This window comes from Massilia consociata, from assembly GCF_042432755.1.
Classification (GTDB): domain Bacteria; phylum Pseudomonadota; class Gammaproteobacteria; order Burkholderiales; family Burkholderiaceae_D; genus Telluria; species Telluria consociata.
Map to the genome: position 1 here is coordinate 1 of NZ_JBHLWP010000001.1, position 114,938 is coordinate 114,938.

At 67.0% G+C, this 114,938-nt stretch carries 94 protein-coding genes, 6 tRNA genes, 1 pseudogene and 1 riboswitch (1 of these 102 running past the window's edge); of the genes and pseudogenes, 56 read left to right on the plus strand and 45 right to left on the minus strand.

Translation table 11 applies throughout. The features are described 5' to 3' along the window. Positions 1-130 precede the first annotated feature (130 nt). Entirely contained in the window at positions 131-346 is a 216-nt protein-coding gene (locus ACFFJK_RS00005) for a DUF3820 family protein (protein ID WP_379677316.1), read from the minus strand. Positions 347-387: 41 nt separating this feature from the next. Between ACFFJK_RS00005 and ACFFJK_RS00010 the strand changes: the two genes are divergently transcribed. Next, positions 388-843, plus strand: coding sequence for a DUF1810 domain-containing protein (locus ACFFJK_RS00010; protein WP_379677026.1), 456 nt, complete (start codon positions 388-390; stop codon positions 841-843). Positions 844-871: 28 nt separating this feature from the next. Here ACFFJK_RS00010 and ACFFJK_RS00015 read toward each other — a convergent pair whose 3' ends face one another. Continuing rightward, positions 872-2,803 (minus strand): PAS domain-containing hybrid sensor histidine kinase/response regulator, encoded by a 1,932-nt coding sequence (locus ACFFJK_RS00015; protein WP_379677027.1) that lies wholly within the window; start codon positions 2,801-2,803, stop codon positions 872-874. Between the two features lie 182 nt (positions 2,804-2,985). Between ACFFJK_RS00015 and ACFFJK_RS00020 the strand changes: the two genes are divergently transcribed. From ACFFJK_RS00020 to ACFFJK_RS00055, 8 genes are all read left to right on the plus strand, one after another. After that, positions 2,986-4,551, plus strand: a complete 1,566-nt coding sequence (locus ACFFJK_RS00020) for an NYN domain-containing protein (protein ID WP_379677028.1) — start codon at positions 2,986-2,988, stop codon at positions 4,549-4,551. A 187-nt stretch (positions 4,552-4,738) separates the two neighbouring features. Beyond that, positions 4,739-5,191, plus strand: a complete 453-nt coding sequence (locus tag ACFFJK_RS00025; protein WP_379677029.1) for a hypothetical protein — start codon at positions 4,739-4,741, stop codon at positions 5,189-5,191. Between the two features lie 124 nt (positions 5,192-5,315). Next, positions 5,316-6,785, plus strand: a complete 1,470-nt coding sequence (locus tag ACFFJK_RS00030) for a sodium:solute symporter (RefSeq protein WP_379677030.1) — start codon at positions 5,316-5,318, stop codon at positions 6,783-6,785. Between the two features lie 30 nt (positions 6,786-6,815). Continuing rightward, complete coding sequence (gene sppA, locus ACFFJK_RS00035; RefSeq protein ID WP_379677031.1) at positions 6,816-8,672, plus strand: signal peptide peptidase SppA; 1,857 nt, start codon at positions 6,816-6,818, stop codon at positions 8,670-8,672. 277 nt (positions 8,673-8,949) lie between these two features. Further along, complete coding sequence (locus ACFFJK_RS00040) at positions 8,950-10,305, plus strand: efflux RND transporter periplasmic adaptor subunit (RefSeq protein WP_379677032.1); 1,356 nt, start codon at positions 8,950-8,952, stop codon at positions 10,303-10,305. Positions 10,306-10,369: 64 nt separating this feature from the next. Further along, positions 10,370-13,468 (plus strand): efflux RND transporter permease subunit, encoded by a 3,099-nt coding sequence (locus tag ACFFJK_RS00045; RefSeq protein ID WP_379677033.1) that lies wholly within the window; start codon positions 10,370-10,372, stop codon positions 13,466-13,468. Next, positions 13,465-16,734: an efflux RND transporter permease subunit gene (locus ACFFJK_RS00050; protein WP_379677034.1), complete on the plus strand. Its 3,270-nt coding sequence runs from the start codon at positions 13,465-13,467 to the stop codon at positions 16,732-16,734. Before ACFFJK_RS00045 ends, ACFFJK_RS00050 begins: the two co-directional genes overlap by 4 nt. Further along, entirely contained in the window at positions 16,731-18,158 is a 1,428-nt protein-coding gene (locus tag ACFFJK_RS00055; protein WP_379677035.1) for an efflux transporter outer membrane subunit, read from the plus strand. Before ACFFJK_RS00050 ends, ACFFJK_RS00055 begins: the two co-directional genes overlap by 4 nt. On the opposite strand, the gene ACFFJK_RS00060 is transcribed toward ACFFJK_RS00055, so the two are convergent. Further along, complete coding sequence (locus ACFFJK_RS00060; RefSeq protein ID WP_379677036.1) at positions 18,144-18,761, minus strand: hypothetical protein; 618 nt, start codon at positions 18,759-18,761, stop codon at positions 18,144-18,146. The genes ACFFJK_RS00055 and ACFFJK_RS00060 overlap by 15 nt on opposite strands. A 272-nt stretch (positions 18,762-19,033) precedes the next feature. Between ACFFJK_RS00060 and ACFFJK_RS00065 the strand changes: the two genes are divergently transcribed. The 3 genes from ACFFJK_RS00065 to ACFFJK_RS00075 all read left to right on the plus strand — a co-directional run bounded on the left by ACFFJK_RS00065 (position 19,034) and on the right by ACFFJK_RS00075 (position 22,414). Then, positions 19,034-21,184, plus strand: coding sequence for a S46 family peptidase (locus ACFFJK_RS00065; protein WP_379677037.1), 2,151 nt, complete (start codon positions 19,034-19,036; stop codon positions 21,182-21,184). Positions 21,185-21,272: 88 nt separating this feature from the next. Next, complete coding sequence (gene pnuC / locus ACFFJK_RS00070; protein WP_379677038.1) at positions 21,273-21,866, plus strand: nicotinamide riboside transporter PnuC; 594 nt, start codon at positions 21,273-21,275, stop codon at positions 21,864-21,866. Next, the gene (locus ACFFJK_RS00075) at positions 21,863-22,414 is read left to right on the plus strand and encodes an AAA family ATPase (RefSeq protein WP_379677039.1); all 552 of its coding nucleotides are present in this window, start codon (positions 21,863-21,865) and stop codon (positions 22,412-22,414) included. Before pnuC ends, ACFFJK_RS00075 begins: the two co-directional genes overlap by 4 nt. Here ACFFJK_RS00075 and ACFFJK_RS00080 read toward each other — a convergent pair. From ACFFJK_RS00080 to ACFFJK_RS00090, 3 genes are all read right to left on the minus strand, one after another. Further along, complete coding sequence (locus tag ACFFJK_RS00080; RefSeq protein ID WP_379677040.1) at positions 22,411-24,564, minus strand: TonB-dependent siderophore receptor; 2,154 nt, start codon at positions 24,562-24,564, stop codon at positions 22,411-22,413. The two genes, ACFFJK_RS00075 and ACFFJK_RS00080, sit on opposite strands and share 4 nt — an antisense overlap. 91 nt (positions 24,565-24,655) lie before the next feature. Next, positions 24,656-24,765, minus strand: a riboswitch (TPP riboswitch). A gap of 88 nt (positions 24,766-24,853) precedes the next feature. After that, entirely contained in the window at positions 24,854-26,431 is a 1,578-nt protein-coding gene (locus ACFFJK_RS00085) for a sensor histidine kinase (RefSeq protein ID WP_379677041.1), read from the minus strand. A 243-nt stretch (positions 26,432-26,674) separates the two neighbouring features. Continuing rightward, positions 26,675-27,646 (minus strand): DUF535 family protein, encoded by a 972-nt coding sequence (locus tag ACFFJK_RS00090; protein ID WP_379677042.1) that lies wholly within the window; start codon positions 27,644-27,646, stop codon positions 26,675-26,677. A gap of 363 nt (positions 27,647-28,009) precedes the next feature. Between ACFFJK_RS00090 and ACFFJK_RS00095 the strand changes: the two genes are divergently transcribed. Further along, entirely contained in the window at positions 28,010-28,717 is a 708-nt protein-coding gene (locus tag ACFFJK_RS00095; RefSeq protein ID WP_379677043.1) for a glutathione S-transferase, read from the plus strand. 1 nt (position 28,718) lies between these two features. Here ACFFJK_RS00095 and dkgB read toward each other — a convergent pair whose 3' ends face one another. After that, on the minus strand, positions 28,719-29,525 hold the full coding sequence (dkgB, locus tag ACFFJK_RS00100) for a 2,5-didehydrogluconate reductase DkgB (protein WP_379677044.1): 807 nt from the start codon (positions 29,523-29,525) through the stop codon (positions 28,719-28,721). Positions 29,526-29,554: 29 nt separating this feature from the next. Further along, entirely contained in the window at positions 29,555-30,757 is a 1,203-nt protein-coding gene (locus tag ACFFJK_RS00105) for an MFS transporter (protein ID WP_379677045.1), read from the minus strand. Between the two features lie 115 nt (positions 30,758-30,872). Between ACFFJK_RS00105 and ACFFJK_RS00110 the strand changes: the two genes are divergently transcribed. From ACFFJK_RS00110 to ACFFJK_RS00130, 5 genes are all read left to right on the plus strand, one after another. Further along, complete coding sequence (locus ACFFJK_RS00110) at positions 30,873-31,769, plus strand: LysR family transcriptional regulator (RefSeq protein ID WP_379677046.1); 897 nt, start codon at positions 30,873-30,875, stop codon at positions 31,767-31,769. A 79-nt stretch (positions 31,770-31,848) separates the two neighbouring features. Then, on the plus strand, positions 31,849-32,535 hold the full coding sequence (locus tag ACFFJK_RS00115; protein WP_379677047.1) for a Vat family streptogramin A O-acetyltransferase: 687 nt from the start codon (positions 31,849-31,851) through the stop codon (positions 32,533-32,535). A 70-nt stretch (positions 32,536-32,605) separates the two neighbouring features. After that, a complete protein-coding gene (locus ACFFJK_RS00120) occupies positions 32,606-33,466 on the plus strand; it encodes a PhzF family protein (protein ID WP_379677048.1) in 861 nt (286 codons plus the stop codon). Between the two features lie 269 nt (positions 33,467-33,735). Then, positions 33,736-34,518, plus strand: coding sequence for an N-acyl amino acid synthase FeeM domain-containing protein (locus ACFFJK_RS00125; protein ID WP_379677049.1), 783 nt, complete (start codon positions 33,736-33,738; stop codon positions 34,516-34,518). Between the two features lie 154 nt (positions 34,519-34,672). Further along, complete coding sequence (locus tag ACFFJK_RS00130) at positions 34,673-37,564, plus strand: EAL domain-containing protein (RefSeq protein WP_379677050.1); 2,892 nt, start codon at positions 34,673-34,675, stop codon at positions 37,562-37,564. Between the two features lie 257 nt (positions 37,565-37,821). Here the strand turns inward: ACFFJK_RS00130 and ACFFJK_RS00135 are convergent, their stop codons facing one another. Together ACFFJK_RS00135 and ACFFJK_RS00140 are read right to left on the minus strand one after the other, a co-directional pair. Next, complete coding sequence (locus ACFFJK_RS00135; RefSeq protein ID WP_379677051.1) at positions 37,822-38,196, minus strand: DUF4124 domain-containing protein; 375 nt, start codon at positions 38,194-38,196, stop codon at positions 37,822-37,824. 101 nt (positions 38,197-38,297) lie between these two features. Further along, a complete protein-coding gene (locus ACFFJK_RS00140; protein WP_379677052.1) occupies positions 38,298-38,426 on the minus strand; it encodes a hypothetical protein in 129 nt (42 codons plus the stop codon). Positions 38,427-38,653: 227 nt separating this feature from the next. Between ACFFJK_RS00140 and ACFFJK_RS00145 the strand changes: the two genes are divergently transcribed. From ACFFJK_RS00145 to ACFFJK_RS00155, 3 genes are all read left to right on the plus strand, one after another. Next, a complete protein-coding gene (locus ACFFJK_RS00145) occupies positions 38,654-39,193 on the plus strand; it encodes a GbsR/MarR family transcriptional regulator (RefSeq protein WP_379677053.1) in 540 nt (179 codons plus the stop codon). Then, a complete protein-coding gene (locus tag ACFFJK_RS00150; protein ID WP_379677054.1) occupies positions 39,190-40,254 on the plus strand; it encodes a TIGR01777 family oxidoreductase in 1,065 nt (354 codons plus the stop codon). Before ACFFJK_RS00145 ends, ACFFJK_RS00150 begins: the two co-directional genes overlap by 4 nt. 172 nt (positions 40,255-40,426) lie before the next feature. Next, positions 40,427-41,899 (plus strand): pyridoxal phosphate-dependent aminotransferase, encoded by a 1,473-nt coding sequence (locus ACFFJK_RS00155; protein ID WP_379677055.1) that lies wholly within the window; start codon positions 40,427-40,429, stop codon positions 41,897-41,899. A 30-nt stretch (positions 41,900-41,929) separates the two neighbouring features. Here ACFFJK_RS00155 and ACFFJK_RS00160 read toward each other — a convergent pair whose 3' ends face one another. The 3 genes from ACFFJK_RS00160 to ompR are packed head-to-tail and all read right to left on the minus strand — an operon-like array spanning position 41,930 to position 45,750. Then, positions 41,930-43,660, minus strand: a complete 1,731-nt coding sequence (locus tag ACFFJK_RS00160) for a coiled-coil domain-containing protein (RefSeq protein ID WP_379677056.1) — start codon at positions 43,658-43,660, stop codon at positions 41,930-41,932. Positions 43,661-43,675: 15 nt separating this feature from the next. Continuing rightward, the gene (locus ACFFJK_RS00165) at positions 43,676-45,049 is read right to left on the minus strand and encodes a sensor histidine kinase family protein (RefSeq protein ID WP_379677057.1); all 1,374 of its coding nucleotides are present in this window, start codon (positions 45,047-45,049) and stop codon (positions 43,676-43,678) included. Continuing rightward, positions 45,049-45,750 carry an osmolarity response regulator transcription factor OmpR gene (ompR, locus tag ACFFJK_RS00170; protein WP_051306146.1) on the minus strand — a complete coding sequence of 234 codons (702 nt, stop codon included), beginning with the start codon at positions 45,748-45,750 and terminating at the stop codon, positions 45,049-45,051. The genes ACFFJK_RS00165 and ompR overlap by 1 nt, the downstream gene beginning before the upstream one ends. A gap of 272 nt (positions 45,751-46,022) precedes the next feature. Between ompR and ACFFJK_RS00175 the strand changes: the two genes are divergently transcribed. Beyond that, a complete protein-coding gene (locus ACFFJK_RS00175) occupies positions 46,023-46,409 on the plus strand; it encodes a hypothetical protein (RefSeq protein WP_379677058.1) in 387 nt (128 codons plus the stop codon). Between the two features lie 157 nt (positions 46,410-46,566). Further along, positions 46,567-48,456, plus strand: a complete 1,890-nt coding sequence (locus ACFFJK_RS00180; protein ID WP_379677059.1) for a flagellar assembly protein A — start codon at positions 46,567-46,569, stop codon at positions 48,454-48,456. A gap of 36 nt (positions 48,457-48,492) precedes the next feature. On the opposite strand, the gene ACFFJK_RS00185 is transcribed toward ACFFJK_RS00180, so the two are convergent. Together ACFFJK_RS00185 and ACFFJK_RS00190 are read right to left on the minus strand one after the other, a co-directional pair. Then, positions 48,493-49,038: a nuclear transport factor 2 family protein gene (locus ACFFJK_RS00185; protein ID WP_379677060.1), complete on the minus strand. Its 546-nt coding sequence runs from the start codon at positions 49,036-49,038 to the stop codon at positions 48,493-48,495. Positions 49,039-49,130: 92 nt separating this feature from the next. Then, entirely contained in the window at positions 49,131-50,000 is an 870-nt protein-coding gene (locus ACFFJK_RS00190) for a DUF817 domain-containing protein (protein ID WP_379677061.1), read from the minus strand. Positions 50,001-50,159: 159 nt separating this feature from the next. On the opposite strand from ACFFJK_RS00190, the gene ACFFJK_RS00195 reads away from it, so the two are divergent. From ACFFJK_RS00195 to ACFFJK_RS00205, 3 genes are all read left to right on the plus strand, one after another. After that, the gene (locus ACFFJK_RS00195) at positions 50,160-53,066 is read left to right on the plus strand and encodes a hybrid sensor histidine kinase/response regulator (protein WP_379677062.1); all 2,907 of its coding nucleotides are present in this window, start codon (positions 50,160-50,162) and stop codon (positions 53,064-53,066) included. Between the two features lie 29 nt (positions 53,067-53,095). Then, complete coding sequence (locus ACFFJK_RS00200) at positions 53,096-53,749, plus strand: NUDIX hydrolase (protein ID WP_379677063.1); 654 nt, start codon at positions 53,096-53,098, stop codon at positions 53,747-53,749. Positions 53,750-53,844: 95 nt separating this feature from the next. Beyond that, positions 53,845-54,306, plus strand: a complete 462-nt coding sequence (locus ACFFJK_RS00205) for a chemotaxis protein CheW (protein WP_379677064.1) — start codon at positions 53,845-53,847, stop codon at positions 54,304-54,306. Positions 54,307-54,391: 85 nt separating this feature from the next. On the opposite strand, the gene ACFFJK_RS00210 is transcribed toward ACFFJK_RS00205, so the two are convergent. From ACFFJK_RS00210 to ACFFJK_RS00255, 10 genes are all read right to left on the minus strand, one after another. Next, on the minus strand, positions 54,392-56,383 hold the full coding sequence (locus ACFFJK_RS00210) for an ATP-binding cassette domain-containing protein (RefSeq protein WP_379677065.1): 1,992 nt from the start codon (positions 56,381-56,383) through the stop codon (positions 54,392-54,394). A 77-nt stretch (positions 56,384-56,460) separates the two neighbouring features. After that, the gene (gene prmB / locus ACFFJK_RS00215; RefSeq protein WP_379677066.1) at positions 56,461-57,351 is read right to left on the minus strand and encodes a 50S ribosomal protein L3 N(5)-glutamine methyltransferase; all 891 of its coding nucleotides are present in this window, start codon (positions 57,349-57,351) and stop codon (positions 56,461-56,463) included. Between the two features lie 32 nt (positions 57,352-57,383). Continuing rightward, positions 57,384-58,526: a succinyl-diaminopimelate desuccinylase gene (gene dapE / locus ACFFJK_RS00220; RefSeq protein WP_379677067.1), complete on the minus strand. Its 1,143-nt coding sequence runs from the start codon at positions 58,524-58,526 to the stop codon at positions 57,384-57,386. Then, positions 58,523-58,894 carry an ArsC family reductase gene (locus ACFFJK_RS00225; protein WP_379677068.1) on the minus strand — a complete coding sequence of 124 codons (372 nt, stop codon included), beginning with the start codon at positions 58,892-58,894 and terminating at the stop codon, positions 58,523-58,525. The genes dapE and ACFFJK_RS00225 overlap by 4 nt, the downstream gene beginning before the upstream one ends. A 257-nt stretch (positions 58,895-59,151) precedes the next feature. Next, positions 59,152-60,294: a PilT/PilU family type 4a pilus ATPase gene (locus ACFFJK_RS00230; protein WP_379677069.1), complete on the minus strand. Its 1,143-nt coding sequence runs from the start codon at positions 60,292-60,294 to the stop codon at positions 59,152-59,154. An 83-nt stretch (positions 60,295-60,377) separates the two neighbouring features. Beyond that, positions 60,378-61,217 (minus strand): 2,3,4,5-tetrahydropyridine-2,6-dicarboxylate N-succinyltransferase, encoded by an 840-nt coding sequence (dapD, locus tag ACFFJK_RS00235; protein ID WP_379677070.1) that lies wholly within the window; start codon positions 61,215-61,217, stop codon positions 60,378-60,380. A gap of 54 nt (positions 61,218-61,271) precedes the next feature. Continuing rightward, positions 61,272-62,495 (minus strand): succinyldiaminopimelate transaminase, encoded by a 1,224-nt coding sequence (dapC, locus tag ACFFJK_RS00240; RefSeq protein ID WP_379677071.1) that lies wholly within the window; start codon positions 62,493-62,495, stop codon positions 61,272-61,274. Between the two features lie 146 nt (positions 62,496-62,641). Next, complete coding sequence (locus tag ACFFJK_RS00245) at positions 62,642-63,997, minus strand: diguanylate cyclase (RefSeq protein WP_379677072.1); 1,356 nt, start codon at positions 63,995-63,997, stop codon at positions 62,642-62,644. A gap of 172 nt (positions 63,998-64,169) precedes the next feature. Further along, complete coding sequence (locus tag ACFFJK_RS00250) at positions 64,170-65,363, minus strand: aminotransferase-like domain-containing protein (protein ID WP_379677073.1); 1,194 nt, start codon at positions 65,361-65,363, stop codon at positions 64,170-64,172. A gap of 156 nt (positions 65,364-65,519) precedes the next feature. Next, the gene (locus tag ACFFJK_RS00255; protein ID WP_379677074.1) at positions 65,520-65,981 is read right to left on the minus strand and encodes a RidA family protein; all 462 of its coding nucleotides are present in this window, start codon (positions 65,979-65,981) and stop codon (positions 65,520-65,522) included. A gap of 219 nt (positions 65,982-66,200) precedes the next feature. Here ACFFJK_RS00255 and htpG point away from each other — a divergent pair, with 219 nt between their 5' ends. Continuing rightward, positions 66,201-68,120, plus strand: coding sequence for a molecular chaperone HtpG (htpG, locus tag ACFFJK_RS00260; protein ID WP_379677075.1), 1,920 nt, complete (start codon positions 66,201-66,203; stop codon positions 68,118-68,120). A gap of 416 nt (positions 68,121-68,536) precedes the next feature. On the opposite strand, the pseudogene ACFFJK_RS00265 reads toward htpG, so the two are convergent. From ACFFJK_RS00265 to kynB, 6 genes and pseudogenes are all read right to left on the minus strand, one after another. Beyond that, positions 68,537-68,779 (minus strand): annotated as a pseudogene (locus ACFFJK_RS00265) (GFA family protein); the annotation flags it as partial. Continuing rightward, positions 68,776-69,291, minus strand: coding sequence for a GNAT family N-acetyltransferase (locus ACFFJK_RS00270; RefSeq protein WP_379677076.1), 516 nt, complete (start codon positions 69,289-69,291; stop codon positions 68,776-68,778). The pseudogene ACFFJK_RS00265 and the gene ACFFJK_RS00270, both read right to left, overlap by 4 nt. A gap of 51 nt (positions 69,292-69,342) precedes the next feature. Continuing rightward, positions 69,343-69,888 (minus strand): RBBP9/YdeN family alpha/beta hydrolase, encoded by a 546-nt coding sequence (locus ACFFJK_RS00275; RefSeq protein WP_379677077.1) that lies wholly within the window; start codon positions 69,886-69,888, stop codon positions 69,343-69,345. A gap of 95 nt (positions 69,889-69,983) precedes the next feature. Next, positions 69,984-70,829, minus strand: a complete 846-nt coding sequence (gene kynA, locus ACFFJK_RS00280) for a tryptophan 2,3-dioxygenase (protein ID WP_379677078.1) — start codon at positions 70,827-70,829, stop codon at positions 69,984-69,986. Between the two features lie 9 nt (positions 70,830-70,838). Then, positions 70,839-72,095 (minus strand): kynureninase, encoded by a 1,257-nt coding sequence (gene kynU, locus ACFFJK_RS00285; RefSeq protein WP_379677079.1) that lies wholly within the window; start codon positions 72,093-72,095, stop codon positions 70,839-70,841. Further along, on the minus strand, positions 72,092-72,751 hold the full coding sequence (kynB, locus tag ACFFJK_RS00290; protein ID WP_379677080.1) for an arylformamidase: 660 nt from the start codon (positions 72,749-72,751) through the stop codon (positions 72,092-72,094). The genes kynU and kynB overlap by 4 nt, the downstream gene beginning before the upstream one ends. 617 nt (positions 72,752-73,368) lie before the next feature. Between kynB and flhD the strand changes: the two genes are divergently transcribed. From flhD to ACFFJK_RS00365, 15 genes are all read left to right on the plus strand, one after another. Beyond that, on the plus strand, positions 73,369-73,686 hold the full coding sequence (gene flhD / locus ACFFJK_RS00295; protein WP_379677081.1) for a flagellar transcriptional regulator FlhD: 318 nt from the start codon (positions 73,369-73,371) through the stop codon (positions 73,684-73,686). A gap of 62 nt (positions 73,687-73,748) precedes the next feature. Beyond that, positions 73,749-74,333 carry a flagellar transcriptional regulator FlhC gene (gene flhC / locus ACFFJK_RS00300; RefSeq protein ID WP_379677082.1) on the plus strand — a complete coding sequence of 195 codons (585 nt, stop codon included), beginning with the start codon at positions 73,749-73,751 and terminating at the stop codon, positions 74,331-74,333. A gap of 121 nt (positions 74,334-74,454) precedes the next feature. After that, positions 74,455-75,195 carry a class I SAM-dependent methyltransferase gene (locus ACFFJK_RS00305; protein WP_379677083.1) on the plus strand — a complete coding sequence of 247 codons (741 nt, stop codon included), beginning with the start codon at positions 74,455-74,457 and terminating at the stop codon, positions 75,193-75,195. A 145-nt stretch (positions 75,196-75,340) separates the two neighbouring features. Next, positions 75,341-76,195 (plus strand): flagellar motor stator protein MotA, encoded by an 855-nt coding sequence (gene motA, locus ACFFJK_RS00310; protein WP_379677084.1) that lies wholly within the window; start codon positions 75,341-75,343, stop codon positions 76,193-76,195. A 61-nt stretch (positions 76,196-76,256) separates the two neighbouring features. Further along, entirely contained in the window at positions 76,257-77,231 is a 975-nt protein-coding gene (gene motB / locus ACFFJK_RS00315; protein WP_379677085.1) for a flagellar motor protein MotB, read from the plus strand. Next, the gene (locus ACFFJK_RS00320; RefSeq protein ID WP_379677086.1) at positions 77,228-77,776 is read left to right on the plus strand and encodes a chemotaxis protein; all 549 of its coding nucleotides are present in this window, start codon (positions 77,228-77,230) and stop codon (positions 77,774-77,776) included. The genes motB and ACFFJK_RS00320 overlap by 4 nt, the downstream gene beginning before the upstream one ends. Positions 77,777-77,873: 97 nt before the next feature. After that, complete coding sequence (locus ACFFJK_RS00325) at positions 77,874-78,239, plus strand: response regulator (RefSeq protein ID WP_379677087.1); 366 nt, start codon at positions 77,874-77,876, stop codon at positions 78,237-78,239. A 36-nt stretch (positions 78,240-78,275) separates the two neighbouring features. Beyond that, positions 78,276-80,429, plus strand: a complete 2,154-nt coding sequence (gene cheA, locus ACFFJK_RS00330; protein ID WP_379677088.1) for a chemotaxis protein CheA — start codon at positions 78,276-78,278, stop codon at positions 80,427-80,429. A gap of 66 nt (positions 80,430-80,495) precedes the next feature. After that, the gene (locus ACFFJK_RS00335; RefSeq protein ID WP_379677089.1) at positions 80,496-80,996 is read left to right on the plus strand and encodes a chemotaxis protein CheW; all 501 of its coding nucleotides are present in this window, start codon (positions 80,496-80,498) and stop codon (positions 80,994-80,996) included. Between the two features lie 85 nt (positions 80,997-81,081). Then, a complete protein-coding gene (locus ACFFJK_RS00340; protein ID WP_379677090.1) occupies positions 81,082-81,945 on the plus strand; it encodes a CheR family methyltransferase in 864 nt (287 codons plus the stop codon). A 10-nt stretch (positions 81,946-81,955) separates the two neighbouring features. Next, the gene (gene cheD / locus ACFFJK_RS00345) at positions 81,956-82,546 is read left to right on the plus strand and encodes a chemoreceptor glutamine deamidase CheD (RefSeq protein ID WP_379677091.1); all 591 of its coding nucleotides are present in this window, start codon (positions 81,956-81,958) and stop codon (positions 82,544-82,546) included. A 17-nt stretch (positions 82,547-82,563) separates the two neighbouring features. Beyond that, the gene (locus ACFFJK_RS00350; RefSeq protein ID WP_379677092.1) at positions 82,564-83,625 is read left to right on the plus strand and encodes a protein-glutamate methylesterase/protein-glutamine glutaminase; all 1,062 of its coding nucleotides are present in this window, start codon (positions 82,564-82,566) and stop codon (positions 83,623-83,625) included. Positions 83,626-83,769: 144 nt separating this feature from the next. Further along, entirely contained in the window at positions 83,770-84,168 is a 399-nt protein-coding gene (gene cheY, locus ACFFJK_RS00355; protein WP_183558083.1) for a chemotaxis response regulator CheY, read from the plus strand. A gap of 1 nt (position 84,169) precedes the next feature. Then, a complete protein-coding gene (cheZ, locus tag ACFFJK_RS00360; protein ID WP_379677093.1) occupies positions 84,170-84,814 on the plus strand; it encodes a protein phosphatase CheZ in 645 nt (214 codons plus the stop codon). A 101-nt stretch (positions 84,815-84,915) separates the two neighbouring features. Beyond that, positions 84,916-86,121 carry an EAL and HDOD domain-containing protein gene (locus tag ACFFJK_RS00365; RefSeq protein ID WP_379677094.1) on the plus strand — a complete coding sequence of 402 codons (1,206 nt, stop codon included), beginning with the start codon at positions 84,916-84,918 and terminating at the stop codon, positions 86,119-86,121. 9 nt (positions 86,122-86,130) lie between these two features. Here ACFFJK_RS00365 and ACFFJK_RS00370 read toward each other — a convergent pair whose 3' ends face one another. From ACFFJK_RS00370 to metG, 6 genes are all read right to left on the minus strand, one after another. Further along, entirely contained in the window at positions 86,131-86,895 is a 765-nt protein-coding gene (locus ACFFJK_RS00370; RefSeq protein ID WP_379677095.1) for a flagellar brake protein, read from the minus strand. A gap of 121 nt (positions 86,896-87,016) precedes the next feature. Then, positions 87,017-87,856 carry a pantoate--beta-alanine ligase gene (panC, locus tag ACFFJK_RS00375; RefSeq protein WP_379677096.1) on the minus strand — a complete coding sequence of 280 codons (840 nt, stop codon included), beginning with the start codon at positions 87,854-87,856 and terminating at the stop codon, positions 87,017-87,019. Between the two features lie 31 nt (positions 87,857-87,887). After that, complete coding sequence (locus ACFFJK_RS00380; RefSeq protein WP_379677317.1) at positions 87,888-88,742, minus strand: segregation and condensation protein A; 855 nt, start codon at positions 88,740-88,742, stop codon at positions 87,888-87,890. A 67-nt stretch (positions 88,743-88,809) separates the two neighbouring features. Beyond that, on the minus strand, positions 88,810-89,019 hold the full coding sequence (locus ACFFJK_RS00385) for a DUF3460 family protein (protein WP_379677097.1): 210 nt from the start codon (positions 89,017-89,019) through the stop codon (positions 88,810-88,812). Positions 89,020-89,077: 58 nt separating this feature from the next. Continuing rightward, positions 89,078-90,400, minus strand: a complete 1,323-nt coding sequence (locus ACFFJK_RS00390; protein ID WP_379677098.1) for an enoyl ACP reductase FabMG family protein — start codon at positions 90,398-90,400, stop codon at positions 89,078-89,080. Between the two features lie 290 nt (positions 90,401-90,690). Then, the gene (gene metG / locus ACFFJK_RS00395; RefSeq protein WP_379677099.1) at positions 90,691-92,832 is read right to left on the minus strand and encodes a methionine--tRNA ligase; all 2,142 of its coding nucleotides are present in this window, start codon (positions 92,830-92,832) and stop codon (positions 90,691-90,693) included. A 171-nt stretch (positions 92,833-93,003) separates the two neighbouring features. On the opposite strand from metG, the gene apbC reads away from it, so the two are divergent. The 14 genes from apbC (at position 93,004) to ACFFJK_RS00465 (ending at position 108,849) form a co-directional block, all read left to right on the plus strand. After that, on the plus strand, positions 93,004-94,092 hold the full coding sequence (gene apbC, locus ACFFJK_RS00400; protein WP_379677100.1) for an iron-sulfur cluster carrier protein ApbC: 1,089 nt from the start codon (positions 93,004-93,006) through the stop codon (positions 94,090-94,092). Positions 94,093-94,124: 32 nt separating this feature from the next. Continuing rightward, a complete protein-coding gene (locus tag ACFFJK_RS00405; RefSeq protein WP_379677101.1) occupies positions 94,125-95,144 on the plus strand; it encodes an RNA methyltransferase in 1,020 nt (339 codons plus the stop codon). 142 nt (positions 95,145-95,286) lie between these two features. Continuing rightward, positions 95,287-97,839, plus strand: coding sequence for a bifunctional diguanylate cyclase/phosphodiesterase (locus ACFFJK_RS00410; protein ID WP_379677102.1), 2,553 nt, complete (start codon positions 95,287-95,289; stop codon positions 97,837-97,839). Positions 97,840-97,891: 52 nt separating this feature from the next. Beyond that, complete coding sequence (locus ACFFJK_RS00415; RefSeq protein WP_379677103.1) at positions 97,892-99,271, plus strand: aminotransferase class I/II-fold pyridoxal phosphate-dependent enzyme; 1,380 nt, start codon at positions 97,892-97,894, stop codon at positions 99,269-99,271. Next, positions 99,264-102,938 carry an AMP-binding protein gene (locus tag ACFFJK_RS00420; RefSeq protein ID WP_379677104.1) on the plus strand — a complete coding sequence of 1,225 codons (3,675 nt, stop codon included), beginning with the start codon at positions 99,264-99,266 and terminating at the stop codon, positions 102,936-102,938. Before ACFFJK_RS00415 ends, ACFFJK_RS00420 begins: the two co-directional genes overlap by 8 nt. A 92-nt stretch (positions 102,939-103,030) precedes the next feature. Continuing rightward, the gene (gene gltX, locus ACFFJK_RS00425) at positions 103,031-104,422 is read left to right on the plus strand and encodes a glutamate--tRNA ligase (protein ID WP_379677105.1); all 1,392 of its coding nucleotides are present in this window, start codon (positions 103,031-103,033) and stop codon (positions 104,420-104,422) included. A 135-nt stretch (positions 104,423-104,557) separates the two neighbouring features. Further along, positions 104,558-104,633, plus strand: a tRNA-Ala gene (locus ACFFJK_RS00430). Positions 104,634-104,679: 46 nt separating this feature from the next. Next, a tRNA-Glu gene (locus tag ACFFJK_RS00435) sits at positions 104,680-104,755 on the plus strand. A gap of 92 nt (positions 104,756-104,847) precedes the next feature. Continuing rightward, a tRNA-Ala gene (locus ACFFJK_RS00440) sits at positions 104,848-104,923 on the plus strand. Between the two features lie 40 nt (positions 104,924-104,963). Beyond that, positions 104,964-105,039, plus strand: a tRNA-Glu gene (locus tag ACFFJK_RS00445). A 68-nt stretch (positions 105,040-105,107) separates the two neighbouring features. Continuing rightward, positions 105,108-105,183: transfer RNA gene (locus ACFFJK_RS00450), tRNA-Glu, on the plus strand. Positions 105,184-105,266: 83 nt separating this feature from the next. Further along, positions 105,267-106,448: an elongation factor P maturation arginine rhamnosyltransferase EarP gene (earP, locus tag ACFFJK_RS00455; RefSeq protein WP_379677106.1), complete on the plus strand. Its 1,182-nt coding sequence runs from the start codon at positions 105,267-105,269 to the stop codon at positions 106,446-106,448. 108 nt (positions 106,449-106,556) lie between these two features. Continuing rightward, the gene (locus ACFFJK_RS00460; protein WP_379677107.1) at positions 106,557-107,132 is read left to right on the plus strand and encodes an elongation factor P; all 576 of its coding nucleotides are present in this window, start codon (positions 106,557-106,559) and stop codon (positions 107,130-107,132) included. Positions 107,133-107,250: 118 nt separating this feature from the next. Further along, positions 107,251-108,849: an amidase gene (locus ACFFJK_RS00465; protein WP_379677108.1), complete on the plus strand. Its 1,599-nt coding sequence runs from the start codon at positions 107,251-107,253 to the stop codon at positions 108,847-108,849. Positions 108,850-108,867: 18 nt separating this feature from the next. On the opposite strand, the gene ACFFJK_RS00470 is transcribed toward ACFFJK_RS00465, so the two are convergent. The 8 genes from ACFFJK_RS00470 to ACFFJK_RS00505 all read right to left on the minus strand — a co-directional run. Further along, positions 108,868-109,410, minus strand: coding sequence for a TssQ family T6SS-associated lipoprotein (locus ACFFJK_RS00470; RefSeq protein ID WP_379677109.1), 543 nt, complete (start codon positions 109,408-109,410; stop codon positions 108,868-108,870). Beyond that, positions 109,407-110,552, minus strand: coding sequence for a serine/threonine-protein kinase (locus ACFFJK_RS00475; protein WP_379677110.1), 1,146 nt, complete (start codon positions 110,550-110,552; stop codon positions 109,407-109,409). The genes ACFFJK_RS00470 and ACFFJK_RS00475 overlap by 4 nt, the downstream gene beginning before the upstream one ends. A 207-nt stretch (positions 110,553-110,759) precedes the next feature. Further along, positions 110,760-112,169 (minus strand): ATP-dependent RNA helicase DbpA, encoded by a 1,410-nt coding sequence (gene dbpA / locus ACFFJK_RS00480; RefSeq protein ID WP_379677111.1) that lies wholly within the window; start codon positions 112,167-112,169, stop codon positions 110,760-110,762. 63 nt (positions 112,170-112,232) lie between these two features. Continuing rightward, positions 112,233-112,466 carry a hypothetical protein gene (locus ACFFJK_RS00485; RefSeq protein ID WP_379677112.1) on the minus strand — a complete coding sequence of 78 codons (234 nt, stop codon included), beginning with the start codon at positions 112,464-112,466 and terminating at the stop codon, positions 112,233-112,235. Positions 112,467-112,543: 77 nt separating this feature from the next. Further along, positions 112,544-112,620: transfer RNA gene (locus ACFFJK_RS00490), tRNA-Met, on the minus strand. A gap of 93 nt (positions 112,621-112,713) precedes the next feature. Further along, entirely contained in the window at positions 112,714-113,862 is a 1,149-nt protein-coding gene (locus ACFFJK_RS00495) for a methyltransferase (protein ID WP_379677113.1), read from the minus strand. Between the two features lie 11 nt (positions 113,863-113,873). Then, positions 113,874-114,083, minus strand: a complete 210-nt coding sequence (locus ACFFJK_RS00500; protein WP_020656338.1) for a hypothetical protein — start codon at positions 114,081-114,083, stop codon at positions 113,874-113,876. 145 nt (positions 114,084-114,228) lie between these two features. After that, a protein-coding gene (locus tag ACFFJK_RS00505) for an AAA family ATPase (protein WP_379677114.1) crosses the window boundary here: on the minus strand, positions 114,229-114,938 show its end. The gene runs 3,100 nt beyond the window's last position; only the last 710 of its 3,810 coding nucleotides appear in the window; its start codon lies beyond the right edge, outside the window; the stop codon is at positions 114,229-114,231.

Consider the following 114,938-nt stretch of genomic DNA (forward strand, 5'->3'; position numbering starts at 1 on the left):
GCGAATAGCCCATCAGGGTCCAGCACCTGGAGCAGGTGCAGCAGTACGAGACCGGATATACGTGAGCAGTCGTACCTCACGGCCTGAAGACGGATTGTTTGCAAACGAGGAGGAGTCCATATACGGGACATCAGTGGGCCGGACGCAACGGATCGAGCAGGCCGCGCAGGGCGTTGTGGTCGAGTTCATACATGAGGGCCAGCAACTGGCCCAGCTCGCCGCGCGGGAAGCCCTCGCGGGCGAGCCAGCCCAGGTAATGGCCGGGCAGGTCGGCGATCTTGCGGCCCTTGTATTTACCATAAGGCATTTCACGGACCAGCAGCAGGGATAGGTGTTCGGAATCCATCATACGGGACGTACTTTAGCAAACAACAGGGACGTTGTAGCATGGGGCAAGCAGGGGAAGGCCAAGGAGGGCACATCGTGGACAAGGAATTTGACCTGGAGCGCTTCGTGCAGGCGCAGGAGCCGGTGTACGGCACCGTCCTCAAGGAGCTGCGTGCCGGGCACAAACGCTCGCACTGGATGTGGTTCATCTTTCCGCAAATCGCCGGGCTGGGCCACAGCGAAATGGCGCAGCGCTACGCGATCGCCTCCGGCGACGAGGCGGCGGCCTACCTGGCGCATCCGGTGCTGGGCAAGCGCCTGCGCGAATGCGCGGGCATCGTGGCCGGGCTCGACGGCTTGAGCGCAGAGGAGATCTTCGGGCATCCGGATGAGCTCAAGTTCCGCTCCTCGATGACGCTGTTTGCCGACGTGGCGCCGGACGAGGCGGTGTTCCAGGCCTGCATCGACAAGTACTTCGACGGCGAGCCGGACGATGCGACGCTCGCCCGGCTGTAATTCAATACCGTGAGTCAGTACGGTGAGTTCAGGACTGCGGCGCCGCCAGCGCAGACAGGATGCCGTGCAGGCGCCCGATGTCGACCGGCTTGACCAGGTGGTGGTCGAAGCCGGCGGCGAGGATCTGTTCGCGGTCGCTGTCCTGGCCGTAACCGGTGATGGCGACCAGCACCGCGTCGCGGGTCGCCGCCTCGGCGCGCAGGCGGCGCGCGAGTTCCCGTCCGTCCATCTCGGGCAGGCCGATGTCCAGCAGGCAGACTTGCGGCGTGTCGCACCGCGCCCGCTCGAGCGCGGCGTGGGGCGCGTGTTCCACCAGCGTGTGGTAGCCGGAGGCCTCCAGCAGCATCGACAAGGTGTCGGCCGCATCGACGTTGTCGTCCACCACCAGGATCCGCAGCCGACCGTGGCTGCGCGCCGCGTCCGGCGCCGGGGCGGGGGGCGGCGCAGGCGCGGCTGCGTCGCCTTCGGAGACGCAGGGCAGGCAGACGCTGAAGCGGCTGCCCTGGCCCGGCCCCGCGCTGTCGCAGGCAACCTTGCCGCCGTGTAGCTCGACCAGGCTCCTGACCAGCGCCAGCCCCAGGCCGAGGCCGCCCAACGAGCGGTCGGAGCTGCGCGCGGCCTGGGCGAACAGCTCGAAGGCGCGCTCGCTCAGTTCGGGCGCCATGCCGATGCCGTTGTCGCTGACGTCGATGCAGGCCCGGCCGTCCGTCACATCGGCACGCACGGCGATCCTGCCGCCTTCCGGGGTGTACTTGGCGGCGTTGTTGAGGATGTTGGCGACGACCTGCACCAACCGTTTCTTGTCGCCCGTGACCAGGGCCGGCCGGGGCGGCAGCGATAACGCGAGTTCGTGGCGGCGCGCGCGTACCAGCGGCATGACCTGTTCCACCGCGTCCTGCAGCACCTCGCCCAGGTCGACCGGCACACGCTCCAGTTCCACCAGGCCGCGGGTGACGCGCGAGACGTCCAGCAAGTCGTCGATCAGGCCGGTCATGTGGCCCACCTGGCGGGCGATGATCTCGCTGGTGCGCCGCACCAGGGTCTCGTCCAGCTTCATGTGCTGCAGCAGCTGGGCCGCGGCGCTGATCGGTGCGATCGGGTTGCGCAGTTCGTGTGCCAGCATCGCCAGGAACTCGTCCTTGCGGCGGTCCGCCTCGCGCAGCTTTTCCTCCGCCGCCTTGCGCTCGGTGATGTCGCTGGCGGCGCCGATCCATTCGGCCACCCGGCCGGCGGCATCGAACATGGGCACGGCGCGCGATAGCGCCCAGCCGTCGCTGCCGTCGATGCGGCGCACCCGGTGCTCCAGTTCGAAAATGGCGCGGCTGCCGATCGCCTTCGCCACCGCGGCATGCACGCGTTCCTGCTCGTCCCGCGGCACGTAGTCCTGGAGCCAGAACGGGCGCGGCCCGGTGGCGTCCTTCAGGAAGCCGCGGCCGTCGAGTTCGCGCAGTTCGGTCCAGTCGGCGTTCATCCGGTACACCACCTGGCCGGCCGTGGTCAGCGCCCGGAAGCGCTTTTCGCTCTCGCGCAGCGCCGCTTCCGAGCGCATTCGCTCGGTCACGTCGTTGGTCGTGTGCAGGATGCAGGCGATGCGCCCCTCGTCGTCGAAGAGCGGGGTGCTGACCGCGCTCCAGAAGCGCTCCTCGAACACGGTCGTTCCGTCCGGGCCTTCGACCGGGATCGGATAGCGGATGGCGGGCAGCATGTCGGGGCAACCGGTCTCGATGGCCCGCGCCAGCGAATTGCGCAGGTCCACTTCGCCGAGGCCGGCAGGATCGTTCGGGTCGGCGGGGAAGGCGACGAACAGGCTGACGCCCACCAGTTCCTCGCGCCGGCGCCTCGATGCTTTCAAGAAAGCCTCGTTCACGGCAAGGACGACGGCATCCGGCGTCGGCGACAGCAGGTAGGCGCCGCCTGGCGAACGGTTGAATGCTGACTCGAAGACGGCAAGGGAAAGCATGGATCGGTTTTGGGCGCGCATTGGAAGCGGACATTATAGAGATGAATGTCCTTTCGTGATGCAAATGCAACAATCGCTTGTGTGCGACGCTGGCGTGCCGTGCGAAGCCAGGCGCAGTCGTGTTGCGTATAATCCCGGTCAGTTTTCCCCTTCCTTACCAGAAAAGTAGAAAAGAACAACTCATGGCTTCTTCCGACAACATCAGCATGGCGGTGTTCTGCGACTTCGAAAACGTCGCCCTGGGCGTGCGTGATGCCAATTATGAAAAATTCGACATCAAGCCGGTGCTCGAGCGCCTGCTGCTCAAGGGCAGCATCGTCGTCAAGAAAGCCTATTGCGACTGGGACCGCTACAAGGCCTTCAAGGCTCCCATGCACGAAGCGAACTTCGAACTGATCGAAATTCCGCATGTGCGCCAGTCCGGCAAGAATTCGGCGGACATCCGCCTCGTGGTCGACGCGCTCGACCTGTGCTACACCAAGTCGCACGTCGATACCTTCGTCATCATCAGCGGCGACTCGGATTTCTCGCCGCTCGTCTCCAAGCTGCGCGAGAACGCCAAGCAGGTGATCGGCGTGGGCGTCAAGCAGTCGACCTCGGACCTCCTGGTGGCCAACTGCGACGAATTCATCTTCTACGACGACCTGGTGCGCGAGAAGAATCGCGCCGCCGCCAAGCGCAAGGAAGAACTCGATTCGCGCAAGGGCCAGCCGTCCCCGCGCCGTCCGAGCGACGACAAGCGCAAGGAAGAACTCGAGGCGCGCAAGGTGCAGGCGCTCGAGATGGTGCTCGAGACCTTCGACGCGCTGGTGCTTGAACGCGGCGACACCGGCAAGATCTGGGCCTCGCTGCTGAAGGATACCCTCAAGCGCCGCCGCCCGGACTTCTCGGAAACCTATTACGGTTTCCGCACCTTCGGCAACCTGCTGGAAGAAGCGCAGACGCGCGGCCTGTTCGAGTTCGGCCGCGACGAGAAGTCGGGCACCTATGTGTACCGCAGCGCCAGCGCGTCGATGCCGGCGCCCGAGCTGGTCGTGGTGCCCGAATCGCCGGACACCCTGGACGTGTCTCCCCAGCCCGACGCCGTGCAGGCGGAAGCCGAACCGGCAGCGGAAGGCGCGCGCGAGCCGCGCCGCCGCAGCCGTGGCGGGCGCAAGGGGCGTGCGGAAGCCGCCCCGGTGCCGGAACTGACCGCGCCCGACGCCGACCTGGCCGTCCCGCCGGCCGCGGCGGCCGCGGAACAGGAAGCCGGGCAGGAGACGGCGCCGCCAGCCGTGCCCGGTGCCCCCGCGCCCGCCCAGGAAGATGCCGCAAGCGCAGCGCCTGCGCGGGAAGCCCGCGAAGCCGAAGCAGCCGCACCCGCCGAACTGGCCGAACCGGCCGAGGCCCAGGCGCCGGTGAAGGAGCGCCGCCGCGCGCCGCGCAAGCCGGCAGCCAAGAAGGCCCCGGCAGCGCAGGCCCCGGCAGCGGCCGAGGCGGCGCCGGCAACCGAAGCCGCCGCGCTACCCGAGCCGGACGCCGCGGCCGCACCGGCAACTGCCGCCGCTACCGCGGCCGCGACGGCGGACAGTCCGGTCGCCACCCCCGCCGGCGCCGAGGAGGCCCCCGACGCAGCGGCCGGCGACGGCAGCGACGCCAGGCCGGCCCGCAAGAAGGCAGCCCGTCCGGCCCACAAGTCCCCGGCCCGCAAGCCGGCTGCCCGCAGCCGCCGTCCGGCCAAGCCGAAGACCGCGCCGGAGAATGGCTGAGCGCGGCTGACCCCCGCTGACCCCCGCTGATCCGCGCCGGGACATTGTCCTGCCCGGCCGGACTCCGCCTGGCGGGACCGCACGGCGCGTGCGACGTGCGCGCGCCGCCGATGCAATAATGGCATCGCCCGCAGCGCGGGACCGCCGGGGCGCCGTCCTGGGGAAGCGAAGGTCGAAGGAGCCTGCCATGCGCGTGCCTGCCGCAGTGTTTTCCGCCGTATTTTCCGCCGTATTTGCCGCACCTTTGCTGCTGTCCGTGCCGCATGCCGCGCAGGCCGCGCCGCCGGCCGACCACCCCATCCTTGGCATCTGGAAACTGAGCCTGCCCGACCTCGGCTGCTCGGAAACCTACCGCTTCCGCGCCGACGGCACCACCCTGGTCACCAGCGCCGAGGAAGTGTCGGAAAGCGTCTACCGCATCCCCGCCAAGCCCAGCGCCAAGGGTTTCTACCGGCTGGAAGACCGCATCGTGAAGGACAACGGCAAGAAGGACTGCTCGGGCGCCATCATGAAGGTCGGGACCACGGCCACCAACTACATCCGCTTCCATCCGTCGGGCGCGATCTTCCTGATGTGCGCCGACGAAACCATGAACACCTGCATCGGGCCGTTCGAGCGCGTGCAGGGCGAAGAGGCGTAGGCGGGCGTAGGCGGAGTAGAAGAAGGCATAACCAAGAGGTATAGCCAGGAGAAGGATGCAGCGTTTCCGGTGGGATCGCTTCAGTGTATATTGCTGGGCGAAACGACAACCGCACTGGAATTTCATGTCTCCGGCACTACTTTTCTGCATCCTCATCGGCTATTTCCTCCTGTTGCTCGGCGTCGCCTGGGCCACCTCGCGCAACGCCAACAACGACAGCTTCTTCATCGGTAACAAGAGCAGCAACTGGATGCTGGTCGCCTTCGGCATGGTGGGCACCACCTTGTCCGGCGCGACCTTCATCAGCGTGCCCGGCGCCGTCGGCGTGGACGCCTTCGGCTACGCCCAGATCCTGATCGGCTACGTGATCGGCTACATCGCCGTGGCCTACATCCTGCTGCCGTTGTACTACCGGCTCCAGCTCACCTCGATCTACCACTACCTCGACGTGCGCCTCGGGCGCCGCGCCTACCAGAGCGGGGCGGGCTTCTTCATCATCTCGCGCCTGCTCGGCGCCACCGCCCGGCTCTACCTGGTCGTGAATATCCTGCAGGCGATCATCCTGGACAGCCTGGGCGTGCCGTTCTGGATCACGACCCTGGTCATCCTGGGCATGATCCTGATGTACACCTACCAGGGCGGCGTCAAGACCATCGTCTGGACCGACACCCTGCAGACCGCCTGCATGCTGTTCGGCCTGTTCGCCTGCGTCTGGTTCCTGCTCGGCGAACTGGGCATGTCGATTCCGGACAGCCTGAACGCCATGCAGTCGCAGGGCCTGGCGCGCGTGTTCACCACCGACTTCGACAGCCCGAACTTCTTCCTGAAGCAGATCCTGGCCGGCGCCTTCATCGTGCTGACCATGACCGGCATGGACCAGGAAATGATGCAGAAGACGATCTCGGTCAAGACGCTCAAGGATTCCCAGAAAAACCTGTTGACCCTGACCGCGGTGCTGGTCGTCGTGCTGATGAGCTTCCTGTTCCTGGGCGGCCTGCTGTACCTGTACGCTCCCAGCGTCGGCGTGACCGCTACCGGCGACAAGATCTTCCCGGCCGTCGTCATGGGCCATCTGCCCGCCACGGTGCAGATCATCTTCTTGATCGCGCTGATCTCGGCCCTGTTCCCGAGCGCCGACGGCGCCATCACGGCGCTGACCTCCTCGTTCTGCATCGACATCCTCGGCATCAAGCGCCGTACCGACCTGACGGAAGAGGGCAAGGAAAAGCTGCGCCGCCGCGTGCACCTGGGCTTCGCGCTGCTGTTCCTGATGCTGGTGATGGGCTTCAAGATGGCCGACAACCCGAGCATGATCGTCGTCATCCTGAAGCTGGCCGCCTATACCTACGGGCCGCTGCTGGGTCTGTTCGCCTTCGGCATGCTGACCCGTCGTTCGCTGACGGACCACCTGGTCCCGTACGTTACGATCGGCGCGCCGATTCTTTGCGCCCTCCTTGAGTACAATCAGGAGCACTTGCTTGGTTCCTACCGTCTCGGACTGGAATTGCTTATGGTAAATGGCATACTCGTGTATGCCGGCCTGTTCGCAGTCTCCCGGAAAGAGAAGACCGGGCCTGCTGCCGTGGCGGCGTGAGCCGACGTTTTACTGACTAACGGAGTATCGATGGCCTTCAAACCCCTGAGCGCGCTGCGTCGCGGCTTCGGCATGCTGTGGCGTGCAGTCGACGTGTCCCGCCGCACCTTCATGAACCTGCTGTTCCTGCTGTTCGTGATCATCGTCTTCATGATCCTCACGTCCGGCGGCGTCAAGCCGATCGGCGAGAAGAGCGCGCTGGTGCTCGAACTGAAGGGCGACCTGGTCGAGCAGTACCAGTCGAGCTTCCAGGACACGGTGCTCGACAGCGTCGGCGGCGACAGCAAGCGCACCGTGCGCCTGCGCGACCTGCTCACCGTGCTCGACAATGCCGCCAAGGACAAGAACATCACCACCGTGGTGCTGTTGCTCGACCAGATGAACGGCGGCGGCCTGGCGATGCTGCGCGACGTCGGCGCCGCCATCGACCGCGTCAAGGCATCGGGCAAGAAAGTGGTGGCCTGGGGCGGCATGTACGACCAGAAACGCTACCTGCTCGCCTCGCATGCCGACGAAGTGTATGTGCACCCGATGGGCATGGTGCTGATCGAAGGCTTCGGCGGCCGCCGCAACTACTACCGCGACGCCCTCGACAAGCTGGGCGTGACGGTCAACCTGATCAAGGTCGGCACCTATAAGAGCTTTGCCGAGCCCTACATCGCCAACGGTCCGTCCGAGGCCGCGCAGGAAGCCGACGCCTACCTGTACAACGCGCTGTGGGCCGACTACACCGCCCAGGTCGAGAAGAACCGCAAGCTGGCCACCGGCACCGTGGCCGGCTGGATCGAGACCCTGCCGCAGCAGCTCGAAGCGGCCGGCGGCAGCGCCGCCAAGGTCGCGCTGCAGGCCAAGCTGGTCGACGGCATCCGGACCCAGGACGAAATTCGCGCCATGCTGGCCAAGCGCGGCGCCTGGGACGAGCGCATCAAGTCCTTCCGCCAGGTGGGTTACCACGACTACCTGGGCCGCCACCAGCCGAAACCCTTCGGCGACGCGGTCGGCGTGATCGTCGCGGCCGGCAACATTACCGAAGGCACCAGCGGCCCGGGCGTGGTCGGCGGCCGCACCACGGCCAACCTGATCCGCCAGGCGCGCGAGGACGAACAGGTCAAGGCCATCGTGCTGCGCGTCGATTCCCCCGGCGGCAGCGCCTACGGTTCCGAACTGATCCGCCGCGAGCTGGAGCTGACCCGCGCCGCCGGCAAGCCGGTGGTGGTGTCGATGGGCAGTGTCGCCGCCTCCGGCGGTTACTGGATCTCGATGGCGGCCGACGAGGTGATCGCCGACCCGGCCACCATCACCGGCTCGATCGGCGTGTTCACCATCCTGCCGACGGCAGAGAAGGTGAGCGACAAGCTGGGCATCCATACCGGCGGCTACACCACCACCTGGCTGGCCGACGCCTACAACCCGCTGCGCCCGCTCGACCCGCGCTTCGGCCAGCTGGTCCAGAGCAGCATCAACCACGTCTACAGCGAGTTCACCACCAAGGCCGCGCAGGCGCGCAAGACCACCGTCGCGAAGATCGACGAAGCGGGGCAGGGCCGCGTCTGGACCGGCGCCCAGGCCAGGGAACGCGGCCTGGTCGACCGTCTCGGCAGCTATCGCGACGCGCTCGACTCGGCGGCCAGGCGCGCCAAGCTGGACGGAGATTACCGCGTGGCCTACGTCGAGCGCCCGGTGACCCGCATCGAGCGCTTCCTGAACATGATGGGCGCCTCGACCGCGCAGGCGATCAACATCCAGGTCAAGCTCGGCCTGCTGGAGGCGGCGCTGCCGGCCGGCCCGATGGCCCAGGTGGCCGACGACATGGCCTTCCTGAAGGACGTGGCCGACGGACGCAGGCCGTTCGCTGCCGCCGTCCACTGCATGTGCCAGTCCCCATGACGCGCAATGCGGCCGGTTTTGTAGCCAGTTTGTAACCGGCTGCGACACCAGGAAAACGGGTGCGGAAGCGATTCCGCACCCGTTTTCCGTTTACTCCCTCCTGTTCTCCCCCTATTTCCCGGGTATCGGTGTAAATCGGCGTAAAAGCCGTCCCGCGTTTGTAACAACGGCTGGTACGCAATGTACGTTATGAAACATAAACTTGCGGGACAGCGTGCTAACCTTTTTGCGACCACATTGCACGAACCGCATTCCGGCCACAAGAACAAGGAAGAGCATGGACCCGAACTTTCCTCCCAAGTCTGCCCTCACCAGCCCGCCCCCAGTCTCGCCGCAGGAAAAGCGCCGCAAGCGCTTGATCGGCGCCGTGATCGCGGTGCTGGCGATGATCGGCCTGGCCGTGCTGGCCTGGCGCCTGACCCACCAGCCGGCCGGTGGCCCGGGCGCCGCCGGCGCGCCGGGGGCGGCAGGGCGGGGAGCGAGCGGCCCTGCTGCAGCCGGCCCGGGCGCAGGCGGCCGGGGCGGACGCGGCGCGCCGGCCACCACGGTCGGCGTGGCCACTGCCGAGCAGGCCGACATCCCGATCCACATCGACGCCCTCGGCACCGTGGTGGCGGCCGCCACGGCGACGGTGCGGCCGCAGGTGTCGGGCGTGCTGCAGAAGATCCAGTTCACCGAGGGCCAGCTGGTCAAGGCCGGGCAGGTGCTGGCCACCGTCGATCCGCGCCCGTTCGAGATGGCGCTGCTGCAGGCGCGCGGCCAGCGCCAGCGCGACGAGGCCCAGCTGGAAAGCGCGCGCCTGACCTTGTCGCGCTTCCGCACGCTGCTGGAACAGGATTCGATCGCGCGCCAGGAAGTCGACACCCAGGCCGCGCTGGTCAAGCAGCTCGAAGGCACGGTCATGACCGACCGCGCCGCCGAAGGCATTGCCCAGCTCAACCTGGGCTATACCCAGGTGCGGGCGCCGATCGCCGGCCGCGTCGGCCTGCGCACGGTCGATATCGGCAACCTGGTGGGCGGCAACGATGCCAACGGCATTGCCGTCATTACCCAACTGGCGCCGATCGACGTCGAATTCGCTGTGCCCCAGGACCAGGTGCCGGCGCTGCAGGGACGCATCGCGCAGGACGCGAAGCTGCCGGCGACGGCGCTGGACCGCACGCGCAGCGACGCGCTGGCCACCGGCTCCTTCATCGCGCTCGACAACCAGGTGGACGTCCAGACCGGCACCGTGCGCGCCAAGGCGCGCTTCGCCAACACCGACAACAAGCTGTTCCCCAGCCAGTTCGTCAACCTGCGCCTGCAGCTGGACGTGATCGAGGACGCGGTGGTGGTGCCGGTGACGGCGCTGCGCCACGGCGCCAACGGCGACTTCGTCTACGTGCTCGACGCGAAAGAACGCACCGTGTCGCAGCGGGCCGTCACGCGCGGGCAGGCGACGGTGGACAGGGTGCAGATCAAGACGGGCCTGAAGGTGGGCGAGCAGGTGATCACGGAAGGGGCGGACCGGCTCCGGGATGGGGCGAAGGTGACCTTGCCCGGCGATCGTCCGGCAGGGGCACGCGGCGGACAAGGCGGCGCCGGTGCCGGGCAGGGCGAGGGCCGCCGGCAGCGCGAAGGCGCGCAGCAATGACGGCGGCGATGCACACGACATTGGGCTCCCGCCTGCGCGGGAGCGACGGTTTGAGGGATAACTGATGAGTCCATCGGCGCCATTTATTCGAAGGCCGGTCGCGACAGCATTGCTGATGCTGGCCATCGTGCTGGCCGGCCTGGTCGGCTACCGCTTCCTGCCTTTGTCCGCGCTGCCGCAGGTGGACTTCCCGACCATCCAGGTGCAGACCCTGTATCCGGGCGCCAGTCCGGAAGTGATGGCGCGTACCGTCACCGCGCCGCTGGAGCGCCAGTTCGGCCAGATGTCGGGCCTGACCCGCATGAGCTCCACCAGCGCGGCCGGCGTTTCGGTGATCACGCTGCAGTTCGGCCTCGGCCAGACGCTCGACGTCGCGGAGCAGGAAGTGCAGGCCGCGATCAACGCGGGCAGCTCGCTCCTGCCGACCGACCTGCCGGCGCCGCCGGTCTACGCCAAGGTCAACCCGGCCGACGCGCCGGTGCTGACCCTGGCGATCACTTCCGATACGCTGCCGCTCACCGAAGTGCAGAACCTCGTCAACACGAGACTGGCGCTGAAGATCAGCCAGGTGTCCGGGGTAGGGCTGGTAACGCTGTCCGGCGGGCAGCGGCCGGCGGTGCGGATCCAGGCCGACACCGAGGCGCTGGCCTCCTACGGCCTGGGCCTGGACACGCTGCGCAGCGCCATCACCGCGGCCAACGCCAACAGCGCCAAGGGCAACTTCGACGGCCCGACCCGCTCGTATGCCATCAACGCCAACGACCAGCTGCTCACCGTCCCCGAATACAGGAACCTGATCGTCGCCTACCGGAACGGCGCGCCCGTGCGCCTGGAAAACGTGGCGCGCGTGGTCGACAGCGCCGAGAACGTGCGCATCGGCGCCTGGGCCGGCCTGAAGCCGGCGATCATCCTCAACGTGCAGCGCCAGCCGGGCGCCAACGTGATCGCCACCGTCGACGCCATCAAGGAGCGCCTGCCCGAGCTGCAGGCCGGCCTGCCGGCGTCCGTGCGCATGGACGTGCTGAGCGACCGCACCGCCGGCATCCGCGCCTCGGTCGAGCACGTGCAGATGGAGCTGCTGCTGGCCGTGGTGCTGGTGGTGCTGGTGATCTTCGCCTTCCTGCACAGCCTGCGCGCCACGGTGATTGCCAGCCTGGCGGTGCCGATCTCCCTGGTCGGCAGCTTCGGCATCATGTACCTGATGGGCTACAGCCTGAACAACCTGTCACTGATGGCGCTGACGATCGCCACCGGCTTCGTGGTGGACGACGCCATCGTCATGATCGAGAACATCGCGCGCTACATCGAGAAAGGCGAAGAACCGATGGCGGCGGCCCTGAAGGGCGCCACCCAGATCGGCTTCACCATCATTTCGCTGACCGTGTCGCTGATTGCCGTCCTGATCCCGCTGCTGTTCATGGGCGACGTGGTCGGCCGCCTGTTCCGCGAGTTCGCGGTGACGCTGGCGGTGACGATCCTGATCTCGATGGTCGTGTCCCTGACGCTGGTGCCGATGATGTCGGCGCGCTGGCTGAAGAGCCACCAGGAAGAGCGGCCGGGCCGCTTCGCCCGCAGGAGCCAGGCCTTTTTCGATCGCGTCATCCGGCGCTACGACGTGGCGCTGGGCTGGGTGCTGGCGCGCCAGGGCCTGACCATGCTGGTGGCGCTCGGCACGCTGGTGCTCACCGCGCTGCTGTGGATGATCATCCCGAAAGGGCTGTTCCCGACCCAGGACACGGGCCAGTTGCAGGCGCGGATCCAGGCGCGCCAGTCGATCTCGTACGCGGAGATGGCGAAGCTGCAGCAGGCCGCGGCCGCCGAAATCCTGAAGGACCCGGCGGTGGAATCGCTCAGCTCCTACGTGGGCGTGGACGCGGCCAACAACACCATGCTCAACACCGGCACCATGCTGATCAACCTGAAGCGCGAGGGCAGGGGCGACCAGGAAGAGACCATGGCGCGGCTGCGCGCGCGCGTGGACAACGTGGCCGGCGCGACGATGTTCCTGCAGCCCACCCAGGACCTGACCATCGACGCCGAGAGCGGGCCGACCCAGTACCGGCTCTCGATCGAGGGCGCGGACAGCGCCACCGTCAACCAGTGGGCGCGCAGGCTGGCGGCCGCCATGGCCGCGCGCGAGGAACTGCGCAACGTCACCACCGATGCCGGAGCGACTGGCGCCGCCGCCTTCATCGACATCGACCGCGACACCGCCTCGCGCCTGAACATCACGGCGGCCGCGATCGACGACGCGCTCTACAGCGCCTTCGGCCAGCGCATCGTCTCGACCATCTTCACCGAGACCAACCAGTACCGCGTGATCCTGGAAGCCCAGCAGGACGAGGCGATGTCGCCGGCCAGCCTGGCGCGCCTGCAGCTGCGTACCGGTTCCGGGCAGCCGACGCCGCTGTCGGCGGTGGCGACCATCCGCGAGGCGGAGGCGCCGCTGCAGATCACCCACGTGGCCCAGTATCCGGCGGCCACCGTCGGTTTCGACACGGCCGGCGGCACCTCGCTCGGCACCGCCGTGGATGCCATCCGCGAGGTGGCCCGGGAGATCAAGCTGCCGGCCTCGGTGAGCATGCGCTTCCTGGGCTCGTCCGGCGCCTACGAGGCGTCGCTGTCGAACCAGCTGTGGCTGATCCTGGCCGCCGTGGTGTGCGTGTACATCGTGCTGGGCGTGCTGTACGAGAGCTACGTGCACCCGCTCACCATCCTGTCGACCTTGCCATCGGCCGGCGTCGGCGCGCTGCTGGCGCTGTGGGTGACCGGGCAGGGGCTGGGCGTGATCGGCATCATTGGCATCATCCTCCTGATCGGCATCGTCAAGAAGAACGCCATCATGATGATCGACTTCGCCATCGAGGCCGAGCGCGACGAGGGCAAGAGTCCGCTGGACGCGATCCGCCAGGCCGCGCTGCTGCGTTTCCGCCCGATCCTGATGACCACGCTGGCCGCGCTGTTCGCCGCCGTTCCGCTGATGCTCGGCACCGGCGAGGGCGCCGAGCTGCGGCGTCCCCTGGGCCTGGCCATCTTCGGCGGGCTGATCGTGAGCCAGCTGCTGACCCTGTTCACGACGCCGGTGATCTACCTGGCCTTCGACCGCCTGGCCCGTAGACGGACAGGAAAAGCCCCGAACAAGCCGGCGCAGGTGGGCGCATGAACCTGTCGCGGCCCTTCGTCGAGCGCCCGATCGCCACAGTCTTGCTGACGCTGGGCATCGCGCTGGCCGGCATCGCCGCCTTCTTCGTGCTGCCGGTGTCGCCGCTGCCGCAGGTGGATTACCCGACCATCTCGGTGTCGGCCTCGCTGCCGGGCGCGAGCCCGGAAACCATGGCCTCGAGCGTGGCCACGCCGCTGGAGCGGCGCCTGGGCGTGATCGCCGGCGTCAACGAGATGACCTCGAACAGCGGCAACGGCTCCACCCGCATCAGCCTGCAGTTCGACCTGAACCGGAAAATCGACTCGGCCGCGCGCGAGGTGCAGGCCGCGATCAATGCGGCCCGCGCCGACCTGCCGGCCACCCTGCGCAGCAACCCGACCTACCGCAAGGCCAATCCGTCCGACGCGCCCGTCATCATCCTGGCGCTCACCTCGAAGACCCGTTCGCCCGGCCAGATCTACGAGTCGGTGTCGAACCTGGTGCAGCAGCGCCTGGCGCAGGTGAAGGGCGTGGGCGAAGTGGAGATCGGCGGCGGCTCGCTGCCCGCCGTGCGGGTGGAGCTGCTGCCGTACGCGCTGAACAAGTACGGCCTGTCCAGCGAGGACGTGCGCGCCGCGATCCAGGCGACCAACGCCAACCGCCCGAAGGGTGCCATCGAGGGCGGCGGCAACCGCTTCCAGATCTATTCCCAGCCCGCCGGCGGCAGCCAGGGCAGGCCCCAGGCCGCGGAATACCGCGACCTGGTCGTGGCCTGGCGCGACGGCGCCGCCATCCGCCTGCGCGACGTGGCGGAGGTGATCGACGGCGTCGAGAACGTCAACACGCTCGGCCTGTTCAACGGCCAGCCGGCCGTCATCGTGCTGGTGACGCGCCAGCCGGACGCCAACGTGATCGAGACCGTGGACGGCGTGCGCGCGCTGCTCCCCTCGCTGCAGGCGCAGTTGCCGGGCGACGTGACGCTGCAGGTGGCGTCGGACCGGACCAACTCCATCCGCGCCTCCTTGCATGAGGTCGAGTTCACCTTGGTGCTGTCGATTATCCTGGTGGTGCTGGTGGTCAGCGTCTTCCTGCGCAGCGTGCGTGCCACCGTGGTGCCGGCGGTGGCCACCATCGTCTCGCTGCTGGGGACCTTCGGCGTCATGTACCTGCTGGGCTTCAGCCTGAACAACCTGTCGCTGATGGCCTTGACGGTCGCCACCGGCTTCGTGGTCGACGACGCCATCGTGGTGCTGGAGAATACCTCGCGCCACATCGAGGCCGGCATGGACCGCATGAAGGCGGCGCTGCTGGGCGCGCGCGAGGTCGGCTTCACCGTGCTTTCGATCTCGCTGTCGCTGGTGGCGGTGTTCATCCCGCTGCTGTTCATGGGCGGGCAGGTGGGGCGCCTGTTCCGCGAATTCGCGGTGACCTTGTCGGTGGCGGTGCTGATCTCGCTGGTGATCTCGCTGACCACCACGCCCATGATGTGCGCCTGGCTGCTGCGCCGCAAGGATGCGCAGGCCGGCAAGGCGCGCCAGCCGGGGCGCCTGGCGCGCTGGTCCGAGAACGGTTTTGCGCGCGTGCTGCGCAGCTACGGGCACGCACTCGACTGGGCGCTCGACAGCAAGCTCCTGGTGATGATCGTCCTGGTGTTCGTCGTCGGCCTGAACGTCTACCTGTTCGCGGCCGCGCCCAAGGGCTTCTTCCCGCAGCAGGACACCGGCCAGCTCAACGGCGGCATCCGCGCCGACCAGAGCATCTCGTTCCAGGCCATGCAGGGCAAGCTGCGCCAGCTGGTCGACATCATCCGGCGCGACCCGGCCGTGGACACCGTGGTCGCCTTCACCGGCGGCGGGCGCGCCGGGGGCGGCTTCATGTTCATCAACCTCAAGCCGATCGACGAGCGCAAGGAGGGCGGCCAGGCCGTGATCGCCCGCCTGCGCCCGCAACTGGCGCAGGTGACCGGCGTCTCGATCTTCCTGAACCCGGTGCAGGACCTGCGCATGGGCGGACGCTCCAGCAATTCCACCTACCAGTACACGCTCAAGAGCGACAACGCGGCCGACCTGAAGCAGTGGGCCACGCGCCTGGCTGAATCCATGAAGCGCCAGCCGGCGCTGGTGGACGTCGACACCGACCAGTCCGAGAACGGCGTCGAGACCTTCGTGACCATCGACAAGGAGACGATGGCGCGCCTGGGCATCGGCACCCGCGACGTCAACAATGCGCTGTACAACAACTTCGGCCAGCGCCAGGTGGCCAACATCTACGACGAGCAGAACCAGTACCGCATCATCATGGGCGTGGCCCAGCGCTACGCGCAGTCGCCGGAAGCGCTGCGCGACGTGTACGTGCCGGCGCGCGGCGGCGGGACGGGGGCGGCCGGCGGCAGTGCCGCCGCGTCCGGCCAGCCGGGTTCGGGCACGCCGTCCGCGCCGGGCAACCTGACCGCCGCGCGCGACCCCTCGAGCGGCTCGGCACTGTCGTCCAGCCCCACCACCATGGTGCCGCTGATGGCGATTGCCAGTTTCGCCGAGAGCTCGACGCCCACGTCCGTCAACCACCAGGACGGCGAACTGGCCACCACCGTCTCTTTCAACCTGGCCGCGGGCTACAACCTGGAGGATGGCCAGGCGGCCGTCAGGCAGGCCGAAGCCGACATCGGCATGCCGACCAATGTACGCGGCAGCTTCCAGGGCACGGCGCGCGCGGCCCAGGAGTCGAGCAAGGAACAGCCGATGCTGATCCTTGCCGCGATCGTCGTCATCTACATCGTGCTCGGCATCCTGTACGAAAGCCTGATCCATCCGGTCACCGTGCTGTCTACCCTGCCGTCGGCGGGCGTGGGCGCGGTGCTGGCCCTGTTAGTGTTCAAGATGGAGTTCTCGATCATCGCGCTCATCGGTGTGTTCCTGCTCATCGGTATCGTGAAGAAGAATGCGATCCTGATCATCGATTTCGCCCTCGAAGCCGAGCGGGCGAGGGGCCTGAGCGCCGTGGAGGCCGTGCGCGAGGCCTGCATCCTGCGCTTCCGCCCGATCCTGATGACGACGCTGGCCGCCGCCCTGGGCGCGCTGCCGCTGGCGATCGGCTTCGGCGAAGGCTCCGAGCTGCGCCGTCCGCTCGGCATCGCCATCATCGGGGGGCTGCTCGCCAGCCAGATCCTGACCCTGCTCACCACGCCGGTCGTTTACGTCCTGCTCGACAAGCTGCGCACGAAGAAGCCCGACGAACGCGCGCTGACCCGCCATCCGCTCGATGACGAACCGACCCCTGTAAAACCATGACCTCCATGCGAACCGCCTCTACCTTTACCTTCACTTCCGCCTCCACCATCGCCCTCGTCGTTGCCGCCGGCCTGCTGGGTGGTTGCGCCGCCGGTCCCGCCTACCAGCGGCCCACGACGCCGGAGCCCGCCGCGTTCAAGGAGGCCGAAGGCTGGGTGCCGGCGGCGCCGGCCGACGCCCTCGAGCGCGGGCCCTGGTGGCAGCTGTTCGACGATCAGGTCCTGAACGTGTTGGCGGCCGGGGTCGAGGTCTCGAACCAGAACGTGGCGGTAGCGGTGGCGAACTACGCGCAGGCGCGCGCGCTGGTCCAGCAGCAGCGCGCCGCGCTCTTTCCCGGCGTGTCGCTCGGCCTGGGGGGCGAGCGCGGCGGCGTGCGCGGGGAGGGCGCGGACACCGCCTATCGCCTCAACCTGGGGGGCAGCTGGGAGCCGGATGTATGGGGACGCCTGCGCGCAGGCGTGACGGGCGCGCAGGCGAATGCCGAAGCCACCGCCGCCGACCTGGCCAGCGCGCGGCTGTCGGCCCAGGGCGAACTGGCGGCCAATTACTTTGCCGTGCGCGCGCTCGACGCCCAGCGCGCGCTGCTCGCACGCACCATTGCCGGCTACGAGCGCGAGCTGCAGATCACGCAGAACCGCTTCAATGTCGGCCTCGCCGCCCGCACCGACGTGCTGCAGGCCGAGACGCAACTGGCCAACGCGCGCAACGATGCCTTGGGCTTGAACCGCCAGCGCGCCCAGTTCGAGCATGCCATCGCCGTGCTGGTCGGCAGGGCGCCCGCCGACTTCACCCTGGCCCCCCTGCCCGAATGGCGCGTGCACGTGCCGAGCATCCCCGTGGGCGTGCCGGCGACCCTGCTGCAGCGCCGTCCCGACATCGCCGCGGCGGAACGCGACGTGGCCGCCGCCAATGCCGACATCGGCATCGCGCGCTCGGCATACTTTCCGAACATCGGCTTGAGCGGTTCGCTCGGCACCGGCGGCAGCCGGGTGTCCGACCTGTTCTCGGTGTCGAACGCGGTGTGGTCGTTCGGGTTGTCGGCGGCGCAGTCGGTCTTCAACGCCGGCGCCACGCGCGCCGGGGTGGCGGGCGCCGAGGCGCGCCACCAGGCGGCCGTCGCACGCTACCGCCAGACGGTCCTGAACGCCTTTGCGGACGTCGAAAACCAGCTCACGGCGGTGCGGGTGCTCGAGCAGCAGCAGGAACTGCGGCGCGTGGCCTCCGAGGCGGCCGACAAGGTCGAGCAGCAGATCATGAACCGCTACCGCGCGGGCCAGGTCGGCTACAGCGAAGTGGTGCAGGCCCAGGCGACCGCGCTGAACGCGCGCCGTTCGCTGGTGCAGGTGCAGGCGGACCGGCAGACTGCGGCAGTCGCGCTGATCCAGGCGCTGGGCGGCGGCTGGCGGGTTTCAGCCCTGGACTGAGCCCGAGCCCGTACTCGTCGTCGTGCCCGGGTCGCGCCCGCGGCGCCACCGGCGCCCGGCACGCGTGGCGGCGAGCAGCAGCAGGCCGCCTGGCAGCAGCATGCCGAAGGCAGGCTCGCTGACCGGGGGAGGCGAGATCGCGAAGCGGGTCTGGTCGGTCCAGAGCCAGGTCTGGGTGCTGGTGTAGAACGGCGGCCGGTAGCCGGTTTCGCTGTACTGGTAATGGCTGAGCCCCGTGACGGTCGTGTGCGAGCTGATGCTGGCTTCGTCGGAATAACCGTATTCCGCGTCGAAGAACAGCCGGCCAAGTGCCAGCTCGTAGGTGAACTGCTTGAGCTCGCAACGGGAAAGGTAGCAGCCGCCTCCGGGCCTGGCGAAGAAGTCCTGTCCCTCGTACCAGAAACCGGTGAGCTCTTCCAGTTCGAGCAAACCGTCGCCGTCCGTATCCTCGCCGTCGAAGGCACCGTCGAGCCGGAAGGCCGGATCGAAACGGTTTTCTTTTTCCAGCAGGAAGCCGGTATAGCTGAACGACCAGAAATCCTGGGCCTGCGCGGGCACGAGCAGGCCGGCGGCGAACAGGGCAGGGAAGAGGCGCTTATGCATGATGAGCTCCTTCGGGCCGACAGAATGGCGGCGTGGGTGGCATTCCAGCCTAGCATACGGCGCGATCCGGGTACGCCCGTACGACGATAAAAGGTCGGGCCGCAGGCAAACCCTTGCATTCGGCCGCGACCGTGTTGGAATGCGGCCACGACAGTAGTGGGTGACAGGGGACGGGAGCTGGCCTTGTTCCGTCAATACGCCAGAAAACCACGGTCTTCACAAGCTGACAAGGCTATACTCTCGGATTGCTTTTTTTCATCTCGGGGTTCATCTTGTTCAAATCGATCGTCCTGCACACCGCCGTGCCCGTTGCACTGCTGGGCATGGTAACTGCCGCCGTGGCCGATGAAGGCCAGTGGCAACCGCACCAGTTGCCGCAACTCAAATCCGAACTGAAGCGCATCGGCATTACCATGCCGGCCGAGAAACTGGCCGACCTGACCAGGCATCCGATGAGTGCGATCGTGTCGCTGGGCGGCTGCTCGGCCTCGTTCGTCTCGCCGGACGGCCTGGTCGTCACCAACCACCACTGCGCCTACGGCGCCATCCAGCGCAATTCGACCCCCGAGAAGAACTACATCATCAACGGCTTCCTGGCCAAGAACCGCGCGGACGAGCTGCCGGGCGGGCCGAACACGCTGGTGTACGTGACCGAGAAGGTCGAGAACGTGACCGACCGCGTGCTCAAGGGGCTGAGCCCGTCCATGAGCGGCCGCGAGCGCCACGAGCTGGTCGCGTCGCGCATCAAGTCCCTGATCGCCGAATGCGAGACCGACAAGTCGGTGCGCTGCTCGGTGCCGGCCTTCCACCGCGGCCTCGAGTACTACCGCATCAAGCAGCTGATGATCCGCGACGTGCGCCTGGTGCATGCGCCGTCCGACCGCATCGGCAACTTCGGCGGCGACATCGACAACTACGAATGGCCGCGCCAGACCGGCGACTACGCCTTCCTGCGCGCCTATGTCGGCAAGGACGGCCGCCCGGCCGACCCCTCGCCGGACAACGTGCCGTATAAATCGAAGGATTTCCTGGTCGTATCAAGCGAAGGCCTGAAGAACGGCGACCCGATCCTGCTGGCCGGCTATCCGGGCCGCACCAGCCGCTACAAGCTGCCGAGCGAGATCCGCTTCGCGCGCGACGTCGACTTCCCGGCCAAGGTGGCCAGCATCACCGCCGACCTGTCGGTGATCTCGGCCGCGACCATGGGCAACCCGGCCTGGAACGTGCGCTACGCGAGCGTCGACAAGAGCCTGAACAACGTGCTCAAGAAGACCCAGGGCCTGCTGGACGGCTTCGCGCGCAAGGACATCGCCGCGATCAAGGACGTGCAGGACGCGGAATTCCGCGCCTGGCACAAGCAGAACGGCAATGGTTCGAAGAATCTCCTCAGCGAGCTGGATAGCGTGATCGCCCAGGACATGGCGGCCTCGCGCCAGGAGGCGGCGTGGCTCGAGGCGACCCACAGCGACCTGCTCAAGAGCGCCCGCACCCTGTACCGTCTCGCGCTGGAGCGCCAGAAGCCGGACGCGCAGCGCGAAGCCGGCTATCAGGAACGCGACCTGTCCTTCATCAAGGCGCGCCTGACCCGCCTCGAGCAATCCTTCGTGCCGCAGGTCGACGAAGCACGCTGGGGCGCCGCGCTGGCGCGCTATGCCCGCATCGACGCCAAGCTGCGCCCGCAGGGCCTGGACGCGCTGCTGCCGGCCGCCAACGCGCTGCCGGCCATGTACAAGGCGACCGAACTGGAAGAAACCGCCAAGCGCCTGGCCTGGATCGGCAAGGATCCCGAGGCCTTCCGCAAGTCGAACGATCCGTTCATCCAGCTGGCCGTGCGCCTGCACGACACCGGCATGGCGCTGGAAAACCGCCGCAACGACATCGACGGCAACCTGGAACGCGTGATCCCGCAGTACATGTCGGCCGTGATCGCATGGAAGAAATCGCAGGGCAAGCCGGTCTACCCGGACGCCAACTCGACGCTGCGCGTGACCTATGGCACCGTGTCGCCGTACTCGCCGCGCGACGGCCTGGTGAAGGGCCCGTTTACGACGGTCGAGGGCATCGTCGAGAAGGCGACCAACAAGGATCCGTTCATCGCTCCGGCCCCGCTGCTCGATGCCATCAAGGGCAAGCGCTACGGCGTGTTCAAGGACCCGGTGCTGGGCAGCGTGCCAGTCAACTTCCTGTCGAGCGCCGATACCACCGGCGGCAATTCCGGTTCGGCCGTGATGAACAAGCGCGGCGAGCTGGTGGGCCTGAACTTCGATTCGACCTATGAATCGATCACCAAGGACTGGTACTTCGACAGCGCCATCACGCGCGCGATCCACGTCGACATCCGCTACATGCTGTGGGTGATGAAGGAAGTGGACGGCGCGCACAACCTGCTGAAGGAAATGACGATCAAGTATCCGAAGAAGTGATCGGGCAGGCGAGCTGACGAGGCCCCGGCGGTACGCCACCGCCGGGGCCTTTTTGCTGTTACCATCCGGCGTCTTCTTATTGCACCGCATGAACGATACCCTGACCCTCGCCGGACTCACGACCACGCCGCTGGAACTCGTTTCCTTCCTGCTTGCGGCGACCACCGTGGTCCTCAATATCCGCCAGAAGCACTGGGCCTGGCTGTTCTCGATCGCTTCCTCAAGCACCTACGCCGTCGTGTTCTTCGATGCCAAGCTGTATGGCGACATGGGCTTGCAGTTCGTGTTCATCGCCGCCTCCGTGTGGGGCTGGTACCAGTGGCTGCACGGCGCCGGCAACCAGCCGCTGGTCGTCACGCGTCTGAGGCGTGGCGGCTGGGGCTGGGCCATCGCTGGCTGGGCGATCGGCTTCGTGCTGCTCTCGCAATTCCTCGACCGTCTCACCGACACCGACGTGCCGCATGCGGACGGCTTCCTGACCGCCGGCAGCCTGGTGGGCCAGCTCCTGCTGGGCCGCAAGAAGGTCGAGAACTGGCTGATCTGGATCGTGGTGGATGTGCTGTACGTCGGCCTGTACGTCTACAAGGGCCTGATCCTGACGGCGGTGCTGTACGCGGTGTTCGTGGTGCTTGCCTACACGGGCTGGCGCGCCTGGTCGAACATTGCGCGGAGGGATGCATGAGCGCGGCCGGGGCGCCGGATCCGAACCCGGGCCTGCCGGTCCAGCGGGTAGCGCTGCTCGGTGCGGAATCGTCCGGCAAGTCCACCCTGGCCGAGGCGCTGGCGGCGCACTACAAGACCGTGTGGGTACCGGAATACCTGCGCGAGTTCGTCGACACCCATGCCCGCGTGCCGTTCGAGAGCGACCAGTACCCGATCGCCCGCACCCAGCTGGCGCGCGAAGACGCGCTGGCCGGGCAGGCAAGGCGCTTCCTGTTCTGCGACACGACGCCCCTGATGACGGCCCTGTACAGCCGCCAGTACTGGGGCCGGGTGGACCCGCAGCTGGCGCGCCTGGACAGCCGCCACGACTACGCCTGGACGTTCGTCACGGCGCCCGACAGCCCATGGGAACCGGACGGCCTGCAGCGCGAATCGGAAGAGGTGCGCCAGGAGGTGCACCGGATGCTGGTGGAGACGCTGGTCGCGAGGGGCATTCCCTACGTCCTGCTGGAAGGCGACCTGCCGTACCGGGTACGGCAGGTCGAGGCACTGCTGGGCCAGCCTTAGAAGTCGAACTGGGCCGACACGCGGAAGGTGCGCGGCGCGCCCGGCAGCAGGTAGCCGCCCAGCGACTGCGTCACGTCGCGCCAATAGAACTTGTCGAACACGTTGTCCACGCGGGCGCGGAGGGTCGTGTTGACATTGCCGAGCCGCACGGCGTAGGACGCACCCAGGCCGGCCACGTGGTAGCCTGGCACGATCGCACGGTTTTCCGGATCGAAGGCCTTGCTGCCCGAATACTGCCACATCGCATCCACCTTCAGGCCGGCGACGGCCGGCACGGCATATTCCACCCACGCGGTCGAGCGGAATTCCGGCACGTTGGTGACGCGCTTGCCTTCCACGCCCGGGTCGCCGGTGCCGGTCTGCTTCGCATCCAGCGCCATCAGCGACAGGCTGTAGTTCAGGTCTGCATTGACCTTGCCCTGCGCCGCCAGTTCGATGCCGCGGTGGCGCTGCTCGCCGGCGCGCACGAAGGCATTGGCGGCGTTCACGTATTCCAGCCCCTGGCGGATGTCGAACGCGGCGGCCGACACCATCACGGCATTGTTGACGATGCCTTTCACGCCCAGTTCCACCTGCTTCGAGCGGCCCGGCGGCAGCGCGGCGTTCTCGTTGGTCGTGCCCATTTCGGCGATGCCGCCGTGCTGCAGGCCGTGGCTCAGCGAGCCGTAGACGCTCCAGTCGCGCGCCGGCTTGTACACCAGCGCCACGCTCGGCAGCACGAAGGAATCGTTCGCATGCACCCACGGCTGGTCGATCTCGGCCAGTTCGTGGCGCTTGAGCTTCACCCAGCGCAGGCCGGCGTGCAGCGTCAGCTGCTCGGACAGGGTGGCGACGTCCTGCACGAACAGGGCGTGCTCGCGGTCGCTGCGGCGCTCCATCACCGGGCCGGTACGCGGGCTGCCCGGCGCCGGGTCGACCAGCAGGTTGTTCCAGATGTTGCTGTAGCCGGCGTAGTCGTAGACGTATTCGCCGAAGCTGTCGTGGCGCTCGGAGACGGCCGTGCCCACGGTGAGCGCGTGGCGCACCGCGCCGGTAGTGAAGCGGCCCTGCAGCATGGCCTGCACACCCCACGGGGTCTTGCGCTCGCCCACGCTCTGGTAGTCATAGACGTCGTAGTCGCCGTTCGAGCAGTAGCCCGGATAGAATCCTTCGCCCTCGTTGCTGCAGCCGTAAGGGAAGGCGGTGTAGTCGTCGCGCTTGAACCAGTGCTTGTTGGCGGTGATGGTCGCGTTCCATTCCGGGTTGATGCGGTACTCGAAGCGCAAGCCCAGGTTGCTGCTGTCGGTTTCCACCGGCTTGGTCCACAGCTGGTTGTTGAGCAGGGTCTTCGGCGATACGCCGGTCGGCAGCGCCTCGTTGCGCAGCAGCTGGTAGCCCGGCGCGGTGATCTGCGACTTGTGCTGGTGGTCGAGGTCCAGTTGCAGCAGGGCGCTTGGCGCGATCTGCCAGTCGAAGGCGAAGGATGCGAACTGGCGCTCGCCGTCGGCGCCGCGCACGTAGGACTTCAACTCTTCCGCGGCGGCATTGATGCGGTAGCCGAAGCGGCGGTCCTCGAAGCGGCCGCCCAGGTCGATCGCGCCGTGCACGGTGCCGCGCTCGCTCACCTCCACGGTCGCCGAGCGCAGCGGCGCATTGGTCGGGCGCTTGGTGGCGAAGTTGATGATGCCGCCCGGCGCCGCGACGCCCGCCTGCAGGCCGGCCAGGCCGCGCAGCACCTCGACCCGTTCCTTGTTCTCCAGCGGGATTTGCGCATCGGCCGGGATCACGATGCCGTCCTTGCGGTAGCTGCTGGCGTTGTCCAGCGCGAAGCCGCGGATCGAGAACTGCTCGGCATAGCCGATCGCGTTGTACGCGTCCCCGATCGAGGCGTCGAAGCGCGCGGCGTCGGTCACGTTGCGGATCGACAGGTCCTGCATCTGGGTGCGGGTAATGGCGGTGATCGCCGCCGGAGTGTCGAGCAGGGGCGCGTCGGTGAAGCCGCCGATGCTGGCGCGGTCGCTGGCGACCCAGCGGCTGCCGGTGACGACGACCGAGGCCACGCCCGCGGTTGGCTGTGCAGCCGGCTGTGCGGCCTGTTGCGCCGATGCGCTGATGGAGAAGGCCTGCAGGATGGCGCAGGCAAGGACGGATTGCTTCAGGTTGAATGTCATGGTTTGCTCGTCTTCGCGCGCCACGGTGTCGGATGCGGCGCGCTGCTTTCATAAAAGCCGGAGCCAACGTGGGGGAAGGGCAAACAAGAATGGGAACTGCGTTGCGCTTTCCTTCGCTGGCATTATCCAGATCAGGTACGGAGGGTATCTCTCACCCGGCAGCGCAGCGTGAAGCGCGCACCAGGACCCCTAGCGAGGCGGCAGTGTACCACGGTCCCGGACGGACGTGGTGAATGTGGCAATGATGGGTGCGGGGGCGATGCAGCGACGAGCCCGCCTGTGCAGGGACTTACGGCTTGCGCTCCGGGTCTTGTTGCACGAGCGGAAGGGTCACCTGGAACGTGCTGCCCTGGCCCAGTCCCGCGCTGTGTGCGGCCACGCTGCCGCCATGCAGCTCGACCAGGCTCTTGACCAGTGCAAGACCGATACCCAGGCCGCCCCCGGTACGGCCGGGGCTGCGCGTCACCTGGGCGAACGAATCGAACACGTGCTCCAGCAGCGCAGCTTCGATGCCGATACCATTGTCGCTGACCTCGATCCGGGCCTGGTGCGGCCCCGCGTGCAGCGCCAGCACGATGCGGCCGCCTTCGGGCGTGTATTTTGCCGCATTGGCCAACAGGTTCGCCACGACCTGCACCAGCCGCTTGTGGTCACCCAGCACCACCGGATGACGGTCGGGCAGCTCGGTCGCCAGCCCGTGGCGGCGCTGCGCGATCGCGGGTCTGGCCTGTTCCAGGGCGTCGTTGACCACCATGGACAGGTCGACCGGGACGCGCTCCGTCGTCATCAGGCCTTGCCGCACGCGCGACATGTCGAGCAGGTCGTCGACGAGATGGGTCATGGCTTCCACTTGTCGTGCAATGATGTCGCCGGTACGGCGCTGCTGTGACGCATCGACACCCGAAGGGAGCCGCAGCAGGTCGGCGGCGGCCCGGATCGGGGCCAGGGGGTTGCGCAACTCATGCCCGAGCACCGCCAGGAAATGGTCTTTGTGGGCGTCGGCCTCGCGCAAGGAGGCCAATGCGTCCTCGAGCGCCCGCTCGGCCTCGCGGCGCGCCACGTCGGCACGGTTCAGGCGCACGGCCCCATGCCAGGTGACGACGATGATCAGCACCGCGATCCCCCAGACGAGCAGGGCAATCCCGGTATCGATGTCCACCGCGTCGAAGTGCAACGCAATCCAGATGATGGTACCCAGCAGGACCGGCAGGATAATTGCCGCCAGGAGCAGTCGCCGTGCAATCTGGGCCGAGGGAGCGTGACCCGTGACAGCCGCCATGATGCCTTCGGAGAAACGCGTCGCCAGGGAGCCGATCGAAAGCAGGATGAGCGCCACGACCGTCAGGATCGAGGTGCCGGTACCCGGCAATGAGTGATAAAGAAAGGTGTCCCGGAACAGGTAGCCTGCAAGCGTCAGCAGCGCCAGGAACAGCACGCCCAGCGCAAGCCATTGCGAGCGATGCACGTGGCGCGGGTAGGGTAGCGCCCCCAGGCTGGCGCCGAGTACCAGGAAAGCCGCCGCCGTGATCGGAGACGACAGTCTCCAGCCGCCGCGTCCTGCCATCAGGTCCGGGAGCCAACCGAGCGGCTGCACGGCGTACGCCAGCAGGATCATGAGCGCTGCCGCCATGAGCGCCAGCGCCGGCAGCAAGCCGGCATGTTTTCCGGCGCCTGACTGGCGCAGGACCAGCGCGCAGCAGGCCAGCAGGGTCATTCCCGCAGTCATGGGGACCATGGCCGGAAAGCCCCGGAATACCGAGGTGAGATGCTCGATCCCGGATGCCCAGCCCGACAGGCAGGCAAGCGCGATGACGGCGCAGGCGCAAGCGGTAAACAGCGGCAGGGCGGACCTGGAGGGGAAGTTCAATGCGTTCGGCTTTCGACTGAAGTGTAAGACCTGATGAGCATGGCTCGCCATCATAATCGAATGCATGCGCAAGCATCCAATCTGCGCTGGTACGCTACCCCGCTGTCCAATTCAAGGAGAGGGGTTGCCATGCTCGGCCAGGCCTCCTGGCGCGCAAGAGATTGGGGCACCCGCAGCAGCAGGCGCAGCTTGCGCAGCCATGGCCCAGAGGCGCAGGTGCCGTGCGCGCTGCCGGCCAGTGGGTCAGGCTTCGGCCGTCGCCGGCTCGGCCACGGTGCGCGCCTGCCTGCTCGCTGCCGGCACCATGTGCCGCAGCATCGTGGTGCGGGTGGAATCGCCGATGGCGCGCCAGAACTCGCGGCGCTGGGCGGCGCGCTTGCGATGCTTGGACGGCATGTCGGCCAGCGGCTTGAGGTAGAAGGGCAGGCGGATCAGGTAGCTGCGGCCCGGCATCTCGACTCCGCCCAGGATCTTCCAGAAGCCGTCGTAGGCGTTCTCGAAGTGCTTGACGTCGAGCGGGTTGTAGGCGATGTGCGATGTGCACTTGATGGCCACCACCTGGTCGATGCCCAGCGCCTGGGCGATGCCCTGCATGGCGGCGAAGCAGAAGAAGCTCGGCGAATTGTTGGGGAAGGCTGCCTCGAAGGCGTCGAAGGCCGCGCCGGAGTCGGTCCAGCGCCCCTGGTTGCGGGTGACGAACGGCACGATCGGCAGGTCGACACCGGCCAGCTGGCCATCCACCCAGGTGTAGGACAGGCGGTGCAGGTACTTGCCGTCGGCGACCAGCGACAGGGTGAGGTCGCCCTCGGCGTCGCCGCGCGTGGCCATCTCGAGGCGCATGACGAACAGGTGTTCGCCGTTTTCGTCCTGCGACGGGTGTTGCCACAGCGTGAGGCCGCCGCCGCCATAGACGGCCTGGTGGTAGGCATTGCCGAAGGTGGCGTCTTCGAAGCGGTAGTGCGACAGTACGCATTGCACCCGCTGGCGCGCGCTCAGGTCGGTGGACAGGTAGCTGCGGTGGCTCAGGTGGTGGAACAGGTCGTCGTGGGGCGCCGCCGCGACGAAGCGGCGCACCAGGTCGAGACGGCAGAGGGCCTGGTGCTCGCGCCAGTAGCGCAGCACGCGCAGGCTGCGCGCGATGCTGAGCATCCACGAGGCGGACGTGTACTGGCCTCGGCGGGCACGCCAACTTTTGGTCAGGTGAGCGACAATCATGAGAACGCTCCATTCAGCGTAAAGTTCCTGGCGCCACGGCGGCGCCACTGTCTTTATCTTCGAGTCCCGCCATGTGAAGCATGGCGAGATTGCGCAGCAGAAACCTCATTCTGCCACGCAAGTGTGCCGAATGCTAGCTACTGCCCGGATGCAGGAGTGGGAGAGAAAAGGAAGCAGTGGAAAAAGAAGCAATGGAAAAGGAAGCAACGGCGAACGGTGCGGTCATGTTGTCTCTCTCTCGGATAATAGTGACTTATTGTTTTCGCCCGGCAGGCACTACAAGACTATCATGTTTGTGCGGCGACACGCTTCCGATTCATCACTGATAATTGCGCCAGACCGAACGCGAACGGGAGGAGCGAGATGGTGTATGAACTTTTTTACTGGCCCGGTATCCAGGGCCGTGGGGAATTCGTCCGGCTGGCCCTCGAGGAAGCCGCGGCCGAGTATGTGGACGTCGCGCGCCGCGAGGGCGGGATGGACCTGCTGCTGTCCGCGCTCGACACCGAAGCCCATCCCTCGTTCGCGCCGCCCTTTCTGCGCGCGGGCGAGCTCACCATCGGGCAGGTGGCCAATATCCTGCTGTACCTTGGCGAACAGCACGCGCTGGCGCCGCGTACCGATCCGGGGCGGCTGTGGACGCACCAGCTGCAGCTGACCATTGCCGACCTCGTGGCCGAGATCCACGATACCCACCACCCGATCGCCACCTCGCTCTACTACGAAGACCAGAAGCCGGAAGCGATCCGGCGCGCCGCCGATTTCATCGAGACGCGCCTGCCGAAGTTCTTCGGCTACTTCTCGCGGATCCTGTCCAACCCCGAGCCGCGCGACTGGCTGGTGGGCGACAAGCCGACCTACGCCGACCTGTCGCTGTTCCAGGTGGTCGAAGGCCTGCGCTACGCCTTCCCGAACGCCATGAAGCGGCTCGAAGGCGAGTACCCGGCGCTCGGCGGCTTGCGCGACCGGGTGGCGGCGCGCCCCAACATCGCGGCCTACCTCGCATCCGACCGGCGCATCCCGTTCAACCAGAACGGCATCTTCCGCCACTATCCGGAGCTGGACGAGTAGTTCAGCCCCGGTCCCAGGCAGGGGCGAAATCCGGGCTGACGATGCGCCCGCCGCTGTCGAGGGCATCGATGGCGGCGATGTCGCCGGGGGCCAGCACGAGGCTGCGCGCTGCCAGGTTGCCGGCGAGGTTGGCGCGCTTCGTCGACGACGGGATCGCCGCGTACCCCTTGCCGAGCAGCCAGGCCAGCGTGACCTGAGCCGCGGTCGCGCCCAGGCGCGTCGCGATGGCCTGGATGGCCGGCTCCTCCATCACCTTGCCGTAGGCGAGCGGCATGTAGGCGGTGAGGTGGATGCCCGCCTCGCGGGCGAACGCGGCCAGCCTGCGGTTCTGCAGGTAGGGATGCAGCTCGACCTGGTTGGTGGCGATGTTGGCGGCGCCCACCGCATCGATGGCCTCGCGCATCAGCGCGATCGGGAAATTCGAGATGCCGATGGCCCCGGTCAAACCCTGCTCGCGCGCGGCCAGCAAGGCCTGCATCGATTCGGCCACCGGCACCGCGGCGCCGGGCGAGGGCCAGTGGATCAGCGCCAGGTCCACCCGCTCGAGGCGCAGCTTGCGCAGGCTCTCCTTCAGGCTCGGAACCAGCAGATTGCCGGCAAGGTGCGCGGTCCAGACCTTGGTGGTGACGAAGACCTCGTCGCGGGGGACCCCGGCAGCGGCCAGCGCCGTGCCGACTTCTTCTTCGTTGCCGTAGATTTGGGCGGTGTCGATGTGGCGGTAGCCGAGCTCCAGGCCGTTGCGGACCGAGTCGATGGCCTGCTGGCCCTGCAGGCGGAAGGTGCCGAGGCCAAGTTGCGGCATGTGCATGATGTGTCCTTTCAGTTTCGGTTTCAGTGTCAGTGCGTGACGGCGGTGCGGGGCGTGGCCTGGACCGGGGCGGCGTCGCGCCGGTCCTGCCAGCGGGCAAGGGTGGTGAGGGCGAGGGCGCCGAGCACGATCAGCGCGCCGATCCATGGCGTCGCCATCAACCCGAGCTTCGCGACGATGATCCCGCCGCCCCACGCGCCCAGTGCGATGCCGACATTGAAGGCCGCGATGTTCAGGCCGGAAGCGACATCGACCGCATGCGGGGCGTCGCGTCCGGCGCGCTGCACCACGTAGACCTGCAGTCCCGGCACGTTGCCGAAGGCGACCGCGCCCCAGGCCAGCACGGTGGCCAGCACCAGCGCCTTGTCGGGCGCGGTGAAGCCCAGGGCCAGCAGCACGAGGGCGAGCAGGGCGAATACGCGCTGCAGCGCCGGCAGCGGGCCCATGCGGTCGGCCAGCCGGCCGCCCCAGATGTTCCCGGCCGCCACCGAGACGCCGTACACCAGCATCACCAGGCCGACACTGGAGGCGGCGAAGCCCGAGACTTCCTGCAGGATCGGCGCCAGGTAGGTGAAGGCGATGAAGGAGCCGCCGTAGCCCAGCGTGGTGATGGCGTACACCAGCAGCAGGCGCGGTTTCTTCAATACGGCCAGCTGGGTGAGCAGGCCGGAAGGTTTGCTGCCGGCGATATTGCCGGGGACGAGGATCCAGCTGCCGATCATGGCCGCCACGCCAAGCAGCGACACGGCCAGGAAGGTCGCCTGCCAGCCGAAGTGCTGGCCGATGAAGGTCCCGAGCGGCACACCGGTCACCAGGGCCACGGTCAGGCCGGTGAACATCAGTGCGATGGCGCTGGCGGCCTTTTCCTTCGCCACCAGGCTGGTGGCGATGGTCGAGCCGATCGAGAAGAACACGCCGTGCGCCAGGCCCGTGAGCACGCGCGCTGCCATCAGCGCGGCGTAGTTCGGCGCCATGAAGGCGACCAGGTTCCCGAGGGTGAACAGGGCCATCAGGCCCAGCAGCAACGGCTTGCGCGGCACGCGGCCGGTCAGTGCGGTCAGCACCGGCGCGCCGATGGCGACGCCGAGCGCGTACAGGCTCACCAGCAGGCCGGCGGACGGCACCGACACCCCGAGGCTGGCGGCGATGGTGGGGATCAGGCCGACGATCACGAATTCGGTCGTCCCGATGGCGAAGGCGCTCAGTGTCAGCGCCCAGAGTGCGAGTGGCATGGTGTTCTCCTTGTAGGCCGTTGCTCGTGGATTGATGCAGAACCGGCAGTGTGCCCGTCCGGCCGGCAGGGAAAAATGCCTTGCCGTACAATTTACTTTTGACGTGGAGTCACAAATGATCGATGTTGGAGCCTTGATTGTATTTTCTGCGGTCATGGATGCCGGCTCGTTCTCGGCCGCCGCCGAGCGGCTCGGGCAAACGCCGTCGGGCGTGTCGCGCACCATCTCGCGGCTCGAGGAGCAGCTGGGCATGACGCTGATGCATCGCACCACCCGGCGTCTGCAACTGACGGAAGAGGGGAGCTGGCTGCTGGGGCGGGCGCGCAGCCTGCTGGCCGATCTCGCCAACACGGAGCTGGAAGCCGCCGCGCGGCGCTCCCAGCCATCCGGACTGGTGCGGGTCAATGCGGCCACGCCGGCGCTGGACCACCTGCTGGCGCCGCTGGTGCCGGACTTCCTGGAAGCCTATCCGCTGGTGCAGCTGGAGCTGGTCAGCGGCGAGACCTACGTCGACCTGATCGAGGAACGCGCCGACCTGGCGATCCGCATCGGCGCGCTGCCCGATTCGACGCTGAACGCGCGCCGGCTGGGCGTGTCGCGCCTGCGCGTGCTGGCCGCCCCGGCGTACCTGGCGCGGCACGGTGCGCCGCAGGAAGCCGCGGCGCTGAAGGCGCACCGCACGCTCGGCTTCACGGCGCCGGCCTCGCTCAACACCTGGCCCCTGGTGCATGCAGGCGGGGAAGGCTGGACCGTGACGCCGGCGGTGACGGCATCGAGCGGCGAAACGGTACGCCACCTGGCGCTGGCCGGCGCCGGCATTGCCTCGCTGTCGGATTTCCTGTCGCGCGCGGACGTCGCGGCAGGGCGGCTGGTGCCGGTGCTGGAAGACGTGACGCTGCCCTGGACGCAGCCGGTGTGGGCGGTGTTCTACAAGCAGGGGGCGCTGGCGCCACGGGTGGCGGCGCTGGTGGACTTCCTGGCGCGCCGCCTGCAGGACGTGCTCGATCGCTAATGGGCCGGGCGCGGGCCGGGCGGCCTGCCTCGGGTGTGCGGTACATTATCGCCTGTAAAAAAATCAACAGGAAAAACCCATGCACGGTCCCGATCCAGGCACACCCTTTCCCATGCCGGGCTTCCCGCAAGTCTGCTTCCTGAAGAACGTCATCACCCGGCCGAACATCGAGGTCGGCGATTTCACCTATTACGATGACCCGGACGGCGCGCACAACTTCGAGAACAACGTCTTGTACCACTTCCCGTTCGTCGGCGACCGCTTGCGCATCGGGAAATTCTGCGCGATCGCGCGCGGGGTGAAGTTCATCATGAACGGCGCAAACCACCAGATGAACGGCGTGTCGACCTATCCGTTCTTCATCTTCGGCAACGGGTGGGAGCATGGACGGCCGGCCGACAGCGAGTTCCCGTACAAGGGCGACACGGTCGTCGGCAACGACGTCTGGATCGGCTACGACGCATTGATCATGCCCGGGGTGACGATTGGCGACGGGGCCATCATTGCGGCACGCTCCGTGGTTGCGTCGGACGTGCCGCCCTATGCGATCGTGGGCGGAAACCCGGCGTGCGTCGTTCGGCAGCGCTTCGACGCGGACAGCGTGCAGCGGCTGCTGGCACTGGCCTGGTGGGACCGGCCCGTCGAGTGGATCGGCGAGCACGTCAACCTGATCCGCGGCGGCGACATCGCCGCGCTCGAAGCGGCGGCGCGGACCGGCGACCGAGCGGCGGCACCGGCGTACGCGTCCGGCCGGCCCGGATGCTGACCGACGAGTTTCCCGACTGGGATTATGATGGCGCTTTCCCAACCATGATCATATATATAAGGAACCCGCCATGAACGACAACGCGATCCTGCGCATCGCCGCTTTTTCGGATGGTGACGTGGGCGGCAACCCGGCAGGCGTCTGGATCGGGGACGCCTTGCCCGACGCCGCCGAGATGCAGCGCCTGGCGCGGGCCGTCGGCTTCTCGGAAACCGCCTTCGCCGCGCCGCAGGGGCAGGGAAGAGGGCAGGAGCAAAACCGGGCCTGGCGCGTGCGCTATTTCGCGCCTGAGTCCGAAGTACCCTTTTGCGGCCACGCCACCATCGCCCTGGGCGCGGCGCTGGCCGGTCGCTTCGGCGAGGGCCGATTCGACCTGGCGCTCAATGCCGCGGCGATCACGGTCGAGGGCCGTGCCGACGGCGCCAGGGTGGCCGCGGCGCTGCAGTCGCCACCTACCCGCAGCCAGCCGGCGCCAGGCGACTTGGCCGATGCCGCGCTGGCGCTGTTCGGCTACACCCGCGCCGACCTCGACGAACGCATCGCGCCGGCGCTGGCCCATGGCGGGGCGGACCACCTCGTGGTGGCGTTGAACAGCCGTGCCGCGCTGGCGCGCATGGCGTACGAGCTCGACGCCGGGCGCCGCTTCATGCACGCGCACGGGATCGTGACGATCGTGTTCGCCTGGGCCGAGACGCCTCGGCTGTTCCATACCCGTAATCCGTTCGCGTCCGGCGGCGTCTACGAAGACCCGGCCACCGGCGCCGGCACGGCCGCGCTGGCCGGCTACCTGCGCGACATCGGCTGGCCGCACGGCGGTCGCATCGACGTCGTGCAGGGCGAGGACATGGGGATGCGCTCGCGCTTGACGGCAGAGATCGGCCAAGAGCCCGGCGGCTCGATCCGGGTGTCGGGAACTGCACGCAAGATGTGAAATCCATGCGCCGCGCATGACGAGAAAAACGGTGCACGGCCATTGCGGCGAAGGTGATTTATCCACCCTGCATATGTGAATTGGGTAGTTCGGAATTGTTACCAGATTGTTACGTTTGCGCAAGGAGTGTGTAGGACAATTCTTGCATTCTTGTAGGAAAAATAGAGGGCAAAAAGTACTCCTCCTCAGCAATTCGGTTGATAGTGAACGGAATGATAATTTGTTCAGGACAAATTCTGTTTCACTCATTCAACCCCAAGGAGTACCTCATGTCGTTGTTCGACCCAGCCGTTTCCATCCCAGCAGTTCCGGCACGTGCCACACGTGAAGCACGTGCGGCGGGTCGCGCAGCCGAACGCCTGCCGTTTACCATCCGCCGGGTCGAAACCGAAGCGGACCTGCTCAAGGCAGTGCAGATCCGCCACGCCGCCTATGCGCGCCACGTGCCCGACTTTGCACGGTCGCTGGCGCAGCCGGAGGCGGCCGACTATGAGGGCGACACCATCGTGCTGCTCGCCGAATCCAAGCTCGACGGCTCGCCGCTCGGCAGCACCCGCATCCGTACCAACCTGTTTCGTCCGCTCGGCGTGGAAGAGTCGGTCGTCCTGCCGGACTGGCTGCAGGGCCGCCGCCTGGTCGAGGCGACCCGCCTCGGCATCGACGAGGGACGTGTCGGCCGTATGGTCAAAGTGGCACTGATCAAGGCATGTTTCATGTATTGCGAAGACAACGCCATCGATTATTCGGTAGCCACGGGCCGCCCGCCGGTCGACCGCCAGTACGAGCAGATGCTGTTCAAGGACGTGTTCCCGGAGCAGGGAACGGTGCCCTTGCGTCACGTCGGTAATATTCCCCACCGTGTGATGGCATTCGAAATTGCCAGCTTCGAGCAGCGTTACACCGAGGCGCGCCATCCGTTGCTGAACTTCTTCTTCAACACCCACCATCCCGATATCGATGTCGGCCCGGCCGTCCCGCCGCTGATCGCGCGCACGCGAGGAAAAGTTATGGAATACCCAACGTTGCAGGCGCGCGAATTCGCCGCGGCCTGACAAATATTGCATGACTGCACTACTGTAAAGCGGTATCCTTGCGCTTTGACGCTTCCGCCTGTACCACAGGAAGCTTTCGATCGCATTGATATCGCTTATGTCCAATCCAGCACCCCAACGTCGTTTTTCTTTTCCGGTCGCTGCACACGCGGCCGTGGAACGGGTGTTGAAGCTGTTCGCCTATTACTTGATTCCGCTCGGAATCGGCCTCGTTTCCCTCATCGCCCTCGTTTTCTGGCACGACCAATACCGCACGACCGGCGACGTGCCGTTGTCGATGCACGTCACGGTGCAGCAGGAAGCCAGCCTGAGCCCGGCCGCCGCGCTGGCACGCGCCAAGGCGTCTCCCCTGGATACCGGTCATGACACCCACCTGTCGGAGGCCCCGGTCTGGTTCGCCTTCGAACCGATGCCGCGCGCAGGCAGCCAGGTGGTCGAGTTCCCGTCGCGCCACGCCCTCGACGTTGCCTGCTGGGATGCCGGCAGCCTGGCTCCCCTCGGCAAGGCCACGCGCGCGGCCACCACCGGCGTCATCGAAGCCTCGAAGGCCGGCTTTGCGCTGAAGCTGGCGCCGCTGCCGGCCGAACTGCTGTGCCGTGCCAGCTTCGCCGGCCCGGCCCGCCTGTCGGTGCTGCAGTGGCCGGCGGACCAGTATGCGCTGTCGGTCGAGCAGTACCACCGCAAGTCGGGCCTGCTCGACGGCGGCATGGTGGTGCTGGCGCTGTTCGTGCTGATCACGGCCCTGATCAACCGCCAGCCCGTGTACGTCATGTTCGCCGGCTGGCTGATCCTGAACCTGCGCGTGGGCGCACTGTCGGCCGGGTGGGATATCCAATGGCTGGGCCAGACCATTCCCTCCGACTGGCTGCTGCGCAGCCGCTCGGTGACGATCACGCTGTACGGCATCGCCACCCTGACCCTGTACCAGGCGCTGTTGAAGGACAATATCGCGGCGCTGCGCTACGTGTTGCCCTTTCGCATCATGCAATGGCTGTGCCTGCCGATGCTGGCCGCGGCGCTCCTGCTGCCGTACGGGATGTACCTGCCGCTGCTGTGGCTTATCTGCACCTGCTGCTTCTCGGTGATGACGATCGGCCTGTTCAAGATCATCGCCGAGTCCCGCAACCGCGTCGCTTCCTGGTTTGCCGCCTCGTTCGTGGTGAGCTTCCTGGCCACCATCGCCGAAGTCGCCTCGGCCGCGCTCGGCATGCGCGAGCTGCTCGGCGTCATCAACAGCGTCACCGCCGCCCTGGCCTCGAGCCTGCTGGCCGCGCTGGCGGTGGCCGAGCAGATGCGCAGCGAAACCGAGCAGCGCGAGGCGGCCCAGCAGGAGCTGGAGCACGCCTACCAGGCGATGCCGGTGGGCCTGTTCACGCTCGACATGGTCGGCCACTTCCTGAGTGTCAACCCGGCCCTGCAGAAGATGCTGGGCATTTCCAGTTTCGTGCCCGGCCGTACCGCGTGGCGCCAGTTCTTCGCCGAAAGCACCTGGACCGCGCTGCACGAGCAGGTCCACGCCCAGGCCGAGGCCGAGATGGAGCTGGTCAGCCGCGACGGCACCCAGCGCTTCCTCGTCAGCGCCACCCTGGCGCGCGCCCGCATCGAAGGCGTGCTGCAGGACACCACCGAAAAGCACAAGGCCACCCAGCAGTTGCAATTCATGGCCAACAACGACCCGCTGACCAAGGTCTACAACCGGCGTGGCATCGAGCGCGAGTTCGCGCTGGCCGCGAACGGCCTGGCGAACGGCAAGCCGATGGCGCTGGCCTATGTCGACCTCGACCGCTTCAAGCTGATCAACGACCTGTTCGGCCATGCAGCCGGCGACGAAGTGCTCAAGCAGGTGTGCGAGCGCATGGCCACCATGCTGGCGGGCGGCCAGCAGATCGGCCGCGTCGGCGGCGACGAATTCGTGATCCTGATGCCGGAGACGGCGATCCCGCTGGCATCGATCATCTGCCGCGGCATCGTGGACCGTCTCGGCAACACGCCGTACCGGGTGGGCGACAAGGCCTTCCACGTGCGCGGCTCGGTCGGCCTGATCGAAGTCACGCCGGGCATTGCCATGAAGGATGCGGTTTCCACCGCCGACCGCGCCTGCCGCGAAGCCAAGCTGGGTGCCGGCGAGGGGCTGGTGGTGTACGAGCGCGGCGCCGAAGCCTTCCGCCAGCGCGCGGCCGAGCTCGACATGGTGGCGCGCCTGTCGGGCCCGAACGCGACCGACTGCCTGCTGCTGGAAATGCAGCCGATCATGTCGCTGAAGAACCCGCACGACTCGCTGAACTTCGAGGTGCTGCTGCGCATGCGCGAGCCGGACGGCCGCGTGGTGCCGGCCGGCGCCGTGATCTCCGCCGCCGAGAAGAGCGGGCGCGCCAGCATGATCGACCGCTGGGTGCTATCGACGACGCTGGCGTGGATCGCCGACAACGTGGCCCAGCTGGGCAATACCCGCTTCGTGTGCATGAACCTGTCGGGAGCCTCGCTCAACGACGAGCGCTTCGTGCAGGACACCTTCGATATCCTGAGCCGCTACGTGCATGTGGCGAGCCGCCTGTGCCTCGAGATCACGGAAAGCGTCGCGCTCCACGACCTCGACAACACGCGCCGCTTCATCGACCAGGTGCGCAGCTTCGGCGTGAAGGTGGCACTGGACGACTTCGGCGCGGGCTATACCTCGTTCTCCTACCTGAAGGAATTGCCGGCCGACGTGCTGAAGATCGACGGCAACTTCATCGTCAACATCAACGCGCACCCGGCCAACGTCGCGATCGTGGAAGCGATCGTCAGCCTGGCGGTGAACCTGGGCATGAAGACGATCGCCGAGTGGGCCGAAGATGCGGCCACCGTGCAGACCCTGGCCGAGATCGGCGTCGACTACGTGCAGGGCTGGGCGGTGGCGCGTTCGCTGCCGCCGGAGCGCTTGCTGCAAGCCCGCTCGTCGGCCGACTTCATCACCGACGCGGACGTGCTGGAGGTGCTGCGCGAGATCTGCACGCCGCTGCAGCCGCACCTGGCGAGCGTGACGCGCCTGCATGACGTGCATTGAGCGCCTAACAAAACCTCCATGACTGCGTTGCATCGCCTCGACGCACAGGCGTACTGTCTTCGGCGCTGCGCCTTGCCCTGAAGGTCTTGTTAGGCGCTCTCAAGCGGCCGGGCAGCGCACGCAAAACTGGATTCCGCCTGCGCGGGAATGACCTGTCGAAGGCGCGGCCTGCGAATCGGCTCCTGCCACTGCAAGCTGATCCGTCGTTCCCGCGAAGGCGGGAGCCCCATTTCAAAAGGGCTGGCGTTGCGCCAGATTCAATCCAGCGTCGCCAGCGTCTGCCTCCCACCCGCCGCATCCCCCAGCAGGAACTGCGCACGCGCCGCCTTGAGCGTGGTGACGTCGCGCGTCATCGGCCTGGTCGTGGCACGGGGCGCGGCCGGGCGGCGCTGCACGGCCGGCGGCGGCAGGGCGCCCTGCTCGGTGGCGAGCGGATAGGGCTGGACACGGGTGATGCCTTCGTCCGCCGGCGTATTGGCCAGGCGCACCATCGTGGCGCCCGCGTCGCAAGCCTGGTCGGTGAGGGTGATGCGGCCGGCGCCGTCGACACACTTGACGATGTTCGACCCGGCGTATGCCGCAGGCGCGGCCAGGACCGCGAGCAGGATGCTGAGAGAGAGATGACGTTTCATGGTCGGCTCCTTGACTGGAGCTTCCATTGTCCGTGTCAATTTTACAAGCTTCTGTTCGCTGCCTCACCCCCACACGGCCTGGACCGCAGAATCTCTCAGCCTTACGCTTGCGGCTGCTCTGCCACCAGCCGGGCCGCCGCGCCCTGGACCAGTTCGGCAAAGCGCGACAGGCCGTCGTTGCCGGTTTCCTCGAACAGCTCCTTGGCCGCGGTGCCCTGGCCGGCGATCACGTCCGGGCCAGTGCCACGTCACGGTAGGAGAGGGCGGTGGTAGCGGTCATGGCGGGCTCCCGAAAGTCGAAAGGCGACAGTATGGCGAAGCTGCGGTGCCGCCGCCCGCAGGGAATGCCGGCGCCCGGCCGAACGCTGCCTGCGCGACGCAATGCCCTTCGAGGATTCGCTTGACCTGTTGTTCATTTTATTCTCTAATTTCTGTATTAACAGAAATAAGGGAAATCATGAGCCTGAGCCCGACCGCGCAGAAATTCGTCCTCCATTGGGGAGAGATGGGAACCCGTTGGGGCGTCAACCGGACCGTCGCCCAGATCCATGCGCTGCTCTACCTGTCCGAGCGGCCCCTCACCGCCGAGGACATCGTCGAAACGCTCGGCGTGGCCCGCTCCAATGTCAGCAACAGCCTGAAGGAACTGCAGAGCTGGAAGCTGGTGCGCGTCAGCCATGTGCTGGGCGACCGGCGCGACCATTTCCAGGCCTTGCAGGACGTATGGGAAATCTTCCGGGTCATCCTGGAAGAGCGCAAGCGGCGCGAGATCGATCCCACGCTGACGGTGCTGCGCGAATGCGCCATCGAAGGCGAAGACGACAAGGAGCTCGACGCGGCCACGCTGGCGCGCATGCAGACCGTGCTGGAGTTCCTCGAGATGCTCAGCGCCAGCTTCCAGGATTTCCAGCACCTGCCGCCGCAGACGCTGCAGCGCATGCTCAGGATGGGCGGGCAGGTGGCGCGCTTCCTCCCGGCCGGCAAGGAGAAGCCATGAACACCGCGGCACACGCCGCTTCACACGGAGTCCGCCTGTCCGGCCTGGCCGAGGTACTCGCCGCCATGCGGCGCAAGCGCATCGGGACGGAGGACGGCGCCGCGCCGGACCTGTCCTTCGACACGCAGGCGCGCACCGTCCTCGTCACCGGCGCCACCGGCTTCATCGGCCAGCACCTGGTGCGTGCGCTGCTGCGCGACGGCCACGAAGTGATCGCCCTGAGCCGGCAGCCCGAGGAGGCGGCGCGCCTGTTCGACGGCAAGGTGCGCTGCATCGCCGCGATGGACGCGCTGCCGGCCGGCTGCCGTGTCGACGTCGTCGTCAACCTGGCCGGCGCGCGCATCCTCGGTCCGCGCTGGACCGCGGCGCGCAAGGCGGCCCTGCGCCGCAGCCGCATCGGGCTCACGCGCCGGCTCGTCGCCTGGATCGCCGGGGCCCGGCACAAGCCCTTCCTGCTGTTGAACGCCTCCGCGATCGGCTACTACGGCATCCAGCGTATCGGAGACGGGTCGGTGCTCGACGAAACGTCGCCGCCGCAAGCGATGTTCATGTCGGACCTGTGCCGTGAATGGGAAGAAGCGGCGGGCGAGGCCGCGCGGTACGGCGTGCAGGTGGAATGCATGCGCTTCGGCCTGGTCGTAGGCAGGGGCGGCGCGCTGCCCGCGATGCTGCTGCCGATCCTGCTGGGCCTTGGCGGCAGGCTGGGGAGCGGACGGCAGTGGCTGTCCTGGATCCACGTGGACGATGTCGTGCGCGGCATGGCGCACCGCTGGCGCCATGCGCTCGCGCATTCGCTCGATGGCGCGTCACCGGACCGCCGGGGCGCGACCAATTTCACCGCCCCGGAATGCGTCACCCAGGCGGCATTCAGCCGGACGGCCGCAGGCATCTGGCGCCGTCCCTGCTTCATCCCGACGCCTGGCTGGCCGGTGCGCCTGGCACTGGGCGAGCAGGCCGACCTGCTGCTCGAAGGGCAGCGCGTCGCGCCGCGGCGCCTGGAGGGCGAAGGCTTCGTGTTCCGCTATCCCGGCATCGAAGAGGCGTTTGCAAGCCTGAAATAGGCGTGGAAGCGCCTGTTTCATGCCTGATGCATGGTTTTAAGGGCCGCATTCAATCGTGCGACTGTCTCTACGGCAACTAATTAGACTGCGCGGAGTTTTTCGGCCATTGCTCCACGGCGAAAACTGTATACATCCGCCAAGTCCATATGCGACACCTTAGGGAGACATCCTGATGACCCAGCTGAATCAAGCCCTCGAACGCCCCACGGTCCCGACCCATACCCCGCACCTTCGCAGCCACATCAAGGCCGCGGCCGAGCACCTCCAGAACGACTCGGAAGAAATGCGCCAGTGTTCGCCGGAGCAGGTGCTGTACCACGAGTACATGCAGGCCGGGGCGCCGCACGGGCCGGCGCTGTATGCCGTCAAGGGCGAACATTGGAACGGCGTCAGCCCCAAATTCCTGGAGTTCATCAACGCCTTCCAGTTCCAGCGCAGCGACATGGGGTATGCCGAGTCGGGCTACGGCATCCAGCGCCACCGCAATTTCATGCGCCGCCTGATCGTCAACGAGCACCACCTCGGCGGGCGCAAGCCGGCACCCGGCCTGGACATCGATGTCGGCTGCCTGGCGATGACGACCCGGATGGCCATGTACGACATGGCCAAGGTCGCGCTGCGCCACGCGCAGGAGCACTACCCCGGCAAGACGCCGGTGGCGCTGGTGCCGACGCCGGCATGGGACTACCGCGGCATCTTCAGGGATGTCGGCTTCGAGGTCGTGTTCCTGCCGCTGGGCCCGAAGAACGGCTGGCTGCCGGACCTGCGCCAGTGGGACGCGATCGTGCGCGAGACGGTCGCCGACGGCAGCCGCCATGTCGCCATGGCCGTGACCAACCCGCAACACAACCCGACCGGCATGCAATGGCCGGTGGACGTGACGCACTACCTGCTGGAGCTGTGCGCCGCCCAGGGCGGCTTCCTGCTGCTCGACGACGCCTATTACTGCGTGCACGACCCGCGCGCGCCGGTCGTCAACCACCTGAAGGCGCTGCTCGACGCCTTCGACCGCAATGGCGGCGACAACGAGCTGGCGCGCTCCGGCATGTTCGAGCGCTGGGTCGCCACGCGGCCTTTCGGCAAGCAGTTCTCCTGCAATACGATGGGTGTCGCGGCCATCACCACCTCGCCGAAGATGCTGCGAGGCCTGAGCCGCGAATCGTGGATCAACCGCTACCACACCAATACCCACAACGCGGAACTGATGTGCGCCTGGCTGGCCACGCCGGAAGCGGCCGACTGGACCATCGAGACCGGCCTGTTCTACACCCGCCAGAAGGAACTGGTGCGCGCGCGCCTGAAGGAGCACATGGGATGGACGGACGCAGGCCTGTGCGTCGGCCCGTCGACCTCGTACATGCTGATCGAGATCCCCAAGGTGTACCAGGATGCGCACGGCGGCATCGACCGCTTCCGCGACGACCTGTTCTTCGCCACCGGCACCCTGGTCTCGGCCTCGCTGTTCAACCAGACGGCGCCGGTGCCGTATGTGCGCCTGCACCTGGGCAGCCATCCGGACGTGATCGAGGAGTTCCTGCGCCGCTGGCAGGCCGCGGGCCTGCGCTACGACATGCCGGAAACCTTCGGGGGCAGGGAAGCGCTGGCCAGGCCGGTGCCGGCGCCGGCGTTCCGGCAGGAAGCCTGACTTGTTTCGGGGCGAGTACTTAGCGAGTACTCAGATGCCGAAGGCCTTCAGTCCGGCATCGAGCAGCACGTCCAGCGGGTTGTTCCTGCGGCGGCCCGGCCGTGCGTTGCGCGGCACCTCTTCGTACAGGAAGCAGGCCTGCTCGCCGGCGAACCTGTCGTGCAGCAGGGGCTGCCTGCCCAGCAGGTAGGGAATGAAGGGCTCGGCGCGCACGGTGGCGTAACGGGTGTCGACGGAAAAGCCCAGGCTCGCCTCCTGGCTGACGGTCCGGCCGGCGCCGCTGCCCGCAAGCTCGAACCGCACGCCGCGGCATCCCTTGACCACCAGCGTGGCCGGACCCTCGAAGGCCAGGTAACGCAGTTGCAGCGTGAGCCAGGCGTGCAGCGTTCCCAGGCGCCAGTGGCTGCGGATGAGCGGCCGCTGTCCGGCCTTGACCACGACCCCGACCAGCGCGCGCGGCTGGAGCACGAAGGCCTGGCCCGCGGCCAGCTCCAGCAGGGCGACCTCGTCGAGCGCATCGCCCGTGGACGACACCACGACGTCGAGCGCCTCGGTGGCGCGCAGGCGCTTGAGCATCCACAGGCGCGCGGCGAGGCTGGTCAGCGGACGGCGCCAGTCGAACAGCAGGCGGGTGGCGATGCGGGCGCCGGCGGGCTGGCTCTGGCAGTAATCCGGACGGATGCGCAGCTCGTCCCCGGGCGCCAGCGCGACCTGCTGCGATACCGAGGAGATGCGCGCGCCGTCACGGTTGCCAGGGACCGGCGGCGCCGCAAAGCCCGTCCGGCCCGGGTCGATCACGATGGGCGGCCTGCGCGCGGCCAGCGGGGCCAGCACGAAGTAGAACAGCGCGCGCATCAGCGCGGGAACGAGCCACCATGCAAGCAGCAGCGCCAGCGCCACCGGCAGCAGCGGGCGCAGCACCTGCCAGGCGCGCCAGGCCTGGTTCCGCGCCGCCAGTTCCTCGACCAGGTGGAGCCGCTCGCGCAGCGGCGCGGCGGCGGCGGCGAGGCGCGCCTGGTCGACCTGGAACGCGCCCAGGGCGGGCGCGGACGGCAGTTGCCGCAGCAGGGCCTGCTGGGCCAGGAAGGCCTTGTGCGCCCGGTCGTTCCGGGCCCGCAGGGCCCTGGCCTGGGCATCGAGCACCTGCAGCTGCCGGTACGAGGGGGTGAAGAACAGCTTCGCCCACGGTCCCGCGGCCGCTTCGGCCTGGGCGCGGCGTTTCAGCTGGTCCTGCAGCGCCGCGTAGGCTGCCGCGTGTTCGCGCCGCAGCAGATCGAGCCTGTCGAGTGCTGCCTGGCGGTTGACCAGGACCTCGGCCCGCGCACGCAGGCCGAGCAGGTGGGCCTTTTCCTGGCCGCGCAGCTCGAGCTCGACCTTGCGCGTGGCCGACCGGGCCAACTGTTCCGGCAAGGCGTTGCCGCCCGCGAGCGCCGCGGACAGGAGCTGCATTCGTTCCCGCTCGTCCTCCTGCCGCAGGCGGGCCATTTCGTCATCGACGCTGCGGATCCTGGCATCGATGCGCTGCATGCCCGCGCCGGAGAGCTGCTCGAGCTCGCGCGCGAGCGTGGCCGCCATGGCGGCCTGGCGCCGCTCCAGGTCGGCCTGCGCGCGCTGCAGCGACGGCAGTTCGCCGACGATGCGCTGGACATTTGCCCACTCGCCGCGCAGCCAGTGGCCCGAGGCGAGCACGAGCAGGATGGCCGCGAACAGCAGCAAGTTGCGGCCGAGGCCGCGCAGGAGGGAGGAAAGCAGGTGGACCACGTTCCCGCGGCGCGGTCAGCCTGCCAGCGGCAGGGCGATCTGCACCAGCAGGCCGCCGCCCTGGCGGTTGCTCACCGTGAGTTCGGCGCCGTGGCGCGTGAGCACACGCTCGACGATCGCCAGGCCCAGGCCGGCGCCGTTGGCCTGGCCGCGCGCGCTGTCGAGGCGCGTGAAGGGCTTGAGCAGCTGGCCGATCTGGTCTTCCGGCACGCCCACGCCATGGTCGCACAGTTCGATCACGGCGCGCCGCCCGTGGCCGGTCGCTTTCACGCGCAGCACGATGTCGATCTCGGTGAGGTCCTGGCCCGGGGTCTTGCCGTACTTGCGCGCGTTCTCGATGATGTTGTTGACCACGCGCCGCAGGTCGGTCGCATTGCCCATCACGTGCACGCCCGGCATCAGGTCGATCCGCACGCGCAGGTCGCGGATGCGGCCCGCTTCGCGGCCGACGTCGGCCAGCATCTCGGACAGGTTGACGGCGGTGAAGGTCGCGGCGTCGGTCGGCTTGGCGAAGTCGAGGAACTGGCCGATGATCGCGTCCATCTGGTTGATGTCCGACTGCATGCCTTCGCGCGCGTCCTGCGGCAGGTTGGCCATCTCGACCTCCAGTTGCATGCGCGCCAGCGGCGTGCGCAGATCGTGCGAAATGCCGGCCAGGATCACGGCGCGGTCCTTCTCGACTTGCGCCAGGTCTTCGACCATCTGGTTGAAGCTGCGGTTGGCCTCGATGATCTCCTGCGAGCCTTTCTCCGGCAGCGGCGCGGGCCGCTCGCCCTTGGCGATGGCGCGCGCGGCGGCGGTCAAACGCGCCAGCGGCCGGTTGACGAGCGAGGAGATCAGCGCCGCCCCGATCAGGGACAGCAGGCCCACCAGCGTGGCCCAGCCCAGCCACTGCACGCCCGACAGGCCGGCCAGGCGCTCGCGTTCGAGCATCAGCCAGTATTCGTCCCCCTCGATGCTGAAGCTGATGTAGAAACCCGGCACCCCGTTCACGCCGCTGGAAAAGCGCGTCTGCTGGCCCAGGCGCTCGCGCACCATGGCTGCGATCTCGGGCATCAAGGGATTGTCCGGTGGCGGCTCGACGATGTCGTCCTCGTTCAGCGTGAAGATGCGGATGCCTTCGTTCGACACCAGTTCGAACAGCAGTTCGCGCCGCTGCTCCGGGGCCGAATGGATCAGTGCCGCCTTGGTGAGGGTGACGACGGAATTGACCAGCTGGGCGGTCTGTTCGATTTGCGGCCCGCGCTGGAACACGCTGATCATGCCGATCCACGAGCCCATCGAGGCCGCGGTGAGCGCCGACATCAGCAGGAAGGTGCGCCAGAACAGGCCGCTCTTGAACCAGGCGAAGCGTGCGGCGCGCCGCGCCGCGGAAAGCGGGGCGAACACTAGCGCGGCTGTCCTTCAGGGATGAACACGTAGCCCAGCCCCCATACGGTCTGGATGTACAGCGGGCTCGACGGGTCCGGCTCGATCAGCTTGCGCAGGCGCGAGATCTGCACGTCGAGCGAGCGGTCGAAGACCTCGTACTCGCGCCCGCGCGCCAGTTCCATCAGCTTCTCGCGCGACAGCGGCTGGCGCGCATGGCGCGCGAACACCTTCAGCACCGAGAACTCGCCGGTGGTCAGCGGCACCGTCTCGCCGTTCTTCTTGAGCGTGCGCGTACCCAGGTCGAGCACGAAGTCGCCGAACTCGAAGGTCTGCGGCGTCTCGCTCGGCGCGCCCGGGATCTCGTCCGGGCCCTTGCGGCGCAGGACGGCCCCGATGCGGGCCACCAGTTCGCGCGGGTTGAAGGGCTTGGGCAGGTAGTCGTCGGCGCCCATCTCGAGGCCGACGATGCGGTCCACGTCCTCGCCCTTGGCGGTCAGCATGATGATCGGGGTCTGGTCGCCGGCGCCGCGCAGGCGGCGGCAGATCGACAGGCCGTCTTCGCCCGGCAGCATCAGGTCGAGCACCAGCAGGTCGTAGCGCTCGCGCAGCCACAGCTTGTTCATGGCCGGCGCGCTCTCGGCGGTCACGACCTGGAACCCCTGTTCGGTGAGGTAGCGGCGCAGCAGGTCGCGCAGGCGCACGTCGTCGTCCACGACCATGATCTTCGCGGAATGCCCGCCCTGGGCGCCGGGTGTGCCGGTATTACCCGTGTTGTTCGTCGTCGCGTTCATAGTGCTTCCAGAAATTGTCAGATGAATGTCGCTATGGTAACGTCTTATCGCTTAGACATCTCGTCCAACTGCCTCAGCCATTACATTGTGTTACAAACTTTACCCAATCAGGCTTACACCCTGGGCGGTATGCACATACACTGGCGGCAAGTGGTCATCACAGCTTATCTGTTTATATGGCATCGCGGAAGAGGAACACCATGAACGACGCGTTTATCAAAACCCAGGCACCAACCGGCGAACGGCTGGCACGTCTCGTGCGCAGCGGGATCGTCGCCTGCGTGCTGGCGGGTACCGCTCTCGGTGCAATGGCACAAGGGCAGGACCGCGGTCCGCGTCGCGAAGAGGTCCAGCAGCAGCAAATGCGCGAACGTTACGATGCCCGCGCGCAGGAACCGCGCATCGACCAGCGCGCCTACGAGATGCAGATGCGCGAAGAGCAGCGCCGCGCCGTCGAGATGCAGCAGCAGGAGCGCGCCCGCGAGGAACGCCGGGGCGGGCGCATGACGCCGGACGAGCGCCGCGACCTGCGGCGCCAGATCAACGAAGCGGGCATGGACCTGTATCCGAACGCCCGCCGCCGCTGAGCGGCGGCTGGTAGAACGACGGCGCCTGCGGGCGCCGTTTTCATTGGCGGGCGCTCCTCGGGCCTGGTGCACCAGGAATTTTCGTTGCAATATGTCATTTTTATTTGCAACATGCTATGGTAGCGCTCACTTCCGAATCACCGAAGCGAGTGTGACCGTGTCCAATTCCGCAGCACCCACCGCCCAGGCCTTGCCGGCACGCGCTTCCGCCTCCGGCCCCGCGTCCGCGCAATGCATTGTCCGCCAGGCCGATGGCGTCCATGCGGACGCGACGGCGCCCAGGCCGGTGCTGCTGGCGGCCATCGACGCCATCCTGTTACAGAACCGGTATTTCGCCAGCCTCGACCATGCCGCGCTGACCAGGGCGCTGTACGGCCATGGGTCCGGACGCCCGCGCGCTGCGCGCGGCGAGGCCGTCGTGCGCCTGGCCGACGACATCCTGCCGTTCCCGCCGGCGCGCCGCGCCCTGTACCGTGCAATCAGGATCGCCGACGGCCAGGCCGAGTATTACTTCGAGCCGGTGTTCGTTCCCGGCCCCGATGGCGTCGAGCAGCCGGTCCTGCTCGACCTCGACGAATTCATCGCCGACATGTGGGTGAAGGGCATCCGTTTCGGCCTGGATGTCGAGGCGGTGCGGGGCGCCATCGCGAGCCGGGCCACCGGGCGCATCGTGGTCGCGCGCCAGCTCGCGCCGTGCCCGGGCGAGGATGCGCGCGTGGTCGAGGTCTCGAACGACCTGCACCGCAGCGATGCGCCACGCCAGCTCGCCAACGGCAAGCTCGACCTGATGCGCTTCCAGAACCGTTTTCCCCAGGTCCAGCGCGGCACGCGGCTGCTGCGCAAGTGCGCGCCCGTGGCCGGCAAGCCGGGCGTCGACCTGTCCGGCACCGTGCTGGCGCCCGCGCTTCCCGTGGACCTCGACCTGGCGCAATGGAGCGGGCCGGGCACCGCGGTGGAGCGCGTGGGCGACGGCGAGTTCGTGGTCGCGCTGCAGGATGGTTTCCTGCAGGTCGAGCCCGGCGGCACCCGGGTCTCGGTGGGCGACAGGATCGTCAGCCATGAGGGCGTGAGCGCCCGCACCACAGGCAACCTGCAGCTGGAAGGCGACTACGAGGAGTTCGGCGAGGTCCAGGAAAACCGTGTCGTCGAAGGCGGCAGCATCACGGTGCATGCCGACGTCTACGGCCACATCGCCTCGCGCGGCGGCCTGGTGCGCCTGGGCCGCAACCTGATGGGCGGCAGCGTCCGCAACGCCGACGGCCCGATCCACGTGCTGGGCGTGGCCGCCGGCGCCACGATCCAGTCCGTGAACGGCGAGGTGACCCTGCAGCGCGCCGAGAACTGCACGATCTCGGGAGCGGCGGTGACGGTCGAGGAGGCGGTCAATTGCGACATCGTTGCCGACGCGGTCCGGGTCACGCGGGCCGAAGGCTGCGCTATCGCGGCCAGGCGGGTCCATATCGGCCATGCCGCGCCGCGTGGGCACAGCGAGATGCGCGTGTTCGTGCTGCGCCCGGATTGCGCGCGCATCGACCAGGCAATGGCGATGATCCGCGAGCGCATTGCCCAGTTCGGCCGGCTGGCGGCGCAGCGCCGCGCCGCGATGCAGGAGGTGGCGCGCCAGCCGGACGTGGCCAGCTACGTCAAGCTGGCCGGGCGCGTGCGCAAGGGCGAGCTGCTGCTCACGCCCGAGCAGCAGCCGGCGTTCAAAAAACTGGGGGCGGGCGTGGCGCCGGCCCTCAAGCAGATGTCGGCCCTGTCGCAGGAAGCCAGGGAGATCGAGGCCGAGCAGGGCGCCGGCATGGAGGTGCTGGCGCGGCTGGAAACGCAGCGTGCGCAGCACGGCGGGGAGGTCGCGGTGGAGGTGCTGGCGATCGGCGGCGAGCTCCGGGTGCGGGCGCTGGACATCGCGCCCGATGCGCGGGCCGCGTACACGCTGCCGCTGCGCGAGCTCAAGGCCTTGCTGCACGAGGGCGGCAGCGGCGCAGGCGAACTGCTGTTCGCCGGCGCAGCCGGCAGCTTCGGCTGGACCGGCCCCGGCGCCTGAGCGCCCGGCACGGTTGCGGGTCCGGAGCCGGCAGCGTCAGTCGCAGGGGCAGCCCGCCTGGGCCGGCCTGATCTCCGTCGACTGGTTGAAGGTGGTTTTCCAGCCGTCCGGCTGGTGCGTCCACACACGCACGTAGCGCCCGCGGAAGGGCTTGGCCTCGCCGCTTGCCTGCTGGGTGCGGAAAGTGCCGGTGACCACCGCCGCGCTGCCGCGGTCGAGCAGCCGGACCTCGGCCGATTCGATGTCGTAGACGCGGTAGCGGAAGTCGTCGCGTTCCAGCGCGCTCAGCAGTTCGGCCTTGCTGCGCGCACGGCCGCGGCTGTCCACATGGTAGTAGTGGCGGTCCATCAGGGCGCGCAGGGCAGGGATGTCGCGCCGCAGGATGGCACTGGCGCGCTGCCGTTCCAGCGCAAGGAAGGCCGCATGGGTTTCGCTCCCGGCCGCGACGGCAGACTCGGTGGGCGGCCGGACGGCCGGGGTGGCCGCGCGTACCGGCTGGGCTGCCACGGGCGGGGCTGCCAGGAACTGGGCTGCCAGGAACTTGGCCGCAATAAGCGCGGCGATGCTGGTAAGACCTTTCATGGTGATTCCTTCGCAATGCGGACACAAGCGTACCGCACGGCCCCATGATAGCAGCGCGGTGCGCGCGTCGGTAGCCGCCCTGCGTCTTGCGCTCAGGCGCGCGCGACGTGGATCTTTTCCTTGATGTGCTTGAGGTTGGCGACGATGGTGAAGGTCATGATCACCAGCAGCGACCACGAGCTCCACTTGCTCACGTGGACGACGGACCAGGCGCCGAGCTGGTTCGGGTAGCGCCACACGCCCCAGAAGGTGCCGATGTTCTCGGCCAGCCAGATGAAGAAGCCGATCAGCACGAAAGAGAGCAGCAGCGGCATCCTGCGGTCCCGGTCCAGCGGCCGGAACACCACCATGGTGCGCGAGTACAGGCCCAGCGCGCACGCCGCCAGGTACCAGCGGTAGTCGCCGATGTAATGGTGGGTGAAGAAGTTCAGGTAGATCAGGATCGCGATGGTCCACGCCATCCAGTGCGGCGGATGGTGGCGGATGCGCAGGTCGAACAGGCGCCAGGCCTGCACGATGTAGCTGCCGATGGCCGCGTACATGAAGCCCGAGAACAGCGGCACGTCCAGTACCTTGGTATGGGCGAAGTCCGGATAGGCCCAGGACTGGATGGCGCCCGAGACCTTGAAGGCCTCGAGCGCGAAGCCGATCGCGTGGAACAGGCAGATCGCCTTCAGTTCGTCCATCGTCTCCAGGCCGGAGCGCACCATCCACAATTGGATGGCGAGGGCCACCAGCAGCAGCACGTCATAGCGCGGAACGCCGAGCAGGTCGGTACGCGGGGTGAGCATCATGGCGGCGAAGAACAGGCCGACGAACAGGCAGGCGCGCGCGTTCTTGAAACCGAAGTACAGGAATTCAGTCCCGCCGCGGCGCCAACCGTCGAGCTGGCGCGGGCGGGTGTCCAGCAGGACGTTGTCGAGCGCAAGGGTGATGGGAGCGGAGCCGGGCGTGTTTTTCATTGTTGTTCATTTAGCGGGACTTTCCCCGATGGTGTCACGGAAGGGTTGCCGGATCAATACATCGACCCCGGAGCGATGCGTGGACGTAACGGAATCGTGTGGCCGCGTGCCGGCCTCCACATCGGTAGAATGGGGACTAGCACATTCTCCTATCCGGACATGGAATTTTCCGACCGACGCTACCGCGCACTGTTCGACGCCTCGCCGAATCCCTACCTGGTCCTCGACCGCCAGCTCCATATCGTCACCGCCAACCGCGCCTACCTGGCTTCGACCGGCCGCACGCTGGACGAGATCGCGGGACGCTGGGCCTGGGATGCCTTCCCGACCGATCCGGTCACGCTGCGCCACATGCTGGCCTCCTTCGACCGCGTCCTGCAGACCGGCGAGCCGGACACCATGGCGCTGCTGCGTTTCGACATTCCCCGCGCCGAGGCGGACGGAGGCGGATTCGAACGCCGCTACTGGACGATCACCCACCTGCCGGTGTTCGACGGCGCGGGCGAGGTCGAGCTGGTGCTGCAGCATCCGATCGACGTCACCGGCGTCGAGCGCATGCGCGAGGCGGCGGGCGCCGCGGGCGGGCAAGGGACGTCGCTGCTGGCGGAGCAGACCGGCCTGATCGACCGCGCCCGCCATGTATACGAAACCAACCTGCACCTGCGCGCCGACGTCGAGCGCCTCAAGTCCCTGTTCCTGAAGGCGCCGAGCTTCATGGCGGTGTTGCGCGGCCCGCAGCACGTGTTCGACTTCGTCAACGAGGCGATGGTCGAGCTGCTCGGGCCGCGCTCCTTTGTCGGGCGGCCGGTGCGCGAGGCGCTGGCCGAGCTGGCGGACCAGCGCCTGTTCGAGGTGCTCGACGCGGTCTACGCCTCCGGCAAGGAGTACCTTGCGCACGACATCCCGATCCGGGTGCGGCGCGGGGCCGCGGGCGAGCTGGAGCGCCGTTATATCAACGTGATCTACCAGCCGATCGTCGAGGACGGCGCCATCGCCGGCATCTTCGTCGTCGGTTCCGACGTCACCGAGCAGCACCTGGCGCGGCGCATGGTCGAGATGCAGGTGCTGCAGATGAAGCAGGTGGAGCGCCAGCAGGCCTTCCAGCTGGCCCTGGCCGACCGCCTGCGGCCCCTGATGGCGGTCGAGGACATCATCGGGGAAGCCAGCGCGCTGCTGGGCGAGACGCTCGGCCTGGCGCGGGTGGCGTTCGCCGAATTGCGTTCGGCGACCGGGCCCGCCACCGTGCGGCGCGACTGGTGCCGGCCGGGCATCGCCAGCATCGCCGGGCTCAATTCGCCGCTCGAAGCCTTCGGCCCTGCCGTGGCGCAGCAGCTGCGTTCAGGCGGTGACGTGGTGATCGGCGACGTCGGGCAGGACGAGCGTACGCGCGAGATCCGGGCCAACTACGAAGCCGTCAGCGTGCGCGCCCACGTCACCCTGCCGCTGGTCAAGGCCGGCGAGCTGCGCATCATCCTCGGCATGCACAGCGATACGCCGCGTGCCTGGACACAGGACGAGGTGCGCATGGCGCGCGAGATGGCCGAGCGCACCTGGGCGGCCGTGGAAGCCGCCGGCGCCCAGGCCGAGCTGCGCGCCGAGCGCGACCAGTCGCAGTACATCTTCGACACCATGGCCGAAGGCTTCGCCCTGGTCGACCGGGACTGGACGATCACGCGGATGAACGCCAACGGCCTCGAGCTCATCCGGCGGCCCGCAAGCGACGTCGTCGGCCGCAACCACTGGGAGGCGTTTCCCGAGTCGGTCGGCACCGGCATCGAGCGCATCGGGCGCAGGGCCATGGAGGAGGGCGTGGCCGGCTCGGTGGAATACGCTTATCCGCTCGCCGGCGCGGAACCGGTCTGGATGGAAGTACGGGTGTATCCGGCGCTGAACGGCCTGGCAATCTTTTTCCGCGACATCACGGCGCGCCACCGCGCCCAGGAGCAGCTGCGCCTCGAAGCCCAGCGCAAGGACGAGTTCCTGGCGATGCTGGCGCACGAGCTGCGCAATCCGCTGGCGCCGATCGGCGCCGCCGCCGAGCTGCTGGCGATGGACAAGCTCGATGCCGATGGCGTGCGCCGCACCAGTGCCATCGTGGCGCGCCAGGTCGGCCACATGACGAGCCTGATCAACGACCTGCTCGACGTCTCGCGCGTCACGCGCGGCCTGGTGGCGCTGGAATCCGGGGCGGTGGACATCAAGGCCACGGTGGCCGATGCGGTGGAGCAGGTGCGCCCGCTGGTCGAGGCGCGGCGCCACCGGCTGGAGCTGCACCTGGCGCCGGAGCATGCGCTCGTCCAGGGCGACCGCAAGCGGCTGGTGCAGGTGCTGGCCAACCTGCTCAACAACGCCGCCAAGTACACGCCGGACGGGGGACGCATCGTCCTGCAGATGGAGGCGGGTACGGACAGCGTGCTGCTGTGCGTGGCCGACAACGGCATCGGCATGACGCCGGAAGTACAGGCCGGCGTCTTCGACCTGTTCACGCAGGCCCAGCGCACCTCCGACCGTACCCAGGGCGGACTCGGGATCGGCCTGGCGCTCGTCAAGAGCCTGGTCGAGCTGCACCGCGGGGAGGTGGCGGTGCACAGCGACGGCCCGGGGCTGGGCAGCCGCTTCTCGGTGCGCCTGCCGCGCATGACGCTGCCGGGCGCGGTTGCCGCCGGCGATGGGACCGGACGGCCGGCCTTGCTGCCGGCCGCCGTCGGCCGCAGGGTACTCGTGGTGGACGATAACGTCGATGCCGCCGAATTGATGGGAATGATGCTCAGGAGCGCGGGCCATCGGGTGCACATCGAACACCATGCGCAGCGCGCAATCGATGCTGCCGAGGAGACCCGGTTCGATGCCTGCATCCTCGACATCGGCCTGCCGGGCATGGACGGCAACGAACTGGCGCGCCGCCTGCGCGCCTTGCCGGCGACGCGCGGGGCACTGCTGGTTGCCGTCACCGGTTACGGACGGCAGCAGGACCGCGATGCCTCGAGGGCGGCAGGGTTCGACCACCACCTGGTCAAACCGGTGGACATCGCGCAGTTGCTGGCCCTGCTGGCGTTGCCGGCTTGACGAGGCGGGGCATGCCGTAGAATCGCGCCATGACGACCCTGCACCCGAAGAAGAACGAGCACGGCGGCCCCTGTGTGATCGCCGTCCCGACCCGGCCAACCCCCGCTGGCAGCTGGCATGATCCCGCTGCGATCGCCACCGTGGTCCCGGGCGGCGCCATGCCGGCAGAGCTGAACGGCATCGCGCTGCGCCCCTGGGTTGCGGCGCCGCGGGACGATGCCGGCTGGGACGCTGTCGCCGGGCAGGATGCCGGGGAGTTCGCCGAGCCCGCGTTCGTGCCGGCGCCCGGCAAGCGTATCGCGGCCGGCGTCGTGATCGAGGAGCCCGACGGGCGGGTGTGGGTGGTGCATCCGTCGAACGCCCACGGCGGCTACCCGGCCACCTTCCCGAAGGGGACGAAGGACGGGGGCGTCTCCCTGCGCGCCACCGCCATCCGCGAAGCCTACGAGGAAAGCGGGTTGCAGGTGGAACTGACCGCTTACCTGCTCGATGCCGTGCGCAGCATGAGCAAGACCCGCTACTACCTGGGCCGGCGCGTGGGCGGCTGCCCGTCCGACATGGGCTGGGAGAGCCAGGCGGTATCGCTGGTGCCGCGCGCGCTGCTGCATGCCCTGCTGGCGAACCCGAACGACGCACCGCTGGTGGCGATGCTGGTGACGGGATCAAAATCGGGTCAACCCTAGTACGGCTTGCTCTGGCAAGCTGGTTTAGTTGACTGCAGTCAACAATTTCACCCGGCCGGACGCTTACGATAGGTGTTGCCACGAAAGGAAACACCATGCCGAACCACACCATCGCCGCAGCGCAGCAATTCCTTGGATTCACCCTGGGCGGGCTCGAGTACGGGCTCGACTACGCCGCCGTGCAGGAACTCAAGGTATTCAGTGCGCTCGAACGCTTCTCGAACGACGGCGAGATCATCGGCGGCGTGGCCTTGTCGCGCGGCGTGATCATGCCCGTGGTGGATCTGCGGGTGGCGTTTTCGGCCGAGTTTTCCGTGCCCGACCCGGGCACCGACGTCATCGTCGTGCGGGTCCTGGCAGGGGTGGTCGGGGTGGTAGTGGAACGCATCACCGGGGTGGTCCGGCTGCGTCCCGAGCAGGTGGTGCCGCTGCCGGGGGCACGGGCCGATGCCGACTACCTGATCGGCCTCGGGATGGCCAAGGGGCGGCGCATGGTGCTGATCGACATCGAGCGCCTGATGTCGGTGGCGCCCGCCGAGCCGCGCCAGGTTGCGTAAGTTGCGCTTAAGGAATTTCCAAAAGAATTAGCTGCGCTTAATTATCGCAACCGAGTAGCGCAACCGAGCAGGCGCAACCGGGCAATCAGGCTGCCAGGCCTTCGAGCTGTTCCTGCAGGTCCAGCCATTCCGCTTCGAGCTGCTCCAGGTCGCGCGAAGCAAAGGCCTGGTCGGCCACCAGGGTCTTGAGCTTTTCCTTGTTCTCCGCTTCGTAGATGCTCGGCTCGAGCAGCTGGGCGTCGATCTCGGCCTTCTTCGCGTTCAGCTTGGCCATCTGCTCTTCCAGCCGCTTGACGCGGTTCTCGATCGGCTTGCGGATGGCCGCCAGGCGCTGGCGCTCCCCGGCTTCCAGGCGCTTCTGTTCCTTGCGGTCGACCGGCGCGGCATCCGGGGCTGCTGCTGCGCCCGCGGCCTTGGCATCCCTGGCCGGCGCCGGGGCCGGCAGGGTGTCGGTACCCTTGCCGAGCTTGGTCTGGAACAGCCATTCCTTGTAGTCGTCCAGGTCGCCGTCGAAGGGCTGCAGCTTGCCGTCGGCGACGATGATGAACTGGTCGGTGGTGGCGCGCAGCAGGTGGCGGTCGTGCGAGACCAGCACCAGCGTGCCCTCGAACTGGGCCAGCGCCAGCGTCAGCGCTTCGCGCGTTTCCAGGTCCAGGTGGTTGGTCGGTTCGTCCAGCAGCAGCAGGTTCGGGCGCTGCCAGACGATCAGGGCCAGGGCCAGGCGCGCCTTTTCGCCCCCCGAGAAGGGCGCGATCGGGCTCGTCACCATGTCACCCGGGAAGTTGAAGCTCCCGAGGAAGTTGCGCAGCTCCTGCTCGCGCACGGTCGGCGCGATCTTCGCCAGGTGCCACAGCGGCGACTCGTCGTGGCGCAGCATCTCGACCTGGTGCTGGGCAAAGTAGCCGATCGACAGGCCCTTGCCCAGGGTTGCCTTGCCTTCGAGCGGCATCAGTTCGCCGGCCACGGTCTTGATCAGGGTGGACTTGCCGGCGCCGTTCACGCCCAGCAGGCCGATGCGCTGGCCGATCTGCAGCGAGAAGTTCACGCGCTTCACGATCGCCTTGCCGCCAACCCGGTCGCCGTGCTCGTCGAGCAGCGGGTAGCCGGCGTCCACGTCTTCCAGCACCAGCAGCGGGTTCGGGGCGGAGAGGGGCTCGCGGAATTCGAAGGAGAATTCGGCGGCGGCGCGCAGCGGGGCCAGTTCTTCCATCTTGGCCAGCGCCTTCATGCGGCTCTGGGCCTGGCGTGCCTTGGTGGCCTTGGCCTTGAAGCGGTCGACGAAGGACTGCAGGTGGGCGCGCGTGCGCTGCTGCTTTTCAAAGGCCGCCGCGGCCAGCACCAGGTGGGCTGCGCGCTGGCGCTCGAAGGCGGAGTAGTTGCCCGAGTAGCGCTTGAGCTTGCGTTCGTCGATGTGCACGACGACGTTCACGATTTCGTCGAGGAAGTCGCGGTCGTGCGAAATGATGATCAGGGTGCCCGGATAGCGCTTGAGCCAATCCTCCAGCCAGATGATCGCGTCCAGGTCCAGGTGGTTGGTCGGTTCGTCCAGCAGCAGCAGGTCGGATGGGCACATCAGCGCCTGCGCCAGGTTCAGGCGCATGCGCCAGCCGCCCGAGAAGCTCGCCACCGGCTGCCCCATCTGCTCGAGCGAGAAGCCCAGGCCGAGCAGCAGCTGCTCGGCGCGCGACTGCACCGTGTAGGCGTCGGCATCGGCCAGGGCGCCATGGATCTCGCCCAGGCGCATGCCGTGGGCGTTGGTGTCCGGATGCGCTTCCAGGTCAATGAGTTCGGCCTGCAGGCGGCGCAGGTTGACGTCGCCGTCGATCGCGTATTCCAGCGCCGGGCGGTCGAGCGCAGGCGTCTCCTGGGCCACGTAGGCCATGCGCCACTTGGCGGGGAAGTCGATCGCGCCCTGGTCCGGGTGCAATTCGTTCCTCAGCATCGCGAACAGGCTCGATTTGCCGGCGCCGTTGGCGCCGATCAGGCCGATCTTGTCGCCCGGGTTGAGGGTGAGGTCGGCGTCTTCGAGCAGCGGCTTGGTGCCGCGCATCAGGCTGACGTTCTGGAAGCGGATCATTGCGTATTTCTGCGTTATGTAGGGTGGGCGGGTTTCCCGCCCACCCTACGGGTATCGTATTCAGGGCGAGCTGGTGATTACTGTGCCTGCAACTGCTCGGCCGTCAGCAGGAACACCGCGTCGTCGCCGGCGCTGGTGGTCAGCCAGGTCAGGCCCAGGTGCCCGAAGGCCGCTTCGGCGTATTCCGCCTCGTTGCCGATCTCGACCACCAGCACACCTTCCGGGCTCAGGCGTTCGGCGGCGCCGGCGACGATCTTGCGCACCAGGTCCATTCCATCCTCGCCGCCGGCCAGCGCGATCTGCGGCTCGCGCAGGTACTCCGGCGGCAGCTTGCCCATCGAGTTGCTGTTGACGTAAGGCGGGTTGGTGACGATCAGGTCATACTTCTTGAACGGCACGTTTTCGTACAGGTCCGATTCGATCGGGTTCACGCGGCCTTCCATCTTGTACTCGCGGATGTTGTGCTCGGCCACGGCCAGCGCATCCTTCGAGATGTCGACCGCGTCGATCACGGCGTTCGGGAAGGCGTCGGCCATCATGATCGCCAGGCAGCCGCTGCCGGTGCACAATTCCAGCACGTTCTCCACGGCTTCCGGGTCCTGCACCCACGGGCTGAAGGTCTGCGGGATCAGCTCGGCGATGAAGGAGCGCGGCACCAGCACGCGCTCGTCCACGTAGAAGTGGTAGCTGCCCAGCCAGGCCTCTTTCGTGATGTAGGCGGCCGGCACGCGCTCGGTGACGCGGCGCTCGATCACTTCCAGCACCTGCAGCACTTCGTCCTGCAGCAGCCTGGCGTCGAGGAAGGGATCGAGGCGGTCCAGCGGCAGCTTGAGGGTGTGCAGGATCAGGTAGGCCGCTTCGTCGAATGCCTCGGCGCTGCCGTGCCCGAAGAACAGCTTGGCCCCATTGAAGCGGGTGATGGCATAGCGCAGCAGGTCGCGCGGCGTGCTGAAGTTGGTGGTGGTCATGGCCTTGGCTCCCGGTGGTCGTGAGTGTTCTGTTATTGCGACGGTGCCAGCAGCTGTTCCAGCGTGCGGCGGTAGATGTTCTTGAGGGGATCGATGTAGCGCAGCTCGATGTGTTCGTCGATCTTGTGGATGCTGGCGTTCGGCGGGCCGAATTCTATCACCTGCGGGCAGATGCGCGCGATGAAGCGGCCATCCGAGGTGCCGCCGCTGGTCGACAGTTCGGTCTGCACGCCCAGCTCATCGTGGATGGCGGTGCACAGCGTGTCCGACAGCAGGCCCTTCGGCGTCAGGAAGGGCTGGCCGGACAGCGTCCATTCCAGCGTGTAGTCGAGCAGGTGGCGGTCGAGGATTGCATGCACGCGCGCTTCCAGGCCGTCGGCCGTGCTGGCGGTCGAGAAGCGGAAGTTGAAGTCGATCGTGACGTGGCCCGGAATCACGTTGGTGGCGCCGGTGCCGGCCTGGATGTTCGAGATCTGCCAGCTGGTCGGGGCGTAGTATTCGTTGCCTTCGTCCCAGACTTCCGCAGCCAGCTCCGCCAGTGCCGGCGCCGCCAGGTGGATCGGGTTGCGCGCCAGGTGCGGATAGGCGATGTGTCCCTGCACGCCCTTGATGACCAGGTGGCCCGAGAGCGAGCCGCGGCGGCCGTTCTTGATGGTGTCGCCCAGCACGTGGTTCGATGTCGGCTCGCCGACCAGGCAGTAGTCGAGCGTCTCGCCGCGTTCTTCCAGGCGCTCGCACACGACCACGGTGCCGTCGGTGGCCGGGCCTTCCTCGTCGCTGGTGATGAGAAAAGCGATCGAGCCCTTGTGGTCAGGGTGGGCCTCGAGAAACTCCTCGCAGGCCACGACCATGGCCGCGATCGAGGTCTTCATGTCGGACGCGCCGCGCCCGTACAGCTTGCCGTCGCGGCGGGTCGGCACGAAGGGGCTCGACTCCCACTGGTGTGCGGGGCCGGACGGCACCACGTCGGTGTGGCCGGCAAACACGAACACGGGCGAGGTCGTGCCCTTGCGCGCCCACAGGTTCGTCACGCCGTTCGACGCGATGGTCTCGCAGTGGAAGCCCAGCGGGGCCAGCAGTTCCTTCAGGCGTTCCTGGCAACCCTTGTCGTGCGGCGTGATCGAATCGAGGGCGATCAGTTCTTCGGTCAGCAGCAGGGTGCGGGATGGCTTCATGCGCTCTGTTCCGACTGAGCCTTGAACTTTGCCGCGTAGGCATCGGCCGAGAAGCCGACCGAGACCGGGCCCACGCCCTGCAATACCGGGCGCTTGATGACGGACGGGTTTTCCAGCAACAGCGCCAAGGCGCTGGCCTTGTCGGTCACCTGCGCCTTGCGCTCGTCGCCCAGGTTGCGCCAGGTCGTGCCCTTGCGGTTCACCAGCGTCTCCCAGTCGAGCTGCTCGAGCCAGCCGGCCACCAGTTCGCGCGTCAAGCCCTGTTTCTTGAAGTCGTGGAAGGTGAAATCGTGGCCGTTGTCCGCCAGCCAGGTGCGGGCTTTCTTGACGGTGTCGCAGTTGGGGATGCCGTAGAGGGTCGTAGTCATGGAGCGTCGTCGTTGCGCCCACGTTGCGGCGGGCGACTATTGAATTTAAGAAACGCGCGAGGATAGCACAAGCTTCGCAAGCGAAGATTGTACACAGATGAAGAAGAGGCGCCGCCTGAGTGCAGCGGCGAAAGGAGTTGGTAGGGTGCAAGGCTTTGCCGTGCGCGCGTTCAGCCGGCCCGAGCGCAGCGGCAACGCATCCGTGCGTCGGACGCGCGGCCGGCAAAGCCGACCACCCTACAAAGCACAGCGCCGTCCTAGGAGTTGAGGGTGAACTCGGTAAAGGAAGCGCCCTGCGGTTCGTCGGGCTTGTTCTGCTCTTCCGGCTGCGCCTGGCTCTCCGGTCCGTTGTTGAGCAGCCAGAGCAGGTTAGTGGCCGAGTCGGCATTGGCCAGCGCTTCTTCCTGCGTCACCAGCCCCTCCTTGACCAGCTTGAGCAGCGCGGTCTCGAAGGACTGCGAACCCGGCGACAGGCTCTTGTCCATCGCGTCCTTGATCTGGCCGATCTCGCCCTTTTCGATCAGGTCGGCGATATAGCGGGTATTCAGCATCACCTCCACCGCGGCCTGGCGCTGGCCGCCGGCGGCGGACTTGACCAGGCGCTGCGAGACGATCGCCTTCACGCTCGACGCCAGGTCCTGCAGCAGGGCGGCGCGGTTCTCGATCGGGTAGAAGCTGATGATGCGGTTGAGCGCGTTGTAGCTGTTGTTGGCGTGCAGGGTGGCCAGCACCAGGTGGCCGGACTGGGCGTAGGCCAGCGCCGCCGCCATGGTTTCCTTGTCGCGGATCTCGCCGATCAGGATGCAGTCCGGCGCCTGGCGCATCGAGTTGCGCAGGGCGGTGGCGAAGCTGCTGGCGTCGCTGCCGATCTCGCGCTGGTTGACGATCGATTTCTTGTTCTTGAACAGGTATTCGATCGGGTCTTCGAGCGTGAGGATGTGGCCGGTACGCTGTTCGTTGCGATGGTCCAGCATCGAGGCGATGGTGGTCGACTTGCCGGAACCGGTGGCGCCGACGATGAGCAGCAGGCCGCGCTTTTCCATGATCAGATCAAGCAGCACGGGCGGCAGGCCCAGCTCGCCGATCGGCGGGATGTTGGCCGGCACGAAGCGGAACACGGCCGAGATCGAGCCGCGCTGGCGGAAGGCGGACAGGCGGAAGCGGCCGAGGTTGGGGACCGACACGCCCATGTTGAGTTCGTTCTCGCGCTCGAGCTCGAGCATCTGCTCGGGCGAGGCGATTTCGGACAGCAGCGAGATGATGTTCTCGGGTTCGAGACGATGCTGGTTGATCGGGATGAGGTTCCCGTTGATCTTGATGTGCACCGGCGAGTTCACGGCGAAGAACATGTCCGAGGCGTTCTTCTCCTTCATCAGCTGGAACAGGCGGTCCATGGCCATGGCATCGTCTCCTAGTGTGCAGGTATTGCTTGAGCTGGTTGAACGCGTGGTCGGCTGGGCCGACCGCGCGTTCAGCTAACGCATTAGTCGCCGCGCAGCAGCTCGTTGATGCCGGTCTTGGCGCGGGTCTGGGCGTCCACGCGCTTGACGATCACGGCGCAGTACAGGCTGTACTTGCCGTCGCTTGAGGGCAGGCTGCCCGACACCACCACCGAACCCGAGGGCACGCGGCCGTAGGTGATCTCGCCGGTCTCGCGGTTGTAGATCTTGGTCGACTGGCCGATGTACACGCCCATCGAGATCACCGAGTTCTCTTCGACGATCACGCCTTCGACGATCTCCGAACGGGCGCCGATGAAGCAGTTGTCTTCGATGATGGTCGGGTTGGCCTGCATCGGTTCCAGCACGCCGCCGATGCCGACGCCGCCCGACAGGTGCACGTTCTTGCCGATCTGGGCGCAGGAGCCGACGGTGGCCCAGGTGTCGACCATCGCGCCTTCGTCGACGTAGGCGCCGATGTTGACGTAGGACGGCATCAGGACCACGTTCTTGCCGATGAAGCTCCCGCGGCGGGCGACGGCCGGCGGCACCACGCGGAAACCGCCCTTGGCGAAGTCTTCCGCGGTGTAGTCGGCGAACTTGGTCGGGACCTTGTCGTAGAACTGCGGGCTCCCGCCGAGGGTGCCCCCGCCACCCATTACCACGTTGTTCTCGAGGCGGAAGGACAGCAGGACGGCCTTCTTGATCCACTGGTTCACGACCCAGCTGCCGCTGTCTTTCTGCGCCACGCGCAAGGTGCCTGCGTCGAGGCCGGCGAGCACGTGGGCGACCGCGTCGCGCACTTCGGCACTGGCGCTGGACGGGCTGATCTCCGCGCGCTGTTCCCACGCGGTGTCGATGATGTTCTGGAGTTGTTGGGTCATGATGCGATTCTTTGGTTAGGTTGATTCGTTGGTGCTGCCGAGGCGTGTCGCTGGCTACAGGCCCTTGCAGAACTCGACGATGCGGTTGGCGGCTTCGAGTCCTTCGTCGACGCTCGCGACGAGCGCCATGCGGATGCGGTCGCGGCCCGGGTTGAGGCCGTGCGCTTCGCGTGCAAGATAACTGCCTGGCAAAACCGTCACATTATATTCGGCGTACAGGCGGCGTGCGAATTCGGTGTCCGACAGCCCGGTGCGGCGCACGTCGGCCCACAGGTAGAAGCCGGCGTCGGGCAGTTCGACGTCCATCACCTCTTTCAGGATCGGGGTGATGAGCTGGAACTTCTCGCGGTACAGCGCGCGGTTTTCCTGCACGTGGTGCTCGTCGTTCCAGGCGGCTATCGAGGCGGCCTGCACCGGCGGCGACATCGCGCCGCCGCAGTAGGTGCGGTACAGCAGGAATTTCTTCAGCAGCTGCGGATCGCCCGCCACGAAGCCCGAACGCATGCCCGGCACGTTCGAGCGCTTTGACAGGCTGGAGAACACGATCAGGTTGGCGTACGCGCTGTTACCTTCGCCATCGCCGCCGCTGCGGCCGAGCTGGTGCGCGGCTTCGAGCGCGCCCAGCGGCGGCGTCGAGCCGAAGTAGATCTCGGAATAGCACTCGTCGGCCGCGATCACGAAGCCATGGCGGTCGGACAGCTCGAACAGCCGCTGCCAGTCCTCCAGGCCCAGGACCGCGCCGGTCGGGTTGCCGGGCGAGCAGACGTACAGCAGCTGCACGCGCGGCCACACCTCATCGGGCACGCTGTCGTAGTCGGGCGCAAAATTGCGGCCCGGCTCGGAATTCACGTAATACGGCGCCGCGCCGGCCAGGTAGGCCGCGCCTTCGTAGATCTGGTAGAACGGGTTCGGGCTCATCACCAGCGGCGCTTCCTTCGAGCCGTCGACCACGCACTGGGCAATGGCGAACAGCGCTTCGCGCGAGCCGTTCACCGGCAGCACCATCGTGGCCGGATCGATGTCGGGGATGCCGTAGCGGTGCTGCAGCCAGCCGGCGATGGCCACGCGCAACGGCTCGCTGCCATGGGTGCTGGGGTAGCTCGACAGGCCGCTCATCGCATGCATGAGCGCCTTTTCGATGAAGGCGGGCGTCGGATGCTTCGGCTCGCCGATGCCCAGGCTGATCGGGCTGCAGGCGGCGTTCGGGGTGACGCCGGCGAACAGCTGGCGCAGCTGTTCGAAGGGGTAGGGATGGAGTTGGGCGAGATGTGGGTTCACTTGGGTAACCGGTCTGTGCGCTTTCGATATTCCGGCAATTATAGCCTTTGCATCGATATGCGATGGACGGCTGCTCAGGCCGCGCCCGGCAGTGCTCGAGCAGCGCAGCGCGCCGGCGCCCACAGCCGGCGATCGGTGACGAGGCATCAGCGCGCCAGGACCCGGTGCATCGCTTCCCAGGCATAACCGGCGCCGACCGCCGTCACGCGGTTGCGTCCGGCGGCCTTGGCGTCGTACATGGCACGGTCGGCAGCCTGGAACAGCGAGCGGCACTCGTCGAACTGGGTCGGCACGATGGTGGATGCGCCCACGCTGACGGTCACGAAGTCGGAGGTGGTCGAGCGCGGGCTGGGCACGCGCAGGCGCTCGATGTCGGCCCGGATCGCCTCGGCCACCTTGGCCGCGCCCTCGTGGGGCGTGTCGGGCAACAGCAGCACGAATTCCTCGCCGCCGTAGCGCGCCGCCAGGTCGGTGGCGCGCAGGGCGTGCGCCTGCAGCGTGCTAGCGATCGCCTGCAGGCACTGGTCGCCGGCGGCGTGGCCGAGCAGGTCGTTGTAGAGCTTGAAGTGGTCGACGTCGAGCACCAGCAGCGACAGCGGGCGGGCATTGCGCATGGCGCGCTGCCATTCGCGTTCGAGGCAGGCGTCGAACTGGCGCCGGTTGGCGATGCCGGTGAGCGGATCGGCCAGCGCCGCGCGCTGCAGCGCGTTCTCGGACTGCTTGTGGTGGGTGATGTCGTGCAGGACGGCCACCCACAGCTGCTCGCCCGAGGCCAGCGGCGACAGGCTCAGGTCCATCGCGCGCAGGCTGCCGTCGGGCTGGCGCAGCAGCACTTCGCGCGTGCCGCGGCAACGCGCCAGCGTCTCGTCGTCCGACTGGTCGAACCAGGCGGCGAAGTCCCTGGCCGCCGGTTCGGCGAGCAGTTCGGCCAGCGGCCTGCCGGCCAGTTCCCGCCCCGGATAGCCCAGGCAGCGTTCGCTGGCCGGATTCGTGTACTGGATGCGTCCGTCCTGACCGAGCAGCATCAAGCCTTCGTCCATGCCGTCGACGATCATGCGCAGGCGCTTGACCTGGTGCGTATGCGACTGGCTGGCCGAGCGGATCTGCAGCTGGGCCCGGACCCGCGAGCAAACCTCGGGCAGGCGCAGCGGCTTGGCGATGTAGTCGGCGGCGCCGTGCTCGAAGCCGGCCACGATGTCCGCCGTGTCGGAGCAGGCGCTGACGAAGATGACCGGAATGTCGGCGGTGGCCGCTTGGTGCTTGAGGCGGCTGCAGGTTTCCAGGCCGTCGAGGCCGGGCAGCATCACGTCGAGGAGGATCAGGTCGGGCTGGATGCGCTGCGCGAGGTCCAACGCGCGCTCGCCGGAGGTGGCGACGAAGGTGCGGTAACCCTGGCCTTGCAGGATGTCCTGCAGCAGTCCGAGGCTGGCGGGCGCATCGTCGACGATCAGGATCGCCGCCTGGTGCGCGGGTGCCGGGATGGCGAAGGCAGGGTGATTCATGACAGTCGTGGGTCAATACCGGTTCGGACTGATGAAGATCATACCTGTATCGCCTTCGCCTGCGGCAACAATCGTTCCTTTGGGATATGTGACTGTTGCAGCATCACAACTGGCGGTCGACCGCCGGCGGCTACCGGCGGTCGTGAACAGGCGGCCGGGCCGCCTGCCGTATTTACAGCATGTCGGCGATCAGCTTGCCCAGGATCGCGATGCCTTCGCGGATGCGTTCCGGCGGCACGGTGACGAAGGACAGGCGCAGCGTGTTGGTGGCCGGGTCGTTGGCGTAGAACGGCGAGCCCGGCACGAAGGCCACGCGCGCGGCCAGCGACTGGTCCAGCAGTTTCATCGCGTCGATGCTCTTCGGCAGGGTCACCCAGATGAACATGCCGCCTTCCGGCTTGGTCCAGGTGACGCCGCTCGGGAAGTGCTCGGCCATCGCGTCCAGCATCACCTGGCACTGGTCGCCGTACAGCTGGCGGATGGTCGGGATGTGCTGGTCGAGGAAGCCGTCCTTGACCACTTCGTGCACGACCATCTGGGTCAGCTGGGCGGTGTGCAGGTCGGCCGCCTGCTTGGCCAGCTCGAGGCGGCGCACCAGCGGCAGCGGGGCGCAGACATAGCCGAGGCGGATGCCCGGGGTCAGCACTTTCGAGAACGAACCCATGTAGATGACGCCGTCCGGGTTCATGGCCACCATCTTCGGCATCGGCTCGCCGCGGTAAGACAGCGCGCCGTACGGATCGTCCTCGATCAGCGGCAGGCCGAAACGGGCGCAGGTTTCCACCAACTCCTGACGACGTTCGACCGACAACGATCGACCGGTCGGGTTCTGGAAGTTCGGCAGCGAGTACAGCAGGCGCGCGCCTTGCGCCACGCCGGCGATCGAGCTTGGGACCAGGCCGTGTTCGTCGGTATCGACCGACTTGAATTCAGGACGGTAGACCGAGAACGCCTGCAGGGCGCCGAGGTAGCTCGGGGTCTCGACCAGCACGCGGCTGCCTTCGTCGATCAGGACCTTGCCCAGCAGGTCGAGCGCCTGCTGCGAGCCCGAGGTCATCAGGATCTGTTCCGGCAGGATGCGGCTACCTTCCGTGGAGAGCGAGTTGGCGATCCATTCCCGCAGCGGGGCGTAGCCGTCGGTCGGGCCGTACTGCAGCGCGACTTTACCGGCATCAACCAGCACCTTGTCGTAAGCGGCTCGCATGCGCTCGACCGGGAAGGTGGCTGGCGACGGCAGGCCGCCCGCGAAGGAGATGATCTCCGGACGCTGGGTGATCTTCAGGATTTCGCGGATGAACGAGCTTTGCAGCTGCTGCGCGCGTTCCGAAAACTGCCACTGGATGGGGTTTGGATTCTCGATTTTCATACTGTTCTCACAGACTCACAGGAAGGGACCGCACGGGTAGTGCCGGGCCATTATAAAGCACGCCGGGTAGGCGGCTTCAGGGACGGGCCGGGCCGGGTGAGCCCAGCCCGCGACGTTACTGCAATGGTGCGACGAATCGACTGCGGCTCAGGCAACTCAGGCGACTTCGGCGATCATCTCGATCTCGACGCAGGTGCCGCGCGGCAGCGAGGCGACGCCGAAGGCCGAGCGGGCGTGCTTGCCGGCTTCGCCGAACACTTCGCCGATCAGTTCCGAGCAGCCGTTGGTGACCAGGTGCTGCTCGTTGTATTCCGGGGTCGAGGCGACCAGGCTCATCACCTTGACGATGCGCTTGACGCGGTTCAGGTCGCCGCCCACGGCTTCCTGCAGGGTGCCGATCAGGTCGATGGCGACCGATCGTGCGGCGGCCTGGCCGTCCGCGGTGCTCTTGTCGCGGCCGAGGATGCCGGCGTTCGGCGAACCGTCGGCGTTCTTGGCGATGTGGCCCGAGATGAACACGAGGTTGCCGGTCTGTACGTACATGACGTAGGCGGCGGCCGGGGTGGCCGGCGCGGCCAGGGTGATGTTCAGTTCTTTGAGTTTATCGTAGACGGACATGGTTGTTATGGCTTCTTGAACCGTTGGTGAAAGAAGCCGGTATTGTACGTCCAGCCAGCCACGGCGCGGACGTTTACTGTAAGATGCCGGGCTGATTGATTGAACTATTCACAACATTGCCGGTGTGAATTGAGGGGCTTGAAATGCTTGTTGCTGTCCCAATATTGCTGCAATCCGCTTTTTGCGTAACCTTTAACCTGACTTACCACGAGGAATAAGATGGCAGTCGCCGAAAAAGAGACCCTTGGCTTCCAGGCAGAAGTAAAACAGCTGTTGCAACTCATGATCCACTCCTTGTACTCGAACAAGGAGATCTTCCTGCGCGAACTGATTTCGAACGCGTCCGACGCGGCCGACAAGCTGCGCTTCGAGGCGATCAACAACGACGCCTTGTACGGCAACGACCATGAACTGAAAATCAAGGTCGCGTTCGACAAGGATGCGCGCACCATCACGATCTCGGACAACGGCATCGGCATGAGCCGTGACGAAGTCATCTCGCACCTGGGAACCATCGCCAAGTCGGGCACCAAGGAATTCTTCAGCAAGCTGTCGGGCGACCAGCAGCAGGATGCGGCCCTGATCGGCCAGTTCGGCGTGGGCTTCTACTCGGCCTTCATCGTGGCCGAGAAGGTCATCGTCAATACCCGCCGCGCCGGCGCCTTCGCCTCGGAAGGCGTGCGCTGGGAGTCCACCGGCGAGGGCGACTACAGCATCGAATCGATCGAGAAGACGGGCCGCGGCACCGACGTGATCCTGCACCTGCGCGCCGGCGAGGAAGAGCTGCTGTCGTCGTGGAAGCTGAAGTCGATCATCCGCAAGTACTCGGACCACATCTCGCTGCCGATCGTGATGCAGAAGGAAGAGTGGGACGAGGAGAAGAAGGCCACCGTCCTGAAGGACGAGTTCGAGACCGTCAACCAGGCCAGCGCGCTGTGGGCACGCTCGAAGAGCGACATCACGGAAGAGCAGTACAACGAGTTCTACAAGCACGTCTCGCACGACTTCCAGGACCCGCTGGCCTACACCCACAACCGCGTCGAAGGCCGCAGCGAGTACACCCAGCTGCTGTATGTGCCGAGCCATGCGCCGTTCGACCTGTGGGACCGCAACAAGCGCGCCGGCATCAAGCTGTACGTCAAGCGCGTGTTCATCATGGACGACGCCGAGCAGCTGATGCCGACCTACCTGCGCTTCATCAAGGGCGTGATCGATTCGGCAGACCTGCCACTGAACGTCTCGCGCGAGATCCTGCAGGAGTCGCGCGACGTGCGCGTGATCCGCGAAGGCTCGACCAAGCGCGTGCTGGGCATGCTGGAGGAAATGGCCAACTCGGAAGAGCAGGCCGGCAAGGATAAATATGCGACCTTCTGGAAGGAGTTCGGGCAGGTGCTCAAGGAAGGCATCGGCGAGGACGCCACCAACAAGGACCGCATCGCCAAGCTGTTGCGCTTCGCCTCGACCGCAAACGACTCGTCCGACCAGACCGTGTCGTTCGAAGAGTATGTCAAGCGCATGAAGGAAGGCCAGGACAAGATCTACTACGTCACCGCCGACAGCTACAACGCCGCGAAGAACAGCCCGCACCTGGAGATCTTCCGCAAGAAAGGCGTCGAAGTGCTGCTGCTGACCGACCGCGTCGACGAATGGATGCTGTCCTTCCTGAACGAGTTCGACGGCAAGGAGCTGGTGTCGGTGGCCAAGGGCGGCCTGGACCTGGGCGGCCTGGAGGACGAGACGGAAAAGAAGGAGCACGCCGAGCTTGAATCCGGCTACAAGGACCTGGTCGAGAAGATGAAAAGCGCGCTGGGCGAGAAGGCCAAGGACGTGCGCGTGACCTGGCGCCTGACCGATTCGCCGGCCTGCCTGGTGGCGGACGAGAACGAGCTGTCGGGCAACCTGCTGCGCATGCTGAAGGCGGCCGGCCAGAGCGCCCCGGAATCGAAGCCGATCCTCGAGATCAACCCGAACCACCCGCTGGTGCAGCGCCTGAAGTACGAAGACGCGCAAGGCCAGCGCTTCGGCGACTGGTCGCACATCCTGTTCGACCAGGCCTTGCTGGCCGAAGGCGGCAGCCTGAGCGACCCGGCCAGTTTTGTCAAGCGCCTGAACGAGATGCTGCTGGCGACGGCAAAGTAAGCGCCTTTCTTGATCAGCCGTACACCGACCGGGGCCCTGTGCCCCGGTTTTTCATATGCACCCGTTGTTCGTAGGGTGGGCGGCTCCACCTGAACATGTGCCCAGCCTGCAGCTTTTCTGCCGCCCACGCGTTCAACCTGGGCTCGCATATCGAAGCGCGTCAATGGTCCGCATCCCTGGGTTGAACGCGTGGGCGGCGCTGATGTTACTTGCTGATCGAACTCCAGGGTACAGCCGCCCACCCTACGGTTCCCGTCTCCATCAAAGGTGACGGGTTTCGGCGGGCGGGGTAACCAGTTGTCGTTGCGGCCGTCGAGGTGGCGGACCGGGGCGGCCAGCAGTTCATCAAGCGGCAGGTCATCGAGGCAGGCCAGCACCACCGCATGGAAGGCGCCGAGCGCGAGCGAGGTGCCGGTCGAGAAGGTGTTGATGCCGCAGTTGCCGCAGAAGTAGTGGGCATCCTTGCGCGTATGGTAGCGGTATTCGCGCAGGCTCTCACTACCGCCGAGCAGGCGGAATGACGACGAGGGCACCTGGGCTGCCCAGAAGCGCATCTTGGTGCAGACGGTGCAGTTGCACTTGATGGTGCCGGCAGACAGGTCGATGTCCGCTTCGAACCGGACGCTGCCGCAATGGCAGCTGCCGTGGTAAGTCTTCATGCGAAATCCCGTGCCCGCATCTCGTACGCCGAGACATGTTGCGCATGCCAGGTCTCTTCGCCCCGGTAACGCATGCCGAGCCGCCGCATGACCCCGGCCGAATCCGTGTTCGCGGGATGACAGATCGCCACCAGCGAAGGGGCTGCCAAGTCGTCGAAGGCAAAGCAAGCCATGCGGCGCGCCGCTTCCGTCGCATAACCGCGTCCCCAGCGGTCCGGGCGCAGGCGCCAGCCGATTTCGTGCTCGTTGGCCGGGTCGTGGCCGAGATGCTGGATGCAGCCGGCGCCGACCAGTTCACCGGTCTCCAATTCGATGAAGCTCCACCACGAATGACCGAACTTTTCCCAACGCCCCTGCACGCGCGCGATGACGGCCAGGGTCTCCTCGGGTGTCTCGGGCCGGCCGCTGATGAAGCGCATGACCAGCGGGTCGGCGTTCAGCATGCGCAGGCCGTCGTAGTGGGCGAGGCACATCGGCTCCAGGCGCAGGCGCGCGCTCGTCAGCACGGTCATGGCGCACCCGAGCCCGCGGGGCGTGGCGGCAGCGCGGCGCTCATGCCCTTGTCAGCCCGCGATCCCGTCGCAGAATTCCTGCAGCAGGCGCTCGCCCTCGGGCCAAGGGCCATGGCCGGAATCCGGGTTCACGTGGCCGGCGTCGCCGATGTGCACCAGGCGGCTGCCCCAGCCGGCCGCGAAGGCGGCGACGCGCTCGGGCGAGACGAAGGGATCGTTGCCGCTCGCGACCACCAGGCTGGGGAAGGGCAGCGGCGCGAGCGGCACCGGCGCGAAGCTGTTGGCCGGCACCGGATAGCTCGGCGCCTCGACGTCGCTGGGGGCGACCAGGAAGGCGCCGGCCACCTTCAGGGGAGAGCCGCTGGCCGCCCACTGCACCGCCAGCATGCAGCCCAGGCTGTGCGCGACCAGGATCGGCGCGCCCCGGCAACCGGCAATGGCGGCATCCAGCTCGGCCACCCATTCGTCGCGGTCCGGGCAGTTCCAATCGCGGTGCTGGGCCTTGGTCCAGTGCGGATGGCGCTCGTGCCACCGGGACTGCCAGTGATCGGGACCGGAATTCCACAGGCCTGCCAGGATCAGTACGTCGCACTTCATCGCGCCTCCGCCGTGTAAGGATGTCACGCCGATTGTACGTCGAAAGCGCCCCCGGCTTCAGGCGCCTGCAAGCGTGACGGCGGCAGTGCCCTGGCTCACAGGGCGGTGCGCAGCGCGAACAGTTCCGGGAACAGCACGACGTCCAGCATCTTGCGCAGGTAGCTGGCGCCCGAGGTGCCGCCGGTGCCTTGCTTGAAGCCGATGATGCGCTCGACCGTGGTCACGTGACGGAAGCGCCAGAAGCGGAAGGCCGTCTCCAGGTCCACCAGCTTTTCGGCCAGCTCGTACAGCGCCCAGTGGTGCTCGGTGTCGCCATAGACGCCCAGCCAGGCGACCTTGACGCTTTCGTCGGCCTGGGTCGGCCGGGTCGGATCGGCCTTGAGCCGTTCCGGCGCAATCGGAAAGCCGCTGCGCGCCAGCAGCATCACGGCCTCGTCGTACACTGAAGGCGCGTGCAGCTCGCGCGCGAGGATGGCATGGGCCTCGGGCGACTTCTCGTGCACCGCGAGCAGGTTCGGGTTCTTGTTCCCGAGGATGAATTCCAGCTCGCGGTACTGGAAGCTCTGGAAGCCCGACGAGGCGCCCAGGTAGGGGCGGATCGCGGTGTACTCCGGCGGGGTCATCGTCGCCAGCACGTCCCAGGCGTGCACCAGCTGGTCCATGATGCGGGCGACCCGCGCCAGCATCTTGAAGGCCGGCGGCAGGTTGTCCTCGCGTATATGGCGGCGCACGGCGTGCAGTTCGTGCAGCATCAGCTTGATCCACAACTCGCTGGTCTGGTGCTGGATGATGAACAGCATCTCGTTGTGGTTGGGCGAGAGCGGGTGCTGGGCCGAGAGGATCCGGTCCAGGCCCAGGTAGTCGCCGTAGCTCATGGACTCCTTGAAGTCCAGCTTGGCGCCGTGCCATTCGGCCGGCTTGGTCGTGAGCTTGTCGTTCATGGCATTCTCTTACGTCACTGCGCTGCGTTCGAGCGCCGCATCGAAGGCCCCGCGGTCCAGGATGTCCTTCAGGATCGCGACCGCATCCCAGACGTCGGCAAAGCTGGTGTACAGCGGCGTGAAGCCGAAGCGCATGATCTCCGGTTCGCGGTAGTCGCCGATCACGCCGCGCGCGATCAGCGCCTGCATCACGGCGTAGCCGTGCGGATGGGTGAAGCTGGCCTGGCTGCCGCGGCGCGCATGTTCGCGCGGCGTGACCAGCCCGAGCGGATGCCCCGCGCAGGTCGCCTCGACCAGCTCGATGAACAGGTCGGTCAGCGCCAGCGATTTCTCCCGGATCGCGGCCATCGTGGTTGCTTCGAACACCTCCAGCCCGCACTCGACCAGCGCCAGCGATACCACCGGCTGGGTGCCGCACAGCGCGCGCCCGATGCCCTCGCAGGCGGCGAAACCGTGCGACATCGCGAACGGCTTCGCATGGCTCCACCAGCCCGTCAGCGGATGGGCGAAAGCGGCCTGGTGGCGCTGCGGCACCCAGATGAAGGCCGGGGCACCCGGCCCGCCGTTCAGGTATTTATAGGTGCAGCCGACCGCGAAGTCGGCTTCCGCGGCGTGCAGGTCGAGCGGCACCGCGCCGGCTGAGTGGGCCAGGTCCCACACCGCCAGTGCCCCGCTGGCGTGCGCATGGCGCGTCAGCGAGGCCATGTCGTGCTGATAGCCGGTGCGGTAGTTGACGTGGGTGAGCATCAGCACGGCGCAGTCGGCATCGACAGCGGCCGGGATCTCTTCCACCGAGTCCACGAGGCGCACCCGGTAGCCCTGCTGCAGCCACTGCGCCAGGCCTTCGGCCATGTAGATGTCGGTCGGGAAGTTGCTGCGCTCGGTGACGATGGTGCGGCGCCCGGCGCCCGGGCCGCCGGCCTGCAGGTGCAGTGCGGCGGCCAGGGCCTTGAACAGGTTGAGCGAGGTGGTATCGGTGACGACGACTTCGCCGTCCCGCGCCCCGATCAGCGGCGCCAGGCGGTTGCCGAGGCGCTTGGGCATGTCGAACCAGCCGGCCGTGTTCCAGCTCTTGATCAGGTCGTGGCCCCATTCGCGGGCCACGACGTCCTGGGCGCGGGCCAGGGCCGCCTTCGGGCGCGCGCCCAGCGAATTGCCGTCGAGGTAGATGACGCCGGGCGGCAGGTCGAAGCGCTTGCGCAGCGGGCGCAGGGGATCGCGCTCGTCGCGCGCCACGCAGGCGTCGCGGGTGATGTGGGTAGTCATGCGGTTTCCTTGTCTGGCAGGGCGCGCGCGCATTCACGCAACACGGCGCGTACCGGGCTGGCGTCCATCCCGGCGAATTTCAGGGGCAGGGCGACCAGCTCGTAGTCGCCCTCGGGCACCTCGTCCAGCACGATGCCCTCCAGGATGGCCATGCCCGCGGCGCGCACGGCGTGGTGGGCGTCGAGCGTCTTTGAATCCTGCGGGTCGAGCGAGGGGGCGTCGGTGCCGACCAGGACCACGCCGCGGCTGGCCAGCAGTTCGATGGCTGCCGGCGCGATGGCCGGGAAGGCCGGGTCCCATGCGTGTTGCGGGGCGCTGGCGTAGGTACGCAGCAGCACCCGGGGCGGCGCCGCGTCCAGCTTGCCTTCCAGGTGCGCCGGCTCGACGCTTGCCGCGCCCACGCAGTGGATCACGCGGCAGGGCCCGATGTAGGGGCGCAGGTCGACCTGGTCGATGGTCCGGCCTTGCGGGTCGTAATGGCTGGGGGCATCGGTATGGGCGCCGAGGTGGGTCGTCATCGTCATCCGGCTGACGCGGACCGGGCAGCCGTCCTTGATCTCCCAGGTCGGGGCGGCCTCGAAGGGCGTATCGCCCGGCCAGACCGGAATGGCAGCCGAGATCGTCGGGCTGATGTCCCAGAGTCGTAAAGATTCCATGCTTGCCTTGTGCGGATGGTTGAGGCTTGAAGTAACTCCCAGCCTCGCAGTGTAGCAAGTTCCGGTGTCCGCCGCCCCGTTTTGTTGGCTTGCAGATAATGTTTTCGGGTTTTCGGAATGTTCGCAAAATTTTTTAAAAAAATTCTCAATCAGCCCTCAAGTTCCTGCGAACCCTGCCGTTACCCCAACCAGAAGCGCGGAAAAGGTTTCGAAAAATATTTTTCAAAAAGCCTAAAGTTCCCGCGAGGCGGTCCGTTAAAGAGTTGGGCACGGTAGTTCGAGGTTGCAAAAAATAGTTTGCGAAAACCCTCAAGTTCTTCCAAAGCTTGACGTAAACCGTATCAAGTGCACGACAGCAACACCGTCAGCCACCACAATCAGGCCGCTTCGCGGCACCTCCCACGCCTCCGTTTTTCATAGGGGCGCCAGAGTGATCCAGCAGGGTTTGTCAGACAAACTCCTACGGGTCATGTCCGTCATTCGCGGACGAAAAATACAGACTTTGTCCAATACCTAAAAAGTTTCCTCACGGTCAGAATCTATCTCAACGGCAACATCACTTGCGGCAAGCTGAGGCAACAGCGAGCGCCGACAACAACGGATACGGAGAGATAGAAATGACGATGAACGACATGATGGCTGAAATCCGCGACGCGAACCTGAGCTACCTGATGCTGGCCCAGCAGATGATCCGCGCCGACAAGGTGACCGCTATCTTTCGTCTCGGTATCTCGGCCGACATCGCCGACCTGATCGAAGGCATGAGCAATGCCCAGATCCTCAAGCTCGCAAGTGGCAACATGATGCTGGCCCGCTTCCGCTTCGACGATACCGCCATCCTGTCGATGCTCACCAGCCACACCAAGGATCGCAGCCTGGCCCAATCGCACGCCGCCATCCTGATGGCTGGCCAGCCGGTCGAAGAGATCGTATAAAATCCCGCTGAACGCGGTCCCGTCGGGATCGCTCATCCAGTAATACCCAGCGGGAGCAGCACATGAGCAAGAAAAGCGTCGTTTCGGAAGCGCAGGAAATCCAGCTTGCGATCGAACTGATCAACCTGGGAGCCCGCCTCCAGTTGCTCGAAACCGAAGTCTCGCTGTCGCGCGAACGCCTGCTCAAGCTCTACAAGGAACTCAAGGGCGTCTCTCCGCCCAAGGGCATGCTGCCGTTCTCGACCGACTGGTTCCTGACCTGGCAACCGAATATCCACTCCTCGCTGTTCATCAATATCCATGAGTTCCTGGTCGAGCATGCCGGCGCCACCGGCATCCAGGCGGTGATGAAGGCCTACCAGCTCTACCTCGAGCAGATGCCGCCCGCGCCGGGCGAAGAGCCGCTGCTGTCGCTGACGCGCGCCTGGACGCTGGTGCGCTTCTTCCAGAGCGGCATGCTGGTGCTGGCGCCCTGCGGCAAGTGCAAGGGCAAGTACGTCGTCAATGCGCTCGACCTGAATGCGGACTACCTGTGCGGCCTGTGCCACATGCCTTCGCGCGCGGGCAAGACGCGCAAGGCGAAGGACGCCAAGGAAGCCGCCGATGCCGCTGATGCCGCTAATGCCGCCGCCGGCCGGGGCGAGTGAGCGTGGATTTCCGTAGGGCGGGCGGCTTTGCCGCCCACGCGTCCAGCCAGCTCGGACATGGACGCGCCGCATCCCCCTGGGCGATACTCGAACGCGCGGGCAGGAAGCCTGCCCGCCCTGCGTGAAGCCCGCGGTCGCGGCGCTGCTGCTGCAGGTTGCCGCCTTTCCCCTGACGCTCGTTGCCACATGGCTGCTCGCCACTGCGGGCGTGCCAATGTCCTACCTCGCCGTTGCAGGCCTCCAGGGCGCCATCGCCGCTGGCCTGACCTGGTGGCGCGGCCTGGCGAGCTGGTGGCGCCTCATCCAGTTGCTGTTCCCCCTGGCGCTGTTCGGGGCAAGCCAGCTGGCGGTCCCGCCGCCGGTCTTCCTCGCCGCCTTCCTGTTCCTGCTGGTCCTGTACTGGTCCACCTATCGCACCCAGGTGCCGTACTATCCGTCCGGCCGCGCCGTATGGCATGCGGTGGCCGGCCTGCTGCCGCACGCCGGCACGGTGCGCGTGATCGACATCGGCAGCGGCCTGGGCGGTATGGTGCTCGACCTGGCGCGGCGTCCCGGCATCGAGGCAACCGGCATCGAGCTGGCACCGCTGCCCTGGCTGGTGAGCCGGCTGCGCGCGGCCCTTGGCGGCAGCAGGGCGCGCTTCATCCGCGGCGATTACGACAAACTCGACTTTGCCGGGTACGACCTGGTGTTTGCCTACCTGTCGCCGGCGGCGATGGACGCCCTGTGGCAAAAGGCGGTGCGCGAAATGCGTCCTGGCGCGCTGCTCGTGAGTTATGAATTCGTCATTGACGCGCGTCTACCGGACCGTACCGTCTATCCCACAATGGGCGGCCCGGCCCTCTACATCTGGCACTTTTAGGCGACAAACCGGGCTGCGGCGGGCCTTTTTACTTGCCCGTAGGCCATTCTCCCGCTAGAGTGGTTCCCTGCGTCAACTTTGCCTGAAATCACTTAATTTGAGGATTGCCGGACCATCGGTCCCGGCCCTCTGGAGCGGAATTCCCTTGTTAGTCATTATCGGTTACATCGTCGTCTGTGCCTGCGTGTTCGGCGGCTTCGCCCTTGCCGGCGGCCACCTGGCATCGTTGTGGCAACCGATCGAACTCCTGATGATCGGCGGCGCCGCCGTCGGCGCCTTCTTTGTCGGTAACACCATGAAGTCGGTCAAGGCCACCGCGAAGGCTTTCCCGGGCATTTTCAAGGGTTCGCAGTACACCAAGGATATGTACATGGAGCTGATGGCGCTGCAGTTCGACGTGCTGTCGAAAGTGCGCAAGGAAGGCCTGATGTCGATCGAAGGCGACATCGAGGCGCCGGAAGCCTCGCCCCTGTTCTCGAAGTATCCGGCAGTCCTGGCCGACCACCACATCGTCGAGTTCATGACCGACTACCTGCGCCTGATGGTGTCGGGGAACATGGACGCGCTCCAGATCGAAAACCTGATGGACAACGAGATCGAGACCCACCACCACGAGGGCGCGATTCCGGCCCACGTGATCGCCAAGGTGGGCGACGGCCTGCCGGCCTTCGGTATCGTGGCGGCGGTGATGGGCGTGGTCCACACGATGGAGTCGGTGGGCCTGCCCCCGGCCGAGCTGGGCATCCTGATCGCCAAGGCGCTGGTCGGCACCTTCCTCGGCATCCTGCTGGCCTATGCCTTCGTGTCCCCCTTGGCGAGCGTGCTCGAACAGAAGCTGGAAGAGTCGACCAAGATGTTCCAGTGCGTGAAGGTGACGCTGCTGGCGAGCCTGAACGGCTACGCGCCGGCGCTGGCCGTCGAGTTCGGCCGCAAGGTGCTGTACTCGACCGAGCGCCCGTCCTTTGCCGAGCTCGAAGAGCACATCAAGAAGAAGAAGTAAGCAGCAATGCCGCTTTTCTCGATCCACATGACGAACACGCAACCGAGCGCACGGGGGGAGCATGGCTGACGAAGGCATGCGTCCGATCGTCGTCAAGCGCATCAAGAAGGTGCAGGGCGGCCATCATGGCGGCGCGTGGAAGATCGCGTACGCCGACTTCGTGACCGCGATGATGGCGTTCTTCCTGCTCATGTGGCTGCTCGGTTCGACTGCAAAGGGCGACCTGGAAGGCATCTCCGAATACTTCAAGACGCCGCTGAAGGTGGCGATGGCGGGCGGCTCGGGCGCGGGCGACTCGTCGTCGGTGATCAAGGGCGGCGGCACCGACCTGACCCGCCGCAACGGCCAGGTCAAGAAGGGCGACACCGACCCGAGCTCGAAGACCTACAACCTGGAGGCCGCCAAGGCCCAGGTGGCGCGCGCCGAGGCCGAGCGCCTGGAGTCGCTCAAGGCGAAGATCGAGTCGATCATCGAGGTCAACCCGCTGCTCAAGAAATACAAGAACCAGCTGCTGCTCGACATCACCAGCGAAGGCCTGCGCATCCAGATCGTGGACGAGCAGAACCGCCCGATGTTCGCGCTGGCGCGGGCCGAGCTGCAGCCCTATACCCGCGAGATCCTGAACATCATCGGCATGGTGCTGAACGAAGTGCCGAACAAGATCGGCCTGTCGGGCCATACGGACGCCACCCCGTATTTCAGCCACGCCGGCTACAGCAACTGGGAACTGTCGGCCGACCGCGCCAACGCGTCGCGGCGCGAACTGGTGCGCGGCGGACTGGCGGACGACAAGGTGCTGCGCGTGGTGGGCCTGGCCTCGGCCGCCCACCTCGACCGCCAGGATCCGTTCAACCCGATCAACCGGCGCATCAGCATCATCGTCATGAACAAGCACACCGAGCAGGCCGTCCAGCGCGACGCCGCCAGCCTCGAGGTGCCGGCGCAGCAACCCGAAGCGGCAGCGCGGGCCACGATGACCGCCGCCGGTGGAACGGATTCAGCGGTCAGCAAACAGCCGGTCTGGAGAAACGAATGACAAGAAAAAAGATACTGGGATCGCATGTGAAGCGCCTGCTGTCGGGCGTGGCCGTCCATGGCCGCCGTCACCTCAACGAGGTCGAGACCGACCTGCTGCAGACCGAACTGCTGCTGGAGGAAGCCATCGAGAAGCTGACCAGCAGCTTCATGGCCATCCATAGCGCCGTCGGCGCACGCCAGGAAGCCATCGACCGCCTGCTGGCCGGCGAGAAGCCCAGCGCGGAAGACAGCGCGCGCCTGTCCGACATGTCGGGCGAGATCGGCCAGCACGTGAACACGGCGATCACGAGCATGCAGTTCCAGGACATGACCAGCCAGCTGATCGACCGCACGCTGCGCCGCGTGGCCGGCCTGCGCGAATTCCTGGGCACGCTCAGCGAACACGGCGCAGACATCGCCCCGGAGACGGACAGCGAGGAAATCGTCGAGCGCCTGGGCAAGGTCAGCATGGCGCTGGCGATCCAGTCGCTCGAACTGCGCACCATCCTGCGCAAGTCGGTCGAACAGCATCACCTCGAGAGCGGGGACATCGAACTCTTCTGAGTCCGCTGCCCCACGGAATACATACGCAACTACGCAATACTGCGCGCCAATCAACATTCAACCGGCACAGTCCGGACCAAAACAGCAGGAGCAAAACATGGCAAAAACGATTCTCGCGGTCGACGATTCCAGTTCGCTGCGCCAGATGGTGGCCTTCAGCCTGAAGGCAGCTGGCTACAACGTGGTGGAAGCGGTCGACGGCCAGGATGGCCTCGACAAGGCCAAGCAGCAGGGCGTGGACCTGGTCCTGACCGACCAGAACATGCCGCGCATGGACGGCCTGGCGCTGATCAAGACCCTGCGCACGCTGCCGAACTACGCCAAGACCCCGATCCTGATGCTGACCACCGAATCGTCCGACGAGATGAAGGCCAAGGGCCGTGCCGCCGGCGCCAACGGCTGGCTGGTCAAGCCGTTCGACCCGCAGCGCCTCATCGAGGTGGTAAAAAAGGTCATCGGGTAAGCCGATGACGCAGCGGGCATTTCAGGAAACCACATCATGACGATCGACATCAGCCAGTTTTACCAGGTCTTTTTCGACGAGGCAGAGGAACTGCTCGCCGAAATGGAACGGCTGCTGCTGGGCGTCGATGTCGCTTCGCCCGACCCGGAAGACCTGAACGCGATCTTCCGCACCGCCCACTCGGTCAAGGGCGGCGCCTCGACCTTCGGCCTGACCGACATGAGCGAAGTCACGCATGTGCTCGAGTCGCTGCTGGACCGCATCCGCAAGGGCGAGATGGCCCTGACGGCGAACCACGTGGACGCCTTCCTGGCGGCCAAGGACAGCCTCAAGATGCAGCTCGACGGCCACCGCCATGGCGCGGCCGTCGACCAGGAAGCGGTGGCCAACGTGCGCATGGTGCTGCACGACCTGGCCGAGGGCCTGGTGCCGCAGGCGCCGCTGGTGGCGCCGTCCTACCTGACGCTCGAGCCGAAGGTCCATCACCCGCTTGAGAATGCGCACCGCTACAAGATCGAGCTGCCGCACGTGGAGCAGCGCGACATCAGCGCGCTGGTCGACGAGCTCGGCCTGATGGGCCGCGTGAAAGTGACGCCGCTCGACGGTGGCCGCAGCGCCCTCGTCATCACCACGCACGAGAGCCTGGACGACATCATCGCCATCTGCTCGTTCGTGCTCGATCCCGAAGACCTGAAGATTTTCGAGGCGCCTCCCTTGAGCCCGGAACAGAAGGCGATCGAGGCGGCCGAGCGCAAGCGCATCGAGGACGAGCAGGGCTGGGGCTTCTTCGACATGGACGAGGAACCGGCGTCGGCGGCCGGGGACGACCTGTCCGACGACGAGCGCGGCTACGGCTTCTTCCAGCCGATCGAGCAGATCCGCGCGGCGGCCGGCATCACCAGCGAGCCGCCTCCACAGGCGGCCGCGGTGCAGCGCCCCGATCCGGTCGAGGTGTCGGAGCTGGCAGCCGAGAAAAAGGCGGCCAGGAAGGATCCGGGCGCGGAATCCTCGTCGATCCGCGTCTCGGTGGAGAAGGTGGACCAGCTGATCAACCTGATCGGCGAACTGGTGATCACCAACGCCATGCTCGAGCAGCGCAGCGGCGGCCTGGACCCGATGGCGCACGAGCGCCTGCTGAACTCCATCAGCCAGCTGGGCCGCAACACGCGCGAGCTGCAGGAAGCCGTGATGTCGATCCGCATGATGCCGATGGACTTCGTGTTCTCGCGCTTTCCGCGCATGGTGCGCGACCTGGCCAGTAAGCTCGGCAAGAAGGTCGACTTCATCACGAACGGCGCCGCGACCGAACTGGACAAGGGCCTGATCGAACGCATCGTCGACCCGCTGACCCACCTGGTGCGCAACAGCATCGACCACGGCATCGAGATGCCGGCGGCGCGCGCGGCCGCCGGCAAGTCGGAAGCGGGGCGCCTGTTCCTGTCGGCCGGACACCAGGGCGGCAACATCGTCATCGAAGTGTCCGACGACGGCGCAGGCCTGAACCGCGAGCGCATCCTGGCCAAGGCGGCGCAGAACGGCCTGGCGGTGAGCGACAACATGAGCGACGAGGAGGTCTGGCAGCTGATCTTCGCACCGGGCTTTTCCACCGCCGAGCAGGTGACCGACGTGTCGGGCCGCGGCGTCGGCATGGATGTCGTCAAGCGCAACATCACGGCCATGGGCGGCAGCGTCGACATCCGTTCGGCGCGCGGCTTCGGCACCACGATCTCGATCTCGCTTCCCCTGACGCTGGCGATCCTGGACGGCATGTCGATCCGCAGCGGCGAAGAGGTCTACATCCTGCCGCTGTCCTTCGTCGTCGAGTCGCTGCAGCCGGCGCGCGAGGACATCCGCGACATCGCCGGCCGCGGGCGCGTGCTGAAGGTGCGCGGCGAGTACCTGCCGCTGATCCCCCTGTACCAGATGTTCGACATCACCCCGCGCATCACCGAGCCGAGCGAGGGCATCGTCGTGATCCTCGAGACCGAGGGCAGGAAGGCCGCCCTGTTCGTGGACGAGCTGGTGGGCCAGCAGCAGGTGGTGGTCAAGAACCTCGAAGCGAATTACCGCAAGGTGGCCGGCATTTCGGGCGCCACCATCCTGGGCGACGGCGGCGTCGCCCTGATCCTGGACGTGGCGGCGCTGGTGCGCTCGTCGCGCCAGCTGCTCGACGACGCCGTCGTTCACTGACACGAGGCGTCGTCCTCCGTACGACGCTGTCGATTAATCATCTTTAAAACGCAATAGGACGCGAACATGTCTACTGTACAGAACAACAAGCCGATCGATGGCGCCATCGAAGGCGCCGGCAACGAATTCCTGGCCTTCACGCTGGGCTCCGAAGAATATGGCATCGACATCCTCAAGGTGCAGGAGATCCGCGGCTACGAAGCGGTGACCCGCATCGCCAACGCACCGGAATTCATCAAGGGCGTGATCAACCTGCGTGGCATCATCATCCCGGTGGTGGACATGCGCATCAAGTTCAACCTGGGCACCCCGGTGTACGACCAGTTCACCGTCGTGATCATCCTGAACATCGGCGGGCGCATCATGGGCATGGTGGTCGACAGCGTCTCGGACGTGACCACGCTCACCCCGGACCAGATCAAGCCGGCCCCGGAGATGGGCACCGCGTTCAACTCGGACTACATGATCGGCCTGGGCACCGTGGACGAGCGCATGCTGATCCTGGTCGACATCGACAAGCTCATGTCGTCCAGCGAGATGGGCCTGATGGACAAGCTGGCAGCATGATTCGGCAGGGTGGTCGCTTCGCCGGCCACCCTACGAAAGGCCGGCACGAGCAACACAGAAAGCAACAGCAACGAAGAGGCAACACGTGCCGCAGCAGAAAACCGACACGGTCAAGGAATTCGATTTCACGCGCAGTGATTTCGAAAGGGTGCGCGCGCTGATCTACGAGCGTGCCGGCATCTCGCTGGCTGACAGCAAGCAGGAAATGGTCTACAGCCGCCTGGCACGGCGCCTGCGCGCCACCGGCATCCAGTCCTTCGCCCGCTACCTCGACGAGCTGGAAAGCGGCCGCATGGCCGCGGAATGGGAAGCCTTCACCAATGCGCTGACCACCAACCTGACCTCGTTCTTCCGCGAGGCGCACCACTTTCCGCTGCTGGCCGAGCATCTGCTGGCCCTCAGGCGCAGGCAGGGCGGCGGGCAGCCGCTCACCATCTGGTGTTCGGCCAGTTCCACCGGGGAGGAGCCGTACTCGATCGCGATGACGGCCTGCGAGGCCTTCGACACATTGACGCCGCCGGTGAAGGTGGTGGCGACCGACATCGACACCAACGTGCTGGCCACGGCGGCCAACGGGGTGTACCCGATGGAGCGCGTCGACAAGCTCGGTCACGAGCGCCTGAAGCGCTTCTTCCAGAAGGGGAAGGGCGGCAACGAAGGCATGGCGCGGGTGCGGCCGGAGCTGCGCCAGCTGGTGAGCTTCCGGCAGCTGAACCTGCTGGCCGAGGCCTGGGAGCTGGAAGGGCAGTTCGACGTCATCTTCTGCCGCAACGTGATGATCTACTTCGACAAGCAGACGCAGCGCAGGATCCTGGCGCGCTTCGTGCCCTTGATGAAGCCGCATGCCCTGCTGTTCGCGGGGCATTCCGAAAACTTCCTGTACGTGTCGGACTCGCTGCGCCTGCGCGGCAAGACCGTGTACGAGCTCGACAAGGTGGGCCGCGGATAGCGGCGAGACCATGAACAACCAGTTTGCCACCAACGTCTATTACGACCGCACCTTCGACTGCGACGCGGCCAAGATCCTGCCGGGCGAGTACTACTACACCGGCAAGAACATGCTGATCGTGACCGTGCTCGGCTCGTGCGTGTCGGCCTGCATCCGCGACCGCATCTCGGGCCTGGGCGGCATGAACCACTTCATGCTGCCCGACGGCGCCGACGGCGGCCCGGTGTCGGCCTCGATGCGCTACGGGAGCTTCGCGATGGAGATCCTGATCAACGACCTGCTCAAGGCGGGCGCGCGGCGCGAGAACCTGGAAGCCAAGGTGTTCGGCGGCGGCGCGGTGCTGCGCGGATTCACGGCGATGAACGTGGGCGAGCGCAATGCGGCCTTCGTCACGAACTTCCTGAAGACCGAGCGCATCCCGGTGCTGGCCTCGGACCTGAACGATGTCTATCCGCGCAAGGTGTACTTCTTCCCGAAGACCGGCAAGGTGCTGGTGAAGAAGCTGATGCAGACCCAAAACGATACGCTGGCAAAACGCGAGCTCGATTACGCCAAACGACTCAAGGTCGAACCGGTCGGCGGCGACATCGACTTGTTCTGAACTGAAAGGGACGACTCATGACAATCAAGGTACTGATCGTCGACGACTCCGCGCTGATCCGCAGCGTGATGAGCGAAATCGTCAACTCCCAGCCCGACATGGAAGTGGTGGCGACGGCGCCGGACCCGCTGGTCGCGCGCGAACTGATCAAGCGGCACAACCCGGACGTGCTGACCCTCGACGTCGAGATGCCGAAGATGGACGGACTGGATTTCCTGGAAAGGCTGATGCGCCTGCGCCCGATGCCGGTGCTGATGGTGTCGTCGCTGACCGAGCGCGGCTCGGAAATCACGATGCGCGCGCTGGAACTGGGCGCCGTGGACTTCGTGACCAAGCCGAAGCTCTCGATCCAGACCGGCATGCGCGAGTACACCGAACTCATCGCAGACAAGATCCGGGCCGCGAGCCGTGCCCGCGTCAAGCGCGCCGTGCCGGGCGCGGCGCCGGCGCCGCAGCTGTCGGCCCTGCGCAGTCCCCTGATCTCGTCGGAGAAGCTGATCATCATCGGCGCCTCGACCGGCGGCACCGAGGCCATCCGCGAGTTCCTGATGCAGATGCCGTCGGACTGCCCGGGCATCCTGATCGCCCAGCACATGCCCGAAGGCTTCACCTCCTCGTTCGCCAAGCGCCTCGATTCGCTGTGCAGGATCAGCGTGGTCGAGTCGCAGGGCAACGAGCGCGTGCTGCCGGGCCACGCCTATATCGCGCCGGGGCATTCGCACCTGCTGCTGGCGCGATCGGGCGCGAACTACATGACGAAAATCGAACAGAGCGCGCCGGTCAACCGGCACCGGCCGTCGGTGGATGTCCTGTTTCGCAGCGCGGCGGCAGCGGCCGGCAAGAATGCCGTCGGGGTGATCCTGACCGGCATGGGCAAGGACGGCGCCGCCGGCATGCTGGACATGCGCAATGCCGGAGCGCACAATTTCGCCCAGGACGAGGCGAGCTGCGTCGTGTTCGGCATGCCGCGCGAGGCGATCGCGCTCGGAGCGGCGCACGAAATCGGTGCATTGCAGGCGCTGCCGCGCATGGTGCTCGAACATCTGGCAACGCAAGGCAACCGGGCGTTGCGTGTTTGATCCGGATGCACCCGTATTGCTGCCATTTTATCGCCGTACGGCAACAAAAATGCTATTCTTGAGGCTGATTGCGAGCTTGCTCGGGAAGGTAAGCGTTCAGCGCTCATCCACTAACCAAAGTACAAGATTCAAACGGAGTAATTCATGGCTGATCCAAAGATGCGTTTTCTGGTGGTTGACGATTTCTCGACGATGCGCCGCATCGTCCGGAATCTGTTGAAGGAACTGGGTTATGCCAACGTTGACGAAGCCGAAGACGGCGTGATGGCACTGGCCAAGTTGCGCAGCGAGTCCTTCGATTTCGTGGTGTCGGACTGGAACATGCCGAACATGGACGGCCTGACCATGCTGCAGCACATTCGTGCCGATCCGGCGCTGGCCAAGCTGCCGGTGCTGATGGTGACCGCCGAAGCCAAGAAGGAAAACATCATCGCGGCTGCGCAGGCAGGCGCCAGCGGCTACGTGGTCAAGCCGTTCACGGCCGCCACCCTGGACGAGAAACTGAACAAGATCTTCGAAAAACTCGACAAGGCCGGAGCCTGAGATGCTTGAGCAGACTGCCGACCAGGCGCAGTTGCAGGCACCCCACGAGGAGGTCCTGAGCCGGATCGGGCACATGACGCGTGCGCTGCACGAAAGCCTGCGCGGCCTCGGCCTCGACAAGCTGATCGAGAAGGCGGCGAGCGACATCCCGGATGCCCGGGACCGTCTCGACTACGTGGCGCGCCTGTCGGAACAGGCCGCCAAGCGCGTGCTGGATGCGACCGACGCCGCCGGCCCGGTGCAGGATGCCATCGAAACCCGCTCGGCCGAGCTCGCCAAGGCCTGGCAAGTGCTGCTCGACAATGGCGCTACGGATGCCGACTGGCGTGCGCTGGCCCAGCGCACCGTTGCCGGCCTGGACGAGTCGCGCACCGGCGCCGTCGCGACCCGCGCCCAGCTGATGGACATCATGATGGCGCAGGACTTCCAGGACCTGACCGGCCAGGTGATCGGCCGCATCACCGGCATCGCCCAGAACCTCGAACAGCAACTGGTGCAGGTGCTGATCGACTTCGCGCCGAGCGAGATCAAGCGCGAGCTCGACAACGGCCTGCTCAACGGGCCCCAGATCAACCCGGAAGGCAAGAGCGAAGTCGTGGCCGACCAGGGCCAGGTGGACGACCTGCTCGACAGCCTCGGCTTTTAAGGCGCACCGGTCCGGCCCCGCCTGCCCGCAGGGCACGATGCCGGCCCAGCGCTTCGCGCCTTGCGTCGTGCGCTTCGCTTCACGTTTCACACCGCGCCTACATGCACCAAACAAATTTCATCGTCCGTGAACCCCTGCTCGATCCGAAGCAACGGGTCATCGGCTACGAGCTGTCGTGGCAGCAGAACGACGGCAAGCTTCCCACCGACCAGGAGCTGGAAGACCTGGTCGGCTTCGTCGCCGAACACGTCAACCATGCCGAGCACGGCTGGCTGCTGCGCGAGAAAATCCTGTTCCTCGACGCCGTCCCGGCCATGCTCTCGCTCGATGCCTTGCATGCGCTGCCGCCGGAGCGTACCGTCCTCACCCTCCACATCCGCAAGCTGACCGACCCGGCCGTGCGTTCGGCGGTGCAGGCCGTGCGCGTGGGTGGGGTGGGCGTGTCGATCCGCGGGGCCGACCTGAACTTGCTGGGCCGCAACCTTTCGCCCTACGCTTCCTACGTCGAGGTCCAGTTCACCGGCATCGACGTGGCCGCCCAGGCGCGTACCTATGCCGCCGCCAAGCATGCGGCGATGCGCATGGTGGGCCGCCCGGTGGCGACCTGGGCCGATTTCGACGCCTGTGCGGCGCTGGGACTGGATGCGTTCGTCGGCAAGCTGCACCTGACGCCGCGCCCCGGCAATCCGGTCAAGGGCATGAACCCGACCCAGAGCATCATCCTGCAACTGATGCAGATGGTGCAGAACAACGAGGACGTGCCGAAGATCGAGAATGTGCTCAAACGCGATCCGGCGCTGACCTACAAGCTCCTGCGGTACATCAATTCCGCCGGCTTCGGCGCCGCGCGCGAAGTGCAGTCGCTGCGCCAGGCGATCGGCCTGATGGGCTACGCGCCGCTGTACCGCTGGCTGGTGCTGCTGCTGGCCACGGCCAGTACGAGCGGCTACTCGCCGGTGCTGATGGAGACGGCGGTGGTGCGCGGGCGCCTGGCCGAGCTGCTGGGGCAGCAGGCCTTGCGCGGGGAAGGGGAGCAGCTGTTCGTGGCGGGCATGTTCTCGCTGCTCGACCGCCTGCTGGGCCTGCCGATGCAGGAAGTGCTGGAGACCATTCCGCTGCCGGAAGAGGTCGTGAGGGCGCTGATTGGCCGCGAAGGCCGGTACGGTCCCTACCTGGCGCTGGCCGAGGCCTGCGAACTCAATTCGAACCTGGTGGCGTCGCTGGCCGCCTCGCTCGGCATCAGCCCGCTCGAGGTGAACAAGGCGCACCTGTCGGCGCTGGCGTGGGCGCAGAGCGTGGCGGCTTGAGCTAAAAGGTCAGCGTGCCGCGCCGCGCGGCGCACTGGTCACGAAACGCTCCAGCGTCTCCTGCATCTGCATGGAAATACTGGCGAAGCTGCACCCCACCTGTACCTGGTCGCCGAGCAGGAAGGTGCGGAACGGTCGCAGCAGCCTGATTTCGAGGTCCGCCGTGAGAACCAGGTTCGGCCCGAGTTCCAGCCGCACAGCTTCCAGTTTCTTGCCCACGCGCAGCCCGAACACTTCCTCGGGCGTGGCGCGCATGCCGACGCCGCCTTGCGAAAAATCGTACAGCGGGAGCTCGTACTGCTTGCCCTGCACGCGGAAGCTGGCCATGTAATTGACGCCGACCGGTGTCTCGACGCGCCGCGCGGCGCGGCGGTTCAGCACCAGGCAGGACGGCGGAAACTCGGCCGCCACGTGCAGGGGGTGGCCAGGCAGCGCGTCCCATTCCTGGTCGAGCTCGAACTGCAGCTTGGCGTTGCCGCCGAGGGAGGCCACCAGGACGGCCTTGCCCGGGGCGGGCCGATCGCTGCCGCTGAAGTCGATCACGAAATGTGGCAGTTCCGGATCCACCGACTCGATGCGCGCCAGCCGGGGCTCGAGGCTGCCTGCCTGATAAACCGTGACGGGTTCGCCCGACAGCGACAGCGCCGTGAGCGCTTCGCCGATGTCGAACGGGTCCCGCATTTCGTGCGGTTGGGCCTTGTCGCCGATACGGCTGAGGACGTCTGCCGCCTTGGGCGGGCCTTTGCGGATGAGGGGAGCGGCGGGTGCGTTCACGACGACGGTTCCTAAGTGGTGGCCTAGTCGCCTGGATGAGCGACTACTGCACGGTCAAGTATAACATCCGGGCATCCCAAAGTTGCAATTTCGCAAGCAGACGTGTTGTTTTGCTATCGCCTCAGATCTCGAGGTTGTCGATCAGGCGGGTGTTGCCGAGCTTGGCGGCCGCGAGCACGACCAGGGGCGTGCCCGCTTCCAGGTCGGCGCTGCCCGGGGCCTGCAGGTCGGCACGCTTGCGGATCGACACGTAATCCGGCTGCCAGCCGCGCGCGGCCAGCGCTTCCACGGCTTGGCGCTCGAGCCCGGCGACGTCGCGCTTGCCGGCGCGCATGTCGCTGGCTACGCGGTTCAATTGCTGGAACAGGGCCGGGGCCTCCAGGCGCTCCTCGCTCGACAGGTAGCCGTTGCGCGACGACAGCGCCAGGCCATCGTCGGCGCGGAAGGTCTCGGCGCCGATGATCTCGGTCGGCAGCGCGAACTGGCGCGCCATGTTCCGGATGATCATCAGCTGCTGGTAATCCTTCTTGCCGAACACTGCCACGCGTGGCTGCACGCAGGAGAACAGCTTGGTCACGACCGTGCACACGCCATCGAAGAAGCCGGGACGGAACTCGCCTTCCAGTGTGTTGCCGAGGCCGTCCGGCGGGCGCACACGGTATTCCTGCGGCTCCGGGTACATGTCCTTCTCGGTCGGCGCGAACAGCACGTAGACGCCTTCCTTCTCCAGCTTCTCGACGTCGGCCTGGAAGGTGCGCGGGTACTTGTCGAAATCCTCGTTCGGGCCGAACTGCAGGCGGTTGACGAAGATCGAGGCGACCACCGGGTCGCCGTGCCTGCGCGCCAGGCGCATCAGCGAGAGATGCCCCTCGTGCAGGTTACCCATCGTCGGCACGAAGGCGGTGCGCAGTTGTCCGCGCAGCTGGTCGCGCAGTTCGTCGATGGAGGAGATGATTTTCATGTGTATGTGGTGCTAGTAAATTAGCCGGCTTTCAAGCCGGGGAATAGGCCAGTCGCACGTAGATCGGCGCGAACGGTTCGGCCTGCGTGATCTCGATCAAGGTTTCCTTTGCCAATTCGAGCATGGCGACAAAGTGTACAACCACTATCGGGACCGTGTGCTGGCCCGCAAAAAGTTCGGAGAATTCGACGAAGCGTTGCGACTGCAGGGTGCGCAGGATGGCGGACATGTGCTCGCGCACCGACAGTTCCTGGCGGCTGATGCGGTGGTGCTGGGTCAGTTTCGCGCGCCGCATCACGTCGAGCCAGGCGCGCTGCAGGTCCCATGGGTCGACCTCGGGCAATACGGGCGCCAGGCCCTGTTCGACGAACAGCTGGGGCCGCGTGAAGTCGCGTCCTTCCTGCGGCATGGCGCCCAGGGCGACGGCCGCCACCTTGATCTGCTCGTATTCCAGCAGGCGGCGCACCAGCTCGGCGCGCGGGTCGCCGACGTCTTCGATCAGGTCGTCCTGCCTCTTGGGAAGCAGCATTCTCGACTTGATTTCGATCAGCATCGCCGCCATGAGCAGGTACTCGGCGGCCAGCTCCAGGTTGCGCTGGCGGATCTGCTCGACGTATTCCAGGTATTGCAGGGTCACCTGCGCCATCGGGATGTCGAGGATGTTGAAGTTCTGCCTGCGGATCAGGTACAGCAGCAGGTCGAGCGGACCTTCGAAGGCGTCGAGGAACACCTCGAGCGCATCCGGCGGGATGTACAGGTCGTTCGGCAGGCGTGTCAGCGGCTCGCCGTACAGGCGTGCGATGGCCGCTTCGGCGGCATCGGCGGCCGCGTTCAGCTGCGCATCATCGGGGGGTGGTTTCCGGACTGGAGGCGTCCCGTCCTGCATGGGATCGGCCGATGTATCCGCCAGATGCGGCTCGGCCTGCTCGGGCAGCATGGGGACGCGTCCTGGCTCAGACCTTGGTCTGGTACGGGTAGGCGTTCTGGCGCAGGCGCGACTGCTTGAGGCGCTCCTGCTCGTCCAGCGACAGCGGGGCCTTGTCCCACAGCAGGGCGCGGCCTTCCACCTGGCGCTCTTCCATGCCGGGCGTCTTTGCCTTCAGTTCCTTGATGAACTTGGTGTGATCGGATTCGTACAGCGAGTGTTTTTTCGAAAAAATCATGATGCTCAGAAAGAGTTAGTGAACGCCGGGCAGATTCTTCCGTCCCGGCGCGTCCGCGTCAAGTCTGCTTGTGCAGTTCGTTCAGCTGGCGGGCGATGATGTCGTGGCTGAGCCACAGCACCGGGGCGATCTTCTCCGACGCGCCGTGGAACATCAGCGGGCCGGCGCCTTCCAGCACCAGCGAGGACAGGTGGTCGGTGATCAGTGCCTTCTTGTCCTTGTGCAGGGCAGTCATGGCTTCCGAGGTGCCGATCATTACGTCGGCCAGCTCGGGGGTGTTGTCCATCGGCCAGGCTTCGAAGTTGCGGAAGTGGGCGCTGGTGGCGTCGTTGTTATAGCGCTCGATGGTGTCGAGCAGCGACTGCAGCGAGGTGCCTTCGCCCAGCAGGTCCTGGCAGATTGCCCATTGCTTCTCCGCCCATTCTCCGCCGCCTTCCTTCTTCAGCGCATTCAGGAGCGGGAACAGCGACAGCTCGACGCCGACGAAAATGTCCGACGAATTGGTGCGGATTTCCGGGCAATTGAACACGGTCGCGTAGATGCCCTGGTTCCAGGCCGCCTGCGCGATCGACTCCAGGCGCATCTTGGCGTAGCCCTGGGTGTAGTTGGTGTAGGTCTGCCACTGGTACGCGCCGTTGATCAGGATCTCGGTGCCGTGGTAGCCGTAGGCGGTGTAGCGCACTTCGCCGCCCGCCGCGGTGACGCGCTCGCGGATCGTGCTCGATGCATCGATCAGGTACTTGAGCGTGTTGGCGGTGACTTCGTCGAAGTTCATCAGGATCAGCTTGCCCAGGTCGCTGTCGAGCAGGGCGCGCGAGGACATGAAGCGCTCGCCGCGGCCCTTGTAGATGCGGTTGGCAATGGCCAGGAAGGCCTTGATCTTCGGGATGCCGCCGGCCATGGTGTGGGCGAAGAAGACGTTGGCGCCTTGCGGGACCAGCTTGTCGACTTCAAGCATCGCCTGGGCGGCGCTGGTGGTGAAGCGGCGCACGCCGGCCTCGCGGCAGCGCTCGATCTTTTCCCAGTCGAGCTTGTCTTCCTGCCAGCCCTTCAGGGTGATCCCGGACAGCATCTCGGTCGGGTTCTGTTCGCCTTCCGGCGCGTCCATGTCGAAACCGGCCATCAGCGGCACGTTGATGATGCGGCCGCCGAGCTTCTCTTCCGCCTCGGCGTGTTCTTCCGCGGTCAGGGCGCGCAGCGCGCCGGTGTCGTCGCGGCGGCCGACGGTGATGCCGACAATGGTCATGCCGGCCTTGCGTGCCTCATCGATCAGGCCGTTCACATAGCCGCGGCCGAACAGTTCGCCGAACAGGACGAACACGTCGCCTTTGCGAAACACGTTGGCTTGGGGGATGTGGCGGAGCGGGGTCAGTTCAGTCATCTTGTTATCTACCTGTCTTGTATGGTCTGAAGAAGGCCTGCCGGCGAGGACCGTAGGGGCACGAGTTTCAGAAAAAACACGCCATTATAACGCTGCGGATGGGCGTGGGCGTTGATTTTGGCGGTTGGGAAGGGAGGTGCAAGCGGGCGATGGGAGTGCGCCATGAAATTGGGTTCCCGCCTTCGCGGGAACGACGGTTTTAAGCCGGCGGTAACAGTCAACGACCGTAGTCCGCTCCTTCAGCACGTCGTTCCCGCGCAGGCGGGAACCCAATGTATGCGTGAAACCAGTTAGCGAATGCGCATCCCCGGAGTCGCCCCCGGCATCGGATCGAGCAGGTACAGCCCCGGATTCGCCTTCTCGTCCGCAGCCGATGCGCACAGCACCATGCCTTCCGACACGCCGAACTTCATCTTGCGCGGCGCCAGGTTGGCGACCATCACGGTCAGCTTGCCGACCAGGTCTTCCGGCTTGTAGGCCGACTTGATGCCCGAGAACACGTTGCGGTAGCGGCCTTCGCCGACGTCCAGGGTCAGGCGCAGCAGCTTGCCGGCGCCTTCGACGTGCTCGCAGTTGACGATCTTCGCCACGCGCAGGTCCACCTTCAGGAAGTCGTCGATCGAGATTTCCGGCGCCAGTTCTTCGACATCCCCGGCGGCCGGGGCATCCGCCGCCTGAGTGGCTTGTTCGGCAACCGGCGCAGCAGCGGCCGGGGCAGCCGGGACTGCCGGCTTGTCGAACAGGTTCTCGACCATCTTCGCATCCACGCGCTGCATCAGGTGGCTGTAGGCGCCGATGGTGCGGCCCAGCATGGTCTCGTACACGGCCGCGCCGTGGGTATCAAGCCAGCTCAGTTCGCTTTCGCCGAGGAATTCGCCGACGCGGGCCGCCACGTGCGGCAGCACCGGCGACAGCATGATGGTCAGTTGGCGGAACAGGATCAGGGCCGTGGTGCAGACGTCGTGCAGTTCGGCGAGTTTCGACTCGTCCTTGGCCAGCAGCCACGGCTTGTGCTCGTCGACGTACTGGTTGACGACGTCGGCGATCTCCATGATCTCGCGCAGCGCGCGGCCGTACTCGCGCGCTTCGAAGGCGCCAGCGATTGCGGCCTGGCGCTCGGCGCCGTCAAGCATCAGGGCCTTGCAGATCCATTCCTTGGCGGTGCCGGACAGGGTGTCGGCCAGCTTGCCGTCGAATTTCTTGGCGACGAAGCCGGCGCAGCGGCTGGCGATGTTGACGTACTTGCCGATCAGGTCGCTATTGACGCGGGCGACGAAGTCGTCGCCGTTGAAGTCCAGGTCTTCGACTTTCGCATTCAGCTTGAACGCCAGGTAGTAGCGCAGCCATTCCGGGTTCATGCCCAGTTCCAGGTAGCGCAGCGGCGAGATGCCGGTGCCGCGCGACTTCGACATCTTCTCGTTGTTGACGGTCAGGTGGCCGTGCACCGCCACTTTCAGCTTGTCGATGATCGGGTGGCCCGAGAAGTTCAGCATGGCCGGCCAGAACAGCAGGTGGAAGGACACGATGTCCTTGCCGATGAAGTGGAGCTGCTCGGCGTCCGGGTCGTTCAGGAAGGCCTCGTAGTCGAGGCCCTGCTTGTCGAAATAATTCTTCAGCGAGGCCAGGTAGCCGACCGGCGCGTCCAGCCATACATAGAAGAACTTGCCGGGCGCGTCAGGGATCGGGATGCCGAAGTAGGGCGCATCACGCGAAATGTCCCAGTCGGCCAGCTTCTCGCCGGATTCGCCCAGCCATTCCGACACCTTGTTCACCATCTCCGGCTGCAGGCGGCCCGGGGTGTTCAGCCATTCCTTCAGGAATGCGAAGCAGCGCGGGTCGGACAGCTTGAAGAAGTACTGTTCCGACGGTTTCAGGACCGGGGTCGAGCCGGTGAAGACCGAGAACGGGTTGATCAGCTCGGTCGGCTGGTAGGCGGCGCCGCACACTTCGCAGTTGTCGCCGTACTGGTCCTTGGCGTGGCAGGTCGGGCACTCGCCCTTGATGTTGCGATCGGCCAGGAACATGCCCTTGACCGGATCATAGAAACGGTCGACGGTCTTGGTGACGATCAGGCCGGCGTCGCGCAGCTTGCGGTAGATGCCCTGCGACAGCTCGACGTTCTCCGGCGAATCGGTGGAGTACCAGTTGTCGAAGGCGATGTGGAAACCGTCCAGGTATTGCGGGCGGCCGGCGGCGATCTTGGCGACGAATTCCTGCGGCGTGATGCCTTCCTTTTCGGCGGCGATCATGATCGGCGTGCCGTGGGTGTCGTCGGCGCAGACGAAGTGCACCTGGCGCTGCACACCATTGTCGCGCTGCATTCGCTGGAACCGGACCCAGATGTCGGCCTGGATGTATTCCATCATGTGGCCGATATGGAAGGCAGCGTTGGCGTAGGGCAGGGCGGTAGTGACGAACAGCTTGCGGGTCATGGTCGAAGCGCTTTAGGTTTTAGGAAAGGAGCATTTTACCAGCGGATGGCCCTGCATGCGCAGGGGGAACTTCGCGGTTTTGCCGTTCCAATAATGGCGGGGAGCGCGCTGGAGGCAGAAGCGGTCGTGCATTTTGCGCTACACTTCGCCCCAATCACACTGGAGAAACACATGAGCATCACAGACAACGACGTCAAGGCAATATTGTCGGCGGTTATCGATCCTAACACCGGGAAGGATTTTGTCTCTTCCAAGTCGATCAAGAATATCAAGGTCGAAGGCAGCAATGTCGCCCTCGACGTCGAGCTGGGCTACCCGGCCGCCAGCCAGCTGGCAGGCATCCGCGACAGCGTCAGCGCTGCCCTGAAGTCGCTGCCGGGCATCGGTAACGTGACGGTCAAGGTATACAGCAAGATCCTGTCGCACGCGGTGCAGCGCGGCCTGAAGGTGATGCCGAACGTGAAGAACATCATTGCCGTCGCCTCGGGCAAGGGCGGCGTCGGCAAGTCGACTACCGCCGTCAACCTGGCGCTGGCCCTGGCAGCCGAAGGCGCCAGTGTCGGCGTGCTCGACGCTGACATCTACGGCCCCTCGCAGCCGATGATGCTGGGGATTAACGGGCGCCCCGAGAGCCGCGACGGCAAGACCATGGAGCCGCTGGAGAACCACGGCGTGCAGGTGTCGTCGATCGGCTTCATGATCGACCCGGACGAGCCGATGGTCTGGCGCGGCCCGATGGTCACCGGCGCGCTGCAGCAGCTGCTCGAGCAGACCAACTGGCGCGACCTCGATTACCTGATCGTCGACATGCCGCCGGGGACCGGCGACATCCAGCTGACCCTGTCGCAGAAGGTGCCGGTCACCGGCGCCGTGATCGTCACCACGCCGCAGGACATCGCGCTGCTGGACGCGCGCAAGGGCCTCAAGATGTTCGAGAAGGTCGGCATCCCGATCATCGGCGTGGTCGAGAACATGAGCACCCACATCTGCTCGAACTGCGGCCATACCGAGGCGATCTTCGGCCACGGCGGCGGCGAGAAGATGTGCCGCGACTTCGGCGTCGACTTCCTTGGTGCACTGCCGCTCACGATGTCGATCCGCGAACAGACCGATTCCGGACGCCCGACCGTGGTGGCCGATCCGGAAGGCCCGGTTGCCACCGTCTATAAAGAGATCGCGCGCAAGGTTGCCGTCAAGGTGGCCGAGAAGGCGAAGGACATGACCAGCAAGTTCCCGAGCATCGTCGTCAAGAACGACTGATTTTTACCGATCGGTAAATTTTCAGGTTTTTCATGCGACTCTCGGTAATCCGCGAGCGCCTGGCGGCGCTCGGCGCGCAGCCCCTGCACCAGGAGCGCGTACTGCGCGACTGGGTGCAGGGCGCTGCTCACGAACGCGGACGCCGCCCGGCGTCCGACTTCCTTCCCAAGCCCGTGCGCGAGGCGCTGCCCGCGCTCGATGCCGAGCTGGCCGGCCTGGTGCGGCCCGTCTCCAGCCACCCGGGCGAGGACGGCTCCGAGCGCCTGCTGGTGGGCCTGGCGGACGGGCAGATGGTCGAATCGGTGCTGCTGCCGCGCGATGGCGTGTGCGTGTCGAGCCAGGTCGGCTGTGCGGTCGGCTGCGCTTTTTGCATGACGGGCCGCGAAGGCCTGCTGCGGCAGGTGACGAGCGGCGAGATCGTCGCGCAGGTGGTGCTGGCGCGCGCCCGGCGCCCGGTGAAGAAGGTCGTCTTCATGGGCATGGGCGAGCCGGCCCACAACCTCGACAACGTGCTGGAAGCGATCGAGCTGCTGGGCGTCGAGGCGAATATCGCGCACAAGAACCTGGTGTTTTCGACCGTCGGCGACCTGCGCGCCTTCGAACGCCTGGGGCAGGGGCGCGTGAAACCGGCGCTGGCGCTGTCGCTGCACACGACCAGGCCGGACTTGCGTGCCGAGCTGCTGCCGCGCGCGCCGCGCCTGTCGCCCGAGGAGCTGGTCGAGCATGGCGAGCGCTATGCGCGCCTGACCGGTTACCCGATCCAGTACCAATGGACCCTGCTCGAAGGCGTCAACGATGGCCCGGACGAGATGGACGGGATCGTCGCGCTCCTGCGCGGCAAGTACGCCATCCTCAACATGATCCCCTATAACACGGTGCCCGAGCTGGCGTTCCGGCGCCCGAGCTGGGAAAAGGCGCGCGCGATCGCGGCGGCGCTGCACGCGCGCGGCGTGCTGACCAAGCTGCGCGATTCCGCCGGCCAGGACGTGGAGGGCGGCTGCGGCCAGCTGCGGGCACGGGCCGGCCGCACGATTGCGTTGCGGCGCGCCTGAGACCGCTAGCGCCGGAGCGTAGGGCGTCAAGACGCTTTTGCAACCACCACCGATCTTTTCCGCAACTTTCTGTCCGAAAATAAAGTTCGTCGAAGTTTCCCTGCCTACACTCGAATTTTGGAGCGTGGCGCATGGGAGTCCGATGAGCGAGAACAGCAGCCAGCGGTGGCGCGGCCGTTACCTGAACGCCGCCCACCTGTTCGTACCAGTCCAGCTGCAGCAGGATGCGGCGATGCTTGCGCGCGCCGAGAATGTCGTCAACGCGGCGCTGATGGCGGCCACCGCCGGCCCGCTGTACGCGCTCGCCTACTGGCTGCTTGGCCTCAGGATGGCGGCCGTCGAGGTCCTGGCGTGCTGCGTGTTCATGCTGATGGCGCCGCCCGTGCTGCGCATCACCGGCAGCATCGTGGCCGCGCGCGAACTGTTCCTGTGCGCGCTCTTCTTCAATTTCACGTGGCTGACCTGGTACCTGGGCGGCATCCATGCCCCCACGGCCAGCTGGCTGATCACGGCGCCGGTGGTGGCCATGTTCCTGGGCGGCGTGGCCAGCGGCATCTTCTGGCTGGCGATGAGCTGCGCGGCCGCCGCCGCGATCTGGGCCATGCCGGTGTTCGGTCTGCCGATGCCGGCCACCCCGCAGGTGGACATGCCGCTGCTGCACCTCATCTGCGACCTGGGCCTGTACGTGGTGGTGCTGGTGTTCGTGCTCCTGTTCGAGCTGACCAAGACCGAAGGCTTCGTCAAGCTGGAGCAGGCTTTCTCGACCATCAATGAACTGGCGATCCGCGACGAGCTCACGGGAAGCCACAACCGCCGTCACCTGATGGGCCTGATCGACCGGGAGAAAGAGCGCAGCGACCGCAACGCGCGCCCGTTCTGCCTGTGCCTGTTCGATATCGACTTCTTCAAGCGCATCAACGACACCTACGGGCATGCGGCCGGGGACATGGTGCTGCGCAGCTTCGCGCACGCGGTGCAGGGGCAGATCCGCGGCACCGACGCCTTCGGGCGCTATGGCGGCGAAGAGTTCATGCTGATGCTGCCGGAAACCCCGGCGCCCGATGCCCTGGTGCTGGCCGAACGCGTGCGCAAGGCGATCGCGGCCCTGCGCTGCGCCGGCAGCGCCGGAAACGGCGCGGAGATCACGTTGACCGTGTCGGTGGGCGTGGCCGAATACCGGTTGGGCGAACCGGTGGCGCAGACCATCGCCCGTGCCGACGAGGCGCTGTACGCGGCCAAGTCGCTGGGGCGCAACCGGGTCCAGTGCCACGACGACGACGAGCACCTCCCGGTCGTCCCGAAAGTGCAGGAGCCGAAGGCCGGACGGCGCGACGCGTTGGCGAAGGCGAGAGGCGGCCTGGGACGGCCGCTCGACGGCGTACAGTGCGACCAACTGACCGGGCTGCTCAATCGCAACCTGTTGCGCGACCGGCTGCGCCACGCCATGGACCGGGCCAACCGGAATCGCCGGCTGGTGGCGCTGCTGCTCCTGAACATCAACCGCTTCAAGGAAATCAACGACGAGCTCGGCTACGAGGCCGGCGACGCGCTGCTGGCGCAAGCCGGCGCCGCGGTCCGGGGTTGCCTGCGCGATTCGGATACCGTGGCGCGCTGGGGCGGCGACGAGTTCATCGCACTGCTGGAAGACCTGAGCTTCGAATCGGATGCCCAGGTGGTGGCCGAGAAGATCCTGGATCGCTTCGGCCTGCCGCTGCAGGTCGCCGGTCGCGAATGCTTCGTGACGCTGGCGGTGGGCGTGGCCCTGTACCCGGCGGCGGACTGCAACCTCGACGCGCTGCTCAAGCGCGCCGACATCGCCATGCGCGGCGCCAAGGGCTGGGGCGAGAACAACGTGCAGGTCTATTCGGGCGACACGGTGCAGCCGCAGAGCGAACGGCTGGCGCTCAAGAACGGCCTGCGCGAGGCGCTGGTGCAGGGCCAGCTGTTCCTGGAATACCAGCCGCAGATCGACCTGCTGGAAAAGCGGGTGGTCGGCGTCGAGGCGCTGCTGCGCTGGCAGCACCCGGTGTACGGGCGCATCGACCCGGGCCGGTTCATTGCGCTGGCGGAGGAAACCGGGATGATCGTGCCGATCGGCGACTGGGCCCTGCGTACCGCTTGCCTGCAGAACCGTGCCTGGCGCGAGGCCGGGCTCCCGGAAATCAAGACCGCGGTCAACCTGTCGGCGCGCCAGCTCAAGGAACCCGGGCTGGCGGCGCGGGTGCTGGCGATCCTCGCCGAGACCGGCATGCCGGCGCGCTGCCTCGACCTCGAGATCACCGAAGGCATGCTGATCGAGGACCTGGCCGGAAATTGCGCGCTGATGAACGCCTTGCGCCAGGCCGGTGTGCTGGTGTCGATCGACGATTTCGGCACCGGCTACTCGAGCCTGAACTACCTGTCCGAGCTGCCGGTCGACATCCTCAAGATGGATGGCCTGTTCGTGCGCCGCCTGGGCGCGGCCGCGGGACGGGGCCGCTCGTACGCGATTGCCGAAGCCATCGTCGCGATGGCGCACCGCCTGCACATGGACGTCATCGCCGAAGCGGTCGAAACGCCCGAACAGCTGGCCGACCTGTGCGCGATGGGCTGCGACGCCGCGCAGGGCTATCTGTTCGCCCGTCCGTTGCCGCCCGAGCAGGTCGCCGCGATGCTCGCGCGGCAGGCGGAGGAAAGCGTGCCCGAAGTGGCGTGAACGTGTCCTGAAAGCGGCCTGAACCCCATATAACCCATCGCCGGAGAACGCCATGCTGAATGAATCGATCCCGTTCGACCCGTCCCAGGACCTGGCGGCACTGGCCGCTTCCGGTGCGCTGGGCGGCAATGTCGCGCTGTTCGCGCAGCCGCGCGGCGCGGACCTGATGCGCCGTGCCGCGCCGCTCGAGCAATGGTGCGCGTTGCGCATGCGCCACGGGGTGTGGCCCTATGCGCGCACGCTGGAAGGCCCGCCCGAGCCGCTCGCTACCGTCGCTGGCGACGGCCTGCCGGCGGCGCGCGGCATCAACTTCGCATCCCAGGACTACCTGTCGCTGTCCTCGCACCCGGCGGTGCACGAGGCGGCCCTGCAGGCGCTGGGCGAGTGCGGGCCGCACAGCGCCGGCTCGGCGGTCCTGCTCGGGAACACGCGCCATTCGGGCGCACTGGAGCGTGCCGTTGGCGAACTGCTGCACTGCGCGCAGGTCGTGCTGTTCCCGACCGGATGGGGCGCGGCCTTCGGCGCCATCACCGCGCTGGTGCACGCCGGCGACCACATCGTCATCGACCAGCTGGCGCACGCGTCCCTGCGCCAGGGCGCGCTGGCCGCGACCCGCAACGTGTCCGTGCACCGGCACCTCGACTGCGACCATGTGCGCGAACTGCTGGCCGGCATCCGTGCCGTGGATCGCGCAGGCGCGATCATGGTCGTCACCGAGGGCCTGTTCAGCATGGACGCCGACAGCCCCGACCTGCCGCTCCTGCAGCACCTGTGCCGCGAATACGGTGCGACGCTGCTGGTGGACGTGGCGCACGACCTCGGCGCAATCGGGCCGGGCGGCGCCGGCGTGGTCGGGGTGCAGGGGATGCTTGGCAAGATCGACATCGTGCTGGGCGCCTTTTCCAAGACCTTCGCCTCGAACGGAGGCTTCGTCGCCTGCGCGCAGCCGAGCGTACGGCGCCAGCTGCAGATGTTCGCCGGGCCGCACATGTTCTCGAACGCGCTCTCGCCCATCCAGGCAGCAACGGTGCTGGCCAGCCTGCGCATCGCCACCTCGGCCGAGGGAGAAGGGCTGCGGGCCGACCTGCTGCGCAATGCGGTGGAGCTGCGTGCGCTGCTGGCGGACGAGGGCGTGCGCTGCATCGGGGGGCCGTCGCCGATCGTCCCGGTCTGGACCGGAACGGAAGCCGCCACCCGTATCGCCGGGATGCTGCTGTCGCGCGAGCAGGTGTTCGTCAACCCCGTCGAGTTCCCCGGCGTGCCGCTGGGCGCGGGGCGGCTGCGGCTGCAGCTGATGGCGCAGCATTCGCCGGCGCAGATCCGGCGCGCCGCGCAACTGGTCGCCGCCGCGGTGGGCCGCGCCCGAACCGCACCGCGGCCGGCGCCACGGCCCGCGCCTTTCCATCCGGCGCCGGAGAGCGGGCGTGGCTGAGCCGGATCCCGGCCTGCCGGCGCCGGTGACCCGCTGCCTGCGCAGGCACGCGCAGGACCGTGCCGACCAACCCGCATTCACTTTCCTGCGTGACGACGGGCGTGCCGACAGCTTGTGTTTCGGCGAGCTGGACGCGCGGGCGCAGGCGCTGGCCGCTGCGCTGGCGCGCAAGGCCGCTCCCGGCGAGCGCGTCCTGCTGCTGTTCCCGCCGGGGCTCGGATTCACCGTCGCCTTCTTCGCCTGCCTGCTGGCCGGCCTGGTGGCGGTGCCGGCGGCGCTGCCGCGCAGGCAGCGGCCCTCGGGACGCCTGCGCACGCTGCTCGCGGATGCCGCCCCGGCCCTGGTGCTGACGGAACGCCACGGCGCCGCGGCGGTCGGCGCCGCCATCGAAGGCAGCCCGGTGCCGGTGGTGTGCAGCGACGAATGCGCAGGCTGGGCCGGCAGCAGGGAGCGGGACGTGCAGCCGCCGCCGTTGCCCGTTCCTGGCGATGCGCTGGCCTTCATCCAGTACACGTCGGGGTCGACCACGGCGCCGAAGGGCGTCGAAGTCACCCATGCCAACCTGGCCGCCAACGTCGAGGCGATCCGCCAGGCCTTCGGCTTCGACGGCAGCACCGTCATGGCGAGCTGGCTGCCGCCTTTCCATGACATGGGTCTGGTCGGCAGCATCGTGGCGCCAATGGCGATCGGCTTCCATTCGGTGCTGATGGCGCCGGCCGCCTTCCTGCGCGAGCCGGTACGCTGGCTCGAAGCGGTGACGCAGTATCGCGCGACCTGCGCCGGGGCGCCCGATTTCGCATGGGACTTGTGCACGCGCCGCGTCAACGCACAACAGAAGGCGGGAATCGACCTGTCCAGTCTTGCCGTCGCGTACGACGGCGCCGAACCGGTGCGCGCAGCCACGTTGCAACGGCTGGCCGAGGCGTTCGCCGTCTGCGGGTTGCGGCCGGAGGCCCTGTTTCCCTGTTACGGCCTGGCCGAGCACACACTGCTGGTCAGCGGCGGTCCGCGCGGCCGCGCGCCACGCAGCCTCCACGTCAGCAAGCTGCGGCTGGAAGCCGACCAGGTGCGCGAGGCGCAGCCGGGCGACCCCGACGCGCGCGAGATCGTCAGCTGCGGCCCCCCGGCATCCAGCGTCACCGTGGTGACCGTCGACCCGGGCAGCGGCCGGCCGGCGGGAGCGGGGCGGGTGGGCGAGCTGTGGGTGGCCGGACCGTCGGTGGCGCGCGGCTACCGCGGCCAGCCCTCACCCAGCGCCGCGGCGTTCGCTGCGCGGCTGGCTGACGGCAGCGGGCCGTGGCTGCGCACCGGCGACCTTGGGTTCGTGCGTGACGGCGAGCTGTATGTCACCGGGCGCATCAAGGATCTCCTGGTCATCAATGGACGGAATATTTATCCGCAGGACGTCGAGGCGCTGGTCGAGGAGGTGCTGGGCCTGGCGGGGGCGAACCGTTGCGCAGCGTTCGCGCTTGACGACGACGGCCAGGAGCGCCTGTCGATCGTGGTCGAGTCCGACCGGGCGCAGGTGCGCATGGCGCGCCGCGGGCAGGGCGTCCCCGAGGGCGCCGCCGGCCTCGAGACGCTGGCGCAGCGGGTCCGCAGCGCCGTGGCGCAGCGTTTCGGTGTCACGGTGATGCTGCTGGCCTTCGTGCGGCCGGGGACCTTTCCCCGCACCACCAGTGGCAAGGTGCAGCGTGGGCAATGCCGTGCGCTGGCGGCGCGCGGTGCGCTCGATGTGGTGTACGCGGCGCGCGAAGTGCGGCCGCGCCGCCGCCAGGGCGACCGCGCCGACATGGCGGCCAGCGCGCAGGCGGCGGACGCCATGCTCGACTGGCTGCGCGGCTACCTGCCGCGCCGCTTCGACCCGCGCCTGATGGACAGGCGCCGCGCCGCGCCGCCGCATGTGGTGCTCGATTTCGGCAACCGCGGCCTGTTCGGCCTGCAGGCGCCGGCATCGCTCGGCGGCAAGGGGCTGGCCACGGTGGACCTGCTGCGCGTCATGGAACAGCTGGCGGCCGCCGACCTGACCCTGGCGACGATGGTGGGCGTGCACAACGGCCTCGGCCTGCGTCCGCTCCTGAAATACGGGGCGCCGGGCCTGCGCCAGCGGCTGCTGCCGCAGCTGGCCGCCGGCCGCCAGCTGGCCGCCTTCGCGCTGACCGAACCGGCTGCCGGGGCCAATCCCCTGGCGATGCGGGCCCAGGCGCTGCGTTGCGAAGGCGGCTGGCGCCTGCACGGCGAGAAGCATCTGATCGGGCTTGCCGCCTGGGCCGGATGGATCACGGTGGTGGCGCGTGCCGCCGGCGCCGACGGCGAAGCGCTCGGCACCATCGTGCTGGCCGTGCCGGAAGACGCGCCCGGCCTGGTGCAGGGACAGGAAGCGCTGACGATGGGCATGCGCGGCATGGTGCAGAACGCGCTACGCTTCGACGATGTGTTCGTGCCGGACGCGCAGGTGCTGGGCACGCCGGGGGCGGGCATGGAAGTGGCGCGCGATGCGATGGCGTTCGCGCGGCTCGGCATCGGCGCCCTGTGCGTGGGCGCGATGAAGCGCTGCGCCCAGCTGATGCTGCGCTATGCCCAGCGGCGCGAGGTGGCGGGCGGCCGCCTGGTCGACAATCCCGCCACGGTCGCGCGGCTCGATGCGCTGACCTGTGCCATCGAGGCCTGCGATGCCCTGGTGCGGGCGGTGGCGCAGGTGGTCGACCGCGGCGGCGAGCTGCCGCACGAGGCCTGCCAGGCGTGCAAATGCGTCGCGGCCGAATTGCTGTGGGAGGCTGCCGACGGCCTGGTGCAGACGCTGGGCGGGCGCGGCTACCTGGAGCCGAACATCGCGCCGCAGCTGTTGCGCGACGCGCGCGTGATGCGCATCCTCGAAGGGCCGAGCGAGGCGCTGTATGCGCACCTGGGTGCGGGCGCCATGCTGCCGCAGGGTCCGGTGCTTGCCTTCATGAGCGACGCATTCGGGGCCGCGCCGCTGGCGGCGGAGCTGCGCGCCGCCGCCCGGCGCGGGGGCGCCAGCCACCTGCTCGGCGAGGCCTGCGCATGGGCCATGCTGGTGGCGGCGCTGCAGGCAAGGCCGCGGCCGCAGGTGCAATCGACGCGTGCGGACCGGCGCGGAGCGGGGGGCGGACCCGATCTGGCGCAGCGCGCGACGCAGTGGGCACGCGGGCGCCTCGACGGCCTGCTCGCACGCCTGGACAATGGGACGCCACCGCTGCCGGGCGGGGACGAGCTGGCGGCGCGCATCGCGGCCTACGGTGCGGCGATCGGCGAGCCGGACTGGGACGCGCCGGGCGAGGCGCAGCTGCGCGATCCGCTGCTGGCGCGCGTCATGCCATCGCTTCCGCTTGGGCCGGCGCATCCGGCCCCGTGCGCCCCAGGGCCGGATGCGCCGGCGCCGGCCGCCGCCATGCGCGAGCTGGTCCGCCGCTGCGTGCTCGACGGGCTGCGCGACATGGGGGTGACAGTGCTGGACGACGACACCCCGTTCACCGAAGCCGGCCTCGATTCCCTGGCCGCGGTGCCGGTGGCGCTGGAGCTCGAGCGCCTGAGCGGCGTGGCGGTCGCGCCGGAGCTGCTGTACGAGGTCCAGACCGTGGCCGCGCTGGCGGCATACCTGGAAGCGCGGGTTCGGCGCGACCAGCCCGACCGGCGCGACGGGTAGCGCGTGACCGGCGCCAGGGATGGGCGGCAGGCGGGTGCCTGCGCGGGTGGCAACGGGGTAAAATAGCTCCTTTACCTTTTTTGCTTTTTGCCATGACCGTCCGCACCCGCTTTGCTCCCAGCCCGACCGGCTACCTCCACCTGGGCGGCGCCCGCACCGCGCTGTACTCCTGGGCCTTTGCCCGCCACTTCGGCGGCACCTTCATCCTGCGCATCGAGGACACCGACCTCGAACGCTCGACGCCGGAAGCCGTGCAGGCGATCCTGGACGGCATGCAGTGGCTCGGCCTCTCGCACGACGAAGGCCCGTTCTACCAGATGCAGCGCATGGACCGCTACCGCGAGGTCGTCGCGTCGATGCTGGAGCAGGGCACGGCCTACCTGTGCTACTGCTCGCCCGAAGAAGTCGAGGCGATGCGCGAGCGCATGAGGGCAAGCGGCGAAAAGCCGCGCTACGACGGCACCTGGCGCCCGGAACCGGGCAAGGTGCTCCCGCCGGTGCCGGAAGGCGTCAAGCCGGTGGTGCGCTTCAAGAATCCGGAGCACGGTGAGGTGACCTGGAACGACGTGGTCAAGGGCCCGATCACCATCGCCAACAAGGAGCTCGACGACCTCATCATCGCGCGTCCGGACGGCACCCCGACCTACAACTTCTGCGTGTCCGTCGATGACTGGGACATGAAGATCACCCACGTGCTGCGCGGCGACGACCACGTGAACAATACGCCGCGCCAGATCAACATCCTGCGCGCGCTCGGCGCCGAGCTGCCGCAGTACGGCCACCTGCCGATGATCCTGGGCGCCGACGGCCAGAAGCTGTCGAAGCGCCACGGCGCGGTCAGCGTCATGCAGTATCCGGAGCAGGGCTACCTGCCGGAAGCGATGCTCAACTACCTGGCGCGCCTGGGCTGGAGCCACGGCGACGACGAGATCTTCTCGATGGAGCAGTTCGTCGAGTGGTTCAACCTGGAGCACCTGACCGCCTCGGCGGCGCAGTTCAATCCGGAAAAGCTGGCGTGGCTGAACAACCACTATATCAAGGGGGCCGACAACGAGCGCCTGGCCGGCCTGGCCCGGCCGGTGCTGGAGCGCGAAGGCGCACGTTTCGATGGCGCCCCGGAGCTGTCGACCGTGATCGCCCTGGTGAAGGACCGCGCCAACACCATCAACGAGCTGGCCGACACCGCCATGCTGTTCTACCGCGATCCGCAGCCGGACCCGGCGCTGCTGGCCCAGCACCTGACCGATGCGGTACGCCCGGCGCTGGCCGCGTTCGCCGAGCGTTGCAAGGACGTGGAATGGAACAAGGCAGCGATTGCCGCCATGCTGAAGGAAGTGCTGGCGGCGCACGGGCTGAAGATGCCGCAGATCGCCATGCCGCTGCGCCTGGTCGTCACCGGCCAGCTGCAGACGCCGGCCATCGATGCGGTGCTGGAACTGTTCGGCCGCGAGGTCGTCCTGGCCCGCGTGGCAAAGTATCTTTGATGCCTGATTTGCGGAGTGCGCATTTTCTGAAAACAGGTATTTGCGAAATGCAAGGCGCTCCGCTATAATGCTCGCACTTCAGCAGCACACGGTAGCAAACAGCGGTACGAAGCAGTACGCTGCAGTGTGAAAAGAGGGGGTATAGCTCAGCTGGGAGAGCGCTTGCATGGCATGCAAGAGGTCAGCGGTTCGATCCCGCTTACCTCCACCAACCCTGAAGTGCAGTAAGTAGCAAAGTGCAGTACGGTAGTTCCGAGGTCCCCATCGTCTAGAGGCCTAGGACATCACCCTTTCACGGTGAGTACCGGGGTTCGAATCCCCGTGGGGACGCCAGCTTCGGTGTTGAGCTGAATGTTGGTAGCGTGCAACCAGCGGCACGCAGTAGTAGAAGTTGCAGTAACGTGTTAGAATGTTGTTTTCCCGTAGGGGGTATAGCTCAGCTGGGAGAGCGCTTGCATGGCATGCAAGAGGTCAGCGGTTCGATCCCGCTTACCTCCACCACGTAGGAAAAACAACGTAGCACGCAGTAGTAACCGTCCGGGTCCCCATCGTCTAGAGGCCTAGGACATCACCCTTTCACGGTGAGTACCGGGGTTCGAATCCCCGTGGGGACGCCAAGAATTTGGTAGTATGCTGCGCAGATGCTTATGCGCAGTGAGTAGTGAAGCAGCAAGTACAGTTTTAGGTCCCCATCGTCTAGAGGCCTAGGACATCACCCTTTCACGGTGAGTACCGGGGTTCGAATCCCCGTGGGGACGCCAGTTAAAGCCGGAGCAGACCAACGCGCATGCGCGGAGAGGTGCTCCGGTTTTTCGTTTTGTCCGTCGCTTTTCGCGTGGTCGGCATGCATCCCAATCCAATTCCTTCCCTTGCCATTTTCTGCAAGGTCGTCGATAACTACGGCGACATCGGCATCTGCTGGCGCCTGGCGCGCCAGTTGCGGGGCGAGCATCGCGTAGCGGTGAGCTTGTGGGTCGACGACCTGCGCAGCTTCCGCCGCATCTGTCCCACGGTCGATCCCGATGCCGGGGAGCAGGACATCGATGGCGTGCTGGTGCGCCACTGGCGCGACCAGGAAGGCGCGTTCGTGCCGCAAGAGGTGGCCGACATCGTCATCGAATTCTTCGCCGTCGACATCCCGCCGGGCTACGTGGCCGCGATGGCGCAGCGCCATCCGCGCCCGGTCTGGTTCAACCTCGAGGGGCTCACGGCGGAAGAGTGGGTCGAAGGTTGCCACCGATTGCCCTCGATGCACCCGCGTCTGAAGCTGACCAAGCATTTCTTTTTCCCGGGCTTTACCGCAAAGACCGGCGGCCTGCTGCACGAGGCCGGGCTGGAGCAGGCGCGCACCGCATTCCAGGCCGACCGCGATGCGATGGCCGGCTTCCTGTCCGGCTTTGGTGTCACGGCGCAGGAAATGGATGCGCTGAAGGTGTCGCTGTTCTGCTATCCGCACGCACCGGTTCCCGCACTGCTGCGGGCCTGGTCGGAAGGCGGGCGACCGGTGACCTGCCTGGTGCCCGAGGGCGTGGCCGCCGAAGCGGTCACCGGATTCATCGGCGCGCCGGCGACCGCGGGCAGCCATGCCACGCGCGGCGCGCTTACCCTGCGCGTGCTGCCCTTCGTGCCGCAGCCGGACTACGACCGCCTGCTGTGGGCTTGCGACCTGAACTTCGTGCGCGGCGAGGATTCCTTCGTGCGGGCCCAGTGGGCAGGCCGGCCTTTCGTCTGGCACATCTATCCGCAGGACGAGAACCTGCACCACAAGAAACTGCGTGCCTTCCTCGGCCGCTATCTGGGCATGGACGGTGGGCTGGATGCATGGGCGGCGTTCTCGCTCGGCTGGAACGGCGCTATCGACATCGCTTCCATGCCGTCCGCCTGGCAGGAACTGCAGGCGGCGCTGCCCCGGATTGCCGTTCGTGCAGAAGCGTGGCACAGGGAGGTGCTGGCGCATGGCGATTTGACGACGAACCTGCTGGAATTTGCCCGTGAGCTGGGGGCGGGGCAGGAAAATCCGGTATAATGCGCGGTTAGTCTGTAAGGAATTACACACGATCAAACGTAGGCTCAAGCTTTCTTCGCTTACCGGCCACCGCTGATTCAATGCAACTTACTTTTTACGAAAATACCTATGAAATTCGCTAAAGAAATCCGTGTTGGCAACATCATTATGGTCGAAGACAAGCCGTTCATCGTGCTGCGTTCGGACGTGAACGGTTCGAGCCGCACGGGCTTCACCTACAAGTGGAAGATGAAGAATCTTCTGACCAACGCTCCGCTGGAAAACGTGTTCCGCGGCGACGACAAGTTCGATGTGGTCGTGCTGGACAAGAAGCCGGTGACCTACTCGTACTTCGCCGACCCGCTGTACGTCTTCATGGACGAAGAGTACAACCAGTACGAGATCGAAGAAGAGAACCTGGGCGACGCGCTGCACTACCTGAAAGACGGTATGGAATGCGAAGCCGTGTTCTACGACGGCAAGGCCATCTCGGTCGAACTGCCGACCACCATCGCACGCCAGGTCGTGTACTCGGAGCCGGCCGTCAAGGGCAACACTTCGGGCAACGTCCTGAAGGAAGCCAAGATCGAAAACGCGATCGAAGCCCACCAGCACATCGTGATGGTGCCGCTGTTCGTGAGCCAGGACGACGTCATCGAGATCGACACCCGCACCAACGAATACAAGAAGGTCGTCCGCAACTAAGTTGCAGGATTTGACCGCTTGGTAAGAAACGCTGCCGATGGCAGCGTTTTTTTTCGTCCGATCGACCGAAATCTTGCCATACTGCTATTCTAATGATTTCGAAAACAAGGGAGGCAGGATGGATCGCAGGGATTTCGTACGAATCGGCGTCACGGCGGGCGTTGCGGCCGGTGCCGCCGGCATCGTGAATGGCGCCAGCGCAGCCGTGCCGGACGCGGGCGGCATCCTCGACGCCGGCGTACGCGAGCAGCAGGAGGCGATGGCGGCAGGCAAGCTGAGTTCGAAAACCCTGGTGACGCGCTACCTCGCGCGCATTGCGGCCGTCGACAAGGCCGGGCCGCGCCTGAATGCCGTCATCGAAACGAATCCTGAAGCGCTCAAGATCGCGGAAGAAATGGATCGTGAACGCGCGGCCGGCAAGCTGCGCGGCCCGCTGCACGGGATCCCGGTCCTATTGAAAGACAATATCGCGACCGCCGACCGGATGAGCACCAGCGCCGGCTCGCTCGCCCTCGACGGCGTGCGCGCCTCCAGGGACGCGCATATCGTGACGCTGCTGCGCGACGCCGGTGCGGTCATCATCGGCAAGACCAACCTGTCGGAGTGGGCCAACATGCGCTCGACCAAGTCGGTCAGCGGCTGGAGCGGACGCGGCGGGCAGACCAGGAACCCGTATGCGCTCGACCGCAACACCAGCGGGTCCAGCTCCGGTTCGGGCGCGGCGGCGGCGGCCAGCCTGGCCACGCTGACCGTCGGCACCGAGACCGACGGCTCGATCGTCTCGCCATCGTCGAGCTGCGGCATCGTCGGCATCAAGCCGACCCTGGGACTGCTCAGCCGCAGCGGCATCATTCCGATCGCCCATTCACAGGACACGGCCGGCCCGATGACCCGCAGCGTGACCGACGCGGCCCTGATGCTGGCCGCCATGGCCGGTCCGGACCCGGACGACGAGGCTACCCGCGACAGCAAGCGCCATCTCGGCGATTATGCCGCCGCGCTGCGCAAGGATGGCCTCAAGGGCAAACGCATCGGCGTCGCCCGCAACTTCTTCGGCGCCAACGATGCCGTGGATGCGATCATCGAGAAAGAGCTGGCCGTGCTGAGGGCGCAGGGCGCCGTGCTGGTGGACGTGAAAGTCCCGAATACCGACAAGTACAACGAGAGCGAGCTGCAGGTGCTGCTGTACGAGTTCAAGCCGGGCCTGGAAGCCTGGCTGAGGAACTACGCGCCACACGCGCCGGTCAGGAACATGGCCGACGTGATCGCATTCAACGAAAAGAACGCCAGCCGGGAAATGCCGTACTTCAGGCAGGAGCACCTGGTGGCGGCGAACGCCAAGCCCGGCCTCGACGCGCAGGAGTACCGGGAAGCCCTTGCGAACGACCTGCGCTGGTCGCGCGACGAAGGCATCGACCTGGTGATGAAGGAACACAGGCTGGATGCGCTGGTGGCGCCGACCGGCGGCCCGGCCTGGCTCACCGACTACATCAACGGCGACCACTACGGCGGCAGCTTCTCGAGCCCCGCTGCGGTGGCGGGTTACCCGCACATCACGGTGCCGGCCGGCTTCACGCGCGGCCTGCCGGTGGGGATCTCGTTCGTGGGAGGGGCATGGAGCGAGGTTGCCCTGATCGGCATGGCCTATGCCTACGAGCAGGCATCGAAGCGCCGCCGCGCGCCTACCTATCCGGCGAGCATCAACATCAAGCTGTGATGCCGTCCCGACGGCAGGTCAGCGCGCCGCGGCGCGGTCGCCGGCGCCCTGTTTCGCCCTGGTGAATACCGGTCCCCACAATGGGTGGCCGTGTTCGCCCGGGGCGAGGTCGAACGACGGGTCGAGGCGCAGCGCGCGCTCGAAGGCCTGGCGGCAGGGGGTTGGGCGACCGGTGACGCAATAGCTGAATGCCGTGTACTTGAGCGCGCTGACGCGGTTGCGCACCGAGCCGCCGTTCAGGTCGCCGGAATTCAGGCGCTTGATGGCGGCGTTGAATTCGCCGTCGTGGTACAGCGCGATTCCTTCGCGCAACGCGGTCTCGTCGCGGTTCGGCGCCGGCCGTTCGCGGCGCGGGGCCGGGCGTTCGGCGCCTTCGGCCCGTTCGGCGCGCGCGCGCGGGCGTTCTTCGACGCGTGCCTGCGAGCGTACCGGCTCGCGCCCGTCCAGCAGCTTGCTCAGGTCGGCGCAGCCGCCGAGCAGGAGCAGGGCCAGCAGGGCGCAGGCGCGCGTGCCCGTGGTCAGGATGGGGGCGTTCACTCGCGCGTTCACTCGCGTTTTCACTCGATATCCTCCTCGGTAAAGTCCAGTTCGATCACGGACGAGCCGCCCTTGACGGCATTGACCGTCACCGTGTGTTCGGGGAAGTTCGGGTTGGCGATGCGGATCGTATGCTCGCCCGGCGGCAGCGTGAGGCGCTTGAGCGGCGGACTGATGCCGCGCTCGACGCCGTTCACCTGGATCGCGCCCCATGGCTTGATGACGAGCTTGTAAGTGGCGCCGGCCGCTGCTGCCTGGCGGTGCTGGGCGCCCTCGCCATGCGCGGGCGGGATGGTGATCGCGGTCGGCGGCGCGCCCGCCGGGATCGCTTCCTCGGCCAGATCGTCCGTGGCCGGGTAGGCCGGGTAGGCCGGTTCGGGTGTGGCGAGCGCGGCAGTGTCCATCCCGGACGGCGCGCCGGCGCCAGCCGCTGCCGGCGCCTGTCGTGCCGGCGCTTCGTCGCCCGGCAAGGACAGCGTCAGCGCGTCGCTCGAATCGGCCTGGTGCAGCAGGGCCGCCAGGGCGCCCAGCCCGCCGAGCAGGACGGTGGCCGCCGCGATGAGCATCAGCCAGCGTTGCAGGCGGCCCTTTTCGGTAGCAGCCGCGGGTGCGTCGAGGAACGAGGGTTCCGGATCGGGCGCGGGCATGGCGGCAGTGCCGGGGGCACCGCCAGTCCCGGTCCCGGCGGCCTGCAGCGGCACCGCGGGGCCGAGCGGGACGATCCCGAGCAGGTTGCGCAGCTGTTCAATGGTGCGCGGGCGCTGTTCCGGATCGGGCGAAAGGCAGCGGTCGACCGCGTTGACGAAGGTCTCGCTGTACTCGGGGAGGGCGCGGCCGCGCAAGGGCGCCGCGGGCGGCGTTTCCTTCGTGATCGCGTAATGCACGACAGCCGCCAGGTCGTGCAGGTCGCCCGCTTCCGACCAGGCCGCGCCGACGTCCGGCGAAGGCAGCAGCATCGGGTCGCCGGAATCGAGCACGAGGATGGTATCGGGATTGATGGGGCGATGCGGCATCTGCATCGCGTACTGCAGTTCGAGCGACTGCAGGAGCTGGCGGAAGATCCGCCGGCACCAGACCTCGTTGACGAGTTCCTGGTTGAACTCGACCACTTCGCGCACGGTACGGCCGTCGGTCTGCTGTTGCTGGGTTACTGGTGTGCTCGTCATCATGGCATCAAAGCCCTGCCGTGAGGCGGACTCGGCGCCGCCACCCGGCTCGGGTATTTGTATTTTGACAAATAATGCCAGATTTGCGGGGGCCATGCTGCTGCTGAGCCAACCGTGCGCGACTGTTACAAGTCCGTTACAACTCAGCCGTATGCGACGCCCCGGCCGCCCCCTTCGGTACGCTGGCGCCGGGGACTCGCGCAGGACTCAGGTTGCCAGGAAGCGCATCTTGAAATAGCGTCCCTTGATCGCCCCGAACTCCGGTCCCGGCGCCTGGCGGTCGTTCAATTTCGCAACGGCAGCCTCGGCCACGTGGCGGTCGAGCGCCACATAGCTGGCGAACTCGGTGACATTGATTTTGCCCACCTGGTCCTTGGTGAGCCCGGCGTCGCCGGTGAGGGCGCCCAGGATGTCGCCGGGACGCAGCTTGGCCTTCTTGCCGCCGGCGATGTGCAGCGTCATCATCGGCGCCGGACGGCCCGCTTCCGGATGCTCGCCCAGTTCGTCCAGCTTGTGCCACTCGGCCGGGACGTCCTGGTATTCCTCGATCAGGCGCACCCACTTCTTTTCGTTGGGCGCGCACAAGGTCAGGGCCATGCCGGTTTCGCCGCCGCGGCCGGTGCGGCCGATGCGGTGCACGTGCACTTCCGGGTCCTTCGACACGTCGGCGTTGATCACGGTGTCGAGGTTGGCGATGTCGAGTCCGCGCGCCGCGACGTCCGTTGCCACCAGGATCGAGCAGCTGCGGTTGGCGAACAGGACCAGGATCTCGTCGCGCTCCTGCTGCTCCAGTTCGCCGTACAGGGCGAGCGCCGAGAAGCCCTGCGCGCGCAGGTGCTCGGCCAGTTCGCGGCAGTGCGCCTTGGTGTTGCAGAAGGCAAGGGTGGATACCGGCTGGTAATGCTTGAGCAGGCGCGCGACGGCCTCGTCCCGGCCTTCGAAGCCGATCTCGTAGAAGCGCTGGCCGATCTGGTTCGCGTCGTGCTGGCTTTCGACGGCCACTTCGAGCGGGTCGCGCAGGAAGCCGGCGGTGGCGAAGCGGATGTCGTCCGGATAGGTTGCCGAGAACAGCAGGGTCTGGCGGCGCTGCGGGCAGGCGCTGACGATGCCTTCGATCTCGTCGTAGAAGCCCATGTCGGTCATGCGGTCGGCTTCGTCCAGCACCAGGGTCTGGACGCCCGACAGGTCCAGGGTCTTGCGACCGAGGTGGTCGCGGATGCGTCCCGGCGTGCCGACCACGATGTGGGCGCCGTGCTCGAGCGAGGCGATCTGTGGGCGCATGGCAACGCCGCCGGTGAGAGTCAGGATCTTGACGTTGCCGACGCCGCGCGCCAGGCGGCGCAGTTCGTTCGCGACCTGGTCGGCCAGTTCGCGCGTGGGGCACAGCACCAGGCCCTGCACCGCGAACCACGCCGGGTTGAGCTTGTGCAGGAGGCCGATGCCGAAGGCGGCGGTCTTGCCGCTGCCGGTCTTGGCCTGGGCAATGAGATCGCGGCCCGCCAGCACCGACGGCAGGCTCTCGGCCTGGATCGGCGTCATCTGGTGGTAGCCCAGCGTGGCCAGGTTGGCGAGGAAGCGCGGTGCGAGCGGCAGCGCGGTAAAGGGATGCGAATTCATGTGTCGTCCAGCGGGAGGTTAGCCAATGCGGTGTGGCCGGTGCAATGCGGCCAACGTGCCGGACTAGGTGGAGGCCGGCGCCCAGACCGGCAAGCCGGTCAGGTCGAGCGCGTCGTCGCGGCGCCAGACGGGCAGGCCGGTGGTGTCGGTTTCTTCCAGCAGCGACAGCTGTTCCTGCTTCAGGGAGGCGCGGCGCGGACGAGGGCTGGCGCGCTTCGGTTCGACAACGGGAACGGGCGGGGCGGCCGGCTCGAAGCCCGGCAGGTCGATCGTCGCGTTGTCTTTCTTGTCTCTCATCAGCTTGTGCTGCGCTGCTTTTTGCTGCCACAGAAAACAAAAGCCCGGCTGCAAGAGTCGGGCTTCTGTATGGTATTTGGTTGCGGGGACAGGATTTGAACCTGTGACCTTCGGGTTATGAGCCCGACGAGCTGCCAGACTGCTCCACCCCGCGTCTGAGAAAAAGATTATAGCGCGGTTCGCCCGCACATGCAATCAAGGATTTTGCAGGGCGAAAGAAATACCCTCCCTACAACAAGCCGTCGATCTACGCTGCGGCGCGCAGCCGCCAGAGCGACGTGACTTCACGCGAGCGTGCCATGTGCAAGGGGTCGTCCGGATCGCTCGCCTTGCCGTGTGTCGGGCGCACGTCGTGGCGCGCGACGACTGCGAGCCCGGCCTCGCCTATCCAGCCGAGCAATTGCTCGCGTGAGCGCAGGCCCAGGTGCTCGGCCAGGTCCGACAGGATCAGCCAGCCTTCGCCGCCCGGCTCCAGGTGGGCGGCGAGTCCGCCGAGGAAGCCCTTGAGCATGCGGCTGTCCGGGTCGTAGATCGCGTACTCGATGGCCGAACTCGGCTTGCCTGGCAGCCAGGGCGGGTTGCAGACGACCAGCGGGGCGCGGCCTTCGGGGAACAGGTCCGCTTCGATGACGTCGACCTGCGACGACAGGCCGAGGCGCGCGATGTTGTCGCGGGCGCAGCCGAGTGCGCGGGCATCCATGTCGGTGGCCAGCACGCGGGCGATGCCGCGGCGCGCCAGCACCGCCGACAGCACGCCGGTACCGGCGCCGATGTCGAAGGCCAGCTTCGCGCCGTGCGGCAGCGGCGCCTGCGCGACCAGCTCGACGTACTCGCCGCGCACCGGCGAAAACACGCCGTACCACGGGTGGATGCTGGCGTCCAGCGCCGGGATGCGCACGCCCTTGCGGCGCCATTCGTGCGCGCCGATCACGCCCAGCAGTTCGCGCAGCGAGGCGACGTAGGCTTCGTCGGCCGGTCCGTAGGCTTCGGTACAGGCATCGACGACGTCGGGCGCGCGGCGCAGCGGGATCGCATGGCCGGGCTCGAACGGAATCAAGAGCATGGCGAGCGTGCGGGCGCGCTGCAGCTGCTGCAGGCGGTGGCGGTGGAACAGTTCGGCAGCCGGGACGGGTGCGGCATTCGCCTTGGCTTTTGCCCGCCGCGCGCGGTCGCTCTTGTGCTCGATGCGGCGCACCAGCGCCTGCAGCAGCTGCCGCGCGTTCTGGAAGTCGCCGCGCCAGAGCAGGGCGGTGCCGTCGAGCGCCAGCCGGTAGGCGGTGTCGGCGTTCATGGTGTCGTCGGCGACGACCACCTTCTTCGGCGCCGGCCAGCCGCTTTCCGAGCGCCACTGTGCGGAGCGCTCGGCGCCGCCTTCAAGCCATGTGACCCGGCTCATCGCTTGGCTCATCAGTGATGGTGGTGCCAGTTGCCGTCGGTCGATTCGAGGTAGGACTTCACGGCGTCCGGACTACCGGTCGCGTGGCGCTTGACTTCGCCGCAGTCGCAGATGCCCTGGTAGGGCTGGATGTGCGAGCAGGCCGAGACCTTTTGCAGGAAGACCTTGACCGGCTTGGCGCACTTGGCGCACTTGAAGGTGAGGATACGGGCGGGTTTCATGATTGATTGCGTGTTGTACAGAGGGCGCATTGTACCGGAGCCCACCGGGTCCGGGGCGCCCGGCGTCACTGCAGACTGGCCCTGCAGTGACGCTGGACGGTCCCTGGCGGCTGCCGCGACCGTGCCCGGCTTGCCGCAGATCCGTTTACTCGACGACGACGGCGCTGCTGCCGCCGCCGCCCGGGCGCACCAGGACCTTGGTGGCGATGCGCTCCGTCATTTCCTGCACGTGCGAGATGACGCCCACCTTGCGTCCCATCGACTGCAGGGCGTCGAGCGCGTCCATCGCCACGCCCAGGGTGTCGCTGTCGAGCGAGCCGAAACCCTCGTCGATGAACAGCGACTCGACGCGCACCCGGTTCGAGGACAGCGAGGCCAGCCCCAGCGCCAGCGCCAGCGACACCAGGAAGGATTCGCCGCCGGACAGCGAATTGACCGAACGGACCTCGCCGCCCATGTCCTGGTCGCGCACCATCAGCGCCAGCGAAGGTGCGCCGTTGTGCGTGACGCGTTCGAGGCGGTAGCGGCGCGCCAGCTGGGCCAGGTGGGCGTTGGCATAGCCGAGCAGCACGTCGAGCGTGAACTGCTGGGCATAGTTGCGGAACTTCTTGCCGTCGCTCGAGCCGATCAGCTCGGACAACCTGCCCCAGCGCTGCTCCTGCGCCTGCTGGCGTTCGATCTCGGCCAGCACGGCCTGGGCCTGCACGCGGCGGGTGTCGTCCTGCGCGGCGCGCATGCGCAGCTCGGTGGCGAGGTCGTGGGCGCCACGGCGCTCGTCGGTCAGCGCCACCACCGCGGCCGCCACCGCTTCGGCGGACAGGCCGCTTTCCGGGGTGCTTTCGCGGTGCAGCGCGC

What these genes read in the sequence shown, in the direction of transcription:
- ACFFJK_RS00005 (WP_379677316.1), bottom strand. Translation starts at nt 346, where the DNA reads ATGGATTCCGAACACCTATCCCTGCTGCTGGTCCGTGAAATGCCTTAT.
- ACFFJK_RS00010 (WP_379677026.1), top strand. Translation starts at nt 388, where the DNA reads ATGGGGCAAGCAGGGGAAGGCCAAGGAGGGCACATCGTGGACAAGGAA.
- ACFFJK_RS00015 (WP_379677027.1), bottom strand. Translation starts at nt 2,803, where the DNA reads ATGCTTTCCCTTGCCGTCTTCGAGTCAGCATTCAACCGTTCGCCAGGC.
- ACFFJK_RS00020 (WP_379677028.1), top strand. Translation starts at nt 2,986, where the DNA reads ATGGCTTCTTCCGACAACATCAGCATGGCGGTGTTCTGCGACTTCGAA.
- ACFFJK_RS00025 (WP_379677029.1), top strand. Translation starts at nt 4,739, where the DNA reads ATGCGCGTGCCTGCCGCAGTGTTTTCCGCCGTATTTTCCGCCGTATTT.
- ACFFJK_RS00030 (WP_379677030.1), top strand. Translation starts at nt 5,316, where the DNA reads ATGTCTCCGGCACTACTTTTCTGCATCCTCATCGGCTATTTCCTCCTG.
- sppA (WP_379677031.1), top strand. Translation starts at nt 6,816, where the DNA reads ATGGCCTTCAAACCCCTGAGCGCGCTGCGTCGCGGCTTCGGCATGCTG.
- ACFFJK_RS00040 (WP_379677032.1), top strand. Translation starts at nt 8,950, where the DNA reads ATGGACCCGAACTTTCCTCCCAAGTCTGCCCTCACCAGCCCGCCCCCA.
- ACFFJK_RS00045 (WP_379677033.1), top strand. Translation starts at nt 10,370, where the DNA reads ATGAGTCCATCGGCGCCATTTATTCGAAGGCCGGTCGCGACAGCATTG.
- ACFFJK_RS00050 (WP_379677034.1), top strand. Translation starts at nt 13,465, where the DNA reads ATGAACCTGTCGCGGCCCTTCGTCGAGCGCCCGATCGCCACAGTCTTG.
- ACFFJK_RS00055 (WP_379677035.1), top strand. Translation starts at nt 16,731, where the DNA reads ATGACCTCCATGCGAACCGCCTCTACCTTTACCTTCACTTCCGCCTCC.
- ACFFJK_RS00060 (WP_379677036.1), bottom strand. Translation starts at nt 18,761, where the DNA reads ATGCATAAGCGCCTCTTCCCTGCCCTGTTCGCCGCCGGCCTGCTCGTG.
- pnuC (WP_379677038.1), top strand. Translation starts at nt 21,273, where the DNA reads ATGAACGATACCCTGACCCTCGCCGGACTCACGACCACGCCGCTGGAA.
- ACFFJK_RS00075 (WP_379677039.1), top strand. Translation starts at nt 21,863, where the DNA reads ATGAGCGCGGCCGGGGCGCCGGATCCGAACCCGGGCCTGCCGGTCCAG.
- ACFFJK_RS00080 (WP_379677040.1), bottom strand. Translation starts at nt 24,564, where the DNA reads ATGACATTCAACCTGAAGCAATCCGTCCTTGCCTGCGCCATCCTGCAG.
- ACFFJK_RS00090 (WP_379677042.1), bottom strand. Translation starts at nt 27,646, where the DNA reads ATGATTGTCGCTCACCTGACCAAAAGTTGGCGTGCCCGCCGAGGCCAG.
- ACFFJK_RS00095 (WP_379677043.1), top strand. Translation starts at nt 28,010, where the DNA reads ATGGTGTATGAACTTTTTTACTGGCCCGGTATCCAGGGCCGTGGGGAA.
- dkgB (WP_379677044.1), bottom strand. Translation starts at nt 29,525, where the DNA reads ATGCACATGCCGCAACTTGGCCTCGGCACCTTCCGCCTGCAGGGCCAG.
- ACFFJK_RS00105 (WP_379677045.1), bottom strand. Translation starts at nt 30,757, where the DNA reads ATGCCACTCGCACTCTGGGCGCTGACACTGAGCGCCTTCGCCATCGGG.
- ACFFJK_RS00110 (WP_379677046.1), top strand. Translation starts at nt 30,873, where the DNA reads ATGATCGATGTTGGAGCCTTGATTGTATTTTCTGCGGTCATGGATGCC.
- ACFFJK_RS00115 (WP_379677047.1), top strand. Translation starts at nt 31,849, where the DNA reads ATGCACGGTCCCGATCCAGGCACACCCTTTCCCATGCCGGGCTTCCCG.
- ACFFJK_RS00120 (WP_379677048.1), top strand. Translation starts at nt 32,606, where the DNA reads ATGAACGACAACGCGATCCTGCGCATCGCCGCTTTTTCGGATGGTGAC.
- ACFFJK_RS00125 (WP_379677049.1), top strand. Translation starts at nt 33,736, where the DNA reads ATGTCGTTGTTCGACCCAGCCGTTTCCATCCCAGCAGTTCCGGCACGT.
- ACFFJK_RS00135 (WP_379677051.1), bottom strand. Translation starts at nt 38,196, where the DNA reads ATGAAACGTCATCTCTCTCTCAGCATCCTGCTCGCGGTCCTGGCCGCG.
- ACFFJK_RS00145 (WP_379677053.1), top strand. Translation starts at nt 38,654, where the DNA reads ATGAGCCTGAGCCCGACCGCGCAGAAATTCGTCCTCCATTGGGGAGAG.
- ACFFJK_RS00150 (WP_379677054.1), top strand. Translation starts at nt 39,190, where the DNA reads ATGAACACCGCGGCACACGCCGCTTCACACGGAGTCCGCCTGTCCGGC.
- ACFFJK_RS00155 (WP_379677055.1), top strand. Translation starts at nt 40,427, where the DNA reads ATGACCCAGCTGAATCAAGCCCTCGAACGCCCCACGGTCCCGACCCAT.
- ompR (WP_051306146.1), bottom strand. Translation starts at nt 45,750, where the DNA reads ATGGTCGTGGACGACGACGTGCGCCTGCGCGACCTGCTGCGCCGCTAC.
- ACFFJK_RS00175 (WP_379677058.1), top strand. Translation starts at nt 46,023, where the DNA reads ATGAACGACGCGTTTATCAAAACCCAGGCACCAACCGGCGAACGGCTG.
- ACFFJK_RS00185 (WP_379677060.1), bottom strand. Translation starts at nt 49,038, where the DNA reads ATGAAAGGTCTTACCAGCATCGCCGCGCTTATTGCGGCCAAGTTCCTG.
- ACFFJK_RS00190 (WP_379677061.1), bottom strand. Translation starts at nt 50,000, where the DNA reads ATGAAAAACACGCCCGGCTCCGCTCCCATCACCCTTGCGCTCGACAAC.
- ACFFJK_RS00195 (WP_379677062.1), top strand. Translation starts at nt 50,160, where the DNA reads ATGGAATTTTCCGACCGACGCTACCGCGCACTGTTCGACGCCTCGCCG.
- ACFFJK_RS00200 (WP_379677063.1), top strand. Translation starts at nt 53,096, where the DNA reads ATGACGACCCTGCACCCGAAGAAGAACGAGCACGGCGGCCCCTGTGTG.
- ACFFJK_RS00205 (WP_379677064.1), top strand. Translation starts at nt 53,845, where the DNA reads ATGCCGAACCACACCATCGCCGCAGCGCAGCAATTCCTTGGATTCACC.
- ACFFJK_RS00210 (WP_379677065.1), bottom strand. Translation starts at nt 56,383, where the DNA reads ATGATCCGCTTCCAGAACGTCAGCCTGATGCGCGGCACCAAGCCGCTG.
- prmB (WP_379677066.1), bottom strand. Translation starts at nt 57,351, where the DNA reads ATGACCACCACCAACTTCAGCACGCCGCGCGACCTGCTGCGCTATGCC.
- dapE (WP_379677067.1), bottom strand. Translation starts at nt 58,526, where the DNA reads ATGAAGCCATCCCGCACCCTGCTGCTGACCGAAGAACTGATCGCCCTC.
- ACFFJK_RS00225 (WP_379677068.1), bottom strand. Translation starts at nt 58,894, where the DNA reads ATGACTACGACCCTCTACGGCATCCCCAACTGCGACACCGTCAAGAAA.
- ACFFJK_RS00230 (WP_379677069.1), bottom strand. Translation starts at nt 60,294, where the DNA reads ATGGCCATGGACCGCCTGTTCCAGCTGATGAAGGAGAAGAACGCCTCG.
- dapD (WP_379677070.1), bottom strand. Translation starts at nt 61,217, where the DNA reads ATGACCCAACAACTCCAGAACATCATCGACACCGCGTGGGAACAGCGC.
- ACFFJK_RS00245 (WP_379677072.1), bottom strand. Translation starts at nt 63,997, where the DNA reads ATGAATCACCCTGCCTTCGCCATCCCGGCACCCGCGCACCAGGCGGCG.
- ACFFJK_RS00250 (WP_379677073.1), bottom strand. Translation starts at nt 65,363, where the DNA reads ATGAAAATCGAGAATCCAAACCCCATCCAGTGGCAGTTTTCGGAACGC.
- ACFFJK_RS00255 (WP_379677074.1), bottom strand. Translation starts at nt 65,981, where the DNA reads ATGTCCGTCTACGATAAACTCAAAGAACTGAACATCACCCTGGCCGCG.
- htpG (WP_379677075.1), top strand. Translation starts at nt 66,201, where the DNA reads ATGGCAGTCGCCGAAAAAGAGACCCTTGGCTTCCAGGCAGAAGTAAAA.
- ACFFJK_RS00270 (WP_379677076.1), bottom strand. Translation starts at nt 69,291, where the DNA reads ATGACCGTGCTGACGAGCGCGCGCCTGCGCCTGGAGCCGATGTGCCTC.
- ACFFJK_RS00275 (WP_379677077.1), bottom strand. Translation starts at nt 69,888, where the DNA reads ATGAAGTGCGACGTACTGATCCTGGCAGGCCTGTGGAATTCCGGTCCC.
- kynA (WP_379677078.1), bottom strand. Translation starts at nt 70,829, where the DNA reads ATGAACGACAAGCTCACGACCAAGCCGGCCGAATGGCACGGCGCCAAG.
- kynU (WP_379677079.1), bottom strand. Translation starts at nt 72,095, where the DNA reads ATGACTACCCACATCACCCGCGACGCCTGCGTGGCGCGCGACGAGCGC.
- kynB (WP_379677080.1), bottom strand. Translation starts at nt 72,751, where the DNA reads ATGGAATCTTTACGACTCTGGGACATCAGCCCGACGATCTCGGCTGCC.
- flhD (WP_379677081.1), top strand. Translation starts at nt 73,369, where the DNA reads ATGACGATGAACGACATGATGGCTGAAATCCGCGACGCGAACCTGAGC.
- flhC (WP_379677082.1), top strand. Translation starts at nt 73,749, where the DNA reads ATGAGCAAGAAAAGCGTCGTTTCGGAAGCGCAGGAAATCCAGCTTGCG.
- motB (WP_379677085.1), top strand. Translation starts at nt 76,257, where the DNA reads ATGGCTGACGAAGGCATGCGTCCGATCGTCGTCAAGCGCATCAAGAAG.
- ACFFJK_RS00320 (WP_379677086.1), top strand. Translation starts at nt 77,228, where the DNA reads ATGACAAGAAAAAAGATACTGGGATCGCATGTGAAGCGCCTGCTGTCG.
- ACFFJK_RS00325 (WP_379677087.1), top strand. Translation starts at nt 77,874, where the DNA reads ATGGCAAAAACGATTCTCGCGGTCGACGATTCCAGTTCGCTGCGCCAG.
- cheA (WP_379677088.1), top strand. Translation starts at nt 78,276, where the DNA reads ATGACGATCGACATCAGCCAGTTTTACCAGGTCTTTTTCGACGAGGCA.
- ACFFJK_RS00335 (WP_379677089.1), top strand. Translation starts at nt 80,496, where the DNA reads ATGTCTACTGTACAGAACAACAAGCCGATCGATGGCGCCATCGAAGGC.
- cheD (WP_379677091.1), top strand. Translation starts at nt 81,956, where the DNA reads ATGAACAACCAGTTTGCCACCAACGTCTATTACGACCGCACCTTCGAC.
- ACFFJK_RS00350 (WP_379677092.1), top strand. Translation starts at nt 82,564, where the DNA reads ATGACAATCAAGGTACTGATCGTCGACGACTCCGCGCTGATCCGCAGC.
- cheY (WP_183558083.1), top strand. Translation starts at nt 83,770, where the DNA reads ATGGCTGATCCAAAGATGCGTTTTCTGGTGGTTGACGATTTCTCGACG.
- cheZ (WP_379677093.1), top strand. Translation starts at nt 84,170, where the DNA reads ATGCTTGAGCAGACTGCCGACCAGGCGCAGTTGCAGGCACCCCACGAG.
- ACFFJK_RS00365 (WP_379677094.1), top strand. Translation starts at nt 84,916, where the DNA reads ATGCACCAAACAAATTTCATCGTCCGTGAACCCCTGCTCGATCCGAAG.
- panC (WP_379677096.1), bottom strand. Translation starts at nt 87,856, where the DNA reads ATGAAAATCATCTCCTCCATCGACGAACTGCGCGACCAGCTGCGCGGA.
- ACFFJK_RS00380 (WP_379677317.1), bottom strand. Translation starts at nt 88,742, where the DNA reads ATGCAGGACGGGACGCCTCCAGTCCGGAAACCACCCCCCGATGATGCG.
- ACFFJK_RS00385 (WP_379677097.1), bottom strand. Translation starts at nt 89,019, where the DNA reads ATGATTTTTTCGAAAAAACACTCGCTGTACGAATCCGATCACACCAAG.
- ACFFJK_RS00390 (WP_379677098.1), bottom strand. Translation starts at nt 90,400, where the DNA reads ATGACTGAACTGACCCCGCTCCGCCACATCCCCCAAGCCAACGTGTTT.
- metG (WP_379677099.1), bottom strand. Translation starts at nt 92,832, where the DNA reads ATGACCCGCAAGCTGTTCGTCACTACCGCCCTGCCCTACGCCAACGCT.
- apbC (WP_379677100.1), top strand. Translation starts at nt 93,004, where the DNA reads ATGAGCATCACAGACAACGACGTCAAGGCAATATTGTCGGCGGTTATC.
- ACFFJK_RS00405 (WP_379677101.1), top strand. Translation starts at nt 94,125, where the DNA reads ATGCGACTCTCGGTAATCCGCGAGCGCCTGGCGGCGCTCGGCGCGCAG.
- ACFFJK_RS00410 (WP_379677102.1), top strand. Translation starts at nt 95,287, where the DNA reads ATGAGCGAGAACAGCAGCCAGCGGTGGCGCGGCCGTTACCTGAACGCC.
- ACFFJK_RS00415 (WP_379677103.1), top strand. Translation starts at nt 97,892, where the DNA reads ATGCTGAATGAATCGATCCCGTTCGACCCGTCCCAGGACCTGGCGGCA.
- gltX (WP_379677105.1), top strand. Translation starts at nt 103,031, where the DNA reads ATGACCGTCCGCACCCGCTTTGCTCCCAGCCCGACCGGCTACCTCCAC.
- earP (WP_379677106.1), top strand. Translation starts at nt 105,267, where the DNA reads ATGCATCCCAATCCAATTCCTTCCCTTGCCATTTTCTGCAAGGTCGTC.
- ACFFJK_RS00460 (WP_379677107.1), top strand. Translation starts at nt 106,557, where the DNA reads ATGAAATTCGCTAAAGAAATCCGTGTTGGCAACATCATTATGGTCGAA.
- ACFFJK_RS00465 (WP_379677108.1), top strand. Translation starts at nt 107,251, where the DNA reads ATGGATCGCAGGGATTTCGTACGAATCGGCGTCACGGCGGGCGTTGCG.
- ACFFJK_RS00475 (WP_379677110.1), bottom strand. Translation starts at nt 110,552, where the DNA reads ATGACGAGCACACCAGTAACCCAGCAACAGCAGACCGACGGCCGTACC.
- dbpA (WP_379677111.1), bottom strand. Translation starts at nt 112,169, where the DNA reads ATGAATTCGCATCCCTTTACCGCGCTGCCGCTCGCACCGCGCTTCCTC.
- ACFFJK_RS00485 (WP_379677112.1), bottom strand. Translation starts at nt 112,466, where the DNA reads ATGAGAGACAAGAAAGACAACGCGACGATCGACCTGCCGGGCTTCGAG.
- ACFFJK_RS00495 (WP_379677113.1), bottom strand. Translation starts at nt 113,862, where the DNA reads ATGAGCCGGGTCACATGGCTTGAAGGCGGCGCCGAGCGCTCCGCACAG.
- ACFFJK_RS00500 (WP_020656338.1), bottom strand. Translation starts at nt 114,083, where the DNA reads ATGAAACCCGCCCGTATCCTCACCTTCAAGTGCGCCAAGTGCGCCAAG.